Origin of the sequence: Aeromonas sanarellii (assembly GCF_000820085.1) — a bacterium.
GTDB lineage: Bacteria > Pseudomonadota > Gammaproteobacteria > Enterobacterales > Aeromonadaceae > Aeromonas > Aeromonas sanarellii.
In genome coordinates, this window is the sequence record NZ_CDBN01000038.1 from 1 (window position 1) to 115,343 (window position 115,343).

Here is a 115,343-nt window from a genome sequence, read left to right on the forward strand (position 1 = left end):
AGGCCCCGGCCCCCGGGGCCCTGCTGCTGGCCACTCTGGCCGGTTTTCGCGACTTTCACCCGGCGCTCGCGGCGGCCAATCTCGCGACCCATTCACGCTTCGCCCACAGCCGGATCCTGACCGGGGAGATCCGCCTGCCCCAGCTGGCCGAGTTCAGCCGCAATCCCCACGAGTTTCGCTCCGCCGATATCGCCCGCCTGCTCGACCGCCAACCGGAACTGCTGGCGGATCTGGCCCGCGAGATCAGCCGCATGGTGATCGAGTGCAGCGAGCCGGGCTGCCGCCATATCGTGCTGCCCGCCTGCCTGTCGCTGGGGTTGGTGGGGCCCCGCCTGGCGGAGCTGGAGAAGCGCACCGGCTGCACCATACAGGAGGTGGCCACCATGCCGCCGTCCCTCATCGGGATGCGGATGCAGGAGGCCCTCAAGCGGCGCTTCATGGCCCTCGGCGGCACCTTCCTCACCAGCGAGCGGGTGCTGGGTGCCCGCTACCAGGGGGACAGGGTGCTCGGGGTTCACAGCCAGAACGGCGACGACCAGCTGTTCGAGGCCGACCACTTCGTGCTCGCCTCCGGCAGCTTCTTCAGCCGCGGCCTGGAGTCGCGCCTTGGCGGCATCCGCGAGCCCATCTTCGACGCCGATGTGCTGAGCCTGTCCGAGCGCGACGCCTGGGCCGGTCGCCGCCTGTTCGATCACCACCCCTTCATGGGCTTCGGGGTCAAGACGGACGACCAGCTGCGGGTGCTGCGGGGCGGCAAGCCCCTCGCCAACCTCTTTGGCGCCGGCAGCGTGCTGGCCCACTATGACCCCATCAAGGAAGGGTCAGGTTCAGGCGTGGCGGTCGCCACCGGCTGGCAGGCCGCCGGCCATATTCTGGCGGAGGGCTGAGATGAATCACACATTCCCACTCACACGACACGGCGTGCTGGCCCACTACGATGCCCAATCCAAGGAGGGCTCTGGCTCAGGCGTGGCGGTTGCCACCGGCTGGCAGGCTGCCGGTCACATCTTGAGTTCAGCCCAATGATGATTTTGTCCCATATCCCGTGCCTTCAACACCGACGGGAGGAGAACTGACATGCTACTGGATCATGCCAACCAAACTTTCGATCAGTGCATCAAATGCACCGTCTGTACCGCCTACTGCCCGGTGGCCAAGGCCAACCCGGCCTACCCCGGCCCCAAGCAGGCGGGCCCGGATGGAGAGCGCCTGCGCATCAAGAGCCCCGAGCTCTTCGACAGCGCCCTCAAGTACTGCACCAACTGCAAGCGCTGCGAAGTGGCCTGCCCGAGCGGGGTGCGCATCGGCGACATCATAGCCCGGGCCAAGCACCAGTACGGCGGCTTCAAGCCGGGGATCCGCGAGTTCGTGCTCTCCCACACCGATCTGATGGGCGGCATGTCCACCCTGATGGCCCCGGTGGTCAACTTCACCACCGGCCTCAAGCCGATGAAGCTGGTGCTGGACAAGGCGCTGGGGGTCTCTTCCCACCGTTCCTTGCCCAAATACTCCCAGGGCACCTTCCGCGGCTGGTACAAGAAGCAGAAAGCGAGTCAGGCCCGATATGAGCGCCAAGTTGCCTACTTCCACGGCTGCTACGTGAACTACAACCACCCGCAGCTCGGCAAGGAGCTGGTGCAGGTGCTCAACGCCATGAACATCGGCGTCCAGCTGCTGGCGCGGGAGAAGTGCTGCGGCGTGCCGCTGATTGCCAACGGCTTCATGGACAAGGCCAAGCAGCAGGCGGCCTTCAACATCCAGCAGCTGGAGAACACCCTGCTCGGCAACGAGATGCCGCTGCTGGCCACCTCCTCCACCTGCGGCTTCACCCTGCGGGACGAATATCCCCACCTGCTGGAGCAGGACAACCACAAGGTGCGGGATCGCATCTCGCTGGTAACCCGTTTTATCTGGAACGAGTTCTATCAGGGCAACAAGCCGGCGATGAAGCCGCTCAATCTGCACATCGCCTACCACACCCCCTGCCACATGGAGAAGATGGGGGGCGTCATCTATACCCTGGAACTGCTGCGGGCCATTCCCGGGGTCAAGGTGACGGTGCTCGACTCCCAGTGCTGCGGCATCGCCGGCACCTACGGCTTCAAGTCGGAAAACTACGACACCAGCCAGGCCATAGGCCAGGGGCTGTTTGATCAGATAAACCGGCTCAAGCCCGATCTGGTCATCACCGACTGCGAGACCTGCAAGTGGCAGATCGAGATGAGCACGGCCTTCCCCTGTGAACATCCGATCCACCTCTTGGCAAGAGCCCTGGCTTGAGATGAGCACAGCCATGCTCCCCTGTGAACACCCCAGCCACCTGCTGGCCCGGGCGCAGGCATGAGCTAGCCATAGTCCTCCACCCAGATAAACAAAGAGCCGGCAATTGCCGGCTCTTTTTATTCAGCGCGTTCCCATCAGGGATGCTGGATGATCAGGCTGTGCTGATCCAGCAGGGACTGCAGGATCTCGTGGGAGGAGGAGCCGCCGCTCAGGTTCCAGCCGCTGAGATCCACGTCCTTCAGGGTGATCTGCTGGGTGACGTGGCCATCCCCTGCCGGCGACACCGAGAGATTGACGTCTCCCAGGCCACCGCTGCCGGTGGTGACGGAGGCCGACAGGTGATTGAGCAAGCCATCCAGGCTGTTGCCGGTCACCCCCTTGAGCAGGTCCGCCAGATCGATCCTGTCCCCCTCTTCGGGGCGGAAGTCGGTGATGGTGTCGATGGCAGGCTGCGCCGCCGTGCCCTCGTCCCCCTGACCCCACACGAAGAGATCGCTGCCCGCACCGCCGCTCAGGATGTCGTTGCCCTGCCCCCCCCGGATCAGGTCGTCTCCCAGACCGCCCAGGAGGCGATCACTGCCGGTGGAGCCGAACAGCCAGTCCCCCTGATCCGAGCCAACCAGGTCGTGGCCGCTCTGGCTGTGGATGTTGAGGGTCTCCTGGGCCGAACTCAGGGTGCGCCCCCCCGCACTCGACTCGGCGGTCAGGATCAGGCTGTGCTCCCCGGCCGCCAGGTCTTTCACATAGAGCGGCACCGAGTGATCCATGGGTAGCAACCAGTCGCCGTTGTTGTCGGCATGGCCCATGCTCTGGCCGTGCTCGTCCACCACTTGGGCACCGCCCAGGTTCTGGATCCGAACCGACAGCTCACCGGTTGCCGGGTTGACCACGCTGGCGCTCAGGTTGAGCGGCACCCAGGCCCCTTGCAGGGCGTGGATGTCGTGGGTCCCGAGGCCGAGCCGCGGCTCATCGGCCTCGGCGGTCACCGTGATGCCCACGGTGGCGGTATCGGTCAGCGCACCGCCCGCCCCCGTGTTGCCCTGATCCGAGGTGGTGATGGTGAGGTTGTCCTCGCCCCAGAAATCCCTGCCCGGCTCGTAGTGCAGATTGCCGTTGAGCAGGCTGTTGAGATCATCGAGCGACCCCACCAGGGTCACCACGTTGGTACCCGCCCCCTGCACCGAGACGGCGCCGGCCGTCCCCAGCAGGGTCAGCACCCCGTGCTCCACCCGCAGCACCATGGACATGGGGGCACTGCCCGCATCCACATCCTTGACGCTGATGCCGGAAAGCGACAGCGAACCGTCCTCCTTCACCGCCATGGCGTCCGGCACCTGGTTGACCGGGGCATCGTTGACCGGTTGCACCTCGATGGGCAGCACGTCGGTGTCGCTCAGGGCGCCACCACTGCCGGTGTTGCCCCTGTCGTTGGTCACCATGGTCAGGGCATCCTGACCGTTGAAGTCCCGCTCGCCCTGATAGGTCACCCCGCCCGCGAGCAGGGCATTGAGATCCGCCAGGGTGCCGGTCAGCACCACATCGCCGGTGCCGTTGCCGGTCAGGGTCACGCCGCTGCCGGCCGGCAGGGTCAGGGTGCCGTGCTCCACCGAGAGACGCACCTCCATGATGCCGTTGCCCGCATCCACGTCCTTGACCTGCAGACCCTGGATGACGAAGGGCTCGTCCTCCTGAGCCACCTGGGGCTCCCCGGGCAGCACGTTGACGGGGGCATCGTTCACCGGGCTCACGTCCACCTGGATGCTGCCGTTCACCTCGGGGCCGAGGGCGCCGTTGTCCAGGCTCTGGGCCGTCACCTTGATCGCCATGGCGCCGTTGGCGTCATGGGTCACCAGCTCCACCGCGTCGAGCTTGCCCCCATCCGTGGTGACCTGCCAGCGGCCGCCACCGAGATCCACCACGGTGCCGCTCACCCCGCTCGGCAGGCGGATTTCTGCCCCGTCCGGCACCCCTTCCAGGGTGACGCGCACCTGTTCGGGCCCGTTCTCGTGCACATTGCCGGCGCTGCCGCCGGTGGCATGGGTATCCCGGGTCTCCACCCCCAGGTTCAAGGTGATCACATCGCCTTCGGCGCCGCTCGCCTGCTCCTGCATGTCGGTGATGACCGCATCCCCCACCGGATTGACGGTGACGGTGAAGCCCGCACTGGTTTCAAGGGGCAGGGTCAGCCCCTTGTCCAGGGTGAAGGCGCTCAGAGTCAGATCCAGGGTGCCGCTGAAGTCCGCAGGCGGGATCAGGGTCAGGGTGGAGAAGTCGGTGCCCACAGGCACCTGCCACACCCCGCCGCCATTGTTCACCGCCGGGGCGGACAGGGTGAAGCCATCCGGCACCCCCTTGATCTGCAGCCCGACGATCTGCTCGGAGCCATCGTTGTCGATGAGGCTGGCCCCCAGCCCCCCCAGGCTCACGCTGCCATCTTCCTGGCCCGTGACGTTCTGGACCGTGAGGTTGGCCGGATCGTTGACCGGCAGCACCTCGAAGCCCACCTGACCGCTCCAGCTCCCCCGATCCGTGCCCGTGGTGGCGGTATCGAGAATATCCACCGTCACCGCCAGCGGCACCTTGCCGCTGAAGTGTTCTTTGGGCACGAACACCAGATCCTTGAGATCCGCCGGGTCGTTCACCCTGAGGGTGGAGACCGGCTGGCCGTTCTTGTCGAGGAAGTGACCATATTGGGGGTCCACGGTCACGACCACCCGCTCCACGGTCTCGAGACCGCCATCGGCCACCGAGGGGCTGATGTCCGCGAGCTTGACCGAGAGATCGAGGTGGATCTCGGTGTCTTCCAGGTTGTCAGGCTGGCCGTCGCCGTTTACGTCCTTCACGTTCAATTGCAGCTCGGGCAGGCCGTCCGCCCCGCCGTTGATGTCTACCTCCGGGGTGATGGAGAGGGTGACGTCCTTCTCCACCATCTTGGTGTCACCGCTCACGGTGTCGGTGTTGACCAGGCGCACGTTGAAGTGCAGGCCGTCACCGGCATAGTCTTGCGGCAGGGTCAGGGTCAGCTTGTCGAGATCATCGAGGCCGCCCGGCAGCTTGATGAGGTACTCGCCGTTGACGAAGTCGAAGGTGAGCCCCTGCACGTTGACGCCCGGGGGCAGACCTGTGATGACGATGCTGAGCTCGTCGTCGCCGATGTCCGCCGTGTCCAGGCTCACCATGTCCTTGAACTGGCTGCCGAAGTTGACTCCCTGATCCTCCACCCCGGTGATGGGGGCGCTGTTGTCAAAATCGACATCGGCGGCCACCTGGCCCGAGTGGGTCGCAGCATGGAAGTCGGCGCTGGCGGTGATCTCCCGATAGGCCGGGGCGCTCACATCCCCCTCGTTGTTGTCGCCAAGGTCGATCACCCTGGCACTGACCTTGAAGGTGACGGTGCCGGTGAAGCCGTCCGGCGAGCGCAGGGCATAGTTGCCGAGGGCGTCGTGGGGCACGGTCCAGTTGCCCTGGCCGTCGTTGATCCCGCCCACCACCACGAAGCCGGGAGGCAGATCGCTGATGACCAGGTAGTCGATGACCTCATCGCTGCTGGGATCCAGATCCTGGAACACGAAGACGCCGTCCAGCGGGATGGCGTGCCCGTCCGGGCTCTCCAGCTGGCCGGTCTGCACCAGGTTGCCATCGGGCTCCACCACCGCCTGGATATCCAGGTGCAGGGTGCCGTCGATCACCTTCTGGGCGGTGGCGCTGGAGTCCACATCCACCTGCGTCACCGTGACATGGCTCTGGAGGGTGGTGTCCCTGTCGCTGTCTTCGGGCCCTTTCACCAGCAGCTGGCCGCCGTTTAACAGGCTGTCGAGCTGGCTCGGGGTTAGATCCACGGCGCCGCTGGTGACCGTCAGCTGGGTATCCACGCCCCCGACCCGGATCCAGACTTCATAACCGGGTTCGATATCGGAGAGGCCGAGGTGCGTCACCTGCTCGGCGCCGTCGGTCAGGTCCGGCTGCCAGTCCAGCACGGTGAACTGATCCTCCAGGCCATGGCTGGTCCTGGCATAGTCGGTGGCGTCGATCGCGGGCTCCACCTTGATGGTGAGGGGCACGTCGAAGCTCTTGTGGTCGCCGTCGTTCTCGGTCACCACCACGTGGCCGACCAGGTGCAGATCGGCGGTGCTGTTGGGGGGCGGCTGGATCTGCAGGTTGCCAAGGCTGGAGACATCCACCTGATAGAGGGGATTGCCCTTGCCATCGAGTCCGGCGAAGGTCAGGGTCAACTCCTTGCCACTGCCGTCGAACACCCTGGCCCCTTCCGGCAGCCCTTCCAGCACCAGGTTGAGGGTTTCCGAGTGATCGAGCGGAGTATCCGTCCACTCCCCCGAGGTGAGCTTGAAGTCCAGCGGTGCCCGGCCATCCTCCTGGATGGTGATGCTGTAGCCGTTGCCATCCTGGGTCCAGTCGCTGGTATTGAGATCGAAATGGGGTTCGTCCACCACCCCCACCAGATCCACGTGCAGGCTCTGGCTGCCGGTCTCCTTCTCGTTCACCACTGTGTGGGTCTGGCCGTTGGCATCGGTCAGGATGGCGGTGTCCTTCACCACCCCCTTGATGGTGAGATCGAAGTCGACGTTGCTGTTTTTGGGCGGCTGCAGCTTGAGGTCATTGATGCGGTCATAGGGCACCTCGTAGTAGCCGTTGGCATCCAGGGTGACCGCCACCCCGCCCAGCAACAGGTTGGCACCGGCGGGCAGGCCGCTGATGCGCACGAACAGACTCTCGGAGCCATCCGCCGTGTCTCCCAGATGGGCGATCCCTATCTTGCTGCCCAGATCGATCAGGGTGTCTTCCTTGCCCTGGATCTCGCGCACGGTGAGCTTGGCGTCATCCGCCTGCGGGTTGACGTTGATCACCAGATCCAGGTGATCCCCGAGCGCCTTGTTCTGGCCGCTGACCACAGGGCTCTTCTCCGTGCTCACCGGCGTCACAATGAGCCTGATGTCACCGCCGTAGTCCTTGCCGGGCACCACGGTCACCTTGTTGATGTCGCCACCGGCCACCGTATAGAGGCCGTTGCTACCCGGTTGGAGCACCTTGCCGTTCAGGGTCAGAGAGCCCTCACCGGACGCCCACTCGATCTGGTAGCTCAGGGTCTCGGAGCCGTCCGTGTCGGTGAGACCCGCCTTGACGTTGAGGACGATGCCGCTGCTGTCCTCGTCCGTGGTGTAGTGCTGGTGCGTGCTGCCCGCATCCCACAGCGGCTTGTCGGCAATGCCCTGTACCGTGATGGCGAGATCGCCGGTCACGGCGGGCGGTGGCGTTCCCTCGCTTACCCCGACCTGCAGCTGCACCTGGAAGTGCAGCGGCTGCTTGTTGTTGCTCCAGCTGGACCAGTCATCAGCCGGCACGAAGGTGAGACCCTGGGTCCGGTAGTTGACGTTGTCTGCGGTCACCATGACCGCCGGCGGCACGATGAACCACTTGCCATCGGCCGTGGTGGTGAGGGCCACCCCGTGGTAGTAGAAGGTACCGTGGGCGTTGGCCGGCGCCTGGATCAGCAGTTGATCCACGTGTTCGCCACGGTCGAAATCGCCGATATCGAGGCGCATGTCGATGGCAATGCCCTGGCTCGGATCCTGGGCTCCCTGATCCTCCTGCCCGGTGACCGCCTTCACAGTGAAACTCACCGCCTCATCCTGCAGGTGGAGGGTCAGGGTGCTCTCGGCGGTATCGCCGTCGCCGTCCACCAACTGAGCCTTGATGATCTGGTTGAGGCTGGCGGCATCGTGATCGAAGCCTGGCCTCGGCGTGAAGCTGTAGTTGCCGTCCTGCCCTATGGTCAGGGATCCCATCACCTGCTTGCCGTCCGGGCTCATCACATCCAGGGTCAGGCTGCCGTTGATGGCATGCTGCTGGCCGTTCACGGTGACCGAGGCCACTCTGGCGCCGTCGGCCCCCTCGTTGGCGGGGGGCAGCAGATCGCCGCTCACGGCGCTGCCGGTCTCGCTCAGGTGATGGGTCAGATGCGTGCCGATGGGCATGTCATCCTGCACCTTCACCTCCACCGTCACATTGGGGCTGCGATCCCCATCAAAGTCGGTCACGAACAGCGGTATTTCGATACCCAGTTCATCCTTGCCCTGGGCGCCGTGATCGAGCTGGCCCACCAGATGCACGCTGTAGCTGCCATTGACGTCGAGATGGATCCAGAACACCGGCTTGCCGCCCTCCGCACTCGCCAGATACCAGCCGGGGCTATGGGCCGCCAGGGTCACTGCCTTGCCACCCGAGCTGAGATGGTTCGCCTGATTGAAGGCCGCCACATCGAGTTCAAGAGAGGCAACACGGTCCGAGCCGGCGCTGATGGTCACCTTGCCACCGGCCGTCTCCCCACTTTCGGTCGGAGTGGTGCCAGGATGCTGGATACTGCTCCCATCCAGATCCGCCTCCTCGACCCGCACGGACTCTATGGCCGAGATCACGGGGTCGGCGGCATCGGTGATCACCGCCGTGGTGCTGCCGGTGATCACCGAGCCATCGCTGTCGGTCACCTTGACCGGCAGGCTCAGGTCGAGCCTGTCGTCGGCCCCGTGATCCAGGTTGGTGTGTACCGTCACCTGATAGTCCAGGGTTGCCTGGGTGTGAGCTTCGATGCGCCCCGGCACGCTCGGCAGGGTCACCGTCAGCACCAGGGTGCCGCTGGCGGTCACTGCCTGGAAGCCGTGACCGTTGCTGCCCGGCACCTCCTGCCAGGTCAGGGTCTCACCGTTGTGGGTGATGGCCTTGCCGCTCCCATCCACCACCTGGCCGGAGAGGGTCAGCCGCACGTCCACCACGGGATCGGAGTCCGCCGTGATGGTCAGGGTGCCGGTGGCCTGCTGATCGTCCGCCGTCTGGTTGTTGGCGGCGCCGTCGAAGCGGCCTTCACTGAGCGTCACCCCGGTCAGGGTGAGGGTCGGGGTATCGCCCTCGACGATGCTGACGTTGAGGGTGCCCGTGGTGCTGTCGTTGTTGCCGCTGCCCTTGTCGCTGTCGACGACATTGATCTTGAACGGCAAGTCGGTGGCGTTGCCGCCGCTCTGGTGTACCCCCTGATAGAGGGTCACCTTGTAGTCGAAGCCGTTGCTGGCGGCGTTGTCCAGCTTGCCGCCGAGCTCGACCTCGAGCACCTCGACGCGCACGCCGTTCACTTCCACGTAGCCCTTCAGGATCTGGTTGCCCGGGATGGCGGGATCCCCGTCCACCAGCTCGTATTTCACGCTCTGGCCCAGGGCGGTCAGGGCAGGTTGCTCGTTCACGTCCGCAAAGGAGACCTCACTCACCCGATCCGAGCCGGCGTTGACCTGGAAGTGGCCGGTGCCAACCAGGGGGCCATGCCCGTTGAGATCGCCCTCATCCAGGCTCACCCCGCTGCCCGCCACGAAGTTAGGCGCGCTGCCGTCCTTGATGACCAGCGGCAACTGGGTGGAGACGCTGTCCCCGTCCTTGTCGGTCAGGGTCACGGCAAGGGGCAAATTGAGGGACTCGCTGCCCTGGTGATCCAGCTCACCGCTTAAGACAACTTTGGCAGTGACGCTCCAGTTGCCGTTGCTCTCCACCAGGCTCAGCTCGGCCCGCAGCACCTCGCGGCCATCCGCGCTGGTGCCCACCAGATCCCCGTTGGCATCCAGGGTGAAGGTGACCTTGCTGCCGTGGCTGCTGAACTTGCCATCCAGGCTGCCTTGTATGGCCGCGATATCGAACTTGAGGCTATCGGGCGCCAAGGCATCAGCACCGTGGTTGACGGTGAAGCTCATGGTGCTCACCACGGCGCCGTCCCCCTGGTTCGCCTCCGTCATCTCGGTGCCGGTCACGGCGCTGATCACCGGGTTGGCCCCATCGCCGATGGCCACGGTCAGGGTCGAGGAGACGGTGTCGCCGTCGCTGTCCGTGAGGGTGAAGCCCGCCAAAAGCCGACTGTCAGTGCTGCCCTGATCCAGCGGCTGGTTCAGGGTAAAGACGTAGTGGCCGTTCTGATCCAGCGTCAAGGTGAAGACGTTCTGGCCGTTGACCGTGCCGCTGATGCTGTTGCCGCTGACGCTGATGACCACAGGCGCGCCGCCGCTGGTGAGGCCCTGCAGGCCGGGCTGGCTGGCATCGAAGCCGATATGGACCAGGGGGTCAGCGCCTGCGGTGATATTGAGATCGCCGCTGAGGGTCTGGGCCGCGCTCCAGTCGCTGTCCTCCACCAGGGTGAGGGAGACGGGGTCGACCTGGGGCAGCACGCCGTCGGTGATATGAATATTGAGGGTGCCGAGGTTGCTCTTGTCCCCGTCAAAGTCGGTGCCCTGTACTTGCAGCCCCAGGTTGACGCTGTTGGTGCTGACAGGTTGATCCAGTACGCCATCGAGCGCCACCTGGTATTTGCCATCCAGCCCCAGGGTCACGGTCAGGATGGGCTTGTTGCCCGCATCCAACAGGGTGATGACATTGCCGTTGACCTGATAGTGGGTCGGCTGGCCGCCGCTGGTGAGGCCATTCAGGCCGGGCTGATTGGCCTCGAAGTTCAGCGACACCAGGCGATCGCTGCCCACATTGACCGGCAGCTGGCCGTCCAGGATCTGGCTGGCACCGCCCTCTTGCAGGCTGCCGCCGGCGTCGAGGCCGAGGCCGGGATCGGAGCCGTCGTCGATGGCGATCTGAAGGTTGGCGTGGGTCTCGTCCCCGTCGATCTCCCTGGCGGAGACGGTGAGCCCCAGAGAAAGCCGGTCGCTGCCCTGATGATCCAGGGGCCCGCTGAGGGAAACGGTGACCTTGCCCTGGATGTCGCTGCCGGATTGGCTGGCGCCGAGCTCTGCCTTGATCACCTCGATCCGATTGCCTTGATCATCGAGGTAATACCCGGTGAGCAGGCGATCACTGCCGAACTCGAAGCTCAGCACATGGCCGTCGCTGGCAAGACCGCTGCCGTTGAGACGAGCAAGGGTCGCGGCCTGATCGGCGAAGGCGACCGAGTCCGCCAGCAGGGGATCGGACTGGTGCCCGATCAGGAACAGGCTCTGCCCCACCACGGCATCTGTGTTGTCAAAGCCATCCTCAATGAGGGTGACGGGGGCTATGGTGAAGTCCGGCGGCGTGCTGTCCACCTGGTTGACGTTGAGGTTGGCGTGCACCAGATCCCCGTCGCTGTCGCGGTACTCCAAGGCAAAGGGCAGGCTCAGGCTATCCTGACCGTGATCCAGGCTCTGGTGCCAGACGATGCGATAGCTGCCGTCATTGGCCAGGGTCAGGGTGAAGACGGTCACCCCCCCTGCACTGGCAGTCAGGGTCTGACCGCTTGTCTGGTAGGCGAGCGCCGTACCGTGGCTGGTCAAGCCGAGCTGCTCGAGGGCGCTCTGATCGGCGCCGAAGCTCACCTGCAGGTTGCCATCTAGCCCGGCCCCGGTATGCAGGGAGCCGGTGGCGCTCACCGGCCCCTCGGCCAGGTCCGCCTCAGAGAGGGTCAGGGTATCGCTCTGGCCGATGAGGGGCGCCCCGTCGATCACCCGGTTGCCCGCGAGATCGGTCACCTCGGCGCGCACCTCGTAAGGGCCCTGGATCGTCGACAGATCGAGGTTGCCCAGGTGCCAGCGGCCGTCGCTGCCCACCAGGGCGCTGCCGCTGAAGAGGGTCTGACCATTCTGGCCAACCAGGGTGATGGTGACGCTCTGACCCGCCTCCACCTCGCTGGTGCTGCCGCTCAGGGTGACCTTGTCATGGCCCAGGATGCTGCCGGTGTCGAGATCATCGATGTCGATGGCGGCCCGGGTGTCGACCGTGACGGTCAGGGTGTCGCTGGCCCGGTTGCCGGCGATGTCCACCGAATCGACCCGAAAATCATAGGCGCCATCCGCCATGTCGCTCGGGATCTGGTATTGCCAGTTGCCGTTGCCATCGACGACGAGCACCGCCAGCACGCTGCCGCCGAGACTCAGGGTGACGGTGGCACCCGGTTCCCCCTTGCCCTGCAGCAACGGAGTGGTGTCTTTAGTCAGGTCGTCCACCTGGCTGGCGCCGGTGTCGCTCTCATCCGCCAGATCCAGCGTGATGGTGGTGATAGTATCGAGCAGGGTCTGGCCGGTGTCGCTGGCCTTGTTGCCGGCCGCGTCCTGGGTATCGGCCTGGATCGTCAGCGGACCATCCACCAGCTTGCCGGTGACGTCGCCGAAGTTTGCCTCCCAGACAAAGCCGGGCAGCACCACTGTGGTGGTGGTCAGGCGATTGCCCTCCTGATCGATCAGGGTGACGGTCACCGTCTGGCCGACTTCCACATCCTCGACGAAGCCGCGAATGATGACGCCGGTCGCCTCGTCGGCGTTGATGATGTTGTCGGCGGTCTGGGGCTCCGTGATGGTGATGGCCGCCAGCAGATCCTGATCTTCCGAATAGCGCAGTTCGTCGCCTGGCAGTGCCCCCTGATGGTCGGTGTCAAAGCCCGCCTCGGCCAGGGTCGCATCATTGATGCGATCCACCACCACGAAGCCACCGGCACTGGAGCCGGCCACACCGTCAACCGTGCCGGCCGCCGCGTTACCGGCCGCGGTCTCCTCAAACAGCGCGGTCGGGTCGGCCCCCTGACGGATGGCCTCCTGGAGGCTCGCCAGCTCGGCAGGCAGTGCCGCCTCAGGCTGGGCGGGCTCGGGGCGCTGGTCAACCGCGTCCGCCAACTCCACCTGCCCGTCGGATCCGGTCAGCAGCCGCATGCCCGGCTCCAGTTGCATGCCAGGGGTGGCAGGGCGCTGGGCGCCATCGGCATCCATCACAAACACGGCGCCCTCCACCTTGGCAATAAGAGTCGGTTTCTCGATTCGCAGCTCGGCCATATATCCTCCAACGGGTAAACACAGGCTTCCCAGGACATGAAGCCTAAGGGAAGCCACCGTGACAGGCGGACATTTTACCGCCAAACACCCCATACAACCCTTCAGCATTTTCGAAAATATCGAAAGTAAATGCCGCAAACCTTCCTATTTAATTAAATTAAACGCTGCAAACCACGATATTCACCAAAATAAAGACCTGATTTCTCCTGCGAAGGGAAAGGATGGCCCTTCTGGCTCCCTCTGGCGCGACAGCTTCTGACACGCGCCGCCCTCGCCTCCAGGGCGCGCTATTTCAGCAGGCTGAGCATCTCGTCCTCTCCCCTGTCGACATGAAATGAATATTTACTCAATTCAGACCTGTGTCGACCAGGGGGGCCGCCCATCTCCCGCCTCCCCCCGGCACCTTCTCTTACCTGGCGCCACTCCCTTGCCATCCTCCCTGACGAAGGAAAAAGGTGGGACTAACCATCGGATGGATTTCAATAATTCAACCTGGATCCCACTTTTGGGATCCTCCCCCCCTGCCAATTGATCTAGCGCAACTCCCAGGGGGATAAATGATTATCCATTTTACCCATTTGGTATTATCTCCGGGAGCAATTGCATAAACAGCACTTTCTATGCAGCCATAACAATTAATCGGCCTGCCATGCCCGTCGATGATGAGCACAGATGTCCACAGCTAGATGGAACGGTCAGGCCCGACATGGACTTTTTTATCTGGGAGTGATGACCGTGGGTTCATATGACAAAGCTTGCAGACAGGGCCTCGCCGCTCTGCTGCTGACCGCCCTGCTCGGTGCCGGCACTCTGGCGCAGGCAGAGGAGGCCACCCCCGAGGGCAAGGTAGAGGCGCGCAGCGAGCTGTTCGCCAAGGATCACGCCGATCAGTTCACCAGCTGGAAAGGCACCAGCGAGAGCAAGGAACGCACCGACGCCCTGGCGGAAGATCCGCAGATGGTGGTGCTCTGGGCCGGCTACCCCTTCTCCAAGGATTACAACAAGCCGCGCGGCCACTTCTATGCGCTGACCGACGTGCGGGAAACCCTGCGTACCGGCGCCCCCAAGACCGCCGAAGACGGTCCGCTGCCCATGGCCTGCTGGAGCTGCAAAGGCCCGGACGTGGCCCGCGTCATCGACGAGAAGGGTGAGGATGGCTACTTCAAGGGGATGTGGGCAAAAGGCGGCCCCGAGATCGTCAACACCATCGGCTGCGCCGACTGCCACGACACCGCCTCGAAAGAGTTCAAGGAAGGCAAACCTGCCCTGCACCTCTCCCGTCCCTATGCCGACCGCGCCATGACCGCCATCCACAAGCCGTTCAAGGAGCAGGGGCGCTTCGATCAGCAGTCCCAGGTGTGCGGCCAGTGCCACGTGGAGTACTACTTCAGCGGCCCCACCAAGGCGGTGAAATTCCCCTGGGACAAGGGCACCACAGTGGAGCTGATGGAGCAGTATTACGATGAAATAGGCTTTGCCGACTGGACCCATGCCCTCTCCAGGACCCCCATGCTCAAAGCCCAGCACCCCGAGTACGAGACCTGGCGCGCCGGCATTCACGGCCAGAACAACGTCGCCTGCGTCGACTGCCACATGCCCAAGGTGCAGAACGAGCAGGGCAAGGTCTACACGGATCACAAGGTGGGCAATCCCTTCGATCGCTTCGAGCAGACCTGCCGCAACTGCCACACCCAGAGCAAGGAGATGCTGCAAGGGGTGGTCAAGCAGCGCAAGGATGCCGTCACCGAGATCAAATTGAAGGTCGAGAAGCAGCTGGTGCACGCCCACTTCGAGGCCAAGGCCGCCTGGGATGCCGGCGCCACCGAGGCCGAGATGAAGGACATTCTGCAGGACATCCGTCACGCCCAATGGCGCTGGGACTTCTCCATCGCCTCCCACGGGGTGCAGGCGCACGCACCGGAAGTGGCGCTGCGCATGCTGGGCACCGCCCTGGACAAGGCCGCCGATGCGCGCACCAAGCTGGCACGCCTCTTGGCCGCCAAGGGGATCAGCCACGAGATCGCCATTCCCGACATCTCCAGCAAGGAGAAGGCCCAGGCCGCCCTTGGCATGGACATGAGGCAGATGAACGCGGACAAGGCCCAGTTCCTCAAGACCACAGTGCCCGCCTGGGAAGCCGAGGCCAAAGCGGCCGGACGGCTCGCACAATGACGAGGCATGCGGGCCCGCAGTGTCGGGCCTGCAGCCGGATGGAGGCTTCCTATGGGTGATTTAACGATGGATTTCTTACGACTGATGCTGATGGCAGCCATGCTGCTGACCAGCCTGCAGGGCCAGGCCGCCGATGCGGCAACCGCCCCGGCACCGACTACACATGAAGTGGAATTTCTGCGCAGTGCCGACAAGGCCTGCACCGACTGCCACAAGGAGCAGGTCGAAGGGATGCACGGCAAGCACGGCCAGGCGACCAACCCCAACAACCTGGCGCCGGTCACCTGCACCAACTGCCACGGTCAGCCCTCCCCCCAACACAGGGAAGGGGTCAAGGATGTGATGCGCTTTAGCGACAGCTTCAATGACAAGCAAAGCGTCCTGGCAGACAAGCAAAGCGCCTTGGCAGAAAAGCAGAGCACCGAGAGCTATCCCATCGCCGAGCAGAACGGGGTCTGCATGAGCTGTCACGAGCCCAAACCCCTGCGCGAGGCGCTCTGGGCCCACGACGTACACGCCACCAGGCTCACCTGCACCAGCTGCCACCAGCTGCACCCGGCCAAGGAGCCCATGGTGGCAATTCCGGAGAAGTCCCGCATCAAGCTCTGCGTCGACTGCCACAGCAAGCAGCATCAGGCCAAGGCAGCCAACCAGACTGCCAGCCTGGGCAAGGAGGCGCCATGAGCTGCTCTCGCCGTGACTTTATGGCGGGCATGGGCGCGGGGGCCCTTATCATGATGACGGGGCCGACTCGCGCCCTTGCCACCCCCCTCGCCCACAGCCAGACCATCGACGGGGTCCGCTATGGCATGATCCACGACGAGACGGCCTGCATCGGCTGTACCGCCTGCATGGATGCCTGCCGGGAGGTGAATCAGGTGCCGGAGGGGGTCTCGCGCCTCGAGATCCTCCGCTCCGGCCCCATCGGCACCTTCCCCGATGCCGAGTACCACTTCTTTCGCAAGTCCTGCCAGCACTGCGACAACGCCCCCTGCGTGCACGTCTGCCCCACCGGTGCCTCCCATATCCGCAAGGAGGATGGCATCGTCGACGTCAACCCGGATCTCTGCGTCGGCTGCATGTACTGTCTGGCTGCCTGCCCCTATCAGGTGCGCTTTATCAACCCTGTGACCAAGGTGGCCGACAAGTGCGACTTTTGCCGCAAGACTAACCTGGCGGCGGGCAAGGAGCCGGCGTGCGTGGAATCCTGCCCCACCAAGGCGCTGGTGTTCGGCAATCTGGATGACCCGGACAGCCCCATCGCCAAACGGCTGGTGAAGGAGACCACCTATCGCTACAAGCAGGCACTCGGCACCTCGCCCAAGATGTACCGCGTGCCCAAAGGGGAGATAACGTCATGACCATGCAAGAGGCATTTCACTTCCCCTCCCTTGTCTGGGGATTTGTCCGATCGCCATCTACCGCAGTAACAGAAGGAGGAATGGATCATGTTGCATGACGCATTTCACTTCTCCTCGCTGGTGTGGGACTGGCCCATCGCCATCTATCTCTTTCTGCTCGGCATCTCCGCTGGGGCCACCACCCTCTCGGTGCTGCTGCGCCGCAAGGGGGCCGGCAGCGAGAGCGGCATCATCAAGGCGACCGCCATTCTGGCGCCGGTGAGCGTGGTGCTGGGGTTACTGATCCTTATCTTCCATCTAGCCCGCCCCTGGACCTTCTGGAAACTGATGTTCCACTACCAGTTCGACTCCGTGATGTCGATGGGGGTCATGCTGTTTCAGGTCTACATGGCGGTGCTGTTCGCCTGGCTGGCGGTGGTGTTTCGGACCGAGATCGAGACCTTGCGCCGTCACCTGCTGCAAGAGAAGTTCGCCTTTGTGGATGATCTCATCGCTTGGCTTGCCCGCATCGAGCGGCTGCTGGCGCCGCTGTTGCTGCTGCTCGCCGTGCTGTTGGGGGCCTACACCGGCTTTCTGCTGTCGGCGCTCAAGACCTATCCGCTCTTGAACAACCCGGTGTTGCCAGTGCTGTTCCTCATCTCTGGCGTCAGCTCCGGCATCGCCTCCACCATCTTGCTGGCGGTCACCCTGTTCAAGGAGAACCATCACAGCCAGGGGGTGAGCTTCGTCCACCGCTTCGAGCGGCCGGTGCTGGCGGTGGAGGTGTTGCTGCTGGTTTGCTTCTTTACCGGCCTCTACTTCGGTGGCGACCAGAAGGAGGCAGCCATGTGGGCCGCCATCGGCAGCGGCTTCTGGGCTCAGGTGTTCTGGCTCGGGGTGGTGGGCATCGGCATGCTGCTGCCCCAGTTGCTGGCCCTGCTGGCCCCCGCACCGCTGCGGGCCAAAAACGGCTATCTGGTGCTGGTCTGCAGCCTGACCCTGGTGGGGATCCTGCTGCTGCGCTACTTCGTGCTTTATGCCGGTCAAATGACAGTCGTATAACGGTATGATCACCAGCGCCAGCCACCCTCGGGTGACTGGCGCTGGTTTGTTGCTGGCCCAATGAATTTCTGGTGATGCCACACCCGTTGCTTGGCAATGTTCCCCGCCAAAGGGAGACGACGCGGCGTGTGTGGCATGACATGAATGACATCAAAGATTGAAACGGAGGTTATGTGCTGGCGGAGCTCGGCTATCTCTCACTGTTGCTGGCGACCGGGCTCGCCCTGCTGCAAGGCACCCTGCCCTGGCTGGGGCTGCGGCTCGCCTCACGCCCGCTGCTGGGCTGCGCAACACCACTGGCCCTCCTGGTCGCGCTCCTGCTCGGGGCCGCCCTGCTGCTGCTCGCCAGCTGTTTTGGCCAGGATGACTTTACCCTGGTCTATGTGGCCCAGCACGCCAACAGCGCCCTGCCCCTTGGCTTCAAGCTGGCGGCGGTGTGGGGCGGCCACGAGGGTTCCATGCTGTTCTTCGTCTTTGCGCTGGGGCTGTGGGGCGCGCTGGTCGCCCTTTGCTCCAAGCGGATCGATCCGCTGATTAAAACCCGGGTATTGGCCATCATGGGGCTGATCGTCGGGCTGTTCGGCCTCTATACCCTGATCTTCTCCAGCCCGTTTGACCGCCAGTTCCCGGGGCCGCTGGAGGGGCGCGATCTCAACCCCATGCTGCAGGACATCGGCCTCATCATCCACCCGCCCCTGCTCTATCTCGGTTACGTCGGCTTTGCGGTCAACTTCGCCTTCGCCATGGCGGCGCTGCACTCGGGTCGGCTCGATGGCGCCGTGGCCCACTGGAGCCGACCCTGGGCGCTCGGCTCCTGGGTGTTTCTCACCGCCGGCATAGTGCTGGGTTCCTGGTGGGCCTATTACGAGCTCGGCTGGGGCGGCTGGTGGTTCTGGGATCCGGTGGAAAATGCCTCCCTCTTGCCCTGGCTGCTCGGTACCGCCCTGCTGCACGCCCTGGTGGTGTGCGAGAAGCGCGGCGCTTACGGCCATGCCGTGCTGCTGCTCTCCATCTTTACCTTTTCGCTGAGCCTGCTCGGCACCTTCGTGGTGCGCTCCGGGGTGCTCACCTCGGTACACGCCTTTGCGGTCGACCCCAGCCGCGGCCTCACCCTGCTGTTGCTGCTCGGCTTGCTATTGACCTGCGCCCTCACCCTGTTTGCCCTGCGGGCGGATATTCGCGCCCCCTATGCCCGCTTTGGCTTGCTGTCAAAAGAGGGGCTGCTCGGTGCCACCATCCTGCTGCTCAGCGTGGCCTGCGCCAGCGTGCTGCTCGGCACCTTCTACCCCATGGTGTTCCAGTCGCTCCATCTGGGCTCACTCTCGGTGGGCGCCCCCTATTTCAATACCATCTTCGTGCCGCTGGCCCTCTGCCTGATGGCGCTGATGACCCAGCTGCCGCGCCTGCGCTGGCAGCATCTGGCAGCCCAGCGCCGCATCAAGGTGCTGCTCCCATGCCTGTTCGGTCTGCTGGGGGGCGCCTTGCTGAGTCTCGCCTATCCCGAGCCGCTGCGGGCAAGCTGGCTGGGGCTTGCGGCCAACGTGCTGAGCCTCTGGCTGATGGCCAGCCTGCTGCTCCCGCTCTTGCAACCGACGTCGCTGCGCGAGCTCACCCTCAATCGGTTCGGCAGCCTGCTGGCCCACCTCGGGGTGGCGGTGTGCGCCCTCGGCATCGCACAGGTGAGTCACCACAGTCAGGAGGGGGGCGCGGTACTCGCCGCAGGCAAGCCCTATCGGCTCGGCGCCTTCGAGTTTCGCTATGAGGGGAGCGAGCCGATCATCGGCCCCAACTACACCGCCGAGCGCATCACTCTCAGCGTGCATAAGGACGATAAAGAGGTGGCGCTGCTGATGCCGGAGCGGCGCCACTACAGCGTGCGCACCATGAACATGAACGAGCCCGGCATCGCGTGGGGTCTGTTTGGCGATCTCTACGTGGTGCTTGGCGATAAGATGGGACCCGGCGCCTATGCCATGCGGCTGCACTACAAGCCGCTGGTGCGCTGGATCTGGCTCGGTGGCCTGTTGATGATGGCGGGCGGCGCCCTGCGCCTGCTCGCTCGCCGGCCGCTGCTGGCTAGCCATCCTGCGCCAGCTACCGCCCCCAACCCTCGGCTTGAACAGGAGTCCTTATGAACGCCCGTCTGCGCCTGTTCGTGCCGCTCGTGCTCACCCTGGGGCTCGGTGCCCTGCTCTGGCTCGGCCTTGGCAACAACCCCTACAGCCAGGATGAGGCCGTCGCAGGGCGCACTCTGCCTGCCTGGCAGAGTGACAATCTGCTTGGCGGCGCCCCCATCCACACCGCGGCGCTCAAGGGGGAGCCCTTCGTGCTCAACGTCTGGGCCAGCTGGTGCCCCAACTGCCGCGCCGAGCATCCGCTGCTGGGTGAGCTGGCCAGCGCCGTGCCCCTTTATGGCCTCAACTACCGGGACAAGGGGGACGCCGCCCGCGCCTGGCTCACCGAGGCGGGCAACCCCTATCGCGCCGTGCTGGCCGACCCCGACGGCCGACTCGCACTGGAGCTCGGTGTCTACGGCACGCCGGAGACCTATCTCTTCGCCGGCGACGGTACCCTGCTGACCCGCCATACCGGCCTGCTCACCCGGGAGATCTGGCAACGCCAGTTTGCCCCCCTGCTTGCAAAGGCCCGCAGCAACACCGCCAGTCAGCCCGACGTGGAGAGAGAAGTGGAGAGACAAGTGCAGGAGAGCAAGCCATGAGCCGCCTCGGCCACGCCCTGATCGCGCCGCTCTTGCTGGCATTAAGCCTCGGAGCCCTTGCCAGCGGGGTCGATACCTATGAGTTTCGCCACCCCGAGCGGCAGACCCGCGCTCAGGATCTGGCCCGCGCCCTGCGCTGCCCCCAGTGCCAGAACCAGAACCTGGTGGAGTCCAACTCCCCCATCGCCCGGGATCTGCGGCTCGAGGTCTATCGCTGGGTGGACGAGGGACAGAGCGATGAGCAGGTGATCGCCCGCATGACGGAGCGCTTCGGCGATTTCGTGCGCTACGATCCCCCCTTCAAGCGCAGCACGGCGCTGCTGTGGGGCGGCCCCGCCCTCTTGCTGTTGCTGGCCCTCAATCGCCTGCGCAGGAGCCTGCATCGCCGGCAACCGGCGCGAGTGCCGCTTATCGGCGACAGAGCCGAGGGGATGCTCGCCCACGACCCCAGGGCCGAGCTGAACCGGCTGATCATGGCCGAGCAGCAGGCGGGGCTTGCTCCCCACAGCCGCCTCTACCGGGAGCTGGAGCTGGCCCGCCTCGCCAACGCCACCCCACCTGCCGAGCAGGCCCTGCGCGATCGGCTGGCAAGGGAGCCCTCTGCCAGCGCGCTGCCCTGGCTGCAGTCATGGATACTCATTGGGACCCTGCTGCTGGCGCTGGTGACCGGTATTTATGCCGGCACCGGCCGCTATCAGGCGTGGCAGGCTTATCAGTCGCGCCCCGATCCGCTGGCAGGATTGAGCCCGCGGGATCTGCAGGACAAGGCGCTGGGCGCCCTGCACCAGCGCCTGCAAGCCAACCCCGCCGATCTCGAGGCCTGGGCGGCGCTCGGGCAGTTGTATCTGTATCGGGACGAGTACGCCAACGCCCTGCTCGCCTACCAGCGCCTCGCTCTGCAAGAGGGGGGGGCCAGCGCGGCGACCCAGGCCGCCCAGGCCACCGTGCTCTACTACCAGGCGGGTCAGCAGCTGACCCCTGAGGCGCTGCGCCTGCTCGATAGTGCGCTCAAGCAGGACAAGGGGGAAGTGAGCGCCCTGATGTTGTTCGCCTCCGATCACTTCCTGCACGGCCGCTATTCCCAGGCCATCGCCCTCTGGCAGCAGTTGCTGGACGAGGAGCGCCCCCGCATCAACCGTGCCGCGCTGATCGAGGCCATTCAGACCGCGCGGATGATGGGGGGCTGAGTCGGCCCCGACGGCTGCAAAAACGGCGCCCCCTTTTCCCTGCGCTGACGCCGTTTCCCCCGTCATCAGGGTCATTAATGGCGTTTTCGACGGGGCAATGCTTCCTGAGGTGCGAAAAGAGTCGTCAGCACGGCCATCACCGGCTTATAGTGCGCACCGTGTCGGGAGCACAACGGACCTAGGCCGGTCCGTCATGACTCCCCTGGGTGCGCCCATAGCCCCGAAGAAGGTTATTTCAAGGTGCGCCAACCCATAAAATTGAAATATCGGGCCGCCAGACGTTGTGAAGCGTCAATTACCGTCATATAACTTAGCCAAATGTCCCTGTGAGTCGTAGTAGAGTCCAATCATGAACCTTCGCCCTTTTCTTCCCCTGCTGCTCGGCGCCTTCCTCCTTCCCGCCAGCATGGAAAGCGCCCATGCCAACCCGTTTTCTGCGACCTCTTCCTCCACCAACAGCCTGCTCGAGCCCCGTACCAATCTCGCCCTGAGATCCGATGCCTACGTGGTCGCCAACCCGAAAACCGGCGAGATCCTGGCCGAACGCAACGCCAACCGGGTGATGTCCATCGCCTCCATCACCAAGCTGATGACGGCGCTGGTGGTGCTGGACGGCAACCAGCGCCTCAACGAGACCCTCACCGTCACCATGGACGACGTGGACAGACTCAAGGGCACGGGCTCGCGCCTCGCGGTGGGCTCGCGCCTGAGCCGCGCCGACATGCTGCACATTGCCCTGATGTCGTCGGAGAACCGTGCCGCCTCGGCATTGGGACGGCACTACCCGGGTGGCCGCAAGGCCTTTATCGAGGCGATGAATGCCAAGGCCCGCATGCTCGGCATGTGGAGCACCCATTTCGCCGACAGTACAGGTCTCAACCCGCGCAACGTCTCCACCGCCCACGATCTCGCCAAGCTGGCCGCCGCTGCGTCCACCTACCCGCTGATCCGCCAGTACACCGCCTCAGAGCAGCGCCTGGTGCGCAACGGCAAGCGCCAGCTGCACTATCTCAACTCCAACCGCCTGGTCCGGGAAGGCGAATGGCCCATCCTGGTCTCCAAGACCGGCTATATCCGCGAGGCGGGTCGCTGCCTGGTCATGGGCACCCGGGTCAACAACGAGCCCGTGGTCATGGTGCTGCTCCACGCCAACACCACCAATGAGCGGGTGGCCGATGCCAGAAAGATCAAGAGCTGGCTGGAAACCTCGGGCCGCATGACCCTGACCGCCCAGTCCACGCCTCCCGCCAAGCTGTTCAGCAACCAGTAACGGCCACAGAAGGCCCCCGCACCGGCAGGTGCGGGGGCCTTCTCATTGCGCCTCTCCCCTCACGAGCCGCAGCGCCGCCTTTCCCGTCCCGCGGTGATCCCATTCTGGCTGCGCTTCGTTATGCAGGCAGAGATAGGTCAACCCAGTGAACGAGGCGGAGCATGCACCTCAAACCCCATCTACCCCAGAAGATCTGTCCCGTCTGCCAGCGTCCTTTCGCCTGGCGGCGCAAGTGGGCGCGCTGCTGGCAGGAGGTGCGCTACTGCAGCGAACGCTGCCGCCGTCAGAAGGAGCACGCCTGATGGAGCTGCGCCTCATCCTCGGCGATCAGCTGAATGCCGGTCACAGCTGGTTTCGTACGCCGGATCCCAGGGTTTGCTACCTGATGGCGGAGCTGCGCCAGGAGACGGACTACTGCCGCCACCATCGCCAGAAGGTGCTCGCCTTCTTTGCCGCCATGCGCGCCTTCGCCGCCGCCCTCACCCAGGCTGGACACCGGGTCTGCTACCTGACCCTGGACGAGAGCGCCCCCTGGCCCGACTTGCCCAGCTTGCTGACGGCCCAGCTCGAAGCGCATCAGGCCGAGCGCTTTGCCTGGCAGAGCCCGGACGAGTGGCGCCTTGCGAGCCAGCTTACCCAGTGGGCTGCGGGCCTCGCCATCCCGGCCCGCGAGGTGGACAGCGAACATTTTCTCACCCCCCGTGATGGCTGGCAGCGCTACCCCCACGGCCGGATGGAGTTCTTCTACCGCGCCCTGCGAAAGCAGTACCAGGTGCTGCTCGATGAAGGCGGCCAACCCCTTGGCGGGCGCTGGAACTTCGATGACGAGAACCGCGCCAAATTACCGGCGAGCCAGCCCATCCCGACGCCCCTCACCTTTGCCAACGAGGTGAGGGAGATAGACGCCATGCTGACCCGCCACGGCGTCAGCACCATTGGCACAGCCGATGCCGACGCCCTGCCCTGGCCCGTCACCCGGCGCCAGAGCCGCGCACTGCTCGAACACTTTCTGGTGCACTGCCTGCCCCACTTCGGCCGCTATCAGGACGCCCTGAGCGAGCGGGGCTGGAGCCTGTTTCACAGCCGCTTGTCATTTTCGCTCAACAGCAAGATGCTCCATCCCCTCGAGGTGATCCGCGCAGCCGAAGCCCATTGGCGGGGCAACCAGGCCACCATTTCGCTCTCCCAGGCGGAGGGCTTCATTCGCCAGATCCTCGGCTGGCGCGAGTTCGTCCGCGCCCTCTACTGGGAGCAGATGCCGGACTATGGGCGCGTCAATTTTCTGGAGGCCGATCGCCCCCTGCCCGGCTTTTTCTGGAGCACAGAAACTAAAATGGCCTGCGTGCGCCACGCCATCCGCCAGTCTCTGGATCACGCCTATGCCCACCACATCCAGCGGCTCATGGTGACCGGCAACTTCGCCCTGCTGGCGGGTATCCACCCGGATGAGGTGGACGCCTGGTATCTGGGCATCTACGTGGACGCCATCGAGTGGGTGGAACTGCCCAACACCCGCGGCATGAGCCAGTTTGCCGATGGCGGCCTGATGGGCAGCAAGCCCTACGCCAGCAGCGGCACCTATCTGGCGCGCATGGGCCACTACTGCAAGGGGTGCCGCTATGAGGTGAAGGCCCGCAGCGGGCCGGACAGCTGCCCGTTCAACAGCCTCTACTGGCACTTTCTTTGGCGCCATCGGGACAAGCTGGGAGCCAATCCCCGCCTCACCCTCCCCTATGCCAACTGGGACGGCCAACCCGAGGCGCAGCGGCAGGCCATACTGGCGACGGCGGAGCACCATCTGCTCCACCTGGAGCGGCTCTGAATCGACCGGATTTCATGCCAGAAGGTGAGTGAATGACAACATTGAGAGCCAGTTAACAAAATGTGAATAGCAATAACCACCAATGACATCGACACCAGTTGAATATCCTGTGGCGGCTGATTAAGGTGGAGGCCCCAGTCAAGGAGAGACAAGATGGACATAGTGGTACTCGGTGGTGGCGTGGTCGGCGTGACCAGCGCCTGGTATCTGGCCAAGGCCGGTCACAAGGTGACCCTGCTGGAGCGACGTGACGGGGTGGCCCTTGAAACCAGCCATGCCAATGCGGGTCAGATCTCCCCGGGTTATGCCTCTCCCTGGGCGGCTCCCGGGATCCCCCTCAAGGCGGCCAAGTGGTTGCTGCAAAAACACGCCCCCTTCACGGTGCGCCCCACTTCGGATCCCTTCCAGCTGAGCTGGATGCTGAAGATGTTCGCCAACTGCACTCCGGCCGCCTATGCGGTCAACAAGGGGCGCATGGTGCGGCTGGCCGAATACAGCCGCGACTGCATGAAGGCCCTGAGGGAGGAGCTGGCCCTCGAGTACGAGGGACGCCAGCTCGGTACCCTGCAACTGTTCCGCAGCCAGGCCCAGCGCGATGCCAGCCAGCGCGACATCGCCGTGCTGGAAGAGTACGGCGTCCCCTACCAGTCCCTGGATGCCAGCGGCTGCGAGGAGGTGGAGCCCGCCCTGGCGCGGGTACGCGGCAAGGTGGTGGGGGGCCTGCGCCTGCCGGGAGACGAGACAGGGGACTGCTTCCGCTTCACCCGGGCCCTGGCTGACGAGGCTCGTCGGCTCGGGGTGACTTTCGTCTTCAACTGCCCCATCGACGAGGTCGAACTCGCCAAGGGGCGCGCCGTGGCGGTCCGGGCCGGCGAGCGGCGCTTCCAGGCCGACGCCATCGTCTGTGCCCTCGGCAGCTATGGCACCGGCTTCCTGCGCCCCCTCGGGATAGCGCTCCCCGTCTACCCGGTCAAGGGCTACTCCCTCACCCTGCCGATGACGGATGCCAATGGTGCCCCCCGCAGCACTGTGCTGGACGAAACCTACAAGGTGGCCATCACCCGCTTCGACGAGCGGATCCGGGTCGGCGGCATGGCCGAACTCTCGGGCTTCAACCTGGCGCTCAACCCCAAGCGCCACGACACCCTGGCCATGGTGGTAAGAGACCTCTTCCCCGAAGGGGGCGATCTCGCGCAGGCCAGCTTCTGGACCGGGCTGCGCCCCATGACCCCGGACGGCACGCCCCTGGTGGGCCCGAGCCCCATCCCCGGGCTCTGGCTCAACACCGGCCACGGCACCCTGGGCTGGACCATGGCGGCGGGATCGGGCCAGTTGCTCAGCGATCTCATCTCGGGCAGCGCCCCCGCCATCAGCGACGAGGGGCTGACCCTGGCCCGCTACGGCTAGCTCTGCCACCGGGTTCAGACGAGAGAGGGAGTGCCAGGCACTCCCTCTCTCGTATTTTCACGCCTCGTCAGGGCACGGGTACCAGCCCGGGCAGGGAGTGCCAGACCCGCGCCGGATCCGGCTCGGCGATGGCCGTCGCCACCAGTTGCTCGCTCCAGCGCCGATGGAGTTGCCACAGTGCGCTGCCCGCCTCCCCCTGCCCCTTGGTACACTGCCTGGCCACGTCTGCGGTGCGGTAGAAATAGCGCACCAGGGTGGTGAGCTCGGGCTCTGGCCAGCGGCAGCCGAAATGGCGCAGCCGCTCGGACCAGAACGCAATCTGGCGCCCCTCGTGCTCCTGCTCCACCTGGTGCAGGGCGGGGATGAGATCCATCGCCTGCCACAGCGCCCCGTAGCCAACGAAGCGCGCGTCCAGCGCCTCCAGCGCCTCATCCAGCAGCAGGAGTGTCTGCGGCCAGCTGTCGGCCTGCGTGCGGATGGCCTCCTGGGCCTCGCACACCGCCGAAAGCCAGGCCATGGCCAGCTGGCAGATGATCGCCTCCTTGTTGGGGTAGAGATGGTAGAGGGACTTGATCCCCACCCCGGCCCGGGCGGCGATGGCATTGGTGTTGAGGGCCGCGAACCCCTGCTCCTGCAGCAGATCCAGGGTGGCCTGCTCGATACGCGACGCCACCTCCTGACTGCGCTGCTGCCTGGGCTGGCGCCGCATGCAGAGGCCGTCAGGCAGCGAATGTTCCCCCATCCCGTTTCTCCCACCATGGTGACTGTCTTTCATAACTACATGATGAGACAAGATAAACACAAGTCAAAAAAAGTGCAGCAATCACTGGCATTTTTGCCAAAGGCTGCAATAACCATAGGTGCCCATATTTGCAGTAATCACTGCAATCAACCCAGGAGAGCACGCTATGGATAGCCCATTCCCCCCCTTCAGGCCGGGTCTCATCGCCCTGCTGGCCGGCACCCTGCTGATCGGCTGCCAGCAGGACAGCAGTGAACCGCCGCCGGCCAACACCCTCTACCTCAACGCCAGGATCCACACCCAGGATGACGCCCGCAGCCAGGCCGAGGCCATGGTGGTGCAGGGCGGCAAGTTCACCTATGTGGGCTCCCGCGAAGGGGCCGAGGCCCTCAGGAACCAGGCCACCCGGGTGGTGGATCTGCAGGGCAGGATGGTACTGCCCGGCCTGCACGACAACCACATCCACCTGCTCGGCACTGTGGCGCTCGACATGTGCGATCTGGACGGCGAGGCCGTCAATCTGGATCAGCTCGCGGCCAAGGTCAGGGAGTGCCTGCCCCGCTACGCCCCCGAGAAGGGGGACTGGCTGGTGGTCAACCAGTGGTCCCCCTATGACGGCAACGCCCCCACCGCCGCCCATGCCACCCTGCTCGCGGCCCTGGACGCGGCGGCGCCGGACAATCCCGTGATGCTGGCCGGGGTCGACGGCCACGCCGGCGGTTACAACAGCCTGGCGCTGGCCCAGGCGGCGGACAAGGATGGCAATGTGGTCGGCTTCAACCCTGCCACCCTGGCGCCCGGCGGCGTGTTCGAGGCCTTCATCCCCTATGTGGATCTGGCCAGCGGCGTCGTGCGGGACGCCGCCCGCAGCGCCATCGCCGTGCCCGACACCGGGGTGCTGAGCGCAAGCGGCGAGCAGGCCGCGGCCCAGTACGACCAGATCCTCCCCGCCATCGCCGAGCTGATGGCGTCCCGCGGCATCACAGGGGTGCAGGACGCCTGCGCCAACGACTTCATCCGCGATCGGCTGCGCACCATGCAGGAGCAGGGGCTGCTGCACATGAGGATCAACGCCGCCACCTGCTTCCACCAGGATGACTACGCCGGCAGGCTGGACATCGAGGGGCACCTGGCCAAGGCGAACCAGGTGCGCGATGCCTTCGCAGGCAACCCCCTGATAAAGGCCGACACGGTGAAGATCTTCCTCGACGGGGTGCTGGAAGGGGATCCCTTCACCACGCCCCCCTTCCTGCCCAACGCCGGCATGCTGGAGAACTACCTGCACCCACACCTCGCCATGGACCCCGCCAGCGGCGAGGTGAGCATCACCGCGGACAGCGAGGACGCAGGCAGCAACGGCATCGTCAACTACCGGGAGGCGGATCTGGCGCGCTACGTCACGGCGCTGGATGAAGCCGGTTTTGGCATCCACATGCACAGCATCGGCGATCGCAGCACCCGCGTGGCCCTCGATGCCCTGGAGGCGGCCCGCGCCCACCACGGCGACAGCGGCATTCCCCACACCCTGGCCCATCTGCAGGTGGTGCATCCGGACGATCAGCGCCGCCTCGGCGCGCTCGGCCTCTACCTCACCTTCACCTACGCCTGGACCACACCCCAGCTCGCCTACGACATGCTGGTCACCCCCTTCATCCAGCCAGGCAAGGCGGGGCAGCCCCTCACCGAGGCGCTCTACGATCCTCAGGGCTACCTGCACGGCGCCCTCTACCCGGTCGAGAGCAGCCGCAAGGCGGGAGCCGTGCTGGTGGCCGGCAGCGACGCCCCGGTGGACAGCCGGGATCCGCGCCCGTTCGAGAACATGGCGGCCGGCATAGTGCAGGCAGCCAGCAGCGGCGATGAGTATCGCGCCAGCCAGCGCACCTCGCTGACCGAGATGCTGGCCGCCTACACCATCAACGGGGCCAGGGCGGTACGACAGGGGGACATCACCGGCTCCATCGAGGCGGGCAAGTCGGCGGACTTCATCGTGCTGGACCGGGATCTGTACGCCCTGGTCCAGGCCGGCACCCCGGAGCGGATCGCGGACACCCGGATCGAGCAGACGGTCTTCATGGGGGAGACCGTCTACCGCAAACCCTGAACGACACGGGCCCCTCGCGGGGCCCGTTTCTTATGGTTCGCTGGCGGGAGCCCCCTCTTTCGCCATTCCGGGTTTCAGGGCCAGGGTGAAGAGGGCCGCCACCATGTCGGACTGAGTGATGATCCCCACCAGTTTGTCCCCCTCCACCACCGGTATGTGGTGCAGGCCGCCGTCGGAGAAGGCCTCCACCAGATCGTAGAGCGGCTGGTAGCGCCGCGCCGTGCGCACCTCCCGGGTCATCAGATCCGCCACCCTCAGCCGCTCGAGCTCGGCGCGTACCCTGGGCTGGCGGCCTGCCCGGTCGATCATCAGATCGTGCAGGGTGATGATGCCGACCAGCCTGCCCTCCTCGTCCGCCACCGGCAGCGCCTTGATCTGGTGGTGGGAGAGCAGGTGCCAGGCGGTCATGGCAAACGCTGTCGGCGCCGTGACGACGAGATCCCGCGACATCACATCCTGGCAGCGCACCGTGCCCACCCGCCCCCGCAGGGCGTGCAACTGGGCCTCCTGCAGCAGCTCCTGCAGATCCTGGCGGCTGATGTCCAGCAACTCCCCGTGCTTCTCCAGGGCGAAGTCGATGTCCCCGGTGGCGAGCCGGGCGCTCGGCTGGGGATCCGCGGTCTGGTGGCGATTGGGGGCCACCTTGCCGCCATGGGGATAACGGCGTCCCAGCAGCCGGTTGTAGAGCAGCCCCAGACTCAGCAGCAACAGGGAGTTGAGCAGCACCGGCAGCAAGACGTAACTCACCCCCAGCGCCCGGATCCCCTCACCGCCGATCACGGCGGTCAGGGCCACGGCGCCGCCGGGCGGGTGCAGACTGCGGGTGAGGAACATGGCGGCGATGGCCAGCATCACCGCCAGGGCCGAGGCGAGGGCCATGTCCGGCACTAGGCTGGCACTCAATACCCCCATCAGCGCCGACACCCCGTTGCCCACCAGGATGGACCAGGGCTGGGCCAGGGGGCTCGCCGGGGCGGCAAACAGCAGCACGGCGGAGGCCCCCATGGGGGCGATGAGCCAGTGCACCTCGAGCCCCAGCCCCCACCGGCACAGCCAGGCGGTGCCCAGCAACCCGACGAGGGCGCCGAGGGCGCCGTAACAACTCTCTTTGAGGCTGGTATTGGTCGATACCGGCAAGAAATCCCTGAACTGCATCCTGCTCCCGCTGACGATAAGATTTATTTGAAATGCGCAATTCTAGCCATTTCTCCCCGCCCAGCACCAGCGTGGGCGTCATCGCGGCCTCAGGATCCCGGCGCCCCGGGCCCGGCACGCCTCAATCCGGTGATCGGGGGTCGCAATGCCCCTCGACATCCGCTGGCTGCCTGGGCGCGTGGACGGCCCCTGAGGCTCGGGTGCCGCGCCGCTCACCAGGCCGCCTCCCGAGAAGGACGCCACCACGCAAAAAAGAGGGAAGGCCTCGGCCTCCCCTCCCTCATTGCGCGGGTTTTACTCGTTATCGGTGCTTGGACCCACTGGATGCCTGTGTCGCCTGGCCGGTCAGATTCCCGCGGCTCAGGCCAGCTCGGCGCGCAGCGCCTTGGTGGCATCGACCATCACCTTCAGAGCTGCGGTGGTCTCTTCCCAGCCGCGGGTCTTGAGGCCGCAGTCCGGGTTGACCCAGAGCCGGTCTGCCGGGATTTGTTGCGCAGCCTTGCGGATGAGGTCTTCAATCCAGCCCTGGCTCGGTACGTTCGGCGAGTGGATGTCGTAGACGCCCGGACCGATCTCGTTGGGGTAGTTGAAGCGCTCGAACGCTTCGAGCAGCTGCATCTGGCTGCGGCTGGTCTCTATGGTGATCACATCCGCGTCCAGCGCCGCCACAGCCTCTATGATGAGGTTGAAGTCGCTGTAACACATGTGGGTGTGGATCTGGGTGCTGTCCGCCACAGGGCTTGCACTCAGGCGGAAGGCGCGCACCGCCCAGTCGAGATAGGCCTGGTGATCCTGCTTGCGCAGGGGCAGCCCTTCGCGGATCGCCGGTTCGTCGATCTGGATGATCTTGATGCCGGCGGCTTCCAAGTCAGCCACCTCGTCGCGAATGGCGAGGCCAATCTGCAGGGCGGACTGCTCGCGGCTCACGTCTTCGCGCGGGAAGGACCAGCAGAGAATGGTCACGGGCCCGGTCAGCATCCCCTTCACCGGCTTGTCGGTCAGGCTCTGGGCAAACTTCGTCCACTCAAGGGTCATGGGGGTCGGACGGTCGATGTCCCGGGTGATCACCGGCGGCTTGACGCAGCGGGAGCCATAGCTCTGTACCCAGCCAAAGCGGGTGATGGCAAAGCCGTCCAGCAGCTCCCCGAAATACTCCACCATGTCGTTGCGCTCCGCTTCACCGTGCACCAGCACGTCCAGCCCGATGGCCTCCTGGCGCTCGATGGCGTCCTTGATCTGGGCCTGGATGCCCGCCTCGTAGGCCTGGTCATCGATGCGCCCGGCACGCCAATCCTGACGCAGCACCCGGATTTCAGAGGTCTGCGGGAAGGAGCCGATGGTGGTGGTGGGCAGGAGCGGCAGCTTCAGATCCGAGCGCTGCGCGTCGGCACGCACCGGGTAGGCGCTCTGGCGATCGAAGTCACTGTTGGTCAGGCTGGCGAGCCGTGACTGCACCGCACGCTTGTGAACCCGGCTGTCAGACTCCCGATCCACGATGGGCTGGCTGTAGGCCGCAATCTTGTCCAGATCCCCGCCATCCAGGTAGTCCGCCAGCAGTCCCAGCTCATAGCACTTTTGCAGGGCGAAGGCGAACCAGCTGCGGGTCTGGGGATCCAGCTCGTGCTCCAGGGTCAAATCCACCGGGCTGTGCAACAGGGAGCAGGAGGAGGCCACCCAGAGGCGCTCGCCGAGCCTCTCTTTCAATGCCTTGAGGGTCGGCGCCAGCCTGGCCAGGTTGGCGCGCCAGACGTTGCGGCCGTTGATGACGCCAGCGGAGAGCACCCACTGGGCCGGTAAATGCGGAACGAGCGTCTCTAGCTGCTCGGGGGCTGCCACCAGATCCAGGTGCAGGCCGTCCACCTTCAGGCTGGTGATGATGTCGCGCTGATGAGCCACCGAACCGAAATAGGTGGTGAGCAGCAGCTTGCAGGGGCCGCTCAGGCGCTCATACGCCTTGAGGTAGGCGAGGCGCCACTCATCCGGCAGGTCCAGCGCCAGGGCCGGCTCGTCGATCTGTACCCACTCCACCCCCTGGGACGCCAGTTTGGCCAGGATCTCCTGGTAGACGATCAGCAGGCGATCCAGCAGTTCGAGACGGGAGAAGCCGCTCTCTTTCTCCTTGCCGAGCCACAGGTAGGAGACGGGGCCCAGCAACACCGCCTTGACCGGCAGCCCCAGGGCCTTGGCCTCTTCCACCTCGTCAAAGAGCTGGCTCCAGCCCAGCTTGAAGCGCTGGTCACGGTAAAATTCCGGCACCAGGTAGTGGTAGTTGGTGTTGAACCACTTGGTCATCTCGGCAGCCGCCGCCGCCGGGCCGGTCGGCGCACGGCCACGGGCCACCCGGAACAGGGTGTCGAGGTCGGTGTCGCCGTGGCGGTGACGGGCAGGCACGGCGTCCACCAGCAGGCTGGTACCCAGCACCTGATCGTACCAGGCAAAATCCCCCACCGGCAGCAGGTTGACCCCGGCGGTACGCTGGGCATGCCAGTGGCGCTCACGCAGACTCTTGCCCACGGCGAGGAGTTCGCTCTGGGTGGTCTCGCCACGCCAGTAGGATTCGAGGGCAAATTTCAGTTCGCGCTTGGCGCCGATACGGGGAAAGCCCAGGGTGTGTGCGCAGGTCATAGGTCCAATTCCTTATGCTCGTTTATCTGATGAGGATCTGGATTGTTTGGCCATCCAGATGTTTACACATCCAAAATGACAAGATAAGGTGGCCCTGGCTATTGAATCCTCTTCAACTGGCTCTCAAGAATTTCTCAACTGACGCACAAAGGAGCAGTGCCATGGTCGCGCCCACCCCATCCAGCCCCCCTCAGAGCAGCAATCCGGGCATCGATCTCAAACACCTGAAGACCATCAGCGCCCTGGCGGAGCAAGGGTCCCTGGCCGGGGCCGCGCTCACCCTCAACCTCACCCAGTCCGCCCTCTCCCACCAGCTCAAGGAGCTGGAGACCCGCCTCAATCTGGAGCTGTTTCTTCGAAAGAGTCGCCCCCTGGTGCTGACGGCGGCAGGCCAGCATCTGCTGGCCCTGGCCCGTCAGGTGCTACCCGCCCTGGCCCAGACCGAGCGCCAGTTGCTGGCCCTGCATAGCGGAGAGGCGGGCAGGCTGCACCTGGCGCTGGATTGCCACAGCTGCATCCAGTGGCTGCTGCCGCTGTTGCCGGACTTTCGTCGCCAGTGGCCCGGGGTGGATCTGGAGGTCGAATCGGTCCCCGGCTTCGATGCCATCAGCGCCCTGCTCGGCGGCCAGCTCGACCTGCTGCTCACCTCGGATGTGCAGGCCCGCGGGGATCTCCACTTCGACCCCCTGTTCGCCTTCGATCTCGAACTGGTGATGGCGCCGGATCACCCCCTCTGCCAGCAGAGTGGCATCGCGCCGGACGACTTGCGCGCCGAGGTGCTGCTGGTCTACCCGGTGGAGCGGGCCCGCATGGACGTGTTCAGCCGCTTCCTGCAACCCGCCGGGGTGGAGCCCGCCCGCTGCAAGCCGGTGGACAACACCTCCGTCATGCTGCAGATGGCTGCCGCTAGCCTCGGGGTCGCCGCCCTGCCCCGCTGGGCCAGCGAGGAGTTTGTCCACCAGGGGTTGCTCCAGGCCAGGCCCCTGGGCGGCGGGATCCGCCGCCATATGTATGGCGCCGTGCGCGCCGCCGACCGGGATCAGCCCTGCCTACAGAGCCTGTTCGAACGCATTCGCACCCGGATGGCCGCGCAGTAACAGGGCATGAAAAAGCCGCCCCTCGGGGCGGCCAGATGCCACAGGCGCAGGGCCGTGGCGTCACGACCCCTTGCTGCCCACTCTTCCTGCTTAAGTCTCCACCCCATCGCAACTGCCCTGGCCGTGTCGCCGTGGACAGTTGTCGCACAGCTCCCCGTCCCGGCGCTTGTAGTGCAGACAGCAGCGCTGGCGCACATAGCCGGGGAAGACCGCCTCCAAAGGCCGCGCTGCCTCGCGCCAACCCGCCAGATGCGAGGCCGGCAGGCCGCAGGCGGCAAGCCAGCGCGGTGCATGAGCTGACACCTCGTCCCGGCTCACCTCTCCAAAGAAATCGGGCACCCTGACCAGGGCCGCCAGCAGATCGTCCGCCAGGAGCGGATGCACGAAGCCGGGCCGCAGTCGCTGCACCCCGGCAAACAGCTCGAACAGCTGCTGCCAGTGGCTGCGCAGCCGAGAGCCCGCCGCCTTGATCAACACATCGACCTCCCCCTTGATCATGGGCTCCCGGGGCAGGCAGAAGCCGGACACCAGCCCGGCCTCATACCCCTGCCCCAGTCTGTCCAGCGCGGGCACGGCGCCGACCCGATAGACGGCCACCATGGCCAGATAGATGGACTGCCAGCAGAGCATGCCCCAGCTGCGGGTCAGCCAGTAGGCGGGGCCCGCCTCCGGGTGTGCCTGCCGCCAGTGGGCATGGAGGGCGGCCGCCACCTCGGTCGGGGTCGCCTCGGTGTGAGTGGCCAGCAACGGAGGCCGACTCCCCGCCGCCAGTCCCTGCCCCCTGAGGGAGGGGATCAGGCTGGCCGCCGCCGCAAACAGGGTGTCGTGATCCGCCACCAGGGTGCGCTCGGCATGCAGTGCCAGCGCCCCCAGGCCCCGTGGCAGGACGTGCTTGCGGTCATCGCCGCCCGCAGAGGGTGAATGCCCCGGACGCAGCCCGGGGCGCAGGGTCAGAATGCGTATTTGAGTCGAGCCTCCAGGTTGCGCTGTGCCCCGAACCAGCAGTTGTTCTGGTCGTAGCAGGAGTAGTAGGTCTTGTTGAGCAGGTTGCTGGCGCTGAGCGACACCCCCACCCCCTTCAGGCTCGCGCTGAGGGCGGCGAGATCGTAGGAGGCGGACATGTCCATCAGCAGGTAGTCCGGCACCTTGTCGGTGTTGGCGGCATCCATCTCGGCCTCCCCCACGTAGCGCAGGCCGGCGCCCACCCGCATCCCCTCCAGGCTGCCGCCCAGCAGGTAGTTGCTCCAGAGCGACGCCATCTGCTCGGGCACCCAGACCGGGGTCTTGCCCTGCAGGCTGGTGGTGTCACGGGTGATCTCCATGTCGATGAGGGTGTAGCTGAAAGCCAGGTCCAGCCGGCTGGTGAGATCGGCACGCCCCTCCAGCTCGACCCCCTTGGAGACGGTCTCGCCGGTCTGCAGCTTGGGCCCGTAGACGTTGTCCGGATCCGTGACCAGGGCGTTCTCCTTGGTGATATGGAAAGCAGCGACAGTAAAGGTCTTGCTCATGTCCTCGGAGAGGAACTTGAGCCCCCCCTCCCACTGGTGGCCGGTGGCCGGCTTGAACGCCTTGCCGTCCTTGTCTGCCCCCGGCACCGGCTCGAAGCTCTCGGCGTAACTCACATAGGGCGAGAGACCGTTATCCAGCTCATAGAGGGCCCCCAGGCGGAAGGAGAGGTTGTCCTGATCGATCTGGGCCAGGGACTGGCTGGCCGCCCCCAGGTAGAGGGTATGGCTGTCGGTGTCCATCCGGTAGCGGTCGTAACGGGCGCCACCGATGGCCACCAGGCGGTCGAGGCGCACCTGATCCTGCAGATAGACACCGGTCTGGGACTGGCGGATCACCTTCTGATCCTGGTAGTTGAAGGTGAGTGCTCCCGGCACTATCTGGCTGTGGTCCGGATTGAAGATGTCGATACTGGGGGACGAGTAGTCGAGGGTGTCCCGGTAGAGGATGTGGGCATCCAGGTACTGGTAGTCGACCCCGAGCAGCAGGTTGTGCTGGGCCGCGCCGGTCTGCACCTTGCCCGCCAGCTGGTTGTCGATGACAAAGCCGCGGGAGTCTTCGTCCGTCAGGTAGGCGTTGCGCGCCAGGGTGCGGTTGTCCGCCGCCAGGGCCGCATTGTAGGTGTTGCGCTGGTAGGCGGAGGCATCCATGTAGCGGGCATTTTGCAGCAGCTGCCAGTCGGGGTTGAGCTCGTGGCTCAGCTTGTAGCCGAGCAGGGTCACGTCCCTGTTGTATTCGTTCCAGTTCTCGTCGCCGAGGAAGGTGTCGCTACCGAGCTGCCCCAGGGGATTGCTCTTGACCGAGCCGCTGGCGGGCACTGTGGTGTAGATGCCGGCGGCGGGATCCTTCTGGTAGTAGAGGTTGAGGTTCAGCAGGGTGCGCTCGCCGAGCTGCCAGTCCAGGGAGGGGGCGAACACGTAGCGCTCCTCTTCGGAGGTCACCGCCTGGCCCTCCTTCTGGCGGGCCAGTCCCACCACCCGGTAGGCGAACCTGTCGTCGATGGTCCCGGTGCTGTCCAGGGTCATCTCCTTGAGTGCGCCGGTGCCGGTCGCCAGGCTCACGTTGTGGCTGGCCTCCCGCTGGGGGCGCTTGGCGATGAGGTTGACCATGCCACCGGGGGGCATGCTGCCATAGAGCACCGAGGTCGGCCCCTTGAACACCTCCAGCTGCTCCATGGCCACCGGATCTATCTGGGGTTGCAGGTTCCACTCGTTGTATTGCAACAAGAGACCGTCATAGAAGTTCTGGTAGTTGTCAAAGCCGCGGATGTTGAACAGATCCAGCCGGTTGACCGCCCCGCCCCGCAGCTCGGTATTGACGCCGGGCACGTAGCGCAGCGCCTCGCTCACCGAGCTCACCCCCCGCTGCTCCAGCGTCTCGCCGTCCACCACGGAGATCGCCTGGGGCGTTTCGATGGGGTCGAGCCGGGTCTTGGTCGCCGTGTTGCGATAGGTCTGACCCAGCACGGTCAAGGTCTCGTCGGCGCGCGCCGCTTCGGTGCTCGCGGGAGCGGCGGCCAGCGCCGGGCCGGCCAACAAGGTGGAGATGGTCGCGGCGACCACGGTCAATGGGGGGTGAACAAGTTGCATCTGATCCTCGACTGCCTACTGCACGTGAATAGTAACAAATATCATTTGCATTTTATTGTTCTATTTCTCCCCGAAATTAACAATTTGGGGCATCTTGGCGGGAAAAGCGGAGAAATCAGGAGGAAGTCAGCCTCAACCGACAACATCCATCGGCAACGGGCGGCACGGGTGGGTTCAAATGGTCATCTGTCTCGGGCTCGATACGCCTTGGGTCCGGGGGCGCAGACTGATGACACCCGGCATCAGGGCGGCAGGAGCAGGCGATCAAGGCTCTTCGCAAGGGGCGATGGGCAACCAGTACTCCATGCGGGCGTCCGGCTGCCTGGCGTCGAAACCGGGGGGATAGCGCTCCAGCTCGAAGCCATCCAGCCCCCGGTAGGAGGAGCCCGGCAGCCAGTGTTGGATGAACCAATTGAGACTCTGCCCCAGTTGCTCGATGGGGCCCAGGTGAGTGAGCACCGCATACTCCTGGGCCGGCACCTCGAGGCGCGACAGACCTGGCGGCGGTGTCCCCTCCCCGGCCGCCATCCCGGCCCAGTAGGGCAACCTCGGCCCCGCCCCCGAGACGTCCACCACACCCAGCCATTCCCTCGACGGGCACAGACCGCCGGCCTCCCGCAGGGCATGCCAGATGGCGGGCACCGTCTGCTGGAAGTCGGGCTCCTTCGCAAAGAGGCCCAGGATCTCCCCCCTGACGCCGTGCAGGGTGAAGCCGGGCTGGCTCTCGATCCGCACCTGCACCAGCCTGGGCGGGGTGGGCAGCGCCGCCGCCCGCACCAGCGGGGTGCGCAACCCCAGCCGCAGGCCGCGCTTGCGATAGGCCAGGGGCGAGCAGCCAAACTGCTGCTTGAAGGCGCGGCTGAAGCTCACCTCTGAACCAAAGCCATGGCTGAGCGCCAGATCCAGCACCCGCTGCCGGGTCGAGAGCAGCGCCTCCGCCGCCTGGCTCAGCTTGAGTTCGCGCACATAGTGGGCCACCGTCTGGCCGGTCTCGTGCAGGAACACCCGCTGCAGCTGCCAGCGGGACCAGCAGCTCTGCTCGGCCAGCAGCTCCAGGGAGAGCACCTGATCCAGGTTGGCGTGAATATAGTCCAGCACCCGCTCGATGCGAGTGAGGTGGGCATGTGCCTCGGGCGCCTGGCCTGGGGATGGAAGTGGGGATGTCGGTATCATGATGCGCTCGAGACCACTGCCGGCAGGGGGCGCGCTCGCCCGGGAGGCCACATTAAACATGGCCGCCTTGCCGGCGGCAAGCCTTCTCCGGCGACGGCGGGACGAGGCGCCGCTCTCCTCGTCCGCCAACCGCCCTCCTGGTCTGTCACAAAAGTGACGCCTTCTCCTGCCACAGTGGATGCCGACAACATTGTCAATTGCCCGGGCAGTGCAGGGCACTCTTCCCGTCGTGACATGCCAAGGAGAGCAGCATGAAGAAAATCGCCTTGATCACCGGAGCCCGTGGCGGCATCGGCACCGCCATCACCGCCGCCCTGTTGGAGCAGGGCTATCGCATCATCGCCACCCACTCCAGCACCAGCGCGGCGGCGGCGAGGGAGTGGTTCGACACCCAGGGGCACCAGCCGGATCGGGTGCGCCTGCTGGCGCTGGACGTGGCCGACACCGCCATGTGCCGCGAGACCCTGGGCCACCTGCTGCAGGAGGAGGGACGGGTCGACGTGCTGGTCAACAACGCCGGCATCACCCGGGACGGCGCCTTCAAGCGGATGACGCCGGATCAGTGGTTCGAGGTGATCCACACCAACCTGTGCAGCCTCTACAACGTGACCCAGCCACTGTTCGACGCCATGTGCGAGCAGCGCGACGCCCGCATCATCAACATCTCCTCGGTCAACGGCCAGAAGGGGCAATTCGGCCAGGTCAACTACTCGGCCGCCAAGGCGGGCATGCTGGGCTTCACCAAGGCGCTGGCGGCGGAGGGGGCCCGCTTCGGAGTCACGGTCAACGCCATCGCCCCCGGCTATACCGCCACCCCCATGGTGGCGGCGATCCGCACCGATGTGCTCGACAGCATCAAGGCCGACATTCCCATGCGCCGCCTCGCCAAGCCCGAGGAGATCGCCGCCGCCGTGGCCTTCCTCGCGAGCGAAGCGGGGGCCTATATCACGGGGGAGACCCTGGCCATCAACGGCGGGCTCTACATGAAATGAGCGCGGGCAAGGGACGGGGGCGCGCGGGCGATCCCGATCGCCCTTGCTCGCTCCCGCGGCCACTCACTGGGCGCGGCTCTGACCGTGCTCGGCGAAGTGGCTGCGCAGGGCGCTGATCACCCGCCGCACCTTCTCCGGGATCTCCCGCTGGGGCGTGATGGCGTGGATCTCCATGGCGGGCGCCCGAAAGCCGGGCAGCAGTGCCAGCAGGCGGCCCGAGGCGAGATCCTCGGCGATCTCTCCCTCGGGTTGCAACGAGATCCCCTGTCCCGCCAGGGTGAACTGGCGCAGGGGCAGCACGTTGTTGCACAGCACCCTGGGCCTGGGCTTCACCTTGTGGGCCTGCCCTTTCTCATCCAGCAACAGCAACCCTCCCCCCAGCATCTCCGAGGCCAGCCAGTCGTGGGTCAGCAGATCCGCCGGGCTGCGCGGCGTCCCCTTGCGCGCCAGGTAGGCGGGGGCGGCGCACAGCAGCATCCGGGTCTGTCCCAGCCTGCGAGCCACCAGGGTGGAATCTTCGAGCGTGCCGACCCGCAGCGCCACGTCGATGCGATCCTTGATGAGATCCCGCTTCTCGTCGTCGGCGATGATCTGGATGCACAGGCCCGGATGCGCCTGCAGCAGCGGCGAGAGCGCCCGTGCCAGAGGTTGACCCGCCATCCCCACCGGGGCGGTGATCCGCACCTCCCCAAGCAGGCTGTCGCGTACCTCCGAGAGGCGCAGCTCGGTCTGGCTCAGGGTTTGCTGCAGGGACTGGCACCCCTGCCATACCACCTCCCCCGCCTCGGTCAGGCTGAGGCGGCGGGTGGAGCGGTGCAACAGGGGCAGGCCGAGCATCCCCTCGAGCTGGCCGATATGCTGGCTGACGGCGGACGGGGTCATGCCGAGGGCCTTGGCGGCGCCGGTCATACTGCCCGCCTCCACCACGGCGGCGAAGATGGCGTAGCGTCTGAGCTGATCCATTATGAAGCCTTGCTTACAAGTGAATGCAATTTTCAGTGGATTATTAAATCACATCCGGGAGCGTAGGATAGCCCCATTCCCACAGCGAAGGAGAGTTTCCCATGAAGATTGCCCTCATCGGTGCCAGCGGCTTTGTCGGTTCCGCCATCCTCCAGGAAGCCGTCAGCCGCGGCCATCAGGTCACCGCCATAGTGCGCGACATCAGCAAGGTCGCAGCCCATCCCCAGGTCCGCGCCGTGGCGGTGGATGCCCAGGACAACCAGGCCCTGGCCCCAGTGCTCGAGGGGCACGATCGGGTGATCAGTGCCTACAACCCCGGCTGGACAGTGCCGGACATCTACGACCAGTACCTCAAGGGTGCCAGCGCCATCGTGGCGGCGGCCAAGGCGACCAGCAGCTGGTTGCTGGTGGTCGGCGGCGCCGGCAGCCTTGAGATAGCGCCGGGCGTGCAACTGGTAGATACCCCGGAATTTCCGGCCGAGTGGAAGCAAGGGGCGCTCGCGGCCCGCGACGGCCTCAGGGCACTGCGCCGGGAAACCGTCCTCGACTGGCGCTTCGTCTCCCCGCCCGTGTTCCTCGAGCCCGGCGAGAAGCGCGGCGGCTATCGCCTCGGTGCCGATCGGGTGCTGTTTGACGGTGACAAACCCGCCGGGATCACGGTCGGCGATCTGGCGGACGGCGTACTGAACGAGGCGGAGCAGCCGGCCCACCTGCGCCAGCGCTTCACCCTGGGCTACTGAGCCCAGGCTGTCGCGCGTCGCCAGTCAGCAGGCTCAGCTGTTGATCCATGACGGCGGGGTTCATACCTGACCGTCCACCGCGGGGAGGCATCAGCCTCCCCGCAGCTTTCCCCTGTCCCTCTCCCTGTCGCCGTCCCGGGTGGATGGCAGCCGTGCTCGCCCCCGGCAGGGTTGCACAGTCGGCAGAGGGCCACTTTTCCCGTTTCATCCTCCAGCACCCCCGCGAGGGTCGAATTCTATTTCGAATTTTGTATATAACTAAGAATAATTCGTTGCTTTGCCGTTATAACTCCGAACCGTAGTATCACCTCAGTTCAATTGGCGCCCCCACCCAGGATCCACTTCGGATGGCGCGCCGCCGTGTTAACCGGTCAGGGATCAAGGTTCCCGGCCCGATAGCTGAGGAGATGCAGATGGAACATTCATCACTGCCGATCATCGATCTCGCCGCGCTCCAGGGCGCCCCCGAGGTACGTCGCCAGATGCTGGCCAAGCTGGGCCGGGCGGCCCGCGAGGTCGGCTTCTTCTATCTGGTGGGTCACGATCTTCGCGAGGAAGAGCAGCGGGAGACCCTGGCACTCGCCGCCCGCTTCTTCGCCCTGCCTACGCAGGAGAAGCTGGCGGTGCAGATGGTGCACTCCCCCCATTTTCGCGGCTACAACCAGGTGGGGGCCGAGCTGACCCGGGCGCGGCCGGATCAGCGGGAACAGTTCGATATCATGAACGAGGAGGCCGCGCTCGATACCGCCCAACTGACTCATCCCTGGCAGCGGCTGATCGGCCCCAACCAGTGGCCTGCCGCCCTGCCCGGGATGAAGGCGCAGCTACTGGCCTGGCAGGATCGGCTGAGCGCCATCACCCTCACCCTGCTCGATGCCTTCGCCGAAGTGCTGGAGCAGCCGGCCGGGGTGTTTGACGAGAGCATTCGCGGTGCCCCCTACCAGCACATGAAGCTCATCCACTACCCGGGACAGGAGGCGGGGGGCAGCGGCCAGGGGGTGGGCGCCCACAAGGATCCCGGCTACCTGACCCTGGTGATGCAGGACGATCACTCCGGCCTCGAGGTGGAGACGGCCCAGGGCTGGATCCCGGCGCCCCCCCTGCCGGGGGCCCTGGTGGTCAACATCGGCGAGTTGCTGGAGCTCGCCTCCGACGGCTACCTCAAGGCCACCCTGCACCGGGTGCAGAGCCCGCCGCCCGGGGTGTCACGCCTCTCCTGCGCCTTCTTCATGGCGGCCAGGCTGGACGCGACGGTGCCGCTGCTGTCACTCTCCCCCGAGTTGGCGGCGCTGGCAGAGGGGCCCCAGAGCGATCCCGCCAACCCGCTCTTCTACCAGGTGGGGGAGAACGTGCTCAAGGGACGGCTGCGCTCCCACCCGGATGTGGCGGCCCGCCACTATGGCGTCGCCCCGGCGTCCGCCAATCCGCAGACAACCAGCGGGCAGACGACAAAGAGCGAGCGGCGCGAGCCACAGCTCGCCTGACGCAGCCATGCAGCATTAAAACGGGGGCGCCGCGGCGCCCCGGATAACACAAGCAGTTGGGCCACAGCCTGGCAATGACGGAGTAAAAAATGAAATTCAAGACCATGAGCGTGCACAGCGGCCAGCGGATCGACCCCCAGACCGGCGCCCTCACCACCCCGCTCTACCAGAGCAGCACCTTCAGCTACTTCAACGCCCAGGCGGGCAAGGAACGCTTCGCCGGTCAGGCCCCCGGCTTCATCTATAGCCGCTTCGGCAACCCCACCACCGCCGAGCTGGAGCAGAAGCTGGCGGCCCTGGAGGGCGCCGACGAGGCCCTGGTGGTGGCGAGCGGCATGGCGGCGGTGAGCGCCATCATGTATGCCCTGGCGGACAGCGGCGATGAAGTGGCCTATATAGGCCCGCTCTACGGCGGCACCGATGCGTTTCTCAAGCAGACCTTCAGCCGCGCCGGCATCAAGGTCACCGCCTACGAGAGCGATCAGGATCTGCTGGCCAACATCCGCCCCGCCACCAAGGTGGTACTGTTCGAAACCCTGACCAACCCCACCCTCAAGGTGGTGGATCCTCGGGTGGTGGTGGAGGCGGCCCGCAAGGTGGGCGCCATCACGGTGTGTGACAACACCTTCCTCACCCCCTACCTGCTGCGCCCGCTGGAGCTCGGCGTCGATCTGGTGATGCACAGCGGCACCAAGTACCTGGGTGGTCACGGCGACATCATCGCCGGGGTGGTGGCGGGCTCCCACGCCCTGATGAAGTCGGTGCGCACCGTGGCCCTCAAGCATATCGGTTCCCCCATAGGCCCCCAGGAGGCCTACCTGCTGCAGCGCGGGGTCAAGACCCTGCCCCTGCGCATGGATGCCCACCTGCACAATGCCCAGAAGGTGGCCGACTTCCTCGCCGCCCACCCGGCGGTGAAGAAGGTGATCTACCCGGGGCTGGCCAGCCATCCGGGCCACGATGCCCTCGGCGCCTTCGCCAGCGGCTTTGGCGGCATGGTAAGCATCGAGCTGGAAGGCGGATTTGAGCGCTGCGCCACCCTGCTCGACAACCTGCAGCTGTTCGTGCAGGCGGTGAGCCTCGGTGATCTCGAGAGCCTGGCCTGCCACCCGGCCAGCACCACCCACGCCGCCATGGACGAGGCGAGTCGCCTCGCCGCCGGGGTGAATGACGATCTCATCCGCTTCAGCATCGGGGTGGAAGACGCCGACGATCTCATCGCCGATCTGGCGGCGGCGCTGGCGCTGATCTGACCTTCGGGGAACAGAGACCGCGCAATGAAAAAGGGAAGGCCAGGCCTTCCCTTTTTTGCTGTTTGCGCCAGAGGGCGCTGACTCAGGCGTCGTGATAGTCCTGGCAGGCGCTCAGGGTATTCTCCATCAGGCTGGCCACCGTCATGGGGCCCACGCCACCCGGCACAGGGGTGATGAAGGCGGCGTGATTGCGCGCAGTTTCAAACTCCACGTCCCCCACCAGGGAGCCGTCGGCCAGACGGTTGATGCCCACGTCGATCACCAGGGCGCCGGGCTTGACCCACTCCCCCGGGATGAAGTTCGGCTTGCCCACCGCCACCACCAGCAGATCGGCGCGGCGTACCTGGGCCTCCAGATCCTGGGTGAAGCGGTGGCAGGTGGTGGTGGTGCAGCCCGCCAGCAGCAGCTCCAGGGTCATGGGCCGGCCGACGATGTTGGAGGCCCCGACCACCACGGCGTGCAGACCGTGGGTCTTGACGCCGGTCGCCTCGATCAGGGTCATGATCCCCTTGGGGGTGCAGGGGCGCAGCGCCGGAATGCGCTGGGCCAGACGGCCCACGTTGTAGGGGTGGAAGCCATCCACGTCCTTGTCGGGGCGAATACGCTCCAGCACCTGGGTGGTGTCGCAATGGGCCGGCAGGGGCAATTGCACCAGGATGCCGTCCACGGCCGGATCCTCATTGAGTTTGTCGATCAACGCCAGCAGCTCGTCCTGCGTGGCCGTGGCGCTGAGATCGTAGGAGCGGGAGACGAAACCCACCTCTTCACAGGCACGACGCTTGCTGCCCACATAGACCTGGGAGGCCGGATCCAGCCCCACCAGGATCACCGCCAGACCCGGTGCCCGCTTCCCCTGTGCCAACCGCTGTTGGACTTGCGCGGCGACCTGGTTGCGAATCGTTTGCGCAACCTGTTTTCCATCAATGATTTTGGCAGACATCGTTCTTCACTCATCCTGTGTTCAACTGCGGCGCATTGTCGCATTTTTTTGGCGCGGGTGTTAGCGGCTCTCGCCTGACGGGCAATAAGTAGGCACTTGAATTTACTGGCGGAAAAAGTCGTTGACGCTGACTTTGGCGCTTGGGTATGATGCCCGCCCGTTGCCCAGTGGTGCCGCCGAAGGTATGCTGGAGCACGAATTTTCGGTGATTAGCGCAGCCCGGTAGCGCATCTGGTTTGGGACCAGAGGGTCAAAGGTTCGAATCCTTTATCACCGACCAGGTTCATCGGGAAGTCCTCCGGATTTCTTGATACAACGCGCCCTTAGCTCAGTCGGATAGAGCAACGGCCTTCTAAGCCGTGGGTCGCAGGTTCGAATCCTGCAGGGCGCGCCATTGATGCGACTCCTTGAGAGCGGCATCGAAGGCAGATTTCAGTGGTGGCTGTAGCTCAGTTGGTAGAGTCCCGGATTGTGATTCCGGTTGTCGTGGGTTCGAGCCCCATCAGCCACCCCATCATTCCCCTTTCAGGTTGTCTGCAACCTGATGCCGCAGCACTCGATGCTGCCCTTTCAGACCGGCCAAGTGCCGGTCTTTTTGTTTTCCGCCCCTGACCCCCCCCTTCTCCTGACATGCTCATCGCCTGGCGGCCCGCCAAGAGGAAGTGCCCCCTGCCCTGCCTGTCCCATAGCCGTTATTCCCCTGTGTCTTCACTGCCTGCCCAGCACGGCGCACCACCACACGCCGGCCACGTCGCCAGGCTCTCGAGGGCCTGCGTCACAAAAATACGCGAGTACCCCGCCCCAAGGCCGGGAACCCGGCTCGCCATGATGCAGCGCAAACTTGGACCCGGATGGCCGTGATATGGGTAAAAAGATGAACAACCGCCGGACGCACCACCCGCACGGGGCACCGGCAGATCGCCAAACTCGATGGCCGTGATTCATCTTTTCGTAATCCGCCCCATAAAAATTAACCAATCCATTGAAAAATAAGGAGTAATTGACACCACACCGTCGTGCCATGAGGCATTCCCTGCCATGGCGTCACACCGCACGGTGGAAATGTTTCCATACTAAGTTGTCAGCAATGTAGATGCCCTCCAAGGAGAGACCGAGATGAGTGACGAAAGCAAATGCCCCTTCAACCACACCGCCGGCGTCGGCAGAACCAATCGTGATTGGTGGCCGAACCAGTTGCGGCTGGATCTGCTGCACCAGCATTCCCCCAGCTCCGATCCCATGGGCAAGGACTTCGACTACGCCAAGGCCTTCGCGAGCCTCGACTATCAGGCGCTCAAGAAGGACCTGGTCAAACTGATGACAGATTCCCAGGAGTGGTGGCCGGCGGACTTCGGTCACTACGGTCCCCAGTTCATCCGCATGACCTGGCACGCCGCGGGCACCTATCGCACCACGGATGGTCGCGGTGGCGGCGGCCGGGGCCAGCAGCGTTTCGCCCCCCTCAACAGCTGGCCCGACAACGTCAACATCGACAAGTCGCGCCGCCTGCTCTGGCCCATCAAGCAGAAATACGGCGACAAGATCTCCTGGGCCGATCTGCTGATCCTCGCCGGCAACGTCGCCCTGGAATCCATGGGGTTCCGCACCTTCGGCTTCGGCGGTGGCAGGCCGGACGTGTGGGAGCCGGATCAGGACGTCAACTGGGGGGATGAGATTGCCTGGCTCGGGGTCGACCCAGATCGGGTCAAGGGCGACCGCGAGCTCAGCCCCCCCTTCGGCGCCACCCACATGGGCCTGATTTACGTCAACCCGGAAGGACCGAACGCCAGCGGCGACTATATGGAGGCGGCCAAAGACATCCGCTCCACCTTCGGCCGCATGGCGATGAATGATGAAGAGACGGTGGCCCTCATCGCAGGCGGTCACACCTTCGGCAAGGCCCATGGCGCCGCGCCCGAATCCCACAAGGGGCCAGAGCCCGAAGGTGCCCCTCTGGAGGCACAGGGCCTCGGCTGGATGAGCGACTACGGCAGCGGGCACGGCAAGGACACCGTCTCCAGCGGGCTCGAAGTGACCTGGACCAAGACCCCGGCGCTGTGGAGCAACAACTTCTTCGAGAACCTGTTCAAGTACGAATGGGAGCTGACCAAGTCGCCGGCCGGTGCCAAGCAGTGGGTCGCAAAAGATGCCCCGGAGATCATTCCCGATGCCCACATCCCGGGCAAGTTCCACAAGCCGACCATGCTGACCACCGACCTGACCCTGCGCTTTGACCCCGAATTCGGCAAGATCTCCCGCCACTTCCACGAAGACCCGCAAGCCTTCGCCGATGCCTTTGCCCGCGCCTGGTTCAAACTGACCCACCGCGACATGGGCCCCATCACGCGCTACCTGGGGCCGGAAGTTCCCAAGGAGGAGCTGATCTGGCAGGACCCCATTCCCGCCGTCAACCACCCCCTGGTCGATGACAAGGACGTGACAACGCTCAAGGAGAAGATCCTGGCAGCCCCCCTCTCCGTGGCCGAGCTGGTCTCCACCGCCTGGGCCTCCGCGTCCACCTTCCGCGGCTCCGACAAGCGTGGCGGCGCCAACGGTGCCCGCATCCGCCTCGCCCCGCAGAAGGATTGGGCGGTCAACCAGCCGGCGCAGCTGGCGAAGGTGCTTCAGGCCCTCGAAGGGATCCAGCAGGCCTTCAACGCCTCGGCCACCGGTGGCAAGAAGGTATCCCTGGCCGATCTCATCGTGCTGGCGGGTGGTGTCGGCGTCGAGCAGGCGGCGAAGAAGGCCGGTGTCTCCGTGACCGTGCCCTTCACCCCGGGTCGCATGGATGCCTCCCAGGCCCAGACGGATGTCGACTCCTTTGCCGTGCTCGAGCCCCTCGCCGACGGGTTCCGCAACTACGGGGGCGAGTGCGCCGCCTTCGCGGAGACCATGCTGATCGACAAGGCACAGTTGCTCACCCTGAGTGCCCCCGAGATGACGGTGCTGGTCGGCGGCATGCGGGTGCTCGGCACCAATGTCGGCAACTGCCACGGGGTATTCACCGCGACCCCGGGCACCCTGTCCAACGACTTCTTCGTCAATCTGCTCGACATGGGCACCGAGTGGAAGCCGGCAGCAGACAAGGGCGTCTACGAGGGCACGGATCGCAAGAGCGGCAAGGCCAGGTGGACGGGCAGCCGGGTCGATCTGGTGTTCGGCTCGAACTCCCAGTTGCGGGCCCTGGCGGAGGTCTATGCCAGCTCGGGCGCCAAGGAGAAGTTCGTGAAGGACTTCGTGGCGGCCTGGACCAAGGTCATGAACCTGGATCGCTTCGATCTCGCCTGATCCCGGGCGCCGTTCCCAGGCCCGCCAGGAATCGGCGGGCCTGTTTCCCGGGAATGGCGCGAGAAATAACCGGATGACGCAACGCAGACAACAACCCGACCGTCAGGTCGGGTTTTTATCGGGTGGGGTATCGTGATGGGCTTGCTCCGGGTATGACGGTCACCTGGGGCCGAGCAAGTGGCTCTTGGGGAGCTGACTTCGGGAGGCGAGCCTTGCCAGAAGCCTTCAGTACGTGTCCTGACTCATATTGAGGTCACTCTTACTCATTCTGATTGCTCTTGCCGTAATTGAGGCTGACACACCACCATCAGACAATATATGCACGGAATATTCAGGAATAATGCCACTCGACGCCCCTTCCATCGCAGCGGTGCCAACGGAAGCCTCACCACCGATGTCGAATGCCCAATGGTCATGTTTTACTTTGTCAATGACATCTTGCGAATACAGCAAGACTAAGACCTTGTAAGAACGAGCCCCCCAACCGGCACCCAGATCCCATCGCTGAACACGATAAAAAACAGGTTCTTTTTCTGCCTTTACAAACAGCACGCCCTCGCCACCCCCCACGCCAATGGCAGGTATCTTAGTCACCTTCATATTGACGACAAGATAGGCCAACGACTCCTCGAATAATTTATTGAGTTTTTCATCCTGTGCCATCAACTGATGAAGGGTACTGTCCGCCATTTCATTTATACCCTGTCGTTTTATACCCCGTTGTTCATCATCAAAATGACTGCAACCCATGATTAAAAGGGCCATCGCCATCAACAAACACTGCTTTATTTTCATCCGTCATTCCGCCCCTGATTTTGACATATTAAAATGGTGACATAAGCAGATGAACTGAAGTGATACCTGTTCTCACCAACAAGTCCACGGGGTGACACACGATGGCTCAACACCCCACTCCATAATTATCTAAGGTAAAGCAATACATTCTAATTTTCTGACTTTGTTCTCCGCCCCAGAAGGAAGTTTCTAAAAAGCGACCATCCTCCTGACATATGTAAGACTTCACCAAGGGAGCATTTAAAAACAACCATATGAACTAACTTGTTATTTCTCCCCACAAGTCGAGTTATCATTAATCGTGGAATATCGACCTTGTTATAAATTAGACAATCACGTCGAAAAACATATTCCATCACAGAACAAAGCAGCATTATGAATAGCTTGATGCTGTACCAGAACTTCTGATAAAAATGCGACATGGGCGAGCACGGCAAACAGGACGAGTGGACACCTCTCCATTGAGATGCAAGACATATCAAGGGATTCCTACCGCCATGCCTCCGCCTACCACCGATAGTCCAGCATCATGACCATGCTGGTTCGCTCAGGGCCGACATTGAACTCTGCCACCACACCATAGTTTCTGGCCAGGTTCCAGTTCAGCCCAACCACCCCAGCCCATTCATTTTCGTTTTCGGAAGATATGCTGTAAGCAATGTTATAGCCAAAAGGTTCAGACTGCTGAGTAAATCCTTCCACTTTCATATAAGAGAAGCCCACAAAAGGGCTCACTAAACCCAAATTATCGAGGTGGAATGAGCGGCCAACTCGTGGGCTCACCAGCAGTGCCTTACTCTCGGTGCGCTTATCATCGGTTTCCGATCGGGTATAGCTGACCGGCAGAACCGCAAAATACTGGCCGAAGCCGGCGGTAAAATTCGTATTCACCCCATAATTCCAGCCTGAAAAATCAGGTGAAAAATGAATCGTCTCAAGACCTGGCTTGATATGCTTAAACACCGAATCAGGAATGGTGACTTCCAGATCAGAGTCGCCATCAAAACGTCCGGCGTGCATTCCAACCTGCATGAATGGCAAGATCCACGAGCTGAGTTTCAGTTGCCATGTCCGGGTATGGCCTTCTGGATGACCAAAGTCGATCTCATCCAGATTTAGACGGCCAAAATCGATATCCGGACGATCGGGAATGGCCAGCTTCAAATCGGAGAAGCTGAACCCTTGTTGCATATACGTTGGCAAAATGGAGAGAGAGAATGGCAGAGGCAGATCAAACCCGAGATCAATCGCACTCTGCGCATAAAAAGGTAACGCATGCTCCCATTTGCGATTCAGTCTCTGTTGGTTTGACGGAGCTGGCCGAGTGATAGAGGGGCGCACATCGGCTGGAATGGTGGCTTTTCGCGCCGCTTTGCGTAATGCCCTGATCTGCTTCTGGCTATCATTCAGGCCTGTCGCCTCTGATGATGGCTGCTCTGCAGCCGACACCATAGGCGAGGTGACAAGAAATAAAAAAGGCAGAAAATGCACACTTGTCATCCTTATTAACACAGACTGCCCAACAATATTCATACGAAGTAGATTGCCAACATAAAATATTCTTCACTCGTGATTGCCGTTGAACATTGAATTTATTTCCAGGTCTTTCTTACCGCTTTTCCTATTACATATCAGTGTATTCTGCTAACTGGATGATTTTAATGGTGCGACATTTTACTACGATCCTTGTGGGGTAACATGTACAGGACCTTAAGAAAATACGTCATTTAAAATGCCCGCCAACACCCAGCTCCGAATTGACACTCTCAGCTCCACACGGCGAACATTGTTAGCCAGCTGATCGATGGCCGCTCCCGCAGCCCTTATTTCTCTCATGATGCCATGCGTGACTTTCATCGGCCCTGAGTCCCTTTCACCAAGTGATAAAGGAATGGCTCCGCGCCCGGAGCTGGCTCACAGACCCAGTCTGGATCCCTTCAACTGGATTGGCCATCGAGAAACCGTATCGGTCTGGGCAAGGGTACGCCCTTTACCTGGAGCTAAGGGAGGAATGATTCGCCACTGCGTGACTCACCCCTTCGGGCGACCTCTGGCCGTTCATCGCGGCAAGCCGCTTTGCTCTAACCAGGCGAGGCGACTCACCCTCTCTTGTCGGCATCAGGGGATATGCAGGGCCCAGGATGCAAAAAACCGACCCCCAGGTCGGTTCGTTAAACATGGGGCTGGGTTGGAATTGACTCGCGCCCTTCCTTGCGCTCACCCAGTGGGCAGCCTTCGGTTATCCAGGCGGGCCATTCTGCCCAGTTGTCGAACCAGGGTTCAAACCGAGCCATTCATCACCGGAAATGCAAAAGGGCCTGTCTTGCGACAGGCCCTTTTACGTTATTTGGCGGTGAGGGAGGGATGATTCGCCACTGCGTGGCTCCCCCCTTCGGGGCGGCCTCTGGCCGTTCATCGCGGCAAGTCGCTCTGCTCGAACCCAGGCGAGGGTTTTCACCCTCTCGCTGGGTATCAGGGAATATGATAACCCCAGATGCAAAAAACCGACCCTGAGGTCGGTTTTTTATAATTTGGCGGTGAGGGAGGGATTCGAACCCTCGATACGTTGCCGTATACACACTTTCCAGGCGTGCTCCTTCAGCCACTCGGACACCTCACCAAATTTTTACTTCTTTGAAGTGGCTTTCGGAACACGCTACGCGTGCTTTCTTGCCGACTTCGTCGGTGGGCAGCCACTCGGACAGCTCACCAAATTTTGGTCTGTGGTTTAACGTGTTCAGCCAACACGGGTCACTGCGCCATCGCGCCGGAACGGGGCGTAATTTAGGGGAAAGGCCCGCCGACGTCAACGGCTTTTTGACCGCAGCGAACCGTTCGCGCATTTAACGCACAGCGCCATCCCCGGGATCAGTGCACGGACTCCGGTGCCACCTGGATTTCAGGCAGATTCAGGAAGCCCAGGCGCTCGCACTCGGAGACCACTTCGTGGGTCGCGGAGGTGGTGCTTTCCACAAACAGCAGGAACTGCTCCACGCTGAGCCCCGCCCTGGTGAAGACGGTATGGCCGACGATGAGACGCGGCAGGTTGTCATCTATGATGTCGAGGAACACCTTGAGGGACGGGTATTGCATGTTGAGACGGCCCAGCTCGGCCACGAGCGACAGCAACGCCGAGGGGCGCACTTCCAGCTCGGATGAGAACAGCAGCCCTTCCTCTTCGACGAAGATCCGGCTCTCCTGGATGCCCTCGACGGACTGCAGGGAGACCATGTGGATGCCGTGGCACTGATCGCACACATAGTGCTCGATCCGGGCCTGCTGCAACCAACGCATTATCATTTCAGAGCTGGGGATATTCATCATTTCCACGACACAATAAGGATCAAGGGGCGCAGTCTAAACCAATTTTCAGGCAACCAAAAGTAGAGGGGCCGGATCGGCCGTCGTCCCGCTTCTTTTTGACTATCCCAATGCCTATACTCAACCATTCTCGTAGCGCACCCGCCTCCAACCAAAGAGCCCGATGACCATCCAAGAAAAGTATCGCCTGCACCTGAAATCCCTCTCGGATGAACTGCTCGCCCTGCAAAAACCCATCCGCATCCTGGATGCCATCAAATGGCCCCGCCACCTGCAAGCCGACTTTCTCGCCAGGGGGGGGGAGGCGCTGCCCGCCATCGATGCCGACTTTTATCGTACCCTCTCTCTCGGCTTCGAGCCGCGCAACAAGTATCTGGAGCTCAAGGAGCTGAGGGACAGGATCCGCAGGCGGCTCGGCCCCCAGGACGATCTGGGCCGGATCCTGCAAGAGACGGTGGATCAGTACATGGTGGTGATCGAGATGCTGCGCCAGCGCGGGCAGCCGGACTTTCAGCGCTACAGCCAGTTGCTCTACGGCTCGGCGAGCGATCACCTGCGCGGTGATCGCAAGACCCTGAAAGAGCTGGGTGCCCGGCTGTGCGACATCTTCTCCCTGCCCGGCGCCCGCCATCTGGTGCGCCCCTACCCCAAGGAGTTCGAAGGGGAAGCGGCGGTGGCCAGGTTGCAGGGCAAGCTCTCGAACTATTTCAGTGACGGCACCGTGCAAGTCAAGCTGAGTGATGGCATCGTCTCCGATGCCGCCGCCGGGGGGGATTACATCAAGCTGAGCTCCCACGCCCGCTTCTCCGAGCTGGACTTGCAGGTATTGGAAGTGCACGAGGGCTGGGTCCACGTGGGCACCACCCTGAACGGTCGGCAGCAATCCTATGCCACCTGGCTCGGGGCAGGCTCGCCGCGCATCACCGCCTGTCAGGAGGGGCTCGCCGTGCTCATCGAGACCCTCACCTTCAGCTCCTTTCCGGACAGGGCCAAGCGCATCTCGGATCGGGTGATGGCCATCGACATGGCGGAGCGCGGCGCCGACTTCGTCGAGGTGTTTCGCCACTTCGTCGAGAAAGGCACCAGCGAGCACGACGCCTACAAGATCACCCAGCGGGTGTTTCGCGGCGGCATGGTGGCGGGGGGCGCCTGCTTTACCAAGGATCTCTCCTATGTGAAGGGCTATGTGGAGACCGTCAACTTCATCCGCAGCGCCGTGCTGGAGGGAGTCCCCGAGATCCTGCCCATGCTGTTCGTCGGCAAGGTAACCCTGGACGACATCCCGGTGCTCTATCAGCACTATCTGGAGGGGCTCATCGATGCACCGCGCTACCTGCCCCCCATGTTTCGCGATCTCACCGGTCTCTACGTCTGGTTCGGCTTCGCCTCCGGCATGTCGCTCGTCGACATAGGACGGGTGCAACAACACTTCCGCCAGCTGTTCCACCGCCTGCCGGTGGCCGATCCCATCATCGCCCCCGTCGACATCGAGATCGACTGAGCCCCGGGCAAACAAAAGGGCGCCGGATGGGCGCCCTTTGTGGATGATGGCCAGCCTTACTTGAACGCCCGTCCCTCCAGGTAGTGCTTGCGGCAGAGCGACACATAGCGATCGTTGCCGCCAATCTCCACCTGCTCGCCGTCGCGCATCACCTGCCCCGCCTCGTTGACGCGAGAGTTCATGTGCGCCTTGTTGCCGCACCAGCAGATGCTTTTCAGCTCCTCGAACTTGTCTGCCAGGCAGAGCAGGTGGTAGGAGCCGGGGAAGAGCTCCCCGCGAAAATCGGTCTTGAGGCCGTAGGCGATCACCGGGATGTCCTGCTCGTCCACGATGCGGGCGAGCTGGTAGACCTGCTCGCGGGTCAGGAACTGCGCCTCGTCGACGATGAAGACATCGATGTGCCGCTCGGCGTGGCGGGCCTTGACCATCTCGAACAGATCGCAGCTGTCGCTGAAGACCTCCACCCTCAACTCCAGCCCTACCCTGGCGCTGATCACCCCGACACCGAAGCGATCGTCGATGGCGGGGGTCATGGCCAGCGGAACCATGCCCCGCTCCAGGTAGTTGAAGTGCGCCTGGATGAGCTGGGTCGACTTGCCCGAGTTCATGGTGGCGAATTTGTAGTGCAATGAAGCCATGGTGGAGTTCCGATACGGGAATGATGGGGGGCATGCTAACGAAAGCCCCCGCCAAAACCAAGGGGCCCGAAGGCCCCTTGTTCTCTTATGCGACGGCCAGCGCGCGATGCTGCCGGGTTTTGCGCAGATGGTAACCGGAGAAGACCAGGAACCAGAGCGCACTGACGGTAAAGCCTGCCAGCACGGAGTGCATCAAGCCCATCACCAGATAGCCGAGGGCGGCGCCGAAGGCGATGGCCAGCGCATAGGGCAGCTGGGTCATCACGTGATCGATGTGGTGGCAACCGGCCCCCGTGGCCGAGAGGATGCTGGTGCTGGAGATGGGCGAGCTGTGATCGCCGAACACCGAGCCCGCCAGCACGGCGGCCAGCATGGGCAGCATCAGGCTGAGGTCGCTGGCGGCCGCCATGTCGCCGGCGAGCGGCAGCATGATGCCGAAGGTGCCCCAGCTGGTGCCGGTGGCAAAGGCCATGGCACAGGAGAGGATGAACACCACCGCCGGCAGCACCTCGATGGGCAGGTTGCCGTTGGCCAGGGAAGCCAGGTATTTACCGGTCTCCACGTCGCGCACCACGGCGCCTATGGTCCAGGCAAACAGCAGGATGTTGATGGCGGGCAGCATGGCCATGATCCCCTGAGGCGCGGCCTTCATCCAGTTGCTGGCCCCGAGCTTGAGGCGCATGGCCAGGCCGATGGAGACCACCAGACTGCACAGGGCGCCATAGACCAGGGAGGAGCCGACGTTGGTATTCTCGAACGATCCGAGCACGCTGAACGGCAGCCCTTTGCTCTCCAGCACGCTGGCACCGGAGTCGATCATGAAGTAGACGGTGGCCAGGGTGAGGGTCAGGATCGGCAGCACCATGTCAATCATGCCGCCGTTGCTCTCCTGTGGGCTCTCCATGTCCAGACCGATGGGACGTCCCTTGGACTCATCCCACAGCTTGCCCTCCAGGGCCCACTGCTCATGCTGGCGCATGGGGCCGATGTCGAGCTGGAAGGCGATCACCACCAGCACCATGATCAGGGTGAACACCGCATAGAGGTTCATCGGGATCATCTCGACGAAGGCGGAGATGGGGCTCTGCTCGGTCAGACCGTGGGCCGCCATGATGCCACCCACCAGGGCGATGATGTAGGCGCCCCAGGAGGAGATGGGCATCAGCACGCAGACCGGCGCCGCGGTGGAGTCCAGCAGGTAGGCCAGCTTGGCGCGGGAGATCTGGAAGCGATCGGTGACCGGACGGCAGATGGCCCCCACCGACAGGCTGTGGAAGAAGTCGTCGATGAAGAAGGCGAACACCATCATGCCGGTGAGGGTCTTGGCTCCCTTGCGGGTCTTGGCACGGCGCTCTGCCCACTCGGCAAAGGCCCGGGTGGCGCCGGAGACGCTCATCAGGCTGATGAGGCCGCCGAGCAGCAACATGAAGAGGATCATGTTGACGTTGTCGCGGTTGAGCGCACCGTCGACCCAGAAGATCCTGAGCACGGTGTCGAGCATGTAGTGCAGTGATGCGAGGGGTGAAAACTGGTTGAGCAGCAGGCTGCCCGCGACTATGCCCACCCCCAGCGACACCAGGACGCGACGGGTGATGATCGCCAGGGCGACGGCCAGCAAGGGGGGAACGACGGACCAACCGGAGTCGGCGTAATGAATGATGTCCATGATCTCTTTGCACCTAAAGACAACAGGTGGAGATCTACCGAGAGGATCAAAGAAACAAAACCCATGGGGAGGGTATACTCCTCAGCCCCTTCAGGTAGCGCTCCATAGTGGATGACTATGGCAGTCCTGCACCTATTAGATGCAGAACCAGCAACCCGGTATGATGGCCTGGTCACTTCGGCGCCGACTCCTTTCATCGAGCATCACAGGCATCACCCTCCGCTCGGTTACTCATAGGCAGCGCGCCTCTACTTAAAGGTATTCGCGGCACATTTTATCGAGCTACCGGGTGATAGCAAGTTTTTTGATTAAATTTCAAGGCAGGTATGGCACAAGCAAGGCAAATGGTAGTCAAATGGTGCGCCATCGCTCATGTCGACGATATTTTCATCTGGTTGGAACTCATTCGGAAATGAACGCAGACAGATGCGGGAAAATATATCGCCACGAATATTTATCTGACTTAATTTATCAGGATAATTAATTATTTCGGCAGGCTTGACTTGATGCCGAATCCCCCTATAGATTATCGAAAAAACAATCTCTTCCCCTAATATCTTGCCCGCGTGGTAGCCAATATGAACGAATTTTTGAAAGTACTGTTGAATATCCGTAGCCTGCGGGCGACTTGCCGCGAATTGACTCTGGAACAGCTGGAAGAAGGTTTGGAGAAACTCTCCGCCGTGGTGGCCGAACGTCAGCAGGATGAATCTGCCGAGCGCCAGGCCCGTGAAGAGCATCAAAAGAAAATTGCCGAATACGCCGAAATGCTGAAGGCAGCCGGGATCGATCCCGCTGAATTGGTCAATACCGTTGTCGCCGATGCTCCCAAGGCAAGCAAGGGCAAGCGAGCCCCCCGCCCCCCCAAATATCGCTATCTGGACAATGGTGTGGAAAAAACCTGGACCGGCCAGGGTCGCATGCCCTCCGTCATTGCCAAGGCCGTGGCCGAAGGCAAATCGGTGGAAGAATTTGCCATCTGATCCCTGGCACGCTGTCCCGCCCAATAAAAAACCTCGCTAGGCGAGGTTTTTTATTGCCCGCTCCATGAGCTCCTCAGCGCCTATCCGCCGCCTTGACCCAGAGGATCTCCGGCGTGCCCGAGGAGACCAGCAGGTATCTGGCTACGGTGAAAAACCAGTCACTCAGCCGGTTCAGATAGGGCAACACGGCGGGGTTCACCCGCTCCTCGCGGCTCAGGCCCAGCAGCAGGCGCTCGCAGCGACGGGTCAGGGTTCGCACTACGTGAGCCTGGGCCGCCGCCCGCGAGCCGCTCGGCAGGATGAAATTGCGCAGTGCCGGCAACTGGGCACTATAGGCATCGATCTGCTGTTCGAGCCTCTGGGTCCAGCGCTCGTTGACCTGCCACAAGGCGGGATTTTGCGCCTCGCTGGAAAAAGCCAGCTCGCCCCCCAAATCAAACAGCTCCTGCTGCAACAATATCAATTCGGCCAATAATGCCGTCTCGTCGGCGGGTATTTCGGCCATCAAGAGCCCTATCTGGGAATTCAGCTCATCGATGGCGCCATAGGTCTCCACGCGCCGATCATCTTTAGCCAGAGACGTGCCGTCGGCAAGCCGCGTGAGCCCCTTGTCCCCCTGCCTCGTATATATTCTCATTCTGACATCCTGTTAATAATGGGAATAATCATGGACTCCAGCCCATTGAGTTTTATCTCGTAGGCCAGCGCCAATGACTGGCCAAGGGCACCGGCCGGAAAACCGCTGCGCGCCAGCCACACCAGATAAGGCTCCGGAATATCGATGATGCGTCGCCCCCGATATTTCCCGTAGGGCATCTTGCTGGCCAGGGTGAGCAATACCCGCTCATCGGAGAGTCCGTCCATATCAATCGATATTCAGGTATTTGTGGGTCTGGATGGAGAGCCGCCAGTTGCGGGCGATGCAGGTCGCCATGGCCAGCTCGGTGGCCCTGGGCTTCTGGCTGATGGGTTGCAGTGCGATCACCACGTCGGGGCGCAGCCGGGCACTCGCCAGCAGGGCATCCAGCTCCTCGATATGGCGCTCGGTCGCCACCGGATGCTTGATCTCGTTGGCCCGCTCGAGGGCCGACAGCAGCACCGGCAGGCCCCCCTTCATGCCGATCTTGGGGGAGACAGTCACCCAGGTCTGCTCGTGGGTCAGGATCTCGCTGGTACCGCTGGTCTCGATCTGAACCTGGTAGCCCGATGCCACCAGGGCCGACGAGAGCTCGTTCAGATCATAGAGGCAGGGCTCGCCGCCGGTTAACACCACGTGGCGCGCAAGGTAGCCAAGCCGCTGGAAGCTGGCCAGGATATCCTCCGTGCTCATCCTGCTCCAGCCATCGGATTCGTTGGATCGATCGAGCACCTCGTCGCGCGCGACCTCGCGCTCGGGATCCACGACCCAGGTATGGCGGGTATCGCACCAGGGGCAGCCCACCGGGCAGCCTTGCAGGCGTACGAAGATGGCGGGCAGGCCGGTGAAGACCCCCTCCCCCTGGATGGTCTGGAAGATCTCGTTGATTGGGTAGTGCATCTTGATCACGACTGGCTGCAAAAGCCGCGGATTATACCCCAAAGGCAGCCGAGGCGCAGGCTCAAGATCCGCTTTTCTCGCCGAGCCCGGTTTTCTCAAACAGCCTGGCCCGGATGCCCCCCTGATCGGCCAGATAGCGATCGAGCCCCCGCCGCCGCAGTTCGCAGGCGGGACAGGTGCCACAACCGTCCCCCTGAATGCCGTTGTAGCAGGTGAGGGTCTGGTGGCGCACGGTGTCGAGGTGGCCGTAGTGATCCGCCAGCGCCCAGGTCTCGGCCTTGTCGAGCCACATCAGGGGGGTCTCGAAGCGAATGGCGCGATCCAGCCCGAGCGACACCGCCTGGTTGAGCGCCTTGACGAAGTCGTCGCGGCAATCGGGATAGCCGGAGAAATCCGTCTCGCACACCCCGGTGATCACTGCCTCGGCACCGACCTGGTAGGCATAGATGGCGGCCAGGGTCAGGAACAGGATGTTGCGCCCCGGCACGAAGGTATTGGGCAGGCCGTTATCCTGCAGTTCACCGCTGACCGGTATGTCGTCCCGGGTCAGGGCAGAGATGGCCAGCTCCCCCAACATGGTCACGTCCATCACCTTGTGGGCGGCGATCCCGAGCGTCCCTGCCAGCTGGCGGGCGGTCTCTATCTCCGCCCGGTGGCGCTGGCCATAATCGAAGGTGATGGCGTGCACTTCGTCATAACGGGCCTGTGCCTGCACCAGGCAGGTGGTGCTGTCCTGCCCCCCACTGAATACCACGACGGCTTTTTTCACGTTGGTCACTCCTCTTGGCCCCCTGACGAGCAGGCGGCGTACTCTGGACAGTTCATCGGCGGCGGCCATCGGCAAACTCATGCCACTGCCGGTTCAAATGGGTAAAGAGCTCCATCAGCGGGGCGAAGCGCTCGGCGTCACCCTCCCACTGGGATAACAGATGGTAGCCCGCCTCCAGGGTCGACAAGGCCCCGGGAAAGGGGCTTTTGCGAATGGAATATTGCCCGGCGATGGCGCCGAGCGTGATCCGCGGCAGCCCGAGCAGGGCCGGGTTGCGGTGCAACATGCGATAGGCCTTGCGCCAGGTGCCGTCGAGCAGGATAAAGTGCGCGCTCGCCTTCCCTTGCCCTGCGCGGCGTGCAAGGTGCGCCCTGGCCTGTAGCGGAGTCAGCGCCTCGTCATCTGGCCACAACAGGTAACACTGCACGTCGGGGTCGGCCAGCAGGGCATTGAGCCCTTCGTCCCCCCCAAAATCCTCTCCCACATGGATGCGGGCATGGCCGAGCGAAGCTGCCAGCAGCGCCGCCGTCCCCTTGGGGTGACCCACCTCGGTCGGGTGTTGCAGGATATGGAGCGGAGCATGATGGGGCACTTGCCGAACATATTCGCACAGGCACGCTTTGAGGGCTCGGGTACAGCGTGTACAGTATCGGCTCTCTTTGTCGTTGGGCTGTTTCATGTTGTCAGAAAAATCGGGTCTGCTCTGGGTCATCACGCTTTCGCTCGTCACTGCCTTGCTCTTCTTCACCGTGCCAAACCATCAGCTCGCCTTCGATCGCAACCTGATCGCCCAGGGGGAAGGGTGGCGCATCATAACAGGCAATCTGGCCCACACCAATCTGTGGCACCTGCTGCTCAACCTGAGCGGACTGGCGGTCCTCTACAGCCTGTTCCAGGAGTACCTGGCGGCCTGGCGCCTGCCCGTGCTGCTGTTGCTGCTGGGCGCGGCCGTGGGGCTGGGGATCTGGTGGTGGTGCCCGCAGACCCAATGGTACATGGGGCTGTCCGGCCTGCTGCACGGCCTGTTCGTGTGGGGCGCCATGCAGGACATCCGTTACCGCCGCTATTCCGGCTGGCTGATGCTGGCAGGCATCGTGATCAAGCTCGGCCTGGATTTCTACAGCGCCGGGGAGAGCCCGGTCTCCGCCCTCATCGGTGCGAGGGTACACATCGAATCCCATTTCATCGGCTCGGCCGCCGGCCTGCTGCTCGGCCTCTTCCCCCTCGGTCTGGGTGTGCAGGCCGTCAAGTCTTGAACCCTGCGGGTACGAGGTTCACCCGCTCGCAGCAGCACTAGTCTTCCCATCAAAATGCAACAGGCCGGATCGGGATCCGGCCTGTTGTATTCGGGCGACACAAACTAGCCGTTGAGCTCGGCGTTGATCGCCCCCAGCACGGCGGCTGGCTCCGCAGCCTGGGTGATGGGGCGACCGATCACCAGATAGTCGGCCCCCGCCTCCACCGCGGCCCGCGGTGTCATAACGCGGCGCTGATCCCCGGCGGCCGAGCCGGTCGGACGAATGCCCGGGGTCACCAGCTTGAAGTCGGCGCCGAGCAGGGCCTTCAGCGCGCTCGCCTCTTCGGCGGAGCAGACCACCCCGTCCAGTCCCGCCGTCTTGGCAAGGGTGGCCAGGCGGATCACCTGCTCGGCCGGGGTCACATCCAGACCCAGAGGAGCCATGTCGGACTGCTCCATGCTGGTCAGCACCGTCACACCGATGAGCAGGGGCGCCTTGTCACCATAGGGCAGCAGCGCCTCCCTGGCGGCCCGCATCATGCGCTCGCCACCGCTGGCATGGACGTTGACCATCCAGACGCCGAGCTCGGCGCTGGCGGCCACGGCCTTGGCGACCGTGTTGGGGATGTCGTGGAATTTCAGATCCAGGAAGACGTCGAAACCCTTGGCCACCAACTGGCGCACGAACTGGGGACCAAACAGGGTAAACATCTCCTTGCCCACCTTGAGGCGGCACTGGGCCGGGGAGATCTGCTCAATGAAGGCGAAGGCGTCGGCCTCGTGCTGATAATCCAGCGCAACCAGTACTTTGGGGTCTTGCATGTCACTTCCTATGGGTTGTTATGCCATCTCCAGGCGCAACACGAGCCGGGGCCCCGGTTGCACGCTGGCATCTGAATCACTTGGATAGCCCCGTTCGTCCGGGGCTCAGGCCTGCTAAGCCCAAGAGGCAAAGCACCTTGTGCCCTTCATTCCCCATCCAGACCGCGGATCGGCTTGATGGTGCCCCACTGCCGGCAGGAGGGGCACTGCCAGAACAGCGAATGGGTGGCGAAGCCACACTGGCGGCACTTGTGGGTCGATTTTATCTTGATCTGCTCGCCCACCAGTTGCTGCAGCAGCTCGAGGCTCTCCTTGGCCGGCCCCTCCTCGGCGCTCGCCAGCTGGAAGCCCACCAGTTGGTAGAAGCCCTTCATGGAGGGGTGGCGCCGCAACTGGCGCAGCACCAGGGCGCGGGCCTGGCTCAGGCCGTCGCGCGCCTCCACCAGATTGGCCAGGGCCAGGGTCACGCTGACGCCCGCATGATCCTCCACCGCTTTCTCCAGCAGCGGGATCAGCTCCTGGCTGCGGCCCATCTGCTGGTAGCACCGAAGCAGTTTTGGCATGGCTTCGGAGGCAAAGTCGATGTCCTGCTCGAACACCCGCAGCAGATCCTTGCTGGCCTCCTCGTACCTGCCCTCCTCCATCGAGAGTTCAGCAAGGCGCAGGCTGGCGCGTGCGCAGGCCGGGTGGGCGACGAGCGCACGTTTCAGCCTGGCGATGCCCGCCGACTTGTCGCCGTCGCGCAAGGCGCTCTCCGCCTGTTCACAATAGAAATGGGAGATGGGCTCGGCCAGCTTCTTGCCCTGGAATTTCTGCAGGCGAATGGCCACCTCGATGGCCCTGTCCCAGTCGCGCAACTGCTGATGGATCACGAGCAACTGGGAGAGCGCCGTCTCCTCGAAGTCGCTGTCCTCGCACAGCTCCTTCCAGATGGCTTCGGCCCGATCCAGCAGGCCGGCAGCCAGAAAATCGCGGGCCAGCTCCTGCAGCGCGAGCTGGCGCTGCTCCCGGGTCAGCTGGCGAGCAACCAGGTTCTGGTGGATCTTGATGGCGCGATCTACTTCGCCCCGCTGACGAAACAGGTTGCCGAGGGAGAGGTGGGTTTCGATGGTATCGCTGTCGACTTCCAGCAGCTGGATGAAGAGGTCCACCGCCTTGTCGGATTCGTCGGACAACAAATAGTTGAGACCCGCCACGTACTGGCGGGAAAACTGGTTACTCTGTTGCTGGGTGTCCTGGCGAACACTCCTGCGTCCCATATACCAGCCATAACCGGCGGCGATGGGCAACAGCAGGAAAAGCAGTTCAAGCATCGAGGGACGTTATTCCTTGGCTGTCGACCGGGCAAGCTCCAATTCACGAGATTGACGACGCATGGTTCGGTTCAGGGTGCGGTTTTGCAGCTTGAGGCGCAGGAACAGCAGGCCGAAGACCAGCCAGCCCAGCAGGAAGCCACCGGCAAAGAAGAAACCCAGCAGCATGGACAGCGAGAACTCACCCTGAGCTATCAGATAATTGAACTGAACCAGCTGACCATTTTGCGAACCGATGGCCAGGGTCAATACAAACACCAGCACCAATGGGATGAGGGCCAAGATACGCTTCATAGGAGCTCCCTGTCTGTAGCTAATGAGAGACTGATTATCCTTAAAATCGCAGGCAGACTCTAGAGCGAATGGGAAAAGAGTTCGAGAAACCCGACAATGAACGGCCTCAATGTCGTAAAAATAAAAAAGGCATACCCTTGTATGCCAATTTCTGCATTATTCGACGATGTTGACGCGCTCGCGCAACTCTTTGCCAGGCTTGAAGTGCGGGACATATTTCCCGGTCAGTTCAACCTTGTCCCCGGTCTTGGGGTTGCGGCCCACGCGAGGCGCACGATAGTGCAGTGAGAAACTTCCAAATCCTCGGATTTCAATCCGGTCGCCGTTTTGCAAGGTCGATGCCATCTGCTCAAGGATCTCCTTGATGGCGGCTTCAACATCCTTGGCCGGCATATGCATGCGGCTGGCTGCCAGTTGTTCGATGAGATCTGATTTGGTCATAAGGTTAAATCTCCTTCCCCGATCACATGCAATAATAATTTTGCCAGGATAAAAAAGGGCGGCGCAATGCCGCCCTTTTCTTGCATCAAGGATTATTCACCCTTGGCGGCTTTGAACGCTTCAGCCATGGCGTTGCTGAACACAACTTCTTCTTGCTGGTTCAGGCTGTCGATGGCAACACGCTCGTCAGCCTCGTCCTTGGCACGGACAGACAGGCTTACGGTGCGGTTCTTGCGATCAACGCCCATGAACTTGGCTTCAACTTCGTCACCAACAGACAGCACCAGAGTGGCGTCTTCTACGCGGTCACGAGCAGCGTCGGAAGCACGCAGGTAGCCTTCCACGCCGTCAGCCAGTTCGATCACGGCGCCCTTGGCATCAACCTCGGTAACCTTACCCTTCACGATAGCACCTTTCTTGTTGTCAGACAGGTACTTGTTGAACGGGTCTTCTTCGATCTGCTTGACGCCCAGGGAGATGCGCTCGCGCTCCGGGTCCACTTGCAGAACAACGGCTTCGATCTCGTCGCCCTTCTTGAATTCACGCACGGCTTCTTCGCCCTGGTTGTTCCAGGAGATGTCAGACAGGTGAACCAGGCCGTCGATGCCGCCATCCAGACCGATGAAGATACCAAAGTCAGTGATGGACTTGATCTTACCGGAAACACGGTCGCCCTTGGCGTGAGTTTCGGCAAACAGCTGCCACGGGTTTGACTTGCACTGCTTCAGACCCAGGGAGATACGACGACGCTCTTCGTCGATGTCCAGAACCATCACGTCAACCACGTCGCCAACGTTGACAACCTTGGACGGGTGGATGTTCTTGTTGGTCCAATCCATCTCGGATACGTGTACCAGGCCTTCAACGCCTTCTTCGATTTCAACGAAGCAGCCGTAGTCGGTCAGGTTGGTCACGCGGCCAGACAGACGGGTGGTCTCCGGGTAACGCTTGGCGATAGCAACCCAGGGATCTTCGCCCAGTTGCTTCAGACCCAGGGATACACGGGTACGCTCGCGGTCGAACTTCAGAACCTTGACTGCGATCTCGTCGCCAACGTTGACGATTTCGGAAGGATGCTTAACGCGCTTCCACGCCATGTCGGTGATGTGCAGCAGGCCGTCAACACCACCCAGATCTACGAATGCACCGTAGTCGGTCAGGTTCTTGACGATACCCTTAACTTCTTGACCTTCTTGCAGGTTGGCCAGCAGGCTTTCGCGCTCGGAGGTGTTCTCGGTTTCGATCACGGCACGACGGGAAACCACAACGTTGTTGCGCTTCTGGTCCAGCTTGATGACCTTGAACTCGAGTTCTTTGTTTTCCAGGTGAGCGGTGTCACGGATCGGACGCACGTCAACCAGAGAACCCGGCAGGAAGGCACGGATGCCGTTCAGTTCAACGGTGAAACCACCCTTGACCTTGCCGTTGATGATACCGATAACGGTAGCTTGCTCTTCGTAAGCTTTTTCAAGCTGCAGCCAGGCTTCGTGGCGCTTGGCTTTTTCGCGGGACAGCTTGGTTTCGCCGAAACCATCTTCGATAGAGTCCAGAGCCACGTCAACGGAGTCACCTACGTTGATTTCCAGCTCGCCCATGGCGTTCTTGAATTCTTCAGCCGGGATAGCGGACTCGGATTTCAGACCGGCGTCAACCAGTACGAAACCATTTTCGATAGCAACGACAGTGCCCTTGACGATGGAACCTTGACGGGTTTCAACGGCGTTCAGGGACTCTTCAAAGAGTTGAGCAAAAGATTCGATCATTGTTTATGTCACAAATGAAACATCCACTCGCAATCCGGCACAAGCGGGGTTGTTTTTAATTATCTGCGCCATCCGTGGTGCAGACGACTGGCATCAGCTCGCGCCGATGTCACCAAGTTGTTGCTCCGCATAGGCGAGTACCGTCACCAGCACTTCATCTATGGTCATAGACGTTGAGTCTACCACAAGAGCATCTTCCGCGGGTTTCAGGGGGGCGACGGCGCGATTTCTGTCGCGATCATCACGTTCCCGAATCTCGGTTAAAAGACGCTCAAAGTTAACATCAAAGCCCTTATCTTGCAACTGCTTATAGCGGCGCTGGGCCCGCTCCTCGGCGCTGGCGTCGAGGAAGATCTTCACCTCGGCCTCGGGGAAAACCACTGTGCCCATGTCGCGGCCATCGGCGATGAGGCCGGGAGCCTGGCGGAAGGCACGCTGACGGCGCAGCAGGGCTTCGCGCACCCGGGGGAAGACGGCGACCTTGCTGGCGGCATCGCTCACTTCCTGGGAGCGAATGGTACGGGAGACATCCTCCCCTTCCAGCACCACCTTGACCAGATCCCCATCGACCTGGAACTGCACGTCCAGGTTGGCGGCCAGGGGGACCAGCGCGGCTTCGGAGTCAAGCTCCACATCGTGATGCAAGGCCGCCAGGGCCAGCACCCGATAGATGGCTCCGGAGTCGAGCAGGTGCCAACCCAGTTTCTCTGCCAACAGCTGGCACAGGGTGCCCTTACCGGCTCCACTCGGGCCATCAATTGTCATAACAGGGGCCATACGAGCCATAACTTTTCTCCTGCGTACTCGGCATCTTGACGGGTTGCCCGCATCCCTGATCGGGATGGGATAATGGGCGCCGATTATACCCGAATGCATCGACGCTGGCAGTTGTCAGGGCGCACAATTGCGCAAAAGTCGTCGCGATTGCGCCAATTCTGACCGATCTGCTAACCCCCTCCTCGCGCAAGGTTTTGTTCTTATGGTTGTTATGCACAAGGCGCGCTACACTAGCCGCCCTTTTTCAAGCAGCTGTAGTCAGGAGCAACCATATGAGCAGCGTTACCCTCGTGGCCAAATCCAAGTTGCCGACCCCCTGGGGCACTTTCACGCTGGTTGGTTTTCAGGAAACCGGCACTGGCAAGGATCATGCCGCGCTGGTGATGGGCGACATCACGAACGGTGAACCCGTGCTGGGGCGCATCCATTCCGAGTGTCTGACTGGGGATGCCCTGTTCAGCCTGCGCTGCGACTGCGGCTTCCAGTTGCAGGCCGCCCTGGAGAAGATCGCCAAGGCAGGCCGCGGCGTCCTGCTCTATGTCCGTCAGGAAGGGCGCGGCATCGGCCTGCTCAACAAGATCCGCGCCTATCACCTCCAGGATCAGGGCGCCGACACCGTCGAGGCCAACGTGGCGCTGGGCTTTGCCGCCGACATGCGCGACTACACCATCTGTGCCGATATGCTGAAGGCCCTGGAGGTCAAGTCCCTGCGCCTGATGACCAACAACCCGCGCAAGATGAAGGCGATGGAATCCTTTGGCATTCCGGTGGCGGAACGCGTGCCGCTGCAGGAAGGGCGCAACCCCCACAACGAGTTCTACCTCTCCACCAAGGCGAACAAGCTGGATCACCTGTTCAAGAAGTGATGCCCGGCGAGTCAGCGCCGACATGAAAAACGCCTCCCGTTGGAGGCGTTTTTTGTGGGTGCCGTCACCGCGGGCGGCGGCCCCTGGTGGGGCCATCCTCGGGCGAGGCCTGGGACAATAGAAAATCCCGCAGCGCCCGGTTGGCCATGGAGAGGGGGTCCCCCCGCCGCCAGGCTACGCAGAGATCCAGGAAGATGGGCGGCGCGAAAGGCACGCCGGTGAGCGCCGGCTCCTCCTCCAGCGCCATGCGCAGAAAGGTGGTCACGGCGAATCCCTGCCGCACCACCGCCTTGAGCAGTGGTATGAGGTTGCTCTCGAAGGCGATATTGGGCTCTAGCCCAAGCCCCTGCGCCAACACCTCCATGTGCTCCCTGTGGTAGAACCCCCGCCGGAACATGGCGAGCTCCTGGCTGAAAAACTGCGGCAGCGAGACGGCATCCGCGCCTCGCAGCGGGTGCTCCTCCCCCACTACCATCAACATCTCTTCGCGCAGCAGCTGAGCCCCCTCGAGGGCCGGCGGCAGATCGCTGGTGATGAGAATGGCGAGATCCAGGCTGCCGTCCACCATGCGGCTGAGCAGCTCCCGGGTACCCGCCTCCTCCACCCGGATCCTAAGACCCGGATAGCGGTGCTTGAAGGCCATCAGGATAGGGGGAAAATAGTAGGACCCCATCATGTAGGGAATGCCGATGCGCACCTCCCCCCGCTCCAACCCCTTGAGCTCGGCCATCTCGGCCTCGGCCTGGTGCATCTGGCGCAGCAGCCGTTCGGCATGACGGCAGAGCACCTCTCCCTCAGGGGTGAGGCGCACGCTGCGATCTTGGCGGTCGAACAGCCGCAGATCGAGCTGCTGCTCCAGCTTGGAGATGGCCATGCTGACGGCCGGTTGCGCCACGTGCAAGCCCTGGGCGGCCTTGGTAAAGGAGCCCGCGTCTCGCACCGCCAGCAGGTAACCGAGCTGTTTCAGATCCATATCAATTCCATTTATCAGACTGATAACTTAAATATATTATATTTATATAAAGCGACCCACTACTCTGCATAAAAGTCGTCGGGACACCTCCATATGATCGAAGTCGGAAGTCGCGCATGGATACGCGCCACCCTGGCCCTCAGCCTGGGCTCCTTCCTGGTATTTCTCAATCTCTACCAGACTCACCCCCTGCTCCCCCTCCTGGCCGAGGTCTTCTCGGTCAGCTCCCTGTCCGCCAGCTGGACCCTCGCCGGCTGCACCGCCGGGCTCGCGGGCTCCCTGCTCATCTGCGCCCGTCTGGCGGACCGATTCGGACGGCGGCGGATCATGCTGTGGAGCCTGATCGGCGCCATCCTGCTCTCCCTGTGCATCCCCTGGGTGACCCGCTTCGATCTGCTGGTGAGCCTGCGCATCCTGCAGGGGGCCCTGCTGGCGGGGTTGCCGGCCACCGCCATCGCCTACATGGGGGAAGAGTTCAGCAAGCGCGCCCTGATCGTCGCCGTCGGGGTCTACATCGCCGCGAACTCCCTCGGCGGCATCGCGGGCCGGGTGGTCGGCGGCCTGCTGGCCGGCTGGTTCGGCGACTGGCAGCACACCTTCCTCGGCATCGGGGCCATCAGCCTGACCCTGTTGCCCCTGGTCATCTGGCTGCTGCCGGCCCAGACCCGCTTCGTGGCCGTGGAGCCCGCTCCCGGCCAGCTGCGCCGCGCCATCCAGAGTCACCTAGGCAATCCACTCCTGGTTGGAGCCTACCTCATCGGCGGCCTCAACTTCATGGTCTTCTTGAACCAGTACAGCTACCTCACCTTCCTGCTGGCCAAGGCCCCCTTCTCCCTGCCGACCCAGTGGCTCGGCATGCTGTTCCTGACCTACCTCACCGGCACCCTAGCCTCCTCCCTGAGCGGCCGCGGCGCCCATCGCTTTGGGGCACAGCGCATGCTGCTGGCGGGAATAACCCTGATGGCGCTCGGCAGCCTCGCCCTGTTGCAGGGAACCCTAGTCGCCATCATAGGGGGACTGCTGGTCTCGAGTTTCGGTTTCTTCCTCGCCCACGCCTGCGCCAGCGCCTGGGTCGGCCAGCACGTGGAGCACGACCGGGCGCTCGCCTCGTCGCTCTATCTGGTGGGGTACTACCTGGGGGCCAGTCTGGGTGGGCTCTATCTGCATCCCTTCTGGGAGCGGGGGGGACTAGGGGGATTGGTGCTCGGCATCGAGCTGGTGCTGGGGGTGACCGCCGCCTTGAGCCTCTGGCTCGGTCATCTCAAGGGGCGCGCGGCGCCGCCCCCTCCCGTCACCCGGCACGGCGTTCGGCCGTCAGTTCACAGGCCGTCGTAATAGTCCAGCGGGACCGGCACCACGGCGCCGGTACACAGCTCTTCGTCGATCACCTCGCTCAGAGGGCGCAGATGAAACTTGATCTGCCCCGAGGGCAACATCAGGCCCACGTCCGGGTTGCGCCTGTCGTCGATGTTGGCCGTCTTGAAGGCCACGCCGGGATGGGCCGCCACCAGGGCGTGCAGTGACGGCACCACCAGCTCGATATGCTCGAGACCGGCCTGATGGCTGCGACCCGCCTTGGGGGCGGCCAGCTCGATGCAGGGCACGGTGACCTGTTGCCAGCAGACGGGCTGGTGCAGGCGATAGGTGGCGATGGGGCGGCCTCCTATCATCCCCTCCACCAGCAAGACCCCGTGGGCAGCCAGTGCCTCTTTCAAGTCCAAGTATTCCGGCAGGGTGGCAGCCCGGTAGCAGAGGTGATCCACCACGGGGAACGCGGAGCCCCCAATGACGGCCTGCATTTCCGTGAGCAGTTGGCAAACGAATGGGGCCATGGGCCCCAGCGTGGAATCCAGTGGATGAGACATGATCACCATTTCTTCTTCGGTTGGAACAGGACGTCCAGTTCGTCCGCCTCTTTGTCCTTGATGTTCTGCAGCTCCTTCTCGCTGTGCTGCTGCAGGTGTTCTTCCAGCTGCCGCATCCCCTGGCGCATGTCCTCTTCCCGCGCCAGCAGGTAGGGATCCTTGTCGGAGACATTGGCCAGGGCGCCGAGCCCCTTGGTATAGAGCTGACGGCAGGTGCCGTACTGCCCCTGGATCTGGGCATCCATGGCCCGCTTGAGCAGGTTGGCGATGTTGATCTTGAGCTGCATCAGCTCGAGGCGGCGATCCTCCTGGGCGAACCCCTGGGGATCTATCTTGCCCTTGTTGTGCTCCACCCGCAGCACGGCTCGCATCTTCTTGGCCAGTTGCAGCATCTGGATGGCCTGGCGGTCGGACTCCGGCGTCTTGAAGTGTCCCTCGTCCTGGCTGCTGTAATTCTCCTGCACATTCTTGATCTGGGTCTGGACGTCGGCGATGCGCTGCTTGATCTGCACATTGGGCATCACCAGGGCGATGGCGCGATAGGCATCCAGGATGCGGTGCTGCATCAGCAGTACCATGTTCTTGGAGAAGGGCACCAGGTTGACGTTCAGCAGCAGCTCTTCGGTCTCGTCCGCCACGGCCTTGTGACGGGCGATGGCCTGGCGCTTGTCGGCCTCGGCCTTCTGTTTGTATTGCTGCACCACGTTGTAGGCGATGACCAGAAACAGGAGTGCGCCGATTGACAGCAATATCAAGGTTAAAATCATAGGGTGTTCACACTCCAGTCCCAATCCAATTGCGAGATCCTACAACAGCTTAGCCCCGTAGGGTAGCGCCCAGATCCCAGCGTGTCTCACAACAACGCAACCAAGTGACAGCCATCTCCATGGCGTCATGCTCCATATCGCCCGCCGCCTCCATTACTTGAGGCAAAAACCCTTCGACTGCAGGAAGCCCAGCATGAAGGGTCTGGCCTCCTTGCCGAGGATGGCCTTGATCTGCCCGCTCCAGGTCTGCTCTTTGTTGTTGCTGCTGCGCGCCTGGTAGTAGTCGTGGATCTGCCGATCATATTGGGCCAGCAGGGCGCGATCGAGCGTCTCTGGATAGCGGTTCTCGTGCACCACCAGGGCACGGGGCAGCCGCGGCTTCTGCTCGGGCTGCTGGGCGGGATGGCCCAGGCAGAGGCCGAACAGGGGGATCACCTGATGGGGCAGACCCAGCAGCTCGCTCACCGCAGCCGGGTTGTTGCGGATGCCGCCGATGTAGACGCCGCCCAGCCCCAGGGACTGGGCGGCCAGCAGCGCATTCTGTGCCATCAGGGCGCCGTCGATGGCACCGATGAGGAGCTGCTCCACGAAGCCGGTCCGGGCCTCCGGTACTATCTGGCTGTGGCGCTGGTAGTCGGCACAAAACAGCAGGAACTCCGCCGCCTCGGCCACGTAGGCCTGGTGGCCGGCCAGCTCGGCCAGACTGGCGCGCAGCCCCTTGTCCGTCACCCGGATGATGCTGTTGGCCTGCAGGAAGCTGGAGCTGGCGGCGCTCTGGGCGGCGCTCAGGATCTGATCGAGTTGCTCGGCACTGACGGGCTCCGGCGTGAACTGGCGAATGGAGCGATGGGAAAGGATGAGATCGATGGTCGGGTTCATGGTACCTCCGCAGTGGAGGCCACACTGTACCCAAAAAAAGCGAGGGGCCCAAGGCCCCTCGTCACCCTCAGGGGGCAGGATAGACATAGGGAGCCTGCAACCCGAGCGGGAACCCCAGCGCCCAGTAGAGCAGCAGGAAGCACGTCCAGCTCACCAGGAAAGCCAGGGAATAGGGCAGCATCATGGAAACCAGGGTACCGATGCCCGTGCTCTTCACATACTGCTGGCAATAGACCACCACCAGGGGGAAGAAGACCATCAGCGGGGTGATGATGTTGGAAGCGGAATCCCCCACCCGATACGCGGCCTGGGTCAGCTCCGGCGAGATCCCCACCGCCATCAGCATGGGCACCAGAATGGGGCTGATGAGGGCCCACTTGGCGGAGGCCGAGCCCACCACCAGATTGACGGTGGCGGTGAGCAGTATCATGCCGACTATGGTCACCTCGCCGGGCAGTGCCAGGGCGTGCAGCACCTCGGCGCCGGAGAGCGCCAGCAGGGTTCCCAGGTTGGAGTCACCGAACGCCTTGATGAAGAGGGCGCAGAAGAAAGCCATCACCATGTAGGAGCCCATCTTGTTCATGGTGGCGGACATGGCATCGATCACGTCCTTGCCGCTCCTGAAGCTCCCCGCCACGAAGCCGTAGACGATGCCAGGCAGGATGAAGAGCAAGAAGATGAGGGGCACGATGGACTTCATCACAGGGGCGGCGAAGGTGGTGAGAGAACCGTCCGGCGCCCGCAGCGGCGAGTCGCCCGGCGACAGAGCCAGCCCCAGCAGCACCACGGCCGCCAGCATGGCGAAGCCGGCCCAGTTGAAGGCACGGCTCTCCCGTGCGCTGTAACGCCCCATCTCGTCGGCGCTCGCCAGATCCTCGTTGAGCGCGACGTGCCTGAGACGCGGCTCCACCACCCGCTCGGTGACAAACCAGCCCACGCAGATGATCAGCAGGGAGGAGGCACCGGTGAAGATGATGTTGCACAGGGTGTTGACCATGTAGCCGGGGTCGAGCAGCTGGGCGGCCGACTGGGTGAACCCCTGCAGCAAGGCGTCCCCGCCGGAGGGGAGGAAGTTCGCGGCGAAGCCGCCGGAAACCCCGGCAAAGGCCGCGGCAATCCCCGCCAGCGGGTGGCGACCCGCCGCATGGAAGATGATGCCGCCGATGGGGATCACCAGCACATAGCCCGCATCCGCCGCCGTGTGGCTGACGATGGCCACCAGGATCAGCATGGGGGTCAGGAAGCGCGCCGGGGTGACCTTCAGGAGTTTCTTGAGGCCGGTGTTGATGAAGCCGGACTGCTCGGCGACCCCGACCCCCAGCATGGCCACCAGGACGATGCCAAGCGGCGCAAAGCCGGTGAAGGTGGTGACCATGCTGGCCAGAAACTCCGCCAGCCCTACCCCGGTCAGCAGGTTGTTGACCACCACCGCCTCCCCGGTGCGGGGGTTGACCAGATCGAAGGTGAACTGGGAGAGCACCCAGGAGCCGACCCAGACGATCAGCAGGGCGTAGAGGAACAGCATGGCGGGATCCGGCAGCTTGTTGCCCGCCTTCTCGACCCCGTTCAGGAAGCGGTTCAACCAGCCACCCGGGCTGGCGGGACGCTCGTTCACTGCGGCTTGACTCATAGTGGTGATACTCCATGACCAGGAAATGAGCGCGCAGGCTAGCGATAACGTCTAATGAATCCCATGATATGAGACAAATATTCGATTAATTATGTTTAATTTGGCATGTCACACTTCATAAATGGGACATGCCGCACACTTATCGGCAAGGATCTCAACGACTTGCCAGCGGATAGTGACCGATCCGGCACCGGACCCCGAACCCAGATGCCACCACCTCTTCCGGGGTCATGGGCGGGCTGAACAGGAATCCCTGGAAGACGTGGCAACCCTGGGCCTGCAGGGCCGCCAGCTCGTGCTCGTCCTCCACCCCTTCCGCCAGGATCCCGAGCCCCAGGCTGGTGGCCATGGCCACCGTGGCCCGGATCACCGGCAGGTTGAGGCCGACCACGAAGGAGCGGTCCAGCTTGATGGTGTCGATGGGCAGGCGGTTGAGGTAGGCGAGCGACGAGTAGCCGGTGCCGAAATCGTCGATGGCGATCTTGATCCCCTGCTCGCTCAGGGCGTCGAGGATCTCGATGCAGCCCTTCATGTCCAGCATCAGCACCGTCTCGGTCAGCTCCAGGGTCAGCAGGCCGGCATCGACCCCGAACTCCTCGAGCTGCTGGGCCACCAGCTCGGGCAGGGCCGCGGAGAGCTGGAAGCCCGAGAGGTTGACCGAGACAGGCACCCGCCGCTGCCACTGGCGCTGCCACTCCCCCATCTGGGCCAGCGCGGTGGAGAGCACCCAGCTCCCTATCTCGCGGATGAGGCCCATCTCCTCGGCCAGCGGGATGAACTCCGCCGGCGAGACGTGGCCGAGCACGGGGTTGTACCAGCGCACCAGCGCCTCCAGCCCGATGAGCCGCAGCTGGGCCACGTCCACCTGGGGTTGATAGCGCAGGCTGAGCTCCCCCCGGCCGACGGCCTTGGCCAGAAACTGCTTCAGGGTCAGCTTGCGGTGCAGGCTCTGCTGCATGCTGGGAGTGAAGCGCTGCCAGCGCAGGCGCCCCATCTGCTTGGCCTGGTACATGGCCATGTCGGCGCGGGTGATGAGGTTGTCGCCGTCATCGGCATCGTCCGGGTAGATGGCGATGCCGATGCTGCCGCCTATGGTGACCTCGGGCACGCCGCTCAGCTGCAGCGGCTTGCTCATCTGGGAGAGCATGAGATCCGCCACCTCCTGGGCCCGCTCGCTGGCCTGGCTGAGGGGCACCAGGGCGGTGAATTCGTCCCCGCCCAGGCGCGCCAGCTCCACGTCCCGCGGGCAGATCTGCTTGAGCCGCCCGGCCACCCGCTCCAGCAGGCGATCCCCCGCCTTGTGGCCGTAGTTGTCGTTGACCAGCTTGAAGTTGTCCAAGTCCATGAACACCAGGGCGAAGCGCCCCCCCATGCCGCAGTAGGCTTCGAGGGATTTCATCAGCCCATAGCGGTTGAGCAACCCGGTGAGGGAGTCGTGCCAGGCCAGGTGGCGGTGCTCGAGCTCCTCGAGCTTGCGATCCGTGATATCCCTCATGGTGAGCAGGATCCGCGCCCCCTGCTGGATGTGGCGGAACTGGTACTGGAACCAGCGCATCCCCTTCTGGGTACGGCACTCCCCCTCGGCCACCACCTCGTCCAGACGGGAGAGGCGACGATAGAAGGCCTCGTCCGCACCGGAGAAGATCTGGGGCAGGCTCTGGACGCCGCCACCGAAGCACATGTCGAAGTGATGGTTGCCGCTCTCGAGTCGCCCCTCGTTGTCAAACAGGCAGGCCAGGGTATCGCCGGTGGCGAGGGAAGACTCCTGATAGAGGGTGTCCGCATCGATGACCGCCTCCGCCATCATCATCTGCCGTCCGGCGAGCTGGATGCCGGAGAGGCGCAGGTAGACCTGCTTCTTGACCCCCTTGGGAGAGAGGGTCCACCACTCGTTGTAACTGCGGTCCTGCTGAAAATCCCCGAGATAACGCTGCAGCAGCAGGTCGATGGCGGCAGCCATGTCGGCCGAGAAGTCCCGGGACTGCAGCTCGGCAAGGGAGCTCGCCTCCCACAGCCCGAGCGCGGAACCATTGGCCCAGTAAATATGATGACGCTGGATGTCGTAGACCCAGACTGGCGTGTGGAGCACGTCCATCACGGTGAGCAGGCGTTCGTCTAGCGTATTCATGTTGAGTGATGATTCATGCTGAAAACTCATGGCCGAACCAGCCGGGATCCCCCTCTGGCAGGAGCGATCGCGCTGGTACAAAATCCGTTCCGGCCCATAATCGGGTAACGAGCATGTGAAAAAAGGCCGAAATCATATGAAAACGCTACATGTGATCCCCATGGTCAGAAGAAATGGACTCACACTGGTATTGTTGGGCATGGTTATAACCATTGCTATGATTTTTATACTTTTTTTCCTTCGTGAACAACTACTAATGCCCGCCATTTCCCTCCTCCTGGCGGGCCTGGTGACAGTTCTTGTCGGGGCGCTGAAACTGGGTGAGCCTCATTTTAGTCTCTCTTTGTGTCAGGATTGCCTGCAATATCACCACAAGTACGGCGGCTGGATACTGAAATGGAGAAATATTCAGCGAATTGACCAACCGCGTATCCATTTGGGGTGGGATCTGGTGGTGTTGCCCTACATAGGCCTGAAGATCAAGGATTACGACGCTTTTTTGACGCTGATCACACCCAGGCTCGCCGTCCGCCTGCTGACCGAGCAGCGCGCCGTGCTGCTGCAGTCCATGCAGAGCGAGCGCCCAGATTGCCCCCTCGGGGGCTGCGGCAGCGGGCTGCTGGGAGAGGGTCTGCTGGAAGAGAGCAGCTTTCGCTCCCCCTCGGGCCGGCATTACGAGGGAGTGATCGCCATGCTGGGCAACCGCATGACCCGATTGCGGGATCTGCTGGGCTACGACCTGCTGGTGCCGGACAACAGCCTGGACAGACCCCCCGCCGACTTCGTCCATCTGCTCCATCAATACCAGCGCGAGTCGAATCTAATCCAGATCAATTAAACGCCGGATTGCGCTTGCCAAGCCTGGTGACTCTTCATAAGGTCACTGGTTTGTCACAGCCAGAACACCCCCTGAACCGCTTATGAAGTACATCGAAGAGTTCTATCTGTTCGTCAAGGTGGTGCAAGAGGGCGGTTTCTCCCACGCCGCCACCGCGCTGGGCATGCCCACCGGCACCATCAGTCGACGGATCTCCCAACTGGAAGAGCAGCTCGGATGCAGCCTGCTGCACAGATCCACCCGCAAGCTGCGCCTCACCGACGAGGGGCTGCGCTACTACGAACGCCTGTGCACGCCGCTGGCCGAGATCGAGCAGGCCACCGGCGAGATCCGGGGAGAGGAGACGGACATCAGCGGCCTCATCCGTCTCGCCGCCCCCATCGCCCTCTCCAACACCATACTGGTCGACATGCTGGCCGACTTCGGCCTGCGCTATCCCGGGGTGCAGTTCGACATCCGCCAGGCCAATGACCATGCCCCCCACTGCGATCAGGACAGGGACCTGGTCTTCTTCAACGGCGAGCTCTCCCAGACCCTGCCCAATGCCCTCTGCCTGGGTCACATCGAGTACGGCCTCTTCGCCTCCCCCCTCTATCTCGAGAAGAAGGGAGTCCCCTCCCATCCGACCCAGCTGGAAGAGCACGACCTCATTCACTGCTGGCCCCATCAGTACTGGCAGTTGAGCGGACGGGACGAGCAGACGGTCTGCATCAAGCGCCCTCCCCGCCTTTGCATCGACCAGACCCAGGCCGCGGTGCGGGCAGCCCGGCGCCACCTCGGCATCGTCAACGCCCCGCAGCACTACGTGCACCCCTTCCTGCAGGATGCGCAGCTGGTCCCTGTGCTGCCGGACTGGCAATCGGGGAAGCGTCCCTTCTACATGCTCCATTGCCAGCCCCAGTTCACCCCGTTGCGTGTTAAGATGTTCGCCGATTTCGTCGAGAAATATTCCGCACGCTATCGCACCCATCGGCGGGACGATCAATTTTTACCGGCGCTGCCGCTGCCCGTTGCATCTGACGGCTGATGACCCACACTTAGCGCAATCTTCGTTGCACAGGTCGGCTAACACTATGAATGTATTGATATGTGATGACTCCGGGTTCGCACGCAAACAGCTGGTGCGCGCCCTGCCTGCCGACTGGCCTGTCACCCTGCACCAGGCCGCCGACGGCCTGGAGGGCGTCGAGCAGATCCTGATGGGCCACGGGGACCTCATCTTTCTGGATCTCACCATGCCCGAAATGGACGGTTACGGCGTGCTGGAGACCCTCCGGCAGGAGGGGCTGCGCAGCAAGGTGATCGTGGTCTCCGGCGACATCCAGCCGGAAGCCCACGAGCGCGTCATGGCGCTCGGGGCCCTCGACTTCATCAAGAAGCCGGCCTCCCCGGAAACCCTGCTTGCCCTGCTCCAGCGGCACGGCCTGTGGCAGCCGGCGGTGCGGACGCCCCTCTCCCTCACCCAGCCCGTTGCCGGACAAGTCCCCGTCGACGCCCCCGCCCTGCTCACCCCCGAGCTGCGGGATGTCTATCAGGAGCTCGCCAACGTCGCCATGGGCCAGGGGGCGGATCTGCTGGCCCGTCTGCTCGGTGCCTTCGTCCAGCTCCCCATCCCGAACGTCAACGTGCTGGAGGTCTCCGAGCTGCACATGGCGCTCTCGGCGGCCGCCGAGTCGGACACCCTCTCCGCGGTCTGCCAGGGCTTCATCGGTGCCGGTATCGCCGGCGAGGCGCTCCTGCTGTTCCACGACGCCAGCTTCCAGGATATGGCGCGGCTGATGAACCATCAGGGGGCGCTGGATCACGGCGCCGAGCTGGAGCTCTTGATGGATACCGCCAACGTGCTGATCGGCGCCTTCCTGCGCGGCTATGCCAACCAGCTCGACACCCCCTTCAGCCAGGGCCACCCCGTGGTGCTGGGCCAGCACAGGCCCATCCAGGAACTCATTCGCACCAACCAGAGCCGCTGGCGCCGCACTCTGGCCATCGAGATCAACTACCGGGTGCAGGGCTACGCGGTGCAGTGCGACCTGCTGCTGCTGTTTACCGAAGACTCCATCGCCACCATGAACCACAAGATCATGCATATGCTCTGACCGCTCCCCGGCGGCAGCAACCATCAACCCAGGCACAACCACCAGGAGTGACCATGGAAATTCGGGAATTTCATTGGCTGATGAACATAGTCCAGAACCTGGACGTGGGGCTGGTCGTGCTCGACAGGGAGTACAGGATCCAGGTGTGGAACGGCTTCATGGAGAGCCACAGCGGCCGGCTGGCCGGCGAGGTGCGCGATCAGGGACTGTTCGCGCTCTTCCCCGACGTGGACAAGGCCTGGTTCGAACGCAAGGCCAACATGGTGTTCAAGCTCAACAACCGGGCCTTCAGCACCTGGGAGCAGCGCCCCTATCTGCTGCGCTTCTCCAACTACCGCCCCATCACGGGCTCGGCCCCCTACATGTACCAGAACCTGACCCTGGTCCCCCTGGCCGACTTCACCGGAGAGGTCACCCACCTTGCCGTGATGATCTACGACGCCACCGACGAGGCCATGCTGATCACAGGCCAACGCCAGGGCTGATCCCGCGGAACGACCACAACAAGGGCGCCATCAGGCGCCCTTGTTGTATGGTGGTGACCGCACTCAGTCGCTCACAAACTCGGTGAACGCGTCGATCACCTCGTCGATGTCGTCGTCGGTGATCTGCAGGTGGGTGACCAGCCTGAGTTCCCCGTAGCCGGAGAAGAGGATGCCGCGCTCCTTCATGAAGGCGAGCAGCTCTGCACTCTCCCCCTTCGCCAGGCGCAGGAACACCATGTTGGTCTGCACCTCACCGCCACTGAGCTCTATGCCCGGCAGGGCGGCCAGCCCCTGCGCCAGGCGCCTGGCGCGGCGGTGATCGTCCGCCAGCCGGGACACGTGCTGATCCAGGGCGAACAGGGCCGCCTGGGCCAGGATCCCTCCCTGGCGCATGCCGCCCCCCAGCATCTTGCGCAGCCGCCTGGCCCGCGCGATGAAGGCATGGGAGCCCACCAGCAGGGAACCGACCGGTGCCCCCAGCCCCTTGGAGAGGCAGACGGAGATGCTGTCGAAGGGGGCCGCGATGGCCGCCACCGGCTCCCCGCTCGCCACCACCGCATTGAACAGGCGGGCGCCGTCCAGGTGCAGCGCCAGGCCGTGCTCGTCGACGAACTCGCGCATGGCGTGCAGGTAGTGCAGGGGCAGCACCTTGCCGTTATGGGTATTCTCGAGGCAGACCAGGCGCGTCTGGACGAAGTGGGCGTCGTCGGGCGCGATGGCAGCCCGCACGTCCTCGAGTGCCAGGGTCCCGTCCGCCTGCATGGGGACGGATTGCAGCGCCACCGAGCCCAGCACCGCGGAGCCCTGCGCCTCGTAGCGATAGATGTGGGAAGCCGCTCCTAGCACGGCCCCTTCCCCGCGCTGGCAGTGGCTCATCATGGCCAGCAGGTTGGACATGGTGCCGGATGGCACGAACAGGGCCGCCTCCTTGCCGAGCAGTTCGGCCCCCCGGCGCTCCAGCGCGTTGATGCTGGGATCTTCCCCGTAGACATCATCGCCCACCTCGGCATGCAGCATGCTCTGGCGCATGGCCTCCGTGGGCTGGGTCACGGTATCACTTCGTAAATCGATATAGCGCATGTCATCCTCCTGATGCAGGACGATGACATTAACCAGCCGGGACCCGACTGGCAAGAAACGGGAGGCGGGAATGTGAGCCCGGCGGTCTACCAGGGCAGCGGTTGGCCCTGCAGATCCAAGAAGCTGCCGGACTGGGACGGGGTGAGGGTGCCGATGAGATCCAGCAGCCGAGGGGCCACCAGGGCGGGATCCTGCAGCAGGGCCGGATCCGTCTCCTGGCGGAAGGGCTGTTGCATGGGGGTATCCATGAGCCCGGGGTGCACAGTGATGACGCCGGCCCCCGGAAAACGTTCGGCCCACTCCCCCGCCAGGATCCGGGATCCCATGTTGAGGGCGGCCTTGCTCATCCGGTAGCTGTAGCGGCGCATGGGCTCCTGATGGGCGGCCCCCAGGCTGCCCGCCAGATCGGAGAGGGTGCAGAGCCAGAGCCGGCTCTCGGACGTCATCAGCCTGCTCAGGCTGGCCCCCAGGGCCAGGTGGGGCCAGGCATTGGCCTGCAGGCTCTCGCAGAGCCACCCCGGCTCCACCTCCTCCACCCGCCGCTCCGGCATGTGGGCGAGATCGTGCAGCAGGCCTATGGTGTTGATCACCACTGTGGGCAGGGAGTCCCCGTCATAGAGGGTGAACAGGGCCTCGAAGGAGAGCGGGTCCACCTCCTGCAGCGGGAAGTAACAGGCGGGATCCAGCCCCTTGGGCAACTGCCTGCCCGCCAGCAGCCACTCGTCGCCCCGCCTGGCGAGCTCATGGGCCAGCGCGATCCCCAACCCGCCACTGCCCAGGATCAGATAGCTCATCTGCGTGTCCTTGGATTTGTTCACTGCTTAGAGGGTATCAGAAGAATGGCGGGTTGCCGCACGCAGCCCCCGGGCTCAGGCCTCCGCCAGATGGCGACCGAATTCCCGCGCCCGCGCCAGATCCAGAAAACCGTCCGCCTGCTTGTGGCTGCGCAGGAACTGGTAGTAGGCGAGCAGGGTCACCAGCTGATCCTCGTCCGGCATCGGCTGCCCGGGGTGTTTCTCCTGCACCAGGGTCCCCGCCGCCGCCAGCGCGTCCCTGTCCACCACCTCGGCCTGGCGATAGAGGTAGCCGCAACCGGTGGCGAGCCACTCCAGGGAGCAGTTGGCCCCCATGGCGATCTGGTTCGCCTTGCCAAGGCCGGGCTCGGCCCCCTTCAGATATTTGCGGATCAGGGCCTCGCTCAGCCCCACCTTGCGGGCGAAGGCGCTCACGCTGCCCTCCCCGATCAGGCTCTGCAGCCTGGCGGCAAATCCTTCCATCACACTCTCTCCGTCATGCCGGCCCCCTGGGAGACTCAGAACCATAGTTCGAATTCACGCAGGGGGCATTATTGCCTTGTCCGCCGGAAGAGACCAAGATGCTGGCAATATTCTTTGTCCCTTTCGTTGTCGTCTCGTTATCCGTAGAGGAGTCACCATGTCCGTATCCCGCCTCGCCTTGCACGATCAGGGCCCCACCTTCTCCCGCCTCATCATGGGCTACTGGCGCCTGATGGAGTGGCAGCTCTCCCCGGCCGCCCTGCTGGATCTGATGAAATACCACCTGGACCTCGGGGTCACCACCATAGATCACGCCGATATCTACGGCGGCTACCAGTGCGAGGAGGCCTTTGGCCATGCCTTGCGTCTGGAGCCCTCCCTGCGCCACAAGATGGAAATCGTCAGCAAGTGCGGCATCGCCCTCACCGCCAACCCGGCGCACGCCCTCAACCACTACAACACCGGCAAGGCGCACATCATCGCCAGCGCCGAGGCCTCCCTGCAAAAACTCGGCACCGATCACCTGGATCTGCTGCTGATCCACCGCCCCGACCCCCTGATGAACGCCGACGAGGTGGCCGAGGCCTTCATCGCGCTCAAGCAGGCGGGCAAGATCAAGCACGCCGGGGTCTCCAACTTCACGCCCCACCAGTTCGCGCTGCTGCAGTCCCGCCTGCCCTTCCCCCTGGTCACCAACCAGCTGGAGATCTCGCCGCTGCATCAGGAAGGCACCCTGGATGGCGCCCTGGATCAGTGCCAGCAGCTGCGTATCAAGCCCATGGCCTGGTCCTGCCTCGGCGGCGGGCGACTGTTCAACGATCCCGCCTATGGCGCCCTGCGCGCAGAGCTCGAGCAGATCAGACAGGAAGTGGGCGCCCAGCATATCGAGCAGGTGGTCTACGCCTGGGTGATGATGCTGCCGAGCCAGCCGCTGCCGCTCATCGGCTCGGGCAAGCGGGAGCGGATCGCCGCCGCCGTGGCGGCCGAGTCCATCCAGCTCAGCCGTCAGCAGTGGTTCCGCATCCGCAAGGCGGCCCTGGGGTACGATGTGCCCTGATGTCGCCAGAGAGCAGTGAAAACAAAAACGGCATGGAGCAATCCATGCCGTTTTCCGTTATCGAGACGATTCAACGATGGCGCTGGGGGCGACCACGGGGTGCATCTGTCTTCGGTTTGGCCTGATTGACCGTGATGGTGCGGCCGCCGACCTCGGTGCCATGCAGCCCGGCGATGGCCTTCTCGGCATCCCCGTTGACAGGCATTTCAATGAAGCCAAAACCCTTGGACTGACCGGTATCCCGGTCGATGATGATATCGACCTTGTCTACCTGCCCAAATTGGCTGAACACGGTTGTCAGTTCGTCGGCCGTCATCCGGTACGACAGATTACCTACGTAAATCTTCATGCCATCCACTCTCGATTCAAGGTGCCTTGTCTATGCATCCACCGATCAGGGAGTAAGGGCACAACCCCCCGCCGGACCCGCCATGGCATCATGCCGTGGCACTTCCCGCTTCGCATTCCAAGTGGTTGATCTCTTGGACTATCGGAGCAGAAAAGATCAAATCGGATCAGAGGCAGTATCTGAGCTTTGGGTTGAATTGTCGAGAAAATAGTCAGGCCGGGTGCAGGGTGGCCAGCAGCCTGTCCAGCGCACGGCGACCGTGCCACGCCCGCTTGAAGCCGAAACGATAGACCCCGGGGGCCACCTCGTGGGTGCCCTCCCGGGTCAGCCCCAGCAAGGCGGTGGCCTCGGCCAGGGCCTCGTCATCCAGCCCCAGATCCAGGCTGACATCGAGCCACTGGCCGTCGTGACCCACCTTGCGCTCCCGCACCATGGCCACCAGCGCAGCTCTGGGCAGGGCCAGCGCCCTGTCCTCGCCGCCGTTGAGCAGATAGAGGTGGCTCTCATCCCAGGCGAGCTCCGCCAGCCGCCACCGCTGCCAGTTGCGCGGCAACGCCATCATCACCAGCACTATGCCGCCAAACACCAGCCCCACCCAGGGCAGCAGCCCCATGTCGGGATAACCCAGCCAGAGCGCGGCCACTACTGTGCCCAGGCTCGCCAGCAACAAGACGCTCATGACCCCGTAGAAGCGCCGGGCCGGAGGCATCAGCCAGTTCACGTTCTCCTGCGTCGCCAGCTCGCTGACTCTCATGTGTCCTTCTCCTCATGTGATGCAAACGGCCATGCCGTTTCGCGTTGCCGCGCATTGTGCGCGAGCCGGCCCGCGCGTTGCAACCGATGCGCGGCGCGGATGACGGCCGGCAGGCACTCTTGGTATGCTTGGGGCTGTCTGAGCCCGCACAGGGCGCCATCCCCGGGAGTCCCATGTTCGCCACCGCCCTGCTGTTCACCACCAGCGCACTCTATGCCGAAGCCATCGGCGGCTACTCGGCCGGCTGCCTGAGAAATGCCGTGGCCCTGCCGCTCGAAGGCCCTGGCTATCAGGTGATCCGCAGCAAGCGGCTGCGCTATTACGGCCACCCGGATCTCATTCACTACCTGCAGGAGCTGGCGAACCGGACCCGGCTGGCCGGCATGCCGGATCTCTACATCGCCGATCTCGCCATGATGCTGGGGGGCCCCTTCACCTCTGGCCATCGCAGCCACCAGACCGGCCTCGATGCGGACATCTGGTTCCGGATGGCCGACAGGCCCATCAGCAAATGGGAGCAGGATGCCCCCAGGGAGTGGGCGCTGATCGACGAGCCCAGCTACCGGATGCTGCCCGGCCGATTCGGCCCGCGGCAGCTCAACCTGCTGCGCCTCGCGGCCGATCGCCCCGAGGTGGCGCGCATCTTCGTCAACCCCGTCATCAAGGCCGAGGTGTGCAAGCAGGTCCCCGGTGAATCCTGGGTCGCCAAGCTGCGCCCCTGGGTCGGCCACTTCAGCCACTTTCACGTGCGCCTGCGCTGCCCGGCGAACAGCCCGGACTGCCAGCCCCAGGCCCCCATCCCCCCCGGCAACGGCTGCGGGGAGGAGCTGGCCTCCTGGCTCAAGGACAAGCCCCAGTTGCCCAAGGTGTCGATGAGCTACCGCGCCCCCGTGCTGCCCAGGCGTTGTGAGGGCTGACCACAAACTGTTATGGTGAGCCGATATCCGCTAAAAATCTCAATGGAGAACAACAAGATGGCCACTTCACTCTGGCAGCGGAGCACCCGCGTCCTGCTGACCCTGACCCTGCTGCTGGGCTTGACCGGCTGCGGCGTGAACACCATTCCGACCCTGGACGAGCAGGTCAAGGCGAGCTGGGGCCAGGTGGAGAACCAGTACCAGCGCCGGGCCGACCTCATTCCCAACCTGGTGGCCACCGTCAAGGGGTACGCCAGCCACGAGCAGGAGACCCTGAAGGCGGTGACCGATGCCCGTGCCCGGGTCGGCAGCGTGCAGGTGAGCGACCCTTCCCAGCTCAAGGCGTTCGAGGCCGCCCAGGATCAGCTCTCCAGCGCCCTCTCCCGCCTGATGGTGGTGGTCGAGCGCTACCCGGATCTGAAGGCCGATCAGCAATTCCTCACCCTGCAGGCCCAGTTGGAGGGTACCGAGAACCGCATCGCGGTGGCCAGGCGGGACTACATAGAAGCGGTGCGCCAGTTCAATACCGAGATCCGCACCTTCCCCGGGGTCATCTGGTCCAAGCTGCTCTACTCGGATCTGGAGGCCAAACCCACGTTCAGCGCCAAACCCGGCACCGATGAGGCGCCCAAGGTCAGCTTCCAATGAACCAGATGAAACGCTGGCTGGCGCTCTGCCTGCTGCTCTTTGCCTCGACACTGCAGGCCGCCCCCGACTTCCCGCCCCTCACCGGGCGAGTGGTGGACGAGGCCAACCTGATGTCCCGCAAGCAGGCCCACCAGCTCACCCAGCAACTGGCCGCCTTCGAGCAGCGCAGCGGCATCCAGCTGGTGGTGGTCTCCATCGACAGCCTGGATGGCGAGACAATAGAGGAGTACGGCTACCAGCTTGGTCGTCACTGGGGGATCGGCCAGAAGGGCAAGGACAACGGCGTCCTGCTGCTCATCGCCCAGGACGAGCGCAAGGTGCGCATCGAGGTGGGGTATGGCCTGGAAGGGGCCCTACCCGATGCCATCGCCGCCAACATCATCCAGACCCGGATCCTGCCGGCCTTCAAGCGCGGCGACATGGTGGCCGGCATCGTCTACGGCAGCCAGGGCATCATGCAGGCCCTGGCCGGGGAGTATCAGCCCGTGGACAACGCCAGCAAGGAGGATAAGCCGGGCGGCCCCTGGCTCTTCATCCTGGTGGTGATTGCGATGATAGTGCTGCACCACCTGCGCGGGGGGGGTGGAGGTGGCGGCCGCGGTCGTCGCCGCGCCGCCTACCTGGCCGGTGGATTCGGTGCCGGCTCCTTTGGCGGCCGCTCTGGCGGTGGTGGCGGTTTCAGTGGCGGCGGCGGCAGTTTTGGCGGCGGCGGTGCCTCCGGCGGTTGGTAATCAGGGAGCAAGAGACAACACAATGATTTCGAAACAGTTTTTCCACACCTTGCAGGCCAGGGTGCGACAGGCAGAGCTCGCCACGGACGCCGAACTGGTCACAGTGCTGGCCCCCGCCAGCGACGGCTATCGCTATATTCCGACCCTGTGGGCCGCCCTGCTGGCCATGCTCACCCCCCTGCTGGTGTTCCAGCTCGGCTTCTGGCTTGGCTGGTACGAGATCCTGCTGGTGCAGTGGTCGGTCTGGCTGCTGCTGAGCCTGCTGTTCCACTGGACCCCCATCAAGATGCGGCTCATTCCCAAGAAGGTGCGTCAGCACCGCGCCGCCCTGATGGCCCGCCTGCAATTCGTCGAACAGGGGCTGCACCGCACCCGCGACCGGCTCGGGGTGCTGATCTTCGTCTCGGTGGCGGAGCACTACGTGGAGATCCTGGTGGATGACGGCATCGCCCAGCACATCGACAACGCCCAGTGGCAGCAGATCATTGACGACTTCGTGGTACGGGTGCGCAACAAGGAGGTCGAGCAGGGTTTCCTCGAATGTGTGGAGCGCACCAGCGCCATCCTGACCGATGCCTTCCCCGCCACCCGGGATCAGAACGAGCTGCCCGACAGCCTGATCATCCTGGATAAACCCTGATCGGGTTTAAAAAACCGGCATTCTGCTCAAGGGATAGGCATTCGATAAAGATGATGAAAAATAAGGGGAAAAATGATTGACCCCAATCCCGCTTTCCCCTACATTACGCCCCGTTCCGGCGCAACGGCGCTGTGAGCGAAAATTTGGTGAGGTGTCCGAGTGGCTGAAGGAGCACGCCTGGAAAGTGTGTATACGGCAACGTATCGAGGGTTCGAATCCCTCCCTCACCGCCAAATAAAGTAAAAGGGCCTGTCGCAAGACAGGCCCTTTTACTTTGTCCGGTGATGGGCGGCTCGGTTCTAACCCTGGTTCGACAAGGGGGCAGGACAGCCCCCTTGGACAGCCGCAGGCTGCCCGCAGGGCGAGCGCCAGGGACGGCGCGAGTCAATCCCGACCCAGCACCAGATTATAAAGAACCGACCTCAGGGTCGGTTTTTTGCTTTCCACACCGGCCTGCCCGCAAATGCCGCAAGGGGAAAGCCAGCCCCCTCATCGGGTGCGGGCAAGGCGACTGGCCTCAAAACGCAGTCCACAACCCCCCTTTCGCTTTCCAGCGCGGCACAAGCCCGCCCTCGCCCCATCGCGCCCGATGGACAAGCCCGTCATCCTCGTTTTCCTGCCCTTATGATCTTCCCGTTCTGGCCGACACAGGGAGGTGTCCCCCTGTCGGTGCAGCCCCCCGGATATTTGCTCACCGATTGGATATCGTTTTGAAAAACTGATAGTTAAATAGCTACACTAGCCACACACATCGCATAGGATATGGACAAATGAGTCTGATTGGTCTGCTGCTGGCCCTGGCTGCCATCCTGGGCGGCAACATCATCGAAGGGGGACATCCCAGCGCCCTGCTCGATCTGCCCGCCTTTCTTATCGTCATCGGCGGGACCGTGGGGGCGGCGCTGACTCAATTCCCCTTCTCGGTCGTCGGCAAAACCTTCAAACGCTTCAAGTGGCTCATCTCTCCCCTGCGCCTCGACATGCTGGAGCAGGCCCAGCTGCTCGAGACCCTCGCGGGCAACGCACGGCGCAGCGGCATGCTGGCGCTGGAGGGGATGATCGACGACATCAAGGATCCCTTCCTGCAGAAGGGGGTCCAGATGATGGTGGATGGTTACGAGAAGACCAAGATCCACGAGGTGCTGGAAAACGAGATCGAGTTCGAGCAGGAAGATCTCGAGCAGACCGTCAAATTCTACGAGGCCATGGGGGGCTACTGCCCGACCATGGGGATCGTCGGGGCCGTGTTCGGCCTCATTCACGCCATGGGGCTGCTGGATGCGCCGGACAAGCTGGGGGGCGCCATTGCGGTGGCCTTCATCGCCACCATCTACGGGGTGGGCGCCGCCAACCTGATCTTCCTGCCCTTTGGCAACCGCTACAAGGGCTTCGCCCACCAGATCCGCCACTACAAGGAGATGACCCTGACCGGCATCCTCTGCATCGTGGACGGCGAGTCACAGCAGCGGCTGCAAGTGACCCTTGAACCCTACCTCGGAGGCCATGGTGGCGAAAAAGAAAAAGGCTGAGGCGCCGGAGAACCATGAGCGCTGGCTGGTCTCCTACGCCGACTTCATGACCCTGCTGTTCGCCCTGTTCGTGGTGCTCTACTCCTTCGCCATGGCCAAGCAGTCGGAGACCCGGGTGCTGATCCAGGGCTTTATCGAATCCCTCGGCAAGATAGGCCTCATCTCCCTGCCCGCGGGCTCCCCCGTGATGCAGGGGGGAACCGGCATCCTGGAGCCCGAGTCCAAGACTACGCCGGGGACCTCCGACAAGGAGAAGGTGCTCGAGACGGAGGCCCCCGCGTCGGCCGCCGATCCCTTCAACGAGACCATAGGCGCGTCCGAGAAACCCAGCGCGACCGAATCCTGGCCGCACAAGACCAAGGAGCAGGACTGGACCACCAGCACCAAGCAGAAGCTGGAGCAGCAGCTAAAGAGCCAGATCGAGTCCAAGGAGATCGAGGTGGAGCAGCTCGGCAGCCAGCTGGTGATCCGCATCGGCGAGAAGACCCTGTTCCCGGCGGATTCGGCCTTCCTGCAGCCCCAGTTCATCCCCCTGGTCAACAAGGTCTCCGACGTGCTGGCGGACATCCCCGGCATGGTGGTGGTCACCGGCCACACCGACAACTCCCAGGCCCCGGTGGAACTCTACCGCAACAACTGGGAGCTCTCGGTGCTGCGGGCCGCCACCATAGTCCACACCCTGCTGACCAACCCCAAGCTCGACTCCCGCCGGGTCATCGCCCAGGGTGTGGCCGACACCCAGCCCCGCTATCCCAACGACACCCCGGCCCACCGCCAGGCCAACCGGCGGGTGGAAATAGTGCTCTCCCAGGGCAAGGCCGCCGAACAGGCGCTTCCCCTCCTCACCCCCTGACAACAGACCCCGCCCTGGCGGGGTCTTTCATTTGCGCTGATTAGTTTATTTTTCAAACGTTCTCGCGATTTCCCGCACCTCATGGTCGTTATTGAAAATGACTCTCAAATGGGAAACTTGACCCCGCTAGCAAAACCAGATTTTCATCTTGGTGATTAATAATTAATCCTTTGAAATGACATGTAAATCAGTACGAAAGTGGCATACTACGTAACACCCTTGTTAAGTCACATGATTAATTTGGTTAGGGAAAAACCTATATGTTTGCTGATATTGCCGTCCAGCATTGGGCTTTTGCTGTCTACATCATTGGCGCCATCTGTATCTGCCTGACCATGATAGGCCTGGCAGCCTTGCTGGGGGGGCGAGCCTATGGTCGAGCCAAGAACAAACCCTTCGAATCCGGGGTGGATTCTGTCGGCAACGCCCGCCTGCGCTTCTCCGCCAAGTTTTATCTGGTCGCCATGTTCTTCGTCATCTTCGATGTCGAGGCGCTCTACCTGTTTGCCTGGTCCGTCTCCGTGCGCGAGAGCGGCTGGGTCGGCTTCATCGAAGCCACCATCTTCATCACCTTGCTGCTGGTAGGCCTCATCTACCTGTGGCGCATCGGCGCCCTCGACTGGGCCCCGAAGAAGCGTGTCCTGACTGACAAGAAACCAGACTGAACTACCGATTATCTCTTTGAGGTTGCACCATGAAGTACACCCTGACCCGGATTGACCCGGATGCGCCCGTCGAGCGCTACCCCCAGGAACAGCGCCAGACCGTCGATGATCCACTGGCGCAGCAAGCGACCCGCGGCATCATGATCGGGCGTCTCGAAGAGGTGCTGCAAGACACCGTCAACTGGGGCCGCAAGAACTCCCTCTGGCCCTACAACTTCGGCATCTCCTGCTGCTATGTGGAGATGTGTACCGCCTTCACCTCCCCCCACGACGTGGCCCGTTTCGGTGCCGAAGTCATTCGCGCCTCGCCCCGTCAGGCGGACTTCATGGTGATCGCCGGTACCCCCTTCATCAAGATGGCCCCCGTCATCCAGCGACTCTATGAGCAGTTGCTCGAACCCAAGTGGGTCATCTCCATGGGAGCATGCGCCAACTCGGGCGGCATGTATGACATCTACTCGGTCGTTCAGGGTGTCGACAAGTTCCTGCCGGTCGACGTCTACATCCCGGGCTGCCCGCCCCGTCCCGAGGCCTTCCTGCAGGCCCTGATGCTGTTGCAGGACTCCATCGGCAAGGAGCGCCGTCCCCTCTCCTGGGTGGTCGGCGATCAGGGGATCTACCGTCCCCAGATGCAGGCCGAGAAGGATCGCAAGCGCGGCGAGCGCATCCAAGTCACCAACCTGCGCACGCCGGATGAGATCTGACCATGAAACTGACTCGAGAATTCCCAAGCAACTACACCATGGCCCAGTGGCAGACCTCAGATCATGGCGATGCCCAGGTGGTCGGCGAGCTGTTCGCCCACTTCGGGGCCGAACGCTTCACCGTGCAGAGCACCCGCACCGGCGTGCCGGTGATCTGGCTCTCCCGCGAGCTGCTGCTGGACGTGATGGGCTTCCTGAAAAAGCTGCCCTCCCCCTTCGTGATGCTGTTTGACTTGAGCGCCACCGACGAGCGAATGCGCAGCCATCGCCACGGCCTGCCGGACAGCGACTTCACCGTCTTCTATCACCTCATCTCCATCGACCGCAACGCCGACGTCATGCTGAAGGTGCCGCTCAAGGAGGGCGATCTGAACCTGCCCACCGTCACGCGCCACTTCCCCAACGCCAACTGGTACGAGCGGGAGGTCTGGGATCTGATGGGCATCACCTTCGAGGGTCACCCCCATCTCACCCGCATCATGATGCCCAAGAGCTGGCAGGGCCACCCGCTGCGCAAGGACTATCCGGCACGGGCTACCGAATTCGACCCCTTCATGCTCGATGCGGTCAAGCAGGATCAGGAGCAGGACAACCTGCTGTTCAAGCCGGAAGAGTGGGGCATGGCCCGGGGCAACGAGAACGAGGACTACATGTTCCTGAACCTCGGCCCTAACCACCCCTCCGCCCACGGCGCCTTCCGCCTGGTGCTGCAGCTCGACGGCGAGGAGATCCGCGACTGCGTGCCCGACATCGGCTACCACCACCGCGGCGCCGAGAAGATGGGCGAGCGCCAGTCCTGGCACAGCTACATCCCCTACACCGACCGGGTCGAGTACCTGGGGGGGGTGATGAACAACCTGCCCTATGTGCTGGCGGTCGAGAAGCTGGCAGGCATCAAGGTGCCGGCCCGGGTCGACATGATCCGGGTCATGATGGCGGAGCTGTTCCGCATCCAGAGCCACTTGCTGTTCCTCGGTACCTACATCCAGGACGTGGGGGCCATGACCCCGGTCTTCTTCACCTTCACCGACCGGCAGAAGATCTACACCATCATCGAGGCCATCACAGGCGCGCGCATGCACCCGGCCTGGTTCCGCATCGGCGGCGTGGCCCACGATCTGCCGGTGGGCTGGGCCCGCCTCATCCAGGACAACCTGCTGAGCTGGCTGCCCAAGCGGCTGATGGAGTATGAGAAGGCGGCCATGCGCAACAGCATACTGCGCGGCCGTACCATAGGCGTCGCCGCCTACAACACGGCCCAGGCGCTGGCCTGGGGCACCACGGGAGGCGGTCTGCGCGCCACCGGCCTCAACTTCGACGTGCGCAAATGGCGCCCGTACTCCGGCTACGATCAGTTCGAGTTCGAGGTGCCGGTGGGCGCCAACGGGGATGCCTACGACCGCGCCACCGTGCGCATCGAGGAGATCCGCCAGAGCCTGCGCATCATAGAGCAGTGCATGAAGAACATGCCGGAAGGGCCGTTCAAGGCGGATCACCCGCTCACCACTCCGCCCCCCAAGGAGCGCACCCTGCAGGACATCGAGACCCTGATCACCCACTTCCTGCAAGTGTCGTGGGGCCCGGTGATGCCGGCCGCCGAGTCCTTCCAGATGATAGAGGCGACCAAGGGGATCAACAGCTATTACCTGACCAGCGACGGCTCCACCATGAGCTACCGGACCCGGATCCGCACCCCGAGCTTCGCCCACCTGCAGCAGATCCCCTCGGTGATCCGCGGCCAGATGGTGTCGGATCTCATCGTCTACCTGGGCAGTATCGATTTCGTTATGTCAGATGTGGATCGTTGAGTCCTCTCGCCCCGACCGACGGGGCGAAGGGCAAGACGCGCAGTAAAGGGAAAAGCCACAAAAGGTCAAGTCATGAGCCAATGTCAGTGTCACAATAACCAGACCCCACAAGGGCAAGGGGCATGCAGCAGCAAACAGGGCGATTTCGTCCTGAGCCAGGCTGAACGCGATGCCATCGAACACGAGAAACACCACTACGAAGATCCCCGTGCCGCCAGCATCGAAGCGCTCAAGATAGTGCAGCAGGCCCGCGGCTGGGTGCCCGACGGCGCCATCCACGCCATCGGTGCCGAACTCGGCATCCCCGCCAGCGACGTGGAAGGGGTCGCCACCTTCTACAGCCAGATCTTCCGCCAGCCGGTGGGTCGCCACATCATCCGCGTCTGCGACAGCATGGTCTGCTATATCAACGGCCACGAGCAGCTGCTGGCCGGTCTGAAAGAGGTCGTCAATCTGGCCCCCGGCCAGACCTCCCCGGACGGCCGTTTCACCCTGCTGCCCGTCTGCTGTCTCGGCAACTGCGACAAGGGGCCGGCCATCATGATCGATGACGACACCTACGGCGGGCTCGACGCCGTCAGCCTGCTCAAGACCCTGGAGGCCTACCCATGAGCCTCTCCCGCAGATCAGATACAAGCGGCCAGTTCAAGACCCTGGAGGGCAATCTATGTCCATGAGCCTGCAACCAAACAAGATCCTCGCCTCCCTCGGCACCGCCAACCGCATCCCTCGCGCCGCCGAGACTCACCCGCTCACCTGGCGCCTGCGGGACGACGGCCAGCCGGTCTGGCTCGAGGAGTATCAGGCCAAGCAGGGCTACGAGGCCGCCCGCAAGGCGCTGGGCCAGATGAGCCCTGACGACATTGTCGGCACCGTCAAGGACGCCGGCCTCAAGGGGCGCGGCGGTGCCGGCTTCTCCACCGGGGTGAAGTGGGGGCTGATGCCCAAGGACGAGAGCATGAACATCCGTTACCTGCTCTGCAACGCCGACGAGATGGAGCCGAACACCTACAAGGATCGGCTGCTGATGGAGCAGCTGCCCCACCTGCTGATCGAGGGGATGATCATCTCGGCACGGGCCCTCAAGGCCTACCGCGGCTACATCTTCCTGCGCGGCGAGTACGTGGATGCCGCCATTCACCTGCGCCGCGCCGTGGAAGAGGCCAAGGCCGCCGGGCTCCTCGGCAAGAACATCCTGGGCTCGGGCTTTGACTTCGAGCTGTTCGTCCACACCGGCGCCGGCCGCTACATCTGCGGCGAAGAGACGGCGCTTATCAACTCCCTGGAAGGACGCCGCGCCAACCCGCGCGCCAAGCCCCCCTTCCCCGCCGTCTCCGGCGTCTGGGGCAAGCCCACCTGCGTCAACAACGTCGAGACCCTGTGCAACGTGCCCGCCATCATCGGCAACGGTGTCGAATGGTACAAGGGACTGGCGCTGCCTGGCTCCGAGGATCACGGCACCAAGCTGATGGGCTTCTCCGGCAAGGTGAACAACCCCGGCCTCTGGGAACTGCCCTTTGGCATCACGGCCCGCGAGCTGTTCGAGCACTATGCCGGCGGCATGAAGCACGGTTATCGCCTGAAAGCCTGGCAGCCTGGCGGCGCCGGTACCGGCTTCCTGCTGCCCGAGCACCTGGATGCCCAGATGTATGCCGGCGGCATCGGCAAGGTCGGCACCCGGATGGGAACGGGCCTCGCCATGGCGGTGGACGACAGCATCAACATGGTGAGCCTCTTGCGCAACATGGAGGAGTTCTTCGCCCGCGAATCCTGCGGCTGGTGCACCCCCTGCCGCGACGGCCTGCCCTGGAGCGTCAAGCTGCTGCGGGCGCTGGAGCGGGGCGAGGGCCAGCCCGAGGATCTCGCCACCCTGGAGCAGCTGGTCAGTTTCCTCGGCCCGGGCAAGACCTTCTGTGCCCATGCTCCCGGCGCCGTCGAGCCCCTTGGCAGTGCGATGAAGTACTTCCGGTCCGAATTCGAGGCCGGGGTCAAGGCGCCCCACGACAATCACAAGCTGTTCAAGGGTATCCAGCCCAACCTGCTGGGCGAGCGCTGGTAAGCGCCAGGACGCATCGGGCAATAGCCGATTTCACAAAACAGGTTTCAGGGAAGTTGTATGGCAACCATTCATGTAGACGGTAAAGAGTACGAGGTAGACGGGGCAGACAACCTGCTGCAAGCCTGTCTGTCGCTGGGTCTGGACGTCCCCTATTTTTGCTGGCACCCGGCGCTGGGTAGCGTCGGTGCCTGCCGCCAGTGCGCGGTCAAACAGTATCAGAATGCCGACGACAAGCGCGGCCGCTTGGTCATGTCCTGCATGACCCCCTCCACCGATGGCACCTATATCTCCATCGAGGACGAAGAGGCGAAGGAGTTTCGCAAGACGGTGGTGGAGTGGCAGATGACCAACCACCCCCACGACTGCCCGGTGTGTGAAGAGGGCGGCGCCTGCCACCTGCAGGACATGACGGTGATGACCGGCCACAACAGCCGCCGCTACCGTTTCACCAAGCGCACCCACCAGAACCAGGATCTGGGCCCCTTCATCAACCACGAGATGAACCGCTGCATCGCCTGCTACCGCTGCGTGCGCTACTACAAGGATTACGCCGGCGGCGAGGATCTCGGGGTCTACGGCGCCCACGACAACGTCTACTTCGGCCGGGTCGAGGATGGCACCCTGGAGAGCGAGTTCTCCGGCAACCTGGTGGAGGTCTGCCCCACCGGCGTCTTCACCGACAAGACCCACTCCGAGCGCTACAACCGCAAGTGGGACATGCAGTTCGCCCCCAGCATCTGCCAGGGGTGCTCGGTCGGCTGCAACATCAGCCCAGGTGAGCGCTACGGCGAGCTGCGCCGCATCGAAAACCGCTTCCACGGCGCCCTCAACCACTACTTCCTGTGCGATCGCGGCCGCTTCGGCTACGGTCACGTCAACCTGGCCGACCGCCCCCGCCAGCCCCTCTTGCAAGATGGCGGCGACAAGCTGGCCATCACGGTGGACGGTGCCCTGAACCGCGCCGCGGACGCCCTGCGCACCGCCTCCGGCGTCATCGGCATCGGCTCGCCCCGGGCGTCGCTTGAGAGCAACTACGCCCTGCGCGAGCTGGTGGGCGCCGCCAACTTCTACTCTGGTGTTGAGCAGAGCGAGTGGGCCTGCCTGCAGAAGATGCTGCAGATCCTGGAGCAGGGCGGTGTGCGCACCCCCAGCCTGCGCGACATGGAGGAGGCCGACGCCGTGCTGGTGCTCGGCGAGGACGTCACCCAGACTGCCGCCCGCATCGCCCTGGCCCTGCGCCAGGCGGTCAAGGGCAAGGGCCGCGAGATCGCCCGCAAGCTGAAGGTGGATCTCTGGCAGGTCGCAGCGGTGCAGACCCTGGCCCAAAACGAGCGCTATCCCCTGCTCATCACCAGCCTGGACGCCACCCGTCTGGACGACGTGGCGAGCGGCACCCTGCACGCCCCTCACGCGGATCAGGCGCGCCTCGGCTTTGCCATCGCGCACCTGCTTGACGGCACCGCCCCGGCGCCGACGGATCTCGCCCCCGAGCAGCAGGCCCTGGCCACCCGCTGGGCCGAACTTCTGGGCAGCGCCAGGAAGCCCCTCATCATCGCAGGCAATGGTGCCCGTTCACTGGCGCTGATCGAGGCGGCCAGCAACATCGCCCGCGCCCTCAAGGGCCGCGGCCAGGCCGTGGAGCTCGCCCTGGTGGCCCAGGAGGCCAACAGCCTGGGGCTGGCTATGCTGGCCCGGGATGCCGCCCCGCTGGAAAGCGCCCTCGAGCGTATCGAAGGGGAGGAGCAGCTCGCCCTGGTGGTGCTTGAGAACGATCTCTACCGCCGTGCGCCGCGCAGCCGGGTGGATGCCGCCCTCGAACGCCTGCAGCACCTGCTGCTGGTGGACCACCAGGACACCCAGACCGCCAAGAAGGCGAGCCTGGTGCTGCCCGCCGCCAGCTTCGCCGAAGGCGACGGGACGCTTATCAACATGGAAGGCCGCGCTCAGCGCTTCTTCCAGGTCTATTCCCCCGCCTTCTACGACGCCGACATCCAGGTGCGCGAGGGCTGGCGCTGGCTGGCCGCCCTGCAGGGGACGCTGGCGCGCAAGCCCCTGCGCTGGAGCACCTTCGACGACGTGAGCGCCGAGTGCGCCGCCAGCACCCCGCAGCTCAGCACCATGCGCGAGCCTGCTCCCAACGCCGGCCTGCGCATCCGCGGCATGAAGCTCGCCCGCGAGCCGCACCGCTACAGCGGCCGCACCTCCATGCTGGCGGATCAGAACGTGAGCGAGCCCCGGGTGGCGCAGGATCCCGACTCCCCGTTCGCCTTCTCCATGGAAGGCTACGCCGGTGCCCGCCAGCCTCTCTCCCAGGTGCCATTCGCCTGGGCACCGGGCTGGAACTCGCCCTCCGCCTGGAACAAGTTCCAGGACGAGGTGGGTGGCAACCTGCGCGCCGGGGATCCCGGCCGTCGCCTGCTGGAGCCGGGCGAGGATAGCCTCGGCTGGTTCGATGTCATCCCCGCCCCCTTCCACGCCCAGGCAGCCCTGCAGGTGGTGAGTTACGATCAGCTGTTCGGCGGCGAAGAGCTCTCCGCCCGCAGTCCGGTCATCCAGGCCCGCATGGGCGAGCCCGCCCTGGTGCTGAACCCGGCCGACGCGGCGCGTCTGGCCCTGGGCGCCGGCAGCCAGGTCGCCTTCTCCTGGGGTGGCAACCACTGGCGCCTGGCCCTGCGCCTGAGCGACAAGCTGGCCCAGGGTCTGGTGGGGCTGCCGCTCGGCGTCAACGGTCTGCCGACCGCGCTGCACCACGCCCTTCTCGATAACCTGCAGGAGGTGATCGCATGAGCGATGCGCTGATTGATCTGTTGCTGGAAATCGGCAAGGCCCTGATCGTGCTGGTGGGGATAGTGGGGGCCGGTGCCTTCATGAGCTTCATCGAGCGCCGTCTGCTGGCACTCTGGCAGGATCGTTACGGCCCCAACCGGGTTGGCCCCTTCGGTCTGCTGCAGCTGGCGGCCGACATGGTCAAGATGTTCTTCAAGGAAGACTGGATCCCGCCGTTCGCGGATCGCCGGATCTTCGTGCTGGCCCCCATCATCGCCTTCACCGCCTTCATCCTGGCGTTTGCGGTGGTGCCCATCACCCCCACCTGGGGCGTGGCGGATCTCAACGTGGGCCTGCTCTACATCCTGGCCATCGCGGGGCTGGCGGTCTACGCCGTGCTGTTCGCCGGCTGGTCGAGCAACAACAAGTACTCATTGCTCGGCAGCCTGCGCGCCTCCGCCCAGACCCTCTCCTACGAGGTGTTCCTGGGACTGTCGCTCATGGGCATCGTCATCCAGACCGGCAGCTTCAACCTGCGTGACATCGTCGAGGCCCAGGCCGGCATGTGGAACGTGATCCCCCAGATCCTGGGCTTCGTCACCTTCCTGTTCGCCGGGGTCGCCGTCACCCACCGCCACCCGTTCGATCAGCCGGAAGCCGAGCAGGAGCTCGCCGACGGCTATCACATCGAGTACGCGGGCATGAAGTGGGGTCTCTTCTTCGTGGGCGAGTACATCGGCATCGTGCTCATCTCCTCCCTCATCGTGACCCTCTTCTTCGGTGGCTGGCACGGCCCCTGGCTGCCGCCCTTCATCTGGTTCGCCCTGAAAACCGCCTGTTTCATGGTGTTCTTCATCCTGCTGCGGGCCTCCCTGCCCCGCCCGCGCTTCGACCAGGTGATGTCCTTTGGCTGGAAAGTGTGCCTGCCCCTGACCCTGCTCAACATGCTGGTCACAGGCGCAGTCGTGCTGCTGAACATGTAATGAGGCACCAATGAAAATTACGAGCATTATCAAGGGTGTCGGCACCCAGTTACGCAGCCTGGGGATGGTATTCTCCCATGCCTGGCGCCCTCGCGAGACCCTGAGCTACCCGGAACAGCCGGTCTATGCCGCCCCGCGTTTTCGCGGCCGCATCGTGCTGACCCGGGATCCTGACGGCGACGAGCGCTGCGTGGCGTGCAACCTGTGCGCCGTCGCCTGCCCGGTCGGCTGCATCTCCCTGCAGAAGGCGGAGCGGGAAGACGGCCGCTGGTATCCGGAGTTCTTTCGCATCAACTTCTCCCGCTGCATCTTCTGCGGCCTGTGCGAGGAGGCCTGCCCCACCACCGCCATCCAGCTGACGCCGGATTTCGAGATGGGGGAGTATCGCCGCCAGGATCTGGTGTACGAGAAGGAAGATCTGCTGATCAGCGGCCCCGGCAAGTACCCGGACTACAACTTCTACCGCATGAGCGGGATGGCCATCGACGGCAAGCCGAAAGGGGATGCCGAGAACGAAGCCAAGCCCATCGATGTCAAGAGCCTGCTGCCCTAGGAGTCAATCATGGAACTGGCATTCTATGCCGCGGCCCTGGTCGCCGTTTACAGCACGCTGCGGGTGATCAGCACCAGCAACCCCATGCACGCGCTGCTCAATCTCATCATCTCCCTCATCGCCGTGGCCATGATCTTCTTCTGCCTGGGCGCCGCCTTCGCAGGGGCCCTGCAGGTGATCGTCTACGCCGGCGCCATCATGGTGCTGTTCGTGTTCGTGGTGATGATGCTGAACCTGGGCTCGGCCCAGGATCAGGAGAAGAAGTGGCTCACCCCCACCACCTGGGGCGGCCCCGCCCTGCTCTCCCTCGTCCTCTTGGGTTTCCTGGCCCAGGGCATCCTCGGGGTGACCGGCGGCACGCTTGGCCAGACCGACGTCAGCGCCAAGGAGGTCGGCATCGCCCTGTTCGGCCCCTACGTGCTGGCGGTGGAGCTCGCCTCCATCCTGCTGCTGGCGGGCCTGGTCACCGCCTATCACCTGGGCCGCGAGGACAAGAGCGGGGAAGTGCTCTCCGTGCCCCGCACCACACAAGAAGGAGGTCAGCAATGAGCGGCATTCCCATGGTGATGCATGGCCTGCTGCCGGCGGCCTGCCCCCTTTCCATCCAGCAAGCTCAAGGAGAATGGCGATGAGTGGAATACCCATGGAACACGGCCTCCTGCTGGCGGCAATCCTGTTCGCCATCGGCCTGTGCGGCTTGCTGATACGCCGCAACCTGCTGTTTATCCTCATGAGTATCGAGATCATGATGAATGCGTCCGCCCTGGCGTTCGTGGTGGCGGGCAGCCGCTGGGCCCAGGCCGACGGCCAGATCATGTACATACTGGTGATTTCTCTGGCGGCAGCGGAGGCCAGCATCGGCCTCGCCCTGTTACTGCTGCTCTATCGTCGTTACCACACCCTGAACGTGGACACTGTGAGCGAGATGCGCGGATGAGCCTCCTATACCTGACTTTTCTGTTCCCCCTGTTGGGATGGCTGCTGCTGGCCTTCTCCCTCGGCCGCCTCGGTGAGCGCACCTCGGCGCTCATCGGCGTCGGCAGCATAGGCCTGTCGGCCCTGACCACTGTCTGGGTCGGGTTCGACTTCCTCAATCACCCGCCGGAAGGTGGCGTCTATACCCAGACCCTGTGGCAGTGGATGACGGTGGGCGAGTTCCAGCCCGCCTTCCGCCTCTCCCTGGACGGGCTGTCGCTGACCATGCTGGGGGTGGTGACCGGGGTGGGCTTCTTCATCCACCTGTTCGCCTCCTGGTACATGCGCGGGGAAGAGGGTTATTCCCGCTTCTTCACCTACACCAACCTCTTCATCGCCAGCATGCTGTTCCTGGTGCTGGCAGACGATCTGCTGTTCGTCTACCTGGGGTGGGAAGGGGTGGGCCTGTGCAGCTACCTCCTGATCGGCTTCTACTACCGCAACCCCGCCAACGGGGCGGCCGCCCTCAAGGCGTTCGTGGTGACCCGGGTCGGTGACGTTTTCCTCGCCATCGGTCTGTTCGTGCTCTACCGCGAGCTCGGCACCCTCAACATCCACGAACTGCTGGTGCGGGCCCCGGCCATGTTTGCCGAAGGCTCCCCTGCCCTGTCGTTCGCCTGCCTGATGCTGCTCGGCGGCGCGGTCGGCAAGTCCGCCCAGCTGCCGCTGCAGACCTGGCTGGCGGACGCCATGGCGGGCCCGACCCCGGTCTCCGCGCTGATCCACGCGGCCACCATGGTGACGGCGGGGGTCTACCTCATCGCCCGCACCCATGGCCTCTTCCTGCTGGCCCCCGAGATCCTGCATCTGGTGGCTCTGGTCGGCGCCATCACGCTGGTGCTGGCAGGCTTCGCGGCCCTGGTGCAGACCGACATCAAGCGGATCCTGGCCTACTCCACCATGAGCCAGATCGGCTACATGTTCCTGGCCCTGGGTGTCGGTGCCTGGGAAGGGGCCATCTTCCACCTGATGACCCACGCCTTCTTCAAGGCACTGCTGTTCCTCTCCGCCGGTGCCGTCATAGTCGCGACCCACCACGAGCAGAACATCTTCAAGATGGGAGGCCTGCGCAAGAGCCTGCCCCTGGTCTATGCCTGCTTCCTGGTGGGGGGCTCGGCCCTGGCCGCGCTGCCGCTGGTGACCGCCGGCTTCTACAGCAAGGACGCCATCCTGTGGCAGGTGCAGGCGAGTGGCCAGAGCGCCCTGCTCTGGGCGGGTCTGGGCGGGGCCTTCCTGACCTCCCTCTATACCTTCCGCCTCATCTTCATCGCCTTCCACGGCAAGGTGCAGACCGAGGCCCACGCCGGTCACGGCCTGGCCCACCAGCTGCCGCTGCTGGTGCTGCTGGTGCTCTCCACCGGGGTCGGCGCCCTCATCGTGCCGCCCCTGGCCGGGGTACTGCCGGCGGGCCCGGGGGATCATATCGAGGAGGGCCGTCACGCCCTGGAAATCGCCTCCGGCGTCATCGCCGTGGCGGGCATAGCGCTGGCCGCCTTCCTGTTCCTCGGTGAGCGTCGTCTGGCCAAGGGGATCGCCGAAAGCGGGCCTGGCCGTCTGCTGAGCACCCTCTGGTTCAATGCCTGGGGCTTTGACTGGCTCTATGACCTGGTCTGGGTCAAGCCCTACCTGCTGGCCACCCGGCTGCTCGGCAAGGATCCGCTGGACAGGATGATGAACCTGCCGGCCGTGCTGGCACAAGCCGGCCACCAGCTGCTGGCCTGGACCGTCTCCGGCAAGCTGCGCTGGTACGCCGCCTCCATGGGGATGGGCGCCGCCCTGATCCTGGCCCTGCTGCTGCTCGGCTGATCCATGAGCCCAATACTGTGTGGCAGGCCCCGGCCTGCCCGACTAGAACCTAGATGAGAGCTGATATCGTGACCTTACTCTGGATCTTGCTAATTCCCTTCATCGGCGGCTTGCTCTGCTGGCAGATGGAGCGGCTCGGCGGACAATTCGTCCGCTGGGTGGCCCTCGCCTCCATGAGCGCCTGCCTGGTGCTCTCCAGCGCCATCTGGCTCGGCGGTGACTTCACCCTGGCCAACCCCGGCCTGCCCGTCTGGGCCGCCGAGTGGCAACAACCCTGGATCCCCCGCTTCGGCATCTCATTGCATCTGGCGGTGGACGGCCTGTCGCTGCTGATGGTGATGCTCACCAGCTTCATCGGCGTGCTGGCCATCCTCTGCTCCTGGAAGGAGATCGTGCAGCGCATCGGCTTCTTCCACCTGAACCTGCTGTGGATCCTGGGGGGCGTACTCGGCGTCTTCATGGCGGTGGACCTGTTCCTCTTCTTCTTCTTCTGGGAGATGATGCTGGTCCCCATGTACTTCCTGATCGCGCTCTGGGGCCACTCGGTCACCGACGGCAAGTCGCGCATCAACGCCGCCACCAAGTTCTTCATCTACACCCAGGCGAGCGGCCTCATCATGCTGGTGGCCATCCTGGGCCTGGTACTGACCCACCACGCCACCACAGGCGTCTTCACCTTCAACTATCAGGAGCTGCTGAACACCCCCATGAGCAGCACGGTCCAGTGGCTGCTGATGCTGGGCTTCTTCATCGCCTTCGCGGTCAAGATGCCCCTGGTGCCCCTGCACGGCTGGCTGCCTGACGCCCACAGCCAGGCGCCCACCGCGGGCTCCGTGGACCTGGCAGGCATCCTGCTCAAGACCGCCGCCTACGGCCTGCTGCGCTTCACCCTGCCGCTGTTCCCCGAGGCCTCCGCCGAGTTCGCCCCCTACGCCATGGGCCTCGGCCTCATCGGCATCGTCTACGGCGCCCTGCTGGCCTTCGCCCAGACCGACATCAAGCGGCTGGTGGCCTACACCAGCATCTCCCACATGGGCTTCGTGATGATCGCCATCTATTCCGGCAGCGAGCTCGCCCTGCAGGGCGCCGTGGTGCAGATGATCGCCCACGGCCTCTCCGCCGCCGGTCTCTTCATCCTGTGCGGCCAGCTCTACGAACGCCTGCACACCCGGGATCTGCGCCAGATGGGCGGCCTCTGGGGACGCCTGCGCTACCTGCCCGGCGTCATGCTGTTCTTCTCGGTCGCTTCCCTCGGGATGCCGGGCACCGGCAACTTCGTCGGCGAGTTCCTGATCCTCATCGGCAGCTTCCAGGTGGCCCCCGTCATGACCGTCATCGCCACCTTCGGCCTGGTGCTGGCGTCGGTCTACTCCCTCATCATGCTGCAGCGCGCCTGCTTCGGTACCCCCAAGGAGGAGAGCGTACTCAAGGGGCTGGACAAGCGGGAGCTGGCCATGATGCTGACCATAGCCGGCCTGCTGGTACTGCTCGGCCTCTATCCCCAGCCGGTGCTGGACACCGCCAGCAGCAGCCTCTTGAGCGTGCTGCACTGGTATGCGCTGCCAGACACGGGAGCGCTGCAATGATGCTTTCTCTTTTGCCTTCCATGTCCATGTCGGGAGCCCTGTCATGACGTTTACTGTTTCTCAACTGCTGGCCCTGCTACCCCTGCTGCTGACCACAGGGGCCATGGTGGCCCTGATGCTGGCCATCGCCTGGAAGCGCTGCGACGACACCGCCTTCGTGGTGACCATCGCCGGTCTCAACCTGGCGCTCTTCTCCCTGCCCGTCGTGATGGCCCAGGGGGATCAGGGGGTCACTCCCCTGCTGCAAGTGGACAGCTATGCGGTCTTCTACATGGGGCTGGTGCTCATCGGCGCCCTGGCCACCTGTACCTTCGGCCGCACCTGGCTCAAGGGCTACCCGGACAACCGGGAAGAGTTCTACCTGCTGCTGCTCATCGCCACCGCCGGTGGTCTGGTGCTGGCGGGCTCCCGTCATCTCGCGTCGCTCTTCATCGGGATCGAGATGCTGACCCTGCCCATGTTCGGTCTGGTGGGCTATGCCTATCGCGAGCGCCATTCGCTGGAGGCCAGCATCAAGTACATGGTGCTCTCTGCCAGCGCCACCGCCTTCCTGCTGTTCGGCATGGCACTGCTCTACGCCCAGGCAGGGAGCCTCAGCTTCAGCGATCTCGGCCTGACCCTGTCCCAGAGCCCGGCCCATCACCCGCTGCTGATGGGGGGCTTCGGCCTGATGCTGGTGGGCTTCGCCTTCAAGCTCTCCTTGGCCCCTTTCCACCTCTGGACCCCGGACGTCTACGAGGGTGCCCCTGCACCGGTCGCCACCTTCCTCGCCACCGTGAGCAAGATCGCCGTGTTCTGCGTGCTGCTGCGCTTCTACCTGGCGGTGCCGGCCACCTCGGATCCCATGATCCACTGGCTGCTGGCGGCCATGGCAGTCATCTCCATCGTGGTCGGCAACCTCCTGGCGCTGATCCAGACCAACATCAAGCGGATGATGGGTTACTCCTCCATCTCCCACTTCGGCTATCTGCTGGCGGTGGTGGTGGCGAGCCGCCTCGGCCAGATCCCGGTGGAAGCGGCGGGGGTCTACCTGCTGATGTATCTGTTCACCAGCCTGGGGGCCTTCGGCGTCATCAGCATGATGTCCAGCCCCTACCGCGGCAAGGATGCGGACTCCCTACACAGCTACCGTGGCCTGTTCTGGAAGCGCCCTTATCTCACGGCGGTGATGACGGTGATGATGCTCTCCCTGGCGGGCATCCCCATGACCCTCGGCTTCATCGGCAAGTTCTACCTCATCGGCGTCACCGTCGAGGCGCAGCTGTGGTGGCTCTCCGGCGCCATCGTGCTCGGCAGCGCTCTGGGTCTCTACTACTACCTGCGGGTCATGGTCACCCTCTACCTGCGCGAACCCGGCATGCAGCTGCGCGATGCCAGGGCCGACTGGGCCTTCTCCTCCGGGGGCCTGGTGGTGCTGCTCTCCGCCATCCTGGTGGTATTGCTCGGCATCTACCCCCAGCCCGTCATCAGCCTGGTGCAGGGCTTCCAGCACGTGGTGCTGCGTTAAGCCTCAGGCACACAACAAAAACCGGCCCCCGTGGCCGGTTTTTTTATTCCCTATCCGAGACGATATTCATCCTGCTCCAGCCGGTAACGTGCGCCCTCCCCTTTCCCCCTCGCCATCCAGGGTCAAAGCACCGGGGCTGCTACATGCTGAGTCCTGAATCAGGATCATTCACGCAACGCTTATGCTGCGCCCATAAAAAAACCGGCCTGTTGGCCGGTTTTCCATGGTTGCTGTGTACGCGGAGGGATTAACCCAGACGCACCCGGGCGTTTCTGAACATCCGCATCCAGGCGCCATCCTCGCCCCAGTGGTCCGGGTGCCAGGAGTTCGCCACGGTGCGGAACACCCGCTCCGGGTGCGGCATCATGATGGTCGCGCGCCCGTCCGTGGTGGTCACCGCTGTGATGCCCGCCGGTGCGCCGTTCGGGTTGGCCGGATAATGCTCGGTCACGTTGCCGCGGTTGTCGACGAAACGCAGCCCCACCAGGCCGCTCTGTTGCAGCGCCTCCAGATGGGCGGCGTCGCGCACCTCCACCCGCCCTTCCCCGTGGGAGACGGCAATCGGCATCACCGAGCCCGCCATGCCGGCGAAGAAGGCGGACGGGGAGTCTTGCACCTGCACCAGGCTGAAGCGCGCCTCGAAGCGCTCGGAGCGGTTGCGCACGAAGCGCGGCCAGAGATCGGCGCCCGGGATCAGGGTGCGCAGGTTGGACATCATCTGGCAACCGTTGCACACGCCGAGCGACAGGGTGTCGCCGCGCTCGAAGAAGCGCTGGAACTGCTCGCGGGCGTTGTCGTTGAACAGGATGGACTTGGCCCAGCCCTCGCCCGCCCCCAGCACGTCGCCGTAGGAGAAGCCGCCACAGGCCACCAGGGTCTGGAAATCATCCAGCTTGATGCGACCGGACAGGATGTCGCTCATATGCACATCGACGGCGGTGAAGCCGGCGCGGTCGAACGCCGCCGCCATCTCCACGTGGGAGTTGACCCCCTGCTCGCGCAGCACCGCCAGACGGGGGGAGACCCCGCGGGCGATATAGGGGGCGGCCACGTCCTCGGACGGGTTGTAGGTCAATCTGGCCTGCAGGCCCGGGTCGGTGGCGTCCTGGCGCGCGGCGTGCTCCTGATCCGCGCACTCGGGGTTGTCACGCAGGCGCTGCATCTGCCAGCTGGTCTCGCCCCAGAGGGTGCGAAGGGCGGTGCGGCTGGCGCGATACACTTCGCTGCCGGCACGCTGGAACAGGATGAGGTCGTCTTCGCGCACCGTGCCCAGCACGTGGGAGCAGGCCGCCAGGCCGTGGCCGGCCAGCAGGGTCAGCACCGCCTCCTTGTCGTCGCGGCGCACCTGGATGACGGCGCCCAGCTCCTCGTTGAACAGGGCCGGCAGCAGTTCACCGCCGATGCGGTCGAGCTGCAGGTCGAGACCGCAGTGACCGGCGAAAGCCATCTCCACCAGGGTGACGAACAGGCCGCCGTCGGAGCGGTCGTGGTAGGCAATCAGCTTGCGATCCGCCACCAGCGCCTGGATGGCGTTGAAGAAGCCCTTGAGCTGAACCGGGTTGTCCAGATCCGGGGCACTTTGCCCCAGCTGGCGATAGACCTGGGCCAGGGCGGAGGCGCCGAGGCGCTGCTTACCGTTGCCAAGGTCGATCAGGATAAGGTCGGTCTCACCGAGATCGGTCCGCAGTTGCGGGGTCACGGTATTGCGCACGTCCTCGACCCGAGCGAAGGCGGAGATGAGCAGGGAGAGCGGCGAGGTGACGCTGTGCTCCTTGCCATCCTGCTGCCAGCGAGTCTTCATGGACATGGAGTCCTTGCCCACCGGGATGGTGATGCCAAGGGCCGGGCAGAGCTCCTCGCCCACGGCCTTCACGGCTTCGTAGAGACCGGCATCCTCCCCCGGGTGACCGGCGGCGGACATCCAGTTAGCGGAGAGCTTGACCCGCTTGAGGGAACCGATGTGGGCCGGGGCCAGGTTGGTCAGGGCCTCGGCCACCGCCATGCGGGCCGATGCGGCGTGGGAGAGCAGCGCCACCGGGGTGCGCTCGCCCATGGACATGGCTTCGCCGTGGTAGCTGTCATAGGTGGCGGCGGTGACGGCGCAGTCGGCCACCGGGATCTGCCAGGGACCGACCATCTGGTCACGGTTGACGAGGCCCGTCACGGTGCGATCGCCGATGGTGATGAGGAAGGACTTCTCCGCCACGGTCGGCAGGCGCAGCACCCGCTCGGCCGCCTCGGACAGGGTGACGCCATCCAGCGCCAGCGGCTTGCCCTGGGCCGGCAGACTCTGCACGTCGCGGTGCATCTTGGGCGCCTTGCCAAGCAGCACGTCCAGGGGCAGGTCGATGGGCTGGTTGTCAAAATGGGCATCCGAGAGGGTGAGGTGCTTCTCTTCGGTGGCCGTGCCGATCACGGCATAGGGCGCGCGCTCGCGCTCGCAAAGGGCCTTGAACAGGGGCAGCTTGTCCTGGGCCACGGCCAGCACGTAACGCTCCTGGGATTCGTTGCACCAGACTTCCAGCGGGCTCATGCCCGGCTCGTCGTTCGGGATGGCGCGAAGGTCGAAGCGACCGCCGCGATCCCCGTCGCTCACCAGCTCCGGCATGGCGTTGGAGAGGCCGCCCGCCCCCACGTCGTGGATGAAGACGATGGGGTTGTCGTCCCCCAGTTGCCAGCAGCGGTCGATCACTTCCTGGCAGCGGCGCTCCATCTCGGGGTTGTCACGCTGCACCGAGGCGAAGTCGAGATCTTCGGCAGACTGGCCGGAGGCCATGCTTGATGCGGCGCCGCCCCCCAGGCCGATGTTCATGGCCGGGCCACCCAGCACGATGAGGGCCGCCCCCACCGGGATCTCGCCCTTCTGAACGTGTTCGGAGCGGATGTTGCCGATGCCGCCCGCCAGCATGATGGGCTTGTGGTAGCCACGCACCTCGACGCCGTTGTGGCTCGGCACCTGCTCTTCGAAGGTGCGGAAGTAGCCGAGGATGGCCGGACGGCCGAATTCGTTGTTGAAGGCGGCGCCGCCGAGCGGCCCCTCCTGCATGATGTCGAAGGCGCTGACGATGCGGCTCGGCTTGCCGAAATCCTGCTCCCAGGGCTGCTCGAAACCGGGGATCCGCAGGTTGGAGACGGAGAAGCCCACCAGGCCCGCCTTGGGCTTGGCGCCACGGCCTGTCGCACCCTCGTCGCGGATTTCGCCGCCGGAGCCGGTGGCGGCGCCCGGGAAGGGGGAGATGGCGGTCGGGTGGTTGTGGGTCTCCACCTTCATCAGGATGTCGACGCGCTCCTGGTGATACTGGTATTCGCCGCTGGCGGGGCTCGGGAAGAAGCGGCCCCCCTGGCTCCCTTCCATCACGGCGGCGTTGTCTTTGTAGGCAGACAGGACATGATCCGGCGTCTGCTCGAAGGTGTTCTTGATCATCTTGAACAGCGACTTGGGCTGCTGCTCACCGTCTATGGTCCAGTCGGCGTTGAAGATCTTGTGGCGGCAGTGCTCGGAGTTCGCCTGGGCGAACATGTAGAGCTCGATGTCGTTGGGGTTGCGGCCAAGGCGGGTGAAGTTCGTCACCAGATAGTCGATCTCGTCGTCCGCCAGGGCCAGCCCCAGGGCCACGTTGGCCTCTGCCAGGGCGGCGCGACCGCCACCCAGCACATCCACCTGGGTGAAGGGACGCGGCTCGTGGTGGGCAAACAGGGCGGCGGCCTCGTGCATCTCGCCGAACACCACTTCCATCATGCGGTCGTGCAGCAGGGCCGCGACCTCGCCCCGCTGTGCCGCGCTCAGCTCACCCTTGGCCTGCACGTAGTAGGCGATGCCGCGCTCGAGTCGCTTGACCTGGCTGAGGCCGCAGTTGTGGGCGATGTCGGTTGCTTTGGAAGACCAGGGGGAGATAGTGCCGGGGCGGGGGGTAACGAGGAACAGCTGACCGCTGGGGGTGTGTTCCGGAATGGTCGGGCCGTAGCGCAGCAGCTGGCCCAGGGTCGCTCGCTCCGGGGGCGACAGCGGGCTCGTCAGCTCGGCAAAATGCACGTATTCGGCATAGACGCTTGCTATCTCTACTCCTCTCTGTGCGCAGCTCTGCAGCAGCTTGTGGACACGAAACTCAGACAGTGCTGGGGCACCACGCAAGATTTCCATATACCTTTCTCACCAAGTTTTAGAGTGTGGGGGGATTTGAGACGCGCGTATTATAGGGATCAGGTCCAGCCCGAACAAACGTTTTTCTCGCCCCGCACGATGTGACTCCCTCCGGACTCTCTGGTATAAAGGGGCCTCTCTTTTGACAAATGCCGATTTTTTCAACAAGGGTACTCACCTACTTGCGCTGCATTTTTCGACTGCTTACCGGGATGATGTTGACGCTGGCCCTGGCCGGTTGCGACTTCCATACCCCCTCCAGCCAGCTGGAACAGATCCGCCAACGGGGCGAGATCCGGGTCGGCACCCTCTATGGCCCCACTTCCTACTACCAGCGTGACGACGTCGCCCAGGGCTTCGACTACGAACTGGCGCAGCTCTACGCCGACTGGCTGGGGGTCAAGCTGACCATAGTGCCTGCCTACAGCACCGCCGAACTGGTCGAGCAGTTGCAAAAGGGCAGGCTGGACTTGGCCGCGGCGGCCATCGTCGTGACCCCGGAGCGGCGCAAGCTGTTCCGCTTCGGCCCCGGCTTCTATCAGGTCTCCCCCAAGCTGGTCTACCGCAACGGTGCCCCCAGGCCCAAGGATCTGGGGGACATCAAGGGCAGCATAGTGGTACCGGCCGGCTCCACCGGCGAGGATCTGATGAAGGAGCTGGCCAAGCAGCATCCCAACCTGAACTGGAGTACCAACCGGGACGCCGACGTGGAGGAGCTGCTCAAGCAGGTGGCCGATGGCGAGGTGGACTACACCGTGGTGCAGGACACCATACTGGCCCGCACCCAGCGCTACTACCCCGAGCTCACCGAGGGGCTGACCCTCGCCAACAAGCAGACCGTGGCCTGGGCCATGACCCGGTTGCCCGATGACAGCCTCTACGCCAGCGTCATCGACTTCTTCGGCCAGCGCTTCATGGACGGCGCCATCGCCAAGCTGGACGAGAAGTACTTCGGCCACGTGCAGAACTTCGATTTCGTCGACACCCGCACCTTCCTCAAGCGCGCCAAGAGCCTGCTGCCCAAGTACCAGGCGATGTTCCAGACCCACGCCAGGGAGATCGACTGGCGGCTGCTGGCGGCCATCAGCTATCAGGAGTCTCACTGGGACCCCCAGGCCCGCTCCTACACCGGGGTGCGCGGCATGATGATGCTGACCGAGCCCACCGCCAAGGCGATGGGGGTCAGCGACAGAACCCATCCGGAGGAGAGCATCAAGGGCGGTGCCCGCTACCTGGAGGAGATGATGGAGAAGGTGCCGGACTCGGTACCGGCCGACGAGAAGGTGTGGTTCGCCCTCACCGCCTACAACATCGGCTACGGCCACATGATGGATGCCCGTCGGCTGACCAAGGAGCTCGGCAAGAACCCGGACGCCTGGAGCGACGTGAAGGAGGTACTGCCCCTGCTGCAGCAGTCACGCTGGCATCGCAAGGTGCGCTACGGCTATGCCCGGGGCGGCGAGGCACGCAACTATGTCAACAACGTGCGCCAGTACTACCAGAGCCTGCTCTGGCTCGACAACGAGCAGCAGAAGGCCCACCGCCGCGAGGAGCTGGATGAGGACGACAGCAGCGAGCCGGCCGCCCCGGCAGAGCGTCCCGCCATCATCGCCGAGGTGGTCAAGCAGATCATCACCCCCTAGCCCTGGGGGGTGTGTTTTCCCGGCAGATTCTCTGTTAACATCCAACCAGATCCGAGGGACGCGAGTCTGGCTTATTGCAATGTATTCATCACGTTGCACTACCTGCCCAGCCGCCCTTCGGCCGAGGAGACCAGGGAGGAGAACAAGATGCGAGCACGCAGAAGAGCCATGTTGGCCCGAAAAACCAAATGTGCCTGGAGCCCGAGACGCAAGCTCAAGCTGGCCGACATGAAGCGCAAGATCTGGCACAGAAACCGCTCCTTCACGCTGCTGATAGCGGAGCACACAGTATAAACCCGGCATCCGCCGGGTTTTTTATTCCCTCACGCCCCCGCAGCCAGCGCCTCGAACTGCACCCTGCGCTTGGAAACCAGGGTATTGCAGTGATTGCAGAAATAATCCACGGCGCCGCAGGCCCGAAGCCGCTCCAGCGCCTGCTGGCAGGTCGGACACAGGGCCCGGATGCGATAACGGATCTGGCACTGGCTGCAACAGGTCTCGTCACTGCGGCTGTCCAGCTCCCCCCGGCAGGCCGGGCAGACAAGATGGCTCATGATTGGCTCCTCGCAAAGTGAATGTGCGCTGGGCGGGCCCACTGCACATCCCCCTCCTCCATCGACCCCAAGAAAAACGGCTGCCGGTGAGGGCAGCCGCAGGGCCTTACTTCTTCGCCTTGGCCTTGAGCAGACGCTTGCGCTGACGCTCCTGGCTCAGGGTCAGGGTATTTTTCTTGCCCTCGAACGGGTTGACCGACTCCTGGAACTCGACCCGGATCGGGGTGCCCATGATCTTCAGGGACTTGCGGAAGTAGTTGATCAGATACCGCTTGTAGGAGTCCGGCAAGTCGTTCAGCTGGTTGCCGTGAATCACGATGCGCGGCGGGTTGTAGCCACCGGCGTGGGCATACTTCAGCTTGACCCGGCGACCGTTCACCATGGGTGGCTGGTGATCTTCCTGGGCCATCTGCATGATCCGGGTCAGCATGGCGGTGCTGGTGCGGCGGGTGGCGGACTCGTAGGCCTCGTTGATGGACTCGAACAGGTGGCCGACGCCGCTGCCGTGCAGGGCGGAGATGAAGTGGATGCGGGCGAAGTCGATGAAGCCCAGACGACGGTCCAGCTCGTTCTTGACGTCCTCTTTGACCTTCTGATCCAGGCCGTCCCACTTGTTCACCACCAGCACCACGGAGCGGCCGCTGTTGAGCACGAAGCCGAGGATGCTCAAGTCCTGATCCGTGATGGTCTCGCGGGCGTCGATCACCAGCAGGCAGACGTTCGCATCTTCAATCGCCTTGAGGGTCTTGATGACGGAGAACTTCTCCACCGTCTCGTGCACCTTGCCGCGGCGGCGCACGCCGGCGGTGTCGATGACCACGTACTTCTGCTCGTCGCGCTCCATGGGGATGTAGACGGAGTCGCGGGTGGTGCCCGGCATGTCATAGACGATGACCCTATCTTCACCCAGCATGCGGTTGGTCAGGGTGGACTTGCCGACGTTGGGGCGACCGACGATGGCAAACTTGATGGGCAGGTCGGCGAACGGCGTCTCCTTGGTGTCCTCCCGGGTATCCAGCTCGCCCGTGGCCAGCATGCGCACCAGCGCCTCTTCGTCGAACTCCTCCTGCTCCTCGTCCGCCGCCTGTTCGGCCGCAGACTCCACCAGGGTCTCCAGATGGGGGGCCAGCGCCAGCTCCAGCAGGCTCAGCACGCCGCGACCGTGGGCGGCCGCCATCTGGTAGACCTCCCCCAGGGCCAGGCCGTAGAACTCGGACACCGCGGAATCGCCGTCGATGCCGTCGGTCTTGTTGGCCACCAGAAACACCTTCTTGTGGCTCTTGCGCAGGTGCTCGGCGATAGCCTGATCCGCCGCGGTCAGGCCGGCGCGCGCATCCACCATGAAGAGCACCACATCGGCCTCTTCGATGGCCAGCAGGGACTGCTCGGCCATCTTCAGCTCGATCCCCTCCTCGGTGCCATCGATACCGCCGGTGTCGACCACGATAAATTCCAGCTCGCCCAGCTTCGCCTGGCCGTATTTACGGTCCCGGGTCAGGCCGGGGAAGTCGGCCACCAGGGCATCCCGGGTTCGGGTCAGGCGGTTGAACAGGGTGGATTTCCCCACGTTGGGGCGGCCCACCAGGGCTACTACAGGAGTCATAAAAGCCTCATTCTCAAGACGACAAAGGCTCCGGGTCCGAAGACCAGGAGCCGGAGATTCATATTAACGGGCGATCAGGGACGCTTGACAGCGTACAGCTTGCCGCCACGGCTCTGCACATACAGGGTGTCGCCATCCACCAGGGGGGCGGCGTACAGACCACTGCTGTCGAGCTGCTGCATGGCCTTGATGGAGCCGTCGGTACGGTCCAGCCAATACAGATAACCTTCCACATCCCCGACCACCACATAGTCACCCAGGATGACGGGGGCGGTCACGGTGCGGTTTTCCAGCTGGGTGTTGGACCACAGCTCGAGCCCGTTGCGACGGTCCACCGCAAACAGGTGGCTGCGGCTGTCGGTCAGCACGATGGCATTGCCAGTCACCGCCATGTCGCGGTAGCCGGAATACTTGCGCTTCCACACCTCGTCGCCGCTCATCAGCTTGCGGGCCATCAGCTGGCCATTGTAGGCGATGGCATAGAGCTCGTCGCCGGCGATGAGGGGGGCGGCATCCACGTCCACCATGCGATCCAGCTCGGTGGCACCGCGCGGGTCGGCCACCTTGGACTGGCGCACCGGCTGGCCGTTGCTCAGCAGGGCGATGCCCACCTTGCCATCGGCGCGGCCGTACAGCACGGCGCCGTTGGTGATGACGGGGGCACCGGCACTGCGCAGGGTCAGGGGCGGTTGCTCTTCGGACAGGGTCCACTGCAGCTTGCCCTCGTCGGTATCGAGCGCCACCAGGCGGCCCGAGGTGGTCAGCACCACCACACGGCCATCCTCGACGGCGGGGCTCGCCACCACCTCACCCGGTACCGTGGTCTGCCACAGCACCTCCCCGTTCTCCGCGTTCAGGGCGTAGACCACCCCGTTCTCGGAGCCGAGGAACAGCTTGCCGTAGCGGGAGACCAGGCCGCCGGAGAGACGGGCGCTGCGCTTGTCGGCGTTGATGGGCAAGTCAGCCAGATCCACGTTCCACAGCTCCTTGCCGCTATCGCGCTCGAAGGCGGTCACGTCGCCATCCCGGGCCGCCGCATAGATGCGGTCCTCTTCCACCACCGGCTTGAGCTGGGAGTAGAAGTCGCCGATGCCATCCCCCACCGAGGAGGACCAGGCGGTCTCGGCCGTGAACGCGGACTCCACCGTGGGCAGGGGCGCCATGGGGTTGAGATCCTCTTCGGAACTGAACAGGGAGCACCCCTGCAGGGCCAGGGAGACGGCCGCCCCCAGCACCACTCGCTTGTACAGATTACGCATCCGGAGCCTCGCCCGCAGTGACCGCTGGCAGCGCCAGATCGTCCATCTTCAGCTTGAGTTCGCTGCTCGACTGCAGGCCGCCGGCATCGGCCGCCGCCTGGTAGGCATCGCGGGCCTCTTCGGCCTTGCCCTGCTTCTGCAGGATGTCGCCGCGCACTTCCGCCACCTGGGCCTTGAAGGCGTCGTTGCCGATCTTGCCAAGCTGGGCCAGGGCCTCGTCGGCCTTGCCCTGATCGTTCAGGACGCGGGCCAGGCGCAGGGCGGCGATGGGCTTGATGCTGTCGTCACCGTTTGCGGCGACCTGGGTCAGCTGCTCGGCGGCCAGATCCAGCTTGCCCGCCTTGACCGCTGCTGCGGCCAGCTGCAGGGAAGCCAGCTCGGCATAGGCGTCGCCCTGATGGGCGGCGATGAAGCTCTTCGCCTGCTCCAGGGCGGCGTCGTCACCCTTGGCGAGCTGGGCAGTCATGGCGTTGTAAGCCTGGGAGGCGGCTTCCTGGTTGCTCTGCTGCATCTCGTTGTAGTAGCGCCAGCCAAACAGCCCCACCAGACCGATCACGGTCCCGGCGATCACCGAGGTGCCGTTCTCTTTCCACCAGCTCTTGATGACCTCAACCTGTTGTTCTTCGGTGGTATAGACTTCCACAGCTTACTCTCCTTTAGCTGCCAGCAGGGCGATGGCGGCATCGACCGAGACGGTCTGTTGCTCGGCCTGGCCACGCAGATATTTGATGGTGATCTCCCCGCTTTGCACCTCGGTCTCGCCGAGGATCAGGGCAATGGCCGCGCCGCTCTTGTCGGCACGCTTGAGTTGTTTCTTGAAGTTGCCGCCGCCGCAGTGACTCATCAGGCGAAGGTCAGGCAGGGCGTCGCGCAGCCGCTCGGCCAGGGCAAAGCCCGCCTGCTCGGTCCCCTCGCCCACCATGCAGAGATAGACATCCACCGCCGGGCGGATGTCGGCGTTGAGCTCCAGGGTCTCCAGCATCAGTACCAGACGCTCCATCCCCATGGCAAAGCCCACCGCCGGGGTCGGCTGGCCGCCGAGTTGCTCCACCAGGCCGTCGTAGCGACCGCCGGCACAGACGGTGCCCTGGGCACCCAGGCTGTTGGTGACCCACTCGAACACGGTGAGGTTGTAGTAGTCGAGACCGCGTACCAGACGCTCGTTCACCTCGAACTGGATGCCGGCGGCCGTGAGCAGGCGCTTGAGCCCTTCGAAGTGAGCCAGGCTCTCTTCGCCCAGGTGATCGAACAGGCGCGGCGCCCCGACCAGGATGGCCTGCACCTTCTCGTCCTTGGAGTCCAGCACCCGCAGGGGGTTACTGTACATGCGGCGCTGGCTCTCTTCGTCCAGCTGATCCTTGTACTGCTCCAGGTAGGCCACCAGGGCATCGCGATAGGCGGCGCGCTCGGCACTCTGACCAAGGGTATTGAGCTGCAGGGTGACGTGATCCTGGATGCCGAACAGACGCCACAGACGATGGGTCAGCATGATGAGCTCGGCGTCGATGTCAGGCCCGTTGATGCCGAACAGCTCGACCCCGAACTGGTGGAACTGGCGATAGCGGCCCTTCTGGGGACGCTCGTGGCGGAACATGGGGCCCATGTACCACATCCGGCGCTCCTGGTTGTAGAGCAAGCCGTGTTCGATGCCGGCGCGCACGCAGCTGGCGGTCCCTTCCGGACGCAGGCTCAGGCTGTCACCGTTGCGATCTTCGAAGGTGTACATCTCTTTTTCGACCACGTCGGTCACTTCACCGATGGCGCGCTTGAACAGATGGGTCTGCTCGACGATGGGCATGCGCACTTCGCTGTAGCCATAGCTGGCCACGACCTGGCGCAGGATCTGTTCCACTTTCTGCCATACCGGGCTCTGCTCCGGCAGGCAATCATTCATACCGCGAATCGCTTGGATCTGTTTTGCCACGTTGATACTCGAGAAAAAGAGGTAAAATTTGGCCGCATTATAGGGATTTTCGACCCCGAGGTAAAATCGGGTACCCGGATGCGGGATTCAAAATCAATAACCTAAAGCCGGGGCCACCCCAGGTGGCCCCTTCATGGTTCAACCTTTGTCCACCTGGATCTGGTTGGCCGGATCCAGCATGGCCGCCCGGGCACGGATGCGTCGCTCCAGGGTCGGTACGAGATCCTTGTTGTCGAGCCTGTCGACCCGCTGGCCCCCCTCGTAGAAGGCGCTCTTGTTGGCCGCACCGGCGAGGCCCAGATCGGAGACCAGCGCCTCCCCCGGGCCGTTCACCACGCAGCCGATGATGGAGACATCCATCGGGGTGATGATGTCTTCCAGCCGCTCTTCCAGGGCATTGACGGTGCCGATGACGTCGAACTCCTGACGGGAGCAGGAGGGACAGGCGATGAAGTTGATGCCGCGGGAGCGGATACGCAGGGATTTCAGAATGTCGAAGCCCACCTTCACCTCCTCCACCGGATCGGCGGCGAGCGAGATGCGCAGGGTGTCACCTATGCCCTCGCTCAGCAGCATGCCGAGGCCGATAGCGGACTTGACCGCACCGGCTCTGAAGCCGCCCGCTTCCGTGATACCCAGATGCAGGGGTTGATCGATCTGCTTGGCCAGCAGGCGATAGGCACCGACGGCGAGGAAGACGTCGGACGCCTTGACGCTCACCTTGAAGTTGTCGAAGTTGAGGCGATCCAGATAATCCACGTGGCGCATGGCCGATTCCAGCAGGGCCTCGGGAGTCGGCTCGCCGTACTTCTCCTGGAGATCTTTCTCCAGGGAGCCGCCGTTGACGCCGATGCGGATCGGGATGTTGTAGTGACGGGCGCAGTC

96 protein-coding genes, 5 tRNA genes, 1 other RNA gene and 1 riboswitch (1 of these 103 running past the window's edge) are annotated in these 115,343 nt (G+C 63.9%); of the genes, 57 read left to right on the plus strand and 45 right to left on the minus strand.

Translation table 11 applies throughout. The annotated features are described in order from the left end of the window. The 3 genes from glpB to glpC form a co-directional block, all read left to right on the plus strand. Positions 1-887: glycerol-3-phosphate dehydrogenase subunit GlpB (gene glpB, locus BN1132_RS07430; protein WP_042076459.1), on the plus strand; the 887-nt coding region annotated here is incomplete at its 5' end. Between the two features lies 1 nt (position 888). Beyond that, positions 889-1,026 carry a hypothetical protein gene (locus BN1132_RS19930; protein WP_157005358.1) on the plus strand — a complete coding sequence of 46 codons (138 nt, stop codon included), beginning with the start codon at positions 889-891 and terminating at the stop codon, positions 1,024-1,026. A gap of 51 nt (positions 1,027-1,077) precedes the next feature. Further along, positions 1,078-2,280, plus strand: coding sequence for an anaerobic glycerol-3-phosphate dehydrogenase subunit GlpC (glpC, locus tag BN1132_RS07435; RefSeq protein WP_042076460.1), 1,203 nt, complete (start codon positions 1,078-1,080; stop codon positions 2,278-2,280). 137 nt (positions 2,281-2,417) lie between these two features. On the opposite strand, the gene BN1132_RS07440 is transcribed toward glpC, so the two are convergent. Next, positions 2,418-13,076: a retention module-containing protein gene (locus tag BN1132_RS07440; RefSeq protein ID WP_042076461.1), complete on the minus strand. Its 10,659-nt coding sequence runs from the start codon at positions 13,074-13,076 to the stop codon at positions 2,418-2,420. Positions 13,077-13,134: 58 nt separating this feature from the next. On the opposite strand from BN1132_RS07440, the gene BN1132_RS19935 reads away from it, so the two are divergent. The 12 genes from BN1132_RS19935 to BN1132_RS07490 all read left to right on the plus strand — a co-directional run bounded on the left by BN1132_RS19935 (position 13,135) and on the right by BN1132_RS07490 (position 26,055). After that, entirely contained in the window at positions 13,135-13,335 is a 201-nt protein-coding gene (locus BN1132_RS19935) for a hypothetical protein (protein ID WP_141711982.1), read from the plus strand. A gap of 470 nt (positions 13,336-13,805) precedes the next feature. Further along, positions 13,806-15,248, plus strand: a complete 1,443-nt coding sequence (gene nrfA, locus BN1132_RS07445) for an ammonia-forming nitrite reductase cytochrome c552 subunit (RefSeq protein WP_042076463.1) — start codon at positions 13,806-13,808, stop codon at positions 15,246-15,248. Between the two features lie 51 nt (positions 15,249-15,299). Then, positions 15,300-15,932, plus strand: coding sequence for a cytochrome c nitrite reductase pentaheme subunit (gene nrfB / locus BN1132_RS07450; RefSeq protein ID WP_042076464.1), 633 nt, complete (start codon positions 15,300-15,302; stop codon positions 15,930-15,932). After that, complete coding sequence (gene nrfC / locus BN1132_RS07455; RefSeq protein WP_042076465.1) at positions 15,929-16,609, plus strand: cytochrome c nitrite reductase Fe-S protein; 681 nt, start codon at positions 15,929-15,931, stop codon at positions 16,607-16,609. Before nrfB ends, nrfC begins: the two co-directional genes overlap by 4 nt. An 87-nt stretch (positions 16,610-16,696) precedes the next feature. After that, positions 16,697-17,650, plus strand: a complete 954-nt coding sequence (nrfD, locus tag BN1132_RS07460) for a cytochrome c nitrite reductase subunit NrfD (protein ID WP_042076466.1) — start codon at positions 16,697-16,699, stop codon at positions 17,648-17,650. A 173-nt stretch (positions 17,651-17,823) separates the two neighbouring features. Further along, entirely contained in the window at positions 17,824-19,785 is a 1,962-nt protein-coding gene (gene nrfE, locus BN1132_RS07465; RefSeq protein WP_042076467.1) for a heme lyase NrfEFG subunit NrfE, read from the plus strand. After that, on the plus strand, positions 19,782-20,369 hold the full coding sequence (locus BN1132_RS07470; RefSeq protein WP_042076468.1) for a DsbE family thiol:disulfide interchange protein: 588 nt from the start codon (positions 19,782-19,784) through the stop codon (positions 20,367-20,369). The genes nrfE and BN1132_RS07470 overlap by 4 nt, the downstream gene beginning before the upstream one ends. Next, complete coding sequence (gene nrfF / locus BN1132_RS07475) at positions 20,366-21,556, plus strand: heme lyase NrfEFG subunit NrfF (RefSeq protein ID WP_042076469.1); 1,191 nt, start codon at positions 20,366-20,368, stop codon at positions 21,554-21,556. The genes BN1132_RS07470 and nrfF overlap by 4 nt, the downstream gene beginning before the upstream one ends. A gap of 349 nt (positions 21,557-21,905) precedes the next feature. Next, complete coding sequence (locus BN1132_RS07480) at positions 21,906-22,826, plus strand: serine hydrolase (protein ID WP_042076471.1); 921 nt, start codon at positions 21,906-21,908, stop codon at positions 22,824-22,826. Between the two features lie 161 nt (positions 22,827-22,987). After that, positions 22,988-23,128 carry a DUF2256 domain-containing protein gene (locus tag BN1132_RS19435; RefSeq protein ID WP_084202667.1) on the plus strand — a complete coding sequence of 47 codons (141 nt, stop codon included), beginning with the start codon at positions 22,988-22,990 and terminating at the stop codon, positions 23,126-23,128. Next, complete coding sequence (locus tag BN1132_RS07485; protein WP_042076473.1) at positions 23,128-24,648, plus strand: cryptochrome/photolyase family protein; 1,521 nt, start codon at positions 23,128-23,130, stop codon at positions 24,646-24,648. Before BN1132_RS19435 ends, BN1132_RS07485 begins: the two co-directional genes overlap by 1 nt. A gap of 153 nt (positions 24,649-24,801) precedes the next feature. Next, positions 24,802-26,055: a D-amino acid dehydrogenase gene (locus BN1132_RS07490; protein ID WP_042076475.1), complete on the plus strand. Its 1,254-nt coding sequence runs from the start codon at positions 24,802-24,804 to the stop codon at positions 26,053-26,055. Positions 26,056-26,122: 67 nt separating this feature from the next. Here the strand turns inward: BN1132_RS07490 and BN1132_RS07495 are convergent, their stop codons facing one another. Further along, entirely contained in the window at positions 26,123-26,797 is a 675-nt protein-coding gene (locus BN1132_RS07495) for a TetR/AcrR family transcriptional regulator (RefSeq protein WP_042076476.1), read from the minus strand. A gap of 166 nt (positions 26,798-26,963) precedes the next feature. Between BN1132_RS07495 and BN1132_RS07500 the strand changes: the two genes are divergently transcribed. Next, on the plus strand, positions 26,964-28,898 hold the full coding sequence (locus BN1132_RS07500; protein ID WP_042076477.1) for an amidohydrolase: 1,935 nt from the start codon (positions 26,964-26,966) through the stop codon (positions 28,896-28,898). Positions 28,899-28,928: 30 nt separating this feature from the next. Here BN1132_RS07500 and BN1132_RS07505 read toward each other — a convergent pair whose 3' ends face one another. Together BN1132_RS07505 and metE are read right to left on the minus strand one after the other, a co-directional pair. Further along, positions 28,929-30,053 carry an HPP family protein gene (locus BN1132_RS07505; protein ID WP_042076479.1) on the minus strand — a complete coding sequence of 375 codons (1,125 nt, stop codon included), beginning with the start codon at positions 30,051-30,053 and terminating at the stop codon, positions 28,929-28,931. A gap of 360 nt (positions 30,054-30,413) precedes the next feature. Next, positions 30,414-32,678: a 5-methyltetrahydropteroyltriglutamate--homocysteine S-methyltransferase gene (metE, locus tag BN1132_RS07510; protein ID WP_042076481.1), complete on the minus strand. Its 2,265-nt coding sequence runs from the start codon at positions 32,676-32,678 to the stop codon at positions 30,414-30,416. Between the two features lie 161 nt (positions 32,679-32,839). Here metE and BN1132_RS07515 point away from each other — a divergent pair, with 161 nt between their 5' ends. Continuing rightward, positions 32,840-33,775 (plus strand): LysR substrate-binding domain-containing protein, encoded by a 936-nt coding sequence (locus BN1132_RS07515; RefSeq protein WP_042076482.1) that lies wholly within the window; start codon positions 32,840-32,842, stop codon positions 33,773-33,775. Positions 33,776-33,865: 90 nt separating this feature from the next. Here BN1132_RS07515 and BN1132_RS07520 read toward each other — a convergent pair whose 3' ends face one another. From BN1132_RS07520 to BN1132_RS07530, 3 genes are all read right to left on the minus strand, one after another. Next, positions 33,866-34,612 carry a siderophore ferric iron reductase gene (locus BN1132_RS07520; RefSeq protein ID WP_411914128.1) on the minus strand — a complete coding sequence of 249 codons (747 nt, stop codon included), beginning with the start codon at positions 34,610-34,612 and terminating at the stop codon, positions 33,866-33,868. Between the two features lie 113 nt (positions 34,613-34,725). Further along, entirely contained in the window at positions 34,726-36,870 is a 2,145-nt protein-coding gene (locus BN1132_RS07525; protein ID WP_042076486.1) for a TonB-dependent siderophore receptor, read from the minus strand. A 264-nt stretch (positions 36,871-37,134) separates the two neighbouring features. Further along, entirely contained in the window at positions 37,135-38,043 is a 909-nt protein-coding gene (locus tag BN1132_RS07530) for an AraC family transcriptional regulator (protein WP_042076648.1), read from the minus strand. 251 nt (positions 38,044-38,294) lie between these two features. Here BN1132_RS07530 and BN1132_RS07535 point away from each other — a divergent pair, with 251 nt between their 5' ends. Further along, complete coding sequence (locus BN1132_RS07535) at positions 38,295-39,035, plus strand: SDR family oxidoreductase (protein WP_042076487.1); 741 nt, start codon at positions 38,295-38,297, stop codon at positions 39,033-39,035. A 63-nt stretch (positions 39,036-39,098) separates the two neighbouring features. On the opposite strand, the gene BN1132_RS07540 is transcribed toward BN1132_RS07535, so the two are convergent. Continuing rightward, a complete protein-coding gene (locus BN1132_RS07540; RefSeq protein ID WP_042076489.1) occupies positions 39,099-39,998 on the minus strand; it encodes a LysR family transcriptional regulator in 900 nt (299 codons plus the stop codon). Between the two features lie 101 nt (positions 39,999-40,099). Between BN1132_RS07540 and BN1132_RS07545 the strand changes: the two genes are divergently transcribed. The 3 genes from BN1132_RS07545 (at position 40,100) to BN1132_RS07555 (ending at position 43,475) form a co-directional block, all read left to right on the plus strand. Beyond that, positions 40,100-40,738, plus strand: coding sequence for an NAD(P)-dependent oxidoreductase (locus BN1132_RS07545; RefSeq protein WP_042076492.1), 639 nt, complete (start codon positions 40,100-40,102; stop codon positions 40,736-40,738). 413 nt (positions 40,739-41,151) lie between these two features. Beyond that, positions 41,152-42,222: an isopenicillin N synthase family dioxygenase gene (locus tag BN1132_RS07550; protein ID WP_042076494.1), complete on the plus strand. Its 1,071-nt coding sequence runs from the start codon at positions 41,152-41,154 to the stop codon at positions 42,220-42,222. An 89-nt stretch (positions 42,223-42,311) separates the two neighbouring features. Further along, a complete protein-coding gene (locus BN1132_RS07555; protein WP_042076495.1) occupies positions 42,312-43,475 on the plus strand; it encodes a trans-sulfuration enzyme family protein in 1,164 nt (387 codons plus the stop codon). 82 nt (positions 43,476-43,557) lie between these two features. Here BN1132_RS07555 and folD read toward each other — a convergent pair whose 3' ends face one another. Then, positions 43,558-44,415 carry a bifunctional methylenetetrahydrofolate dehydrogenase/methenyltetrahydrofolate cyclohydrolase FolD gene (gene folD / locus BN1132_RS07560; protein ID WP_042076496.1) on the minus strand — a complete coding sequence of 286 codons (858 nt, stop codon included), beginning with the start codon at positions 44,413-44,415 and terminating at the stop codon, positions 43,558-43,560. 203 nt (positions 44,416-44,618) lie between these two features. Here folD and BN1132_RS07565 point away from each other — a divergent pair. From BN1132_RS07565 to katG, 4 genes are all read left to right on the plus strand, one after another. After that, positions 44,619-44,695, plus strand: a tRNA-Pro gene (locus BN1132_RS07565). A 37-nt stretch (positions 44,696-44,732) separates the two neighbouring features. Further along, a tRNA-Arg gene (locus tag BN1132_RS07570) sits at positions 44,733-44,809 on the plus strand. Between the two features lie 44 nt (positions 44,810-44,853). Next, a tRNA-His gene (locus BN1132_RS07575) sits at positions 44,854-44,929 on the plus strand. A 602-nt stretch (positions 44,930-45,531) separates the two neighbouring features. Then, positions 45,532-47,703: a catalase/peroxidase HPI gene (gene katG, locus BN1132_RS07580; RefSeq protein ID WP_042076498.1), complete on the plus strand. Its 2,172-nt coding sequence runs from the start codon at positions 45,532-45,534 to the stop codon at positions 47,701-47,703. 225 nt (positions 47,704-47,928) lie between these two features. Here the strand turns inward: katG and BN1132_RS07585 are convergent, their stop codons facing one another. From BN1132_RS07585 to BN1132_RS07600, 5 genes are all read right to left on the minus strand, one after another. Then, positions 47,929-48,498 (minus strand): lipid-binding SYLF domain-containing protein, encoded by a 570-nt coding sequence (locus BN1132_RS07585; protein ID WP_042076500.1) that lies wholly within the window; start codon positions 48,496-48,498, stop codon positions 47,929-47,931. A gap of 507 nt (positions 48,499-49,005) precedes the next feature. Next, entirely contained in the window at positions 49,006-49,989 is a 984-nt protein-coding gene (locus BN1132_RS07590) for a porin family protein (protein ID WP_042076501.1), read from the minus strand. Positions 49,990-50,846: 857 nt separating this feature from the next. After that, positions 50,847-50,976, minus strand: a non-coding RNA gene (locus BN1132_RS19440) — RtT sRNA. A 54-nt stretch (positions 50,977-51,030) separates the two neighbouring features. Next, positions 51,031-51,118, minus strand: a tRNA-Ser gene (locus tag BN1132_RS07595). Positions 51,119-51,366: 248 nt separating this feature from the next. After that, positions 51,367-51,822 (minus strand): type III secretion system chaperone family protein, encoded by a 456-nt coding sequence (locus BN1132_RS07600; RefSeq protein ID WP_209428955.1) that lies wholly within the window; start codon positions 51,820-51,822, stop codon positions 51,367-51,369. A gap of 160 nt (positions 51,823-51,982) precedes the next feature. Here BN1132_RS07600 and BN1132_RS07605 point away from each other — a divergent pair, with 160 nt between their 5' ends. Continuing rightward, complete coding sequence (locus BN1132_RS07605; RefSeq protein ID WP_042076503.1) at positions 51,983-53,320, plus strand: flavohemoglobin expression-modulating QEGLA motif protein; 1,338 nt, start codon at positions 51,983-51,985, stop codon at positions 53,318-53,320. A 56-nt stretch (positions 53,321-53,376) separates the two neighbouring features. Here BN1132_RS07605 and BN1132_RS07610 read toward each other — a convergent pair whose 3' ends face one another. Further along, positions 53,377-53,958: a thymidine kinase gene (locus BN1132_RS07610; RefSeq protein WP_042076506.1), complete on the minus strand. Its 582-nt coding sequence runs from the start codon at positions 53,956-53,958 to the stop codon at positions 53,377-53,379. Positions 53,959-54,043: 85 nt separating this feature from the next. Beyond that, a complete protein-coding gene (locus tag BN1132_RS07615) occupies positions 54,044-55,624 on the minus strand; it encodes a Na+/H+ antiporter NhaC family protein (RefSeq protein ID WP_042076508.1) in 1,581 nt (526 codons plus the stop codon). An 87-nt stretch (positions 55,625-55,711) separates the two neighbouring features. Further along, positions 55,712-55,883: riboswitch (Lysine riboswitch) on the minus strand. A gap of 319 nt (positions 55,884-56,202) precedes the next feature. Between BN1132_RS07615 and BN1132_RS07620 the strand changes: the two genes are divergently transcribed. Further along, positions 56,203-56,607: an H-NS family histone-like protein gene (locus BN1132_RS07620; RefSeq protein ID WP_042076509.1), complete on the plus strand. Its 405-nt coding sequence runs from the start codon at positions 56,203-56,205 to the stop codon at positions 56,605-56,607. Between the two features lie 73 nt (positions 56,608-56,680). Here the strand turns inward: BN1132_RS07620 and BN1132_RS07625 are convergent, their stop codons facing one another. The 5 genes from BN1132_RS07625 to BN1132_RS07645 form a co-directional block, all read right to left on the minus strand. Beyond that, positions 56,681-57,244: a cob(I)yrinic acid a,c-diamide adenosyltransferase gene (locus BN1132_RS07625; RefSeq protein ID WP_042076510.1), complete on the minus strand. Its 564-nt coding sequence runs from the start codon at positions 57,242-57,244 to the stop codon at positions 56,681-56,683. After that, complete coding sequence (locus BN1132_RS07630; RefSeq protein ID WP_042076511.1) at positions 57,241-57,471, minus strand: DUF3820 family protein; 231 nt, start codon at positions 57,469-57,471, stop codon at positions 57,241-57,243. The genes BN1132_RS07625 and BN1132_RS07630 overlap by 4 nt, the downstream gene beginning before the upstream one ends. A gap of 1 nt (position 57,472) precedes the next feature. Next, on the minus strand, positions 57,473-58,144 hold the full coding sequence (queE, locus tag BN1132_RS07635; RefSeq protein ID WP_042076512.1) for a 7-carboxy-7-deazaguanine synthase QueE: 672 nt from the start codon (positions 58,142-58,144) through the stop codon (positions 57,473-57,475). Between the two features lie 61 nt (positions 58,145-58,205). Next, positions 58,206-58,913 carry a 7-cyano-7-deazaguanine synthase QueC gene (gene queC / locus BN1132_RS07640; RefSeq protein ID WP_042076649.1) on the minus strand — a complete coding sequence of 236 codons (708 nt, stop codon included), beginning with the start codon at positions 58,911-58,913 and terminating at the stop codon, positions 58,206-58,208. Between the two features lie 52 nt (positions 58,914-58,965). Further along, complete coding sequence (locus BN1132_RS07645) at positions 58,966-59,625, minus strand: tRNA-uridine aminocarboxypropyltransferase (RefSeq protein ID WP_209428956.1); 660 nt, start codon at positions 59,623-59,625, stop codon at positions 58,966-58,968. Here BN1132_RS07645 and rrtA point away from each other — a divergent pair. Then, on the plus strand, positions 59,591-60,169 hold the full coding sequence (rrtA, locus tag BN1132_RS07650; protein WP_244462922.1) for a rhombosortase: 579 nt from the start codon (positions 59,591-59,593) through the stop codon (positions 60,167-60,169). The genes BN1132_RS07645 and rrtA overlap by 35 nt on opposite strands. A 104-nt stretch (positions 60,170-60,273) precedes the next feature. On the opposite strand, the gene pyrF is transcribed toward rrtA, so the two are convergent. The 6 genes from pyrF to cmk form a co-directional block, all read right to left on the minus strand. After that, positions 60,274-60,972, minus strand: a complete 699-nt coding sequence (gene pyrF, locus BN1132_RS07655) for an orotidine-5'-phosphate decarboxylase (protein ID WP_042076513.1) — start codon at positions 60,970-60,972, stop codon at positions 60,274-60,276. A 146-nt stretch (positions 60,973-61,118) separates the two neighbouring features. Continuing rightward, a complete protein-coding gene (gene lapB, locus BN1132_RS07660; RefSeq protein WP_042076514.1) occupies positions 61,119-62,285 on the minus strand; it encodes a lipopolysaccharide assembly protein LapB in 1,167 nt (388 codons plus the stop codon). A 9-nt stretch (positions 62,286-62,294) separates the two neighbouring features. Further along, positions 62,295-62,579 carry a LapA family protein gene (locus BN1132_RS07665; RefSeq protein ID WP_042016623.1) on the minus strand — a complete coding sequence of 95 codons (285 nt, stop codon included), beginning with the start codon at positions 62,577-62,579 and terminating at the stop codon, positions 62,295-62,297. A gap of 156 nt (positions 62,580-62,735) precedes the next feature. Further along, entirely contained in the window at positions 62,736-63,020 is a 285-nt protein-coding gene (gene ihfB / locus BN1132_RS07670; protein WP_005337145.1) for an integration host factor subunit beta, read from the minus strand. 92 nt (positions 63,021-63,112) lie between these two features. Further along, positions 63,113-64,783, minus strand: a complete 1,671-nt coding sequence (gene rpsA / locus BN1132_RS07675; RefSeq protein WP_011705690.1) for a 30S ribosomal protein S1 — start codon at positions 64,781-64,783, stop codon at positions 63,113-63,115. A gap of 93 nt (positions 64,784-64,876) precedes the next feature. Beyond that, positions 64,877-65,569 carry a (d)CMP kinase gene (gene cmk, locus BN1132_RS07680; RefSeq protein ID WP_042076515.1) on the minus strand — a complete coding sequence of 231 codons (693 nt, stop codon included), beginning with the start codon at positions 65,567-65,569 and terminating at the stop codon, positions 64,877-64,879. A 263-nt stretch (positions 65,570-65,832) separates the two neighbouring features. Here cmk and ribA point away from each other — a divergent pair, with 263 nt between their 5' ends. Then, the gene (ribA, locus tag BN1132_RS07685; protein WP_042076516.1) at positions 65,833-66,426 is read left to right on the plus strand and encodes a GTP cyclohydrolase II; all 594 of its coding nucleotides are present in this window, start codon (positions 65,833-65,835) and stop codon (positions 66,424-66,426) included. 64 nt (positions 66,427-66,490) lie between these two features. Here the strand turns inward: ribA and BN1132_RS07690 are convergent, their stop codons facing one another. Beyond that, complete coding sequence (locus BN1132_RS07690; RefSeq protein ID WP_042076518.1) at positions 66,491-67,399, minus strand: LysR family transcriptional regulator; 909 nt, start codon at positions 67,397-67,399, stop codon at positions 66,491-66,493. A 93-nt stretch (positions 67,400-67,492) separates the two neighbouring features. On the opposite strand from BN1132_RS07690, the gene BN1132_RS07695 reads away from it, so the two are divergent. Beyond that, the gene (locus BN1132_RS07695) at positions 67,493-68,734 is read left to right on the plus strand and encodes an MFS transporter (RefSeq protein WP_042076519.1); all 1,242 of its coding nucleotides are present in this window, start codon (positions 67,493-67,495) and stop codon (positions 68,732-68,734) included. Here BN1132_RS07695 and BN1132_RS07700 read toward each other — a convergent pair. The 5 genes from BN1132_RS07700 to BN1132_RS07720 form a co-directional block, all read right to left on the minus strand. After that, on the minus strand, positions 68,719-69,273 hold the full coding sequence (locus BN1132_RS07700) for a VOC family protein (protein ID WP_042076521.1): 555 nt from the start codon (positions 69,271-69,273) through the stop codon (positions 68,719-68,721). The genes BN1132_RS07695 and BN1132_RS07700 overlap by 16 nt on opposite strands. After that, complete coding sequence (locus BN1132_RS07705) at positions 69,267-70,031, minus strand: hypothetical protein (protein ID WP_042076523.1); 765 nt, start codon at positions 70,029-70,031, stop codon at positions 69,267-69,269. Before BN1132_RS07705 ends, BN1132_RS07700 begins: the two co-directional genes overlap by 7 nt. Before the next feature lie 153 nt (positions 70,032-70,184). After that, positions 70,185-70,910 (minus strand): oxygen-insensitive NADPH nitroreductase, encoded by a 726-nt coding sequence (gene nfsA / locus BN1132_RS07710; RefSeq protein WP_042076524.1) that lies wholly within the window; start codon positions 70,908-70,910, stop codon positions 70,185-70,187. 67 nt (positions 70,911-70,977) lie between these two features. After that, on the minus strand, positions 70,978-72,540 hold the full coding sequence (locus BN1132_RS07715) for an AbgT family transporter (protein WP_042076525.1): 1,563 nt from the start codon (positions 72,538-72,540) through the stop codon (positions 70,978-70,980). A gap of 154 nt (positions 72,541-72,694) precedes the next feature. Beyond that, complete coding sequence (locus BN1132_RS07720; protein ID WP_042076652.1) at positions 72,695-74,635, minus strand: putative bifunctional diguanylate cyclase/phosphodiesterase; 1,941 nt, start codon at positions 74,633-74,635, stop codon at positions 72,695-72,697. A 169-nt stretch (positions 74,636-74,804) separates the two neighbouring features. Here BN1132_RS07720 and BN1132_RS07725 point away from each other — a divergent pair, with 169 nt between their 5' ends. The 4 genes from BN1132_RS07725 to BN1132_RS07740 all read left to right on the plus strand — a co-directional run bounded on the left by BN1132_RS07725 (position 74,805) and on the right by BN1132_RS07740 (position 78,087). Further along, a complete protein-coding gene (locus BN1132_RS07725; protein ID WP_042076527.1) occupies positions 74,805-75,506 on the plus strand; it encodes a DUF2982 domain-containing protein in 702 nt (233 codons plus the stop codon). 82 nt (positions 75,507-75,588) lie between these two features. After that, a complete protein-coding gene (locus BN1132_RS07730; RefSeq protein ID WP_042076529.1) occupies positions 75,589-76,533 on the plus strand; it encodes a LysR family transcriptional regulator in 945 nt (314 codons plus the stop codon). A gap of 46 nt (positions 76,534-76,579) precedes the next feature. Further along, a complete protein-coding gene (locus BN1132_RS07735; protein ID WP_042076531.1) occupies positions 76,580-77,602 on the plus strand; it encodes a response regulator in 1,023 nt (340 codons plus the stop codon). Between the two features lie 53 nt (positions 77,603-77,655). Beyond that, the gene (locus BN1132_RS07740; RefSeq protein WP_042076534.1) at positions 77,656-78,087 is read left to right on the plus strand and encodes a PAS domain-containing protein; all 432 of its coding nucleotides are present in this window, start codon (positions 77,656-77,658) and stop codon (positions 78,085-78,087) included. Between the two features lie 63 nt (positions 78,088-78,150). On the opposite strand, the gene ltaE is transcribed toward BN1132_RS07740, so the two are convergent. The 3 genes from ltaE to BN1132_RS07755 form a co-directional block, all read right to left on the minus strand. Beyond that, positions 78,151-79,167 (minus strand): low-specificity L-threonine aldolase, encoded by a 1,017-nt coding sequence (ltaE, locus tag BN1132_RS07745; protein WP_042076536.1) that lies wholly within the window; start codon positions 79,165-79,167, stop codon positions 78,151-78,153. 86 nt (positions 79,168-79,253) lie between these two features. Then, positions 79,254-79,961 carry a Rossmann-fold NAD(P)-binding domain-containing protein gene (locus BN1132_RS07750; protein WP_042076537.1) on the minus strand — a complete coding sequence of 236 codons (708 nt, stop codon included), beginning with the start codon at positions 79,959-79,961 and terminating at the stop codon, positions 79,254-79,256. 75 nt (positions 79,962-80,036) lie between these two features. Further along, positions 80,037-80,444 carry a transcriptional regulator gene (locus tag BN1132_RS07755; protein WP_042076539.1) on the minus strand — a complete coding sequence of 136 codons (408 nt, stop codon included), beginning with the start codon at positions 80,442-80,444 and terminating at the stop codon, positions 80,037-80,039. Positions 80,445-80,601: 157 nt separating this feature from the next. On the opposite strand from BN1132_RS07755, the gene BN1132_RS07760 reads away from it, so the two are divergent. Further along, positions 80,602-81,501 carry an aldo/keto reductase gene (locus tag BN1132_RS07760; RefSeq protein ID WP_042076542.1) on the plus strand — a complete coding sequence of 300 codons (900 nt, stop codon included), beginning with the start codon at positions 80,602-80,604 and terminating at the stop codon, positions 81,499-81,501. A gap of 70 nt (positions 81,502-81,571) precedes the next feature. Here BN1132_RS07760 and BN1132_RS07765 read toward each other — a convergent pair whose 3' ends face one another. Continuing rightward, entirely contained in the window at positions 81,572-81,850 is a 279-nt protein-coding gene (locus BN1132_RS07765) for an RNA recognition motif domain-containing protein (protein ID WP_167335702.1), read from the minus strand. A 211-nt stretch (positions 81,851-82,061) separates the two neighbouring features. Beyond that, the gene (locus BN1132_RS07770; protein ID WP_042076546.1) at positions 82,062-82,604 is read right to left on the minus strand and encodes a hypothetical protein; all 543 of its coding nucleotides are present in this window, start codon (positions 82,602-82,604) and stop codon (positions 82,062-82,064) included. A 173-nt stretch (positions 82,605-82,777) separates the two neighbouring features. Here BN1132_RS07770 and mepA point away from each other — a divergent pair, with 173 nt between their 5' ends. From mepA to nuoN, 20 genes are all read left to right on the plus strand, one after another. Continuing rightward, positions 82,778-83,521 carry a penicillin-insensitive murein endopeptidase gene (mepA, locus tag BN1132_RS07775; RefSeq protein WP_042076547.1) on the plus strand — a complete coding sequence of 248 codons (744 nt, stop codon included), beginning with the start codon at positions 82,778-82,780 and terminating at the stop codon, positions 83,519-83,521. A 42-nt stretch (positions 83,522-83,563) separates the two neighbouring features. Next, the gene (locus BN1132_RS07780; RefSeq protein WP_042076550.1) at positions 83,564-84,169 is read left to right on the plus strand and encodes a LemA family protein; all 606 of its coding nucleotides are present in this window, start codon (positions 83,564-83,566) and stop codon (positions 84,167-84,169) included. Then, positions 84,166-84,900, plus strand: a complete 735-nt coding sequence (locus BN1132_RS07785; RefSeq protein WP_042076553.1) for a TPM domain-containing protein — start codon at positions 84,166-84,168, stop codon at positions 84,898-84,900. Before BN1132_RS07780 ends, BN1132_RS07785 begins: the two co-directional genes overlap by 4 nt. A gap of 22 nt (positions 84,901-84,922) precedes the next feature. After that, positions 84,923-85,540: a TPM domain-containing protein gene (locus BN1132_RS07790; protein WP_042076556.1), complete on the plus strand. Its 618-nt coding sequence runs from the start codon at positions 84,923-84,925 to the stop codon at positions 85,538-85,540. 145 nt (positions 85,541-85,685) lie between these two features. Continuing rightward, positions 85,686-85,773 (plus strand) — tRNA-Ser (locus tag BN1132_RS07795). A gap of 537 nt (positions 85,774-86,310) precedes the next feature. Further along, the gene (locus tag BN1132_RS07800) at positions 86,311-87,069 is read left to right on the plus strand and encodes a flagellar motor protein (protein ID WP_042076558.1); all 759 of its coding nucleotides are present in this window, start codon (positions 86,311-86,313) and stop codon (positions 87,067-87,069) included. Further along, complete coding sequence (locus BN1132_RS07805; protein WP_042076559.1) at positions 87,044-87,922, plus strand: flagellar motor protein MotB; 879 nt, start codon at positions 87,044-87,046, stop codon at positions 87,920-87,922. The genes BN1132_RS07800 and BN1132_RS07805 overlap by 26 nt, the downstream gene beginning before the upstream one ends. A 260-nt stretch (positions 87,923-88,182) precedes the next feature. Continuing rightward, complete coding sequence (locus tag BN1132_RS07810) at positions 88,183-88,587, plus strand: NADH-quinone oxidoreductase subunit A (RefSeq protein WP_042076561.1); 405 nt, start codon at positions 88,183-88,185, stop codon at positions 88,585-88,587. A gap of 29 nt (positions 88,588-88,616) precedes the next feature. After that, the gene (locus BN1132_RS07815) at positions 88,617-89,291 is read left to right on the plus strand and encodes a NuoB/complex I 20 kDa subunit family protein (protein WP_042076564.1); all 675 of its coding nucleotides are present in this window, start codon (positions 88,617-88,619) and stop codon (positions 89,289-89,291) included. Between the two features lie 2 nt (positions 89,292-89,293). Next, positions 89,294-91,099, plus strand: a complete 1,806-nt coding sequence (gene nuoC / locus BN1132_RS07820) for an NADH-quinone oxidoreductase subunit C/D (RefSeq protein WP_042076566.1) — start codon at positions 89,294-89,296, stop codon at positions 91,097-91,099. Positions 91,100-91,171: 72 nt separating this feature from the next. After that, positions 91,172-91,711, plus strand: a complete 540-nt coding sequence (gene nuoE / locus BN1132_RS07825; protein WP_084202673.1) for an NADH-quinone oxidoreductase subunit NuoE — start codon at positions 91,172-91,174, stop codon at positions 91,709-91,711. A 61-nt stretch (positions 91,712-91,772) separates the two neighbouring features. Continuing rightward, entirely contained in the window at positions 91,773-93,158 is a 1,386-nt protein-coding gene (gene nuoF, locus BN1132_RS07830) for an NADH-quinone oxidoreductase subunit NuoF (RefSeq protein WP_042076653.1), read from the plus strand. Positions 93,159-93,215: 57 nt separating this feature from the next. Continuing rightward, entirely contained in the window at positions 93,216-95,945 is a 2,730-nt protein-coding gene (gene nuoG / locus BN1132_RS07835; protein WP_042076567.1) for an NADH-quinone oxidoreductase subunit NuoG, read from the plus strand. Then, complete coding sequence (gene nuoH / locus BN1132_RS07840; protein ID WP_042076569.1) at positions 95,942-96,907, plus strand: NADH-quinone oxidoreductase subunit NuoH; 966 nt, start codon at positions 95,942-95,944, stop codon at positions 96,905-96,907. The genes nuoG and nuoH overlap by 4 nt, the downstream gene beginning before the upstream one ends. A gap of 10 nt (positions 96,908-96,917) precedes the next feature. Next, positions 96,918-97,460 carry an NADH-quinone oxidoreductase subunit NuoI gene (gene nuoI / locus BN1132_RS07845; RefSeq protein ID WP_042076570.1) on the plus strand — a complete coding sequence of 181 codons (543 nt, stop codon included), beginning with the start codon at positions 96,918-96,920 and terminating at the stop codon, positions 97,458-97,460. A gap of 9 nt (positions 97,461-97,469) precedes the next feature. Further along, positions 97,470-98,009, plus strand: a complete 540-nt coding sequence (nuoJ, locus tag BN1132_RS07850) for an NADH-quinone oxidoreductase subunit J (protein ID WP_042076572.1) — start codon at positions 97,470-97,472, stop codon at positions 98,007-98,009. 79 nt (positions 98,010-98,088) lie between these two features. Next, positions 98,089-98,397, plus strand: a complete 309-nt coding sequence (gene nuoK, locus BN1132_RS07855) for an NADH-quinone oxidoreductase subunit NuoK (RefSeq protein WP_010675036.1) — start codon at positions 98,089-98,091, stop codon at positions 98,395-98,397. Further along, the gene (gene nuoL / locus BN1132_RS07860; protein WP_042076574.1) at positions 98,394-100,241 is read left to right on the plus strand and encodes an NADH-quinone oxidoreductase subunit L; all 1,848 of its coding nucleotides are present in this window, start codon (positions 98,394-98,396) and stop codon (positions 100,239-100,241) included. The genes nuoK and nuoL overlap by 4 nt, the downstream gene beginning before the upstream one ends. Before the next feature lie 68 nt (positions 100,242-100,309). Next, positions 100,310-101,827 (plus strand): NADH-quinone oxidoreductase subunit M, encoded by a 1,518-nt coding sequence (gene nuoM / locus BN1132_RS07865; RefSeq protein WP_042076656.1) that lies wholly within the window; start codon positions 100,310-100,312, stop codon positions 101,825-101,827. A 43-nt stretch (positions 101,828-101,870) separates the two neighbouring features. Next, the gene (nuoN, locus tag BN1132_RS07870; RefSeq protein WP_042076576.1) at positions 101,871-103,334 is read left to right on the plus strand and encodes an NADH-quinone oxidoreductase subunit NuoN; all 1,464 of its coding nucleotides are present in this window, start codon (positions 101,871-101,873) and stop codon (positions 103,332-103,334) included. 247 nt (positions 103,335-103,581) lie between these two features. On the opposite strand, the gene purL is transcribed toward nuoN, so the two are convergent. Then, positions 103,582-107,475: a phosphoribosylformylglycinamidine synthase gene (gene purL / locus BN1132_RS07875; RefSeq protein ID WP_042076580.1), complete on the minus strand. Its 3,894-nt coding sequence runs from the start codon at positions 107,473-107,475 to the stop codon at positions 103,582-103,584. A 149-nt stretch (positions 107,476-107,624) separates the two neighbouring features. Here purL and mltF point away from each other — a divergent pair, with 149 nt between their 5' ends. Both mltF and BN1132_RS19445 read left to right on the plus strand, forming a co-directional pair. After that, the gene (mltF, locus tag BN1132_RS07880; RefSeq protein ID WP_042076583.1) at positions 107,625-109,118 is read left to right on the plus strand and encodes a membrane-bound lytic murein transglycosylase MltF; all 1,494 of its coding nucleotides are present in this window, start codon (positions 107,625-107,627) and stop codon (positions 109,116-109,118) included. A 147-nt stretch (positions 109,119-109,265) separates the two neighbouring features. After that, positions 109,266-109,412, plus strand: coding sequence for a hypothetical protein (locus BN1132_RS19445; RefSeq protein ID WP_157005361.1), 147 nt, complete (start codon positions 109,266-109,268; stop codon positions 109,410-109,412). 29 nt (positions 109,413-109,441) lie between these two features. Here the strand turns inward: BN1132_RS19445 and BN1132_RS07890 are convergent, their stop codons facing one another. The 6 genes from BN1132_RS07890 to ispG form a co-directional block, all read right to left on the minus strand. Beyond that, positions 109,442-109,672, minus strand: a complete 231-nt coding sequence (locus BN1132_RS07890) for a zinc ribbon domain-containing protein (protein ID WP_042076587.1) — start codon at positions 109,670-109,672, stop codon at positions 109,442-109,444. Between the two features lie 106 nt (positions 109,673-109,778). After that, entirely contained in the window at positions 109,779-111,275 is a 1,497-nt protein-coding gene (der, locus tag BN1132_RS07895) for a ribosome biogenesis GTPase Der (protein ID WP_042076590.1), read from the minus strand. A gap of 74 nt (positions 111,276-111,349) precedes the next feature. Then, positions 111,350-112,534 (minus strand): outer membrane protein assembly factor BamB, encoded by a 1,185-nt coding sequence (bamB, locus tag BN1132_RS07900; protein ID WP_042076591.1) that lies wholly within the window; start codon positions 112,532-112,534, stop codon positions 111,350-111,352. Continuing rightward, entirely contained in the window at positions 112,527-113,177 is a 651-nt protein-coding gene (locus BN1132_RS07905) for a YfgM family protein (protein WP_042076593.1), read from the minus strand. Before BN1132_RS07905 ends, bamB begins: the two co-directional genes overlap by 8 nt. Positions 113,178-113,180: 3 nt before the next feature. Continuing rightward, positions 113,181-114,458: a histidine--tRNA ligase gene (hisS, locus tag BN1132_RS07910; RefSeq protein WP_042076595.1), complete on the minus strand. Its 1,278-nt coding sequence runs from the start codon at positions 114,456-114,458 to the stop codon at positions 113,181-113,183. A gap of 138 nt (positions 114,459-114,596) precedes the next feature. Next, positions 114,597-115,343, minus strand: partial view of a flavodoxin-dependent (E)-4-hydroxy-3-methylbut-2-enyl-diphosphate synthase gene (gene ispG / locus BN1132_RS07915; protein ID WP_042076598.1) — the 3' portion only. It continues 369 nt past the right edge of the window; only the last 747 of its 1,116 coding nucleotides appear in the window; the start codon falls outside the window, past its right edge; it ends in the stop codon at positions 114,597-114,599.

Excerpts from the sequence above, each read along its gene's own strand:
- BN1132_RS19930 (WP_157005358.1), top strand. The coding sequence starts at position 889 with ATGAATCACACATTCCCACTCACACGACACGGCGTGCTGGCCCACTAC.
- glpC (WP_042076460.1), top strand. The coding sequence starts at position 1,078 with ATGCTACTGGATCATGCCAACCAAACTTTCGATCAGTGCATCAAATGC.
- BN1132_RS07440 (WP_042076461.1), bottom strand. The coding sequence starts at position 13,076 with ATGGCCGAGCTGCGAATCGAGAAACCGACTCTTATTGCCAAGGTGGAG.
- nrfA (WP_042076463.1), top strand. The coding sequence starts at position 13,806 with ATGACCGTGGGTTCATATGACAAAGCTTGCAGACAGGGCCTCGCCGCT.
- nrfB (WP_042076464.1), top strand. The coding sequence starts at position 15,300 with ATGGGTGATTTAACGATGGATTTCTTACGACTGATGCTGATGGCAGCC.
- nrfC (WP_042076465.1), top strand. The coding sequence starts at position 15,929 with ATGAGCTGCTCTCGCCGTGACTTTATGGCGGGCATGGGCGCGGGGGCC.
- nrfD (WP_042076466.1), top strand. The coding sequence starts at position 16,697 with ATGTTGCATGACGCATTTCACTTCTCCTCGCTGGTGTGGGACTGGCCC.
- BN1132_RS07470 (WP_042076468.1), top strand. The coding sequence starts at position 19,782 with ATGAACGCCCGTCTGCGCCTGTTCGTGCCGCTCGTGCTCACCCTGGGG.
- nrfF (WP_042076469.1), top strand. The coding sequence starts at position 20,366 with ATGAGCCGCCTCGGCCACGCCCTGATCGCGCCGCTCTTGCTGGCATTA.
- BN1132_RS07480 (WP_042076471.1), top strand. The coding sequence starts at position 21,906 with ATGAACCTTCGCCCTTTTCTTCCCCTGCTGCTCGGCGCCTTCCTCCTT.
- BN1132_RS19435 (WP_084202667.1), top strand. The coding sequence starts at position 22,988 with ATGCACCTCAAACCCCATCTACCCCAGAAGATCTGTCCCGTCTGCCAG.
- BN1132_RS07485 (WP_042076473.1), top strand. The coding sequence starts at position 23,128 with ATGGAGCTGCGCCTCATCCTCGGCGATCAGCTGAATGCCGGTCACAGC.
- BN1132_RS07490 (WP_042076475.1), top strand. The coding sequence starts at position 24,802 with ATGGACATAGTGGTACTCGGTGGTGGCGTGGTCGGCGTGACCAGCGCC.
- BN1132_RS07495 (WP_042076476.1), bottom strand. The coding sequence starts at position 26,797 with ATGGGGGAACATTCGCTGCCTGACGGCCTCTGCATGCGGCGCCAGCCC.
- BN1132_RS07500 (WP_042076477.1), top strand. The coding sequence starts at position 26,964 with ATGGATAGCCCATTCCCCCCCTTCAGGCCGGGTCTCATCGCCCTGCTG.
- BN1132_RS07505 (WP_042076479.1), bottom strand. The coding sequence starts at position 30,053 with ATGCAGTTCAGGGATTTCTTGCCGGTATCGACCAATACCAGCCTCAAA.
- metE (WP_042076481.1), bottom strand. The coding sequence starts at position 32,678 with ATGACCTGCGCACACACCCTGGGCTTTCCCCGTATCGGCGCCAAGCGC.
- BN1132_RS07515 (WP_042076482.1), top strand. The coding sequence starts at position 32,840 with ATGGTCGCGCCCACCCCATCCAGCCCCCCTCAGAGCAGCAATCCGGGC.
- BN1132_RS07525 (WP_042076486.1), bottom strand. The coding sequence starts at position 36,870 with ATGCAACTTGTTCACCCCCCATTGACCGTGGTCGCCGCGACCATCTCC.
- BN1132_RS07530 (WP_042076648.1), bottom strand. The coding sequence starts at position 38,043 with ATGATACCGACATCCCCACTTCCATCCCCAGGCCAGGCGCCCGAGGCA.
- BN1132_RS07535 (WP_042076487.1), top strand. The coding sequence starts at position 38,295 with ATGAAGAAAATCGCCTTGATCACCGGAGCCCGTGGCGGCATCGGCACC.
- BN1132_RS07540 (WP_042076489.1), bottom strand. The coding sequence starts at position 39,998 with ATGGATCAGCTCAGACGCTACGCCATCTTCGCCGCCGTGGTGGAGGCG.
- BN1132_RS07545 (WP_042076492.1), top strand. The coding sequence starts at position 40,100 with ATGAAGATTGCCCTCATCGGTGCCAGCGGCTTTGTCGGTTCCGCCATC.
- BN1132_RS07550 (WP_042076494.1), top strand. The coding sequence starts at position 41,152 with ATGGAACATTCATCACTGCCGATCATCGATCTCGCCGCGCTCCAGGGC.
- BN1132_RS07555 (WP_042076495.1), top strand. The coding sequence starts at position 42,312 with ATGAAATTCAAGACCATGAGCGTGCACAGCGGCCAGCGGATCGACCCC.
- folD (WP_042076496.1), bottom strand. The coding sequence starts at position 44,415 with ATGTCTGCCAAAATCATTGATGGAAAACAGGTTGCGCAAACGATTCGC.
- katG (WP_042076498.1), top strand. The coding sequence starts at position 45,532 with ATGAGTGACGAAAGCAAATGCCCCTTCAACCACACCGCCGGCGTCGGC.
- BN1132_RS07585 (WP_042076500.1), bottom strand. The coding sequence starts at position 48,498 with ATGAAAATAAAGCAGTGTTTGTTGATGGCGATGGCCCTTTTAATCATG.
- BN1132_RS07600 (WP_209428955.1), bottom strand. The coding sequence starts at position 51,822 with ATGATGAATATCCCCAGCTCTGAAATGATAATGCGTTGGTTGCAGCAG.
- BN1132_RS07605 (WP_042076503.1), top strand. The coding sequence starts at position 51,983 with ATGACCATCCAAGAAAAGTATCGCCTGCACCTGAAATCCCTCTCGGAT.
- BN1132_RS07610 (WP_042076506.1), bottom strand. The coding sequence starts at position 53,958 with ATGGCTTCATTGCACTACAAATTCGCCACCATGAACTCGGGCAAGTCG.
- BN1132_RS07615 (WP_042076508.1), bottom strand. The coding sequence starts at position 55,624 with ATGGACATCATTCATTACGCCGACTCCGGTTGGTCCGTCGTTCCCCCC.
- BN1132_RS07620 (WP_042076509.1), top strand. The coding sequence starts at position 56,203 with ATGAACGAATTTTTGAAAGTACTGTTGAATATCCGTAGCCTGCGGGCG.
- BN1132_RS07625 (WP_042076510.1), bottom strand. The coding sequence starts at position 57,244 with ATGAGAATATATACGAGGCAGGGGGACAAGGGGCTCACGCGGCTTGCC.
- BN1132_RS07630 (WP_042076511.1), bottom strand. The coding sequence starts at position 57,471 with ATGGACGGACTCTCCGATGAGCGGGTATTGCTCACCCTGGCCAGCAAG.
- queE (WP_042076512.1), bottom strand. The coding sequence starts at position 58,144 with ATGCACTACCCAATCAACGAGATCTTCCAGACCATCCAGGGGGAGGGG.
- rrtA (WP_244462922.1), top strand. The coding sequence starts at position 59,591 with ATGTTGTCAGAAAAATCGGGTCTGCTCTGGGTCATCACGCTTTCGCTC.
- BN1132_RS07645 (WP_209428956.1), bottom strand. The coding sequence starts at position 59,625 with ATGACCCAGAGCAGACCCGATTTTTCTGACAACATGAAACAGCCCAAC.
- pyrF (WP_042076513.1), bottom strand. The coding sequence starts at position 60,972 with ATGCAAGACCCCAAAGTACTGGTTGCGCTGGATTATCAGCACGAGGCC.
- lapB (WP_042076514.1), bottom strand. The coding sequence starts at position 62,285 with ATGCTTGAACTGCTTTTCCTGCTGTTGCCCATCGCCGCCGGTTATGGC.
- BN1132_RS07665 (WP_042016623.1), bottom strand. The coding sequence starts at position 62,579 with ATGAAGCGTATCTTGGCCCTCATCCCATTGGTGCTGGTGTTTGTATTG.
- ihfB (WP_005337145.1), bottom strand. The coding sequence starts at position 63,020 with ATGACCAAATCAGATCTCATCGAACAACTGGCAGCCAGCCGCATGCAT.
- rpsA (WP_011705690.1), bottom strand. The coding sequence starts at position 64,783 with ATGATCGAATCTTTTGCTCAACTCTTTGAAGAGTCCCTGAACGCCGTT.
- cmk (WP_042076515.1), bottom strand. The coding sequence starts at position 65,569 with ATGGCTCGTATGGCCCCTGTTATGACAATTGATGGCCCGAGTGGAGCC.
- ribA (WP_042076516.1), top strand. The coding sequence starts at position 65,833 with ATGAGCAGCGTTACCCTCGTGGCCAAATCCAAGTTGCCGACCCCCTGG.
- BN1132_RS07690 (WP_042076518.1), bottom strand. The coding sequence starts at position 67,399 with ATGGATCTGAAACAGCTCGGTTACCTGCTGGCGGTGCGAGACGCGGGC.
- BN1132_RS07695 (WP_042076519.1), top strand. The coding sequence starts at position 67,493 with ATGATCGAAGTCGGAAGTCGCGCATGGATACGCGCCACCCTGGCCCTC.
- BN1132_RS07700 (WP_042076521.1), bottom strand. The coding sequence starts at position 69,273 with ATGGTGATCATGTCTCATCCACTGGATTCCACGCTGGGGCCCATGGCC.
- BN1132_RS07705 (WP_042076523.1), bottom strand. The coding sequence starts at position 70,031 with ATGATTTTAACCTTGATATTGCTGTCAATCGGCGCACTCCTGTTTCTG.
- nfsA (WP_042076524.1), bottom strand. The coding sequence starts at position 70,910 with ATGAACCCGACCATCGATCTCATCCTTTCCCATCGCTCCATTCGCCAG.
- BN1132_RS07715 (WP_042076525.1), bottom strand. The coding sequence starts at position 72,540 with ATGAGTCAAGCCGCAGTGAACGAGCGTCCCGCCAGCCCGGGTGGCTGG.
- BN1132_RS07720 (WP_042076652.1), bottom strand. The coding sequence starts at position 74,635 with ATGGACGTGCTCCACACGCCAGTCTGGGTCTACGACATCCAGCGTCAT.
- BN1132_RS07725 (WP_042076527.1), top strand. The coding sequence starts at position 74,805 with ATGAAAACGCTACATGTGATCCCCATGGTCAGAAGAAATGGACTCACA.
- BN1132_RS07730 (WP_042076529.1), top strand. The coding sequence starts at position 75,589 with ATGAAGTACATCGAAGAGTTCTATCTGTTCGTCAAGGTGGTGCAAGAG.
- BN1132_RS07735 (WP_042076531.1), top strand. The coding sequence starts at position 76,580 with ATGAATGTATTGATATGTGATGACTCCGGGTTCGCACGCAAACAGCTG.
- BN1132_RS07740 (WP_042076534.1), top strand. The coding sequence starts at position 77,656 with ATGGAAATTCGGGAATTTCATTGGCTGATGAACATAGTCCAGAACCTG.
- ltaE (WP_042076536.1), bottom strand. The coding sequence starts at position 79,167 with ATGCGCTATATCGATTTACGAAGTGATACCGTGACCCAGCCCACGGAG.
- BN1132_RS07750 (WP_042076537.1), bottom strand. The coding sequence starts at position 79,961 with ATGAGCTATCTGATCCTGGGCAGTGGCGGGTTGGGGATCGCGCTGGCC.
- BN1132_RS07755 (WP_042076539.1), bottom strand. The coding sequence starts at position 80,444 with ATGGAAGGATTTGCCGCCAGGCTGCAGAGCCTGATCGGGGAGGGCAGC.
- BN1132_RS07760 (WP_042076542.1), top strand. The coding sequence starts at position 80,602 with ATGTCCGTATCCCGCCTCGCCTTGCACGATCAGGGCCCCACCTTCTCC.
- BN1132_RS07765 (WP_167335702.1), bottom strand. The coding sequence starts at position 81,850 with ATGAAGATTTACGTAGGTAATCTGTCGTACCGGATGACGGCCGACGAA.
- BN1132_RS07770 (WP_042076546.1), bottom strand. The coding sequence starts at position 82,604 with ATGAGAGTCAGCGAGCTGGCGACGCAGGAGAACGTGAACTGGCTGATG.
- mepA (WP_042076547.1), top strand. The coding sequence starts at position 82,778 with ATGTTCGCCACCGCCCTGCTGTTCACCACCAGCGCACTCTATGCCGAA.
- BN1132_RS07780 (WP_042076550.1), top strand. The coding sequence starts at position 83,564 with ATGGAGAACAACAAGATGGCCACTTCACTCTGGCAGCGGAGCACCCGC.
- BN1132_RS07785 (WP_042076553.1), top strand. The coding sequence starts at position 84,166 with ATGAACCAGATGAAACGCTGGCTGGCGCTCTGCCTGCTGCTCTTTGCC.
- BN1132_RS07790 (WP_042076556.1), top strand. The coding sequence starts at position 84,923 with ATGATTTCGAAACAGTTTTTCCACACCTTGCAGGCCAGGGTGCGACAG.
- BN1132_RS07800 (WP_042076558.1), top strand. The coding sequence starts at position 86,311 with ATGAGTCTGATTGGTCTGCTGCTGGCCCTGGCTGCCATCCTGGGCGGC.
- BN1132_RS07805 (WP_042076559.1), top strand. The coding sequence starts at position 87,044 with ATGGTGGCGAAAAAGAAAAAGGCTGAGGCGCCGGAGAACCATGAGCGC.
- BN1132_RS07810 (WP_042076561.1), top strand. The coding sequence starts at position 88,183 with ATGTTTGCTGATATTGCCGTCCAGCATTGGGCTTTTGCTGTCTACATC.
- BN1132_RS07815 (WP_042076564.1), top strand. The coding sequence starts at position 88,617 with ATGAAGTACACCCTGACCCGGATTGACCCGGATGCGCCCGTCGAGCGC.
- nuoC (WP_042076566.1), top strand. The coding sequence starts at position 89,294 with ATGAAACTGACTCGAGAATTCCCAAGCAACTACACCATGGCCCAGTGG.
- nuoE (WP_084202673.1), top strand. The coding sequence starts at position 91,172 with ATGAGCCAATGTCAGTGTCACAATAACCAGACCCCACAAGGGCAAGGG.
- nuoF (WP_042076653.1), top strand. The coding sequence starts at position 91,773 with ATGAGCCTGCAACCAAACAAGATCCTCGCCTCCCTCGGCACCGCCAAC.
- nuoG (WP_042076567.1), top strand. The coding sequence starts at position 93,216 with ATGGCAACCATTCATGTAGACGGTAAAGAGTACGAGGTAGACGGGGCA.
- nuoH (WP_042076569.1), top strand. The coding sequence starts at position 95,942 with ATGAGCGATGCGCTGATTGATCTGTTGCTGGAAATCGGCAAGGCCCTG.
- nuoI (WP_042076570.1), top strand. The coding sequence starts at position 96,918 with ATGAAAATTACGAGCATTATCAAGGGTGTCGGCACCCAGTTACGCAGC.
- nuoJ (WP_042076572.1), top strand. The coding sequence starts at position 97,470 with ATGGAACTGGCATTCTATGCCGCGGCCCTGGTCGCCGTTTACAGCACG.
- nuoK (WP_010675036.1), top strand. The coding sequence starts at position 98,089 with ATGAGTGGAATACCCATGGAACACGGCCTCCTGCTGGCGGCAATCCTG.
- nuoL (WP_042076574.1), top strand. The coding sequence starts at position 98,394 with ATGAGCCTCCTATACCTGACTTTTCTGTTCCCCCTGTTGGGATGGCTG.
- nuoN (WP_042076576.1), top strand. The coding sequence starts at position 101,871 with ATGACGTTTACTGTTTCTCAACTGCTGGCCCTGCTACCCCTGCTGCTG.
- purL (WP_042076580.1), bottom strand. The coding sequence starts at position 107,475 with ATGGAAATCTTGCGTGGTGCCCCAGCACTGTCTGAGTTTCGTGTCCAC.
- mltF (WP_042076583.1), top strand. The coding sequence starts at position 107,625 with ATGCCGATTTTTTCAACAAGGGTACTCACCTACTTGCGCTGCATTTTT.
- BN1132_RS19445 (WP_157005361.1), top strand. The coding sequence starts at position 109,266 with ATGCGAGCACGCAGAAGAGCCATGTTGGCCCGAAAAACCAAATGTGCC.
- BN1132_RS07890 (WP_042076587.1), bottom strand. The coding sequence starts at position 109,672 with ATGAGCCATCTTGTCTGCCCGGCCTGCCGGGGGGAGCTGGACAGCCGC.
- der (WP_042076590.1), bottom strand. The coding sequence starts at position 111,275 with ATGACTCCTGTAGTAGCCCTGGTGGGCCGCCCCAACGTGGGGAAATCC.
- bamB (WP_042076591.1), bottom strand. The coding sequence starts at position 112,534 with ATGCGTAATCTGTACAAGCGAGTGGTGCTGGGGGCGGCCGTCTCCCTG.